Annotated in this window: 98 protein-coding genes, 9 tRNA genes and 3 rRNA genes (2 of these 110 cut by a window edge); 86 read left to right on the plus strand and 24 right to left on the minus strand. The window is 43.0% G+C overall.

Features of this window, described 5'->3' with window-relative positions; translation table 11 throughout:
- The 11 genes from BO18_RS07655 to rpmH form a co-directional block, all read right to left on the minus strand.
- On the minus strand, positions 1–152 hold the beginning of the coding sequence (locus BO18_RS07655) for a DUF4446 family protein (RefSeq protein WP_034445078.1). The gene continues 370 nt to the left of window position 1, outside the view; 152 of the gene's 522 nt are visible here — the first part of the coding sequence; its start codon is at positions 150–152; the stop codon falls past the left edge of the window.
- Between the two features lie 20 nt (positions 153–172).
- Entirely contained in the window at positions 173–1072 is a 900-nt protein-coding gene (locus BO18_RS07660) for a ParB/RepB/Spo0J family partition protein (protein WP_034445080.1), read from the minus strand.
- Positions 1073–1087: 15 nt separating this feature from the next.
- Positions 1088–1855 (minus strand): ParA family protein, encoded by a 768-nt coding sequence (locus BO18_RS07665; RefSeq protein WP_034445082.1) that lies wholly within the window; start codon positions 1853–1855, stop codon positions 1088–1090.
- Between the two features lie 287 nt (positions 1856–2142).
- Positions 2143–2880, minus strand: a complete 738-nt coding sequence (gene rsmG, locus BO18_RS07670; protein ID WP_034445084.1) for a 16S rRNA (guanine(527)-N(7))-methyltransferase RsmG — start codon at positions 2878–2880, stop codon at positions 2143–2145.
- On the minus strand, positions 2870–4801 hold the full coding sequence (gene mnmG / locus BO18_RS07675) for a tRNA uridine-5-carboxymethylaminomethyl(34) synthesis enzyme MnmG (protein ID WP_034445087.1): 1932 nt from the start codon (positions 4799–4801) through the stop codon (positions 2870–2872). Before mnmG ends, rsmG begins: the two co-directional genes overlap by 11 nt.
- Positions 4802–4804: 3 nt before the next feature.
- Entirely contained in the window at positions 4805–6235 is a 1431-nt protein-coding gene (mnmE, locus tag BO18_RS07680) for a tRNA uridine-5-carboxymethylaminomethyl(34) synthesis GTPase MnmE (protein WP_034445090.1), read from the minus strand.
- A 64-nt stretch (positions 6236–6299) separates the two neighbouring features.
- Positions 6300–7070: an RNA-binding cell elongation regulator Jag/EloR gene (jag, locus tag BO18_RS07685; RefSeq protein ID WP_034445093.1), complete on the minus strand. Its 771-nt coding sequence runs from the start codon at positions 7068–7070 to the stop codon at positions 6300–6302.
- A 23-nt stretch (positions 7071–7093) separates the two neighbouring features.
- Positions 7094–8401 (minus strand): YidC/Oxa1 family membrane protein insertase, encoded by a 1308-nt coding sequence (locus BO18_RS07690; protein ID WP_034445095.1) that lies wholly within the window; start codon positions 8399–8401, stop codon positions 7094–7096.
- Between the two features lie 19 nt (positions 8402–8420).
- The gene (gene yidD / locus BO18_RS34295) at positions 8421–8630 is read right to left on the minus strand and encodes a membrane protein insertion efficiency factor YidD (protein WP_024866080.1); all 210 of its coding nucleotides are present in this window, start codon (positions 8628–8630) and stop codon (positions 8421–8423) included.
- A gap of 1 nt (position 8631) precedes the next feature.
- Positions 8632–8979, minus strand: coding sequence for a ribonuclease P protein component (rnpA, locus tag BO18_RS07695; RefSeq protein ID WP_034445097.1), 348 nt, complete (start codon positions 8977–8979; stop codon positions 8632–8634).
- An 80-nt stretch (positions 8980–9059) separates the two neighbouring features.
- Complete coding sequence (gene rpmH / locus BO18_RS07700; protein WP_034445098.1) at positions 9060–9194, minus strand: 50S ribosomal protein L34; 135 nt, start codon at positions 9192–9194, stop codon at positions 9060–9062.
- Between the two features lie 536 nt (positions 9195–9730).
- Here rpmH and dnaA point away from each other — a divergent pair.
- The 8 genes from dnaA (at position 9731) to BO18_RS07745 (ending at position 20783) form a co-directional block, all read left to right on the plus strand.
- Positions 9731–11131: a chromosomal replication initiator protein DnaA gene (gene dnaA, locus BO18_RS07705; RefSeq protein WP_242856531.1), complete on the plus strand. Its 1401-nt coding sequence runs from the start codon at positions 9731–9733 to the stop codon at positions 11129–11131.
- Positions 11132–11435: 304 nt separating this feature from the next.
- Positions 11436–12545, plus strand: coding sequence for a DNA polymerase III subunit beta (gene dnaN / locus BO18_RS07715; protein WP_034445103.1), 1110 nt, complete (start codon positions 11436–11438; stop codon positions 12543–12545).
- Positions 12546–12560: 15 nt separating this feature from the next.
- Entirely contained in the window at positions 12561–12776 is a 216-nt protein-coding gene (locus tag BO18_RS07720; protein ID WP_034445105.1) for an RNA-binding S4 domain-containing protein, read from the plus strand.
- Positions 12773–13867 (plus strand): DNA replication/repair protein RecF, encoded by a 1095-nt coding sequence (gene recF / locus BO18_RS07725; protein WP_034445108.1) that lies wholly within the window; start codon positions 12773–12775, stop codon positions 13865–13867. The genes BO18_RS07720 and recF overlap by 4 nt, the downstream gene beginning before the upstream one ends.
- Before the next feature lie 10 nt (positions 13868–13877).
- Positions 13878–15815 (plus strand): DNA topoisomerase (ATP-hydrolyzing) subunit B, encoded by a 1938-nt coding sequence (gyrB, locus tag BO18_RS07730; protein WP_034445110.1) that lies wholly within the window; start codon positions 13878–13880, stop codon positions 15813–15815.
- A gap of 188 nt (positions 15816–16003) precedes the next feature.
- Positions 16004–18523: a DNA gyrase subunit A gene (gene gyrA / locus BO18_RS07735; protein WP_034447148.1), complete on the plus strand. Its 2520-nt coding sequence runs from the start codon at positions 16004–16006 to the stop codon at positions 18521–18523.
- Between the two features lie 36 nt (positions 18524–18559).
- The gene (locus BO18_RS07740; RefSeq protein ID WP_034445113.1) at positions 18560–20017 is read left to right on the plus strand and encodes a GGDEF domain-containing protein; all 1458 of its coding nucleotides are present in this window, start codon (positions 18560–18562) and stop codon (positions 20015–20017) included.
- A gap of 4 nt (positions 20018–20021) precedes the next feature.
- A complete protein-coding gene (locus BO18_RS07745; RefSeq protein ID WP_034445116.1) occupies positions 20022–20783 on the plus strand; it encodes an exodeoxyribonuclease III in 762 nt (253 codons plus the stop codon).
- 49 nt (positions 20784–20832) lie between these two features.
- Here the strand turns inward: BO18_RS07745 and BO18_RS07750 are convergent, their stop codons facing one another.
- Entirely contained in the window at positions 20833–21762 is a 930-nt protein-coding gene (locus BO18_RS07750) for an alpha/beta hydrolase (RefSeq protein ID WP_051688567.1), read from the minus strand.
- Positions 21763–21868: 106 nt separating this feature from the next.
- Here BO18_RS07750 and BO18_RS07755 point away from each other — a divergent pair, with 106 nt between their 5' ends.
- From BO18_RS07755 to BO18_RS07770, 4 genes are all read left to right on the plus strand, one after another.
- The gene (locus tag BO18_RS07755; RefSeq protein ID WP_034445118.1) at positions 21869–23398 is read left to right on the plus strand and encodes an MBOAT family O-acyltransferase; all 1530 of its coding nucleotides are present in this window, start codon (positions 21869–21871) and stop codon (positions 23396–23398) included.
- Between the two features lie 13 nt (positions 23399–23411).
- The gene (locus BO18_RS07760) at positions 23412–24509 is read left to right on the plus strand and encodes a hypothetical protein (protein WP_034445120.1); all 1098 of its coding nucleotides are present in this window, start codon (positions 23412–23414) and stop codon (positions 24507–24509) included.
- A 71-nt stretch (positions 24510–24580) separates the two neighbouring features.
- A complete protein-coding gene (locus tag BO18_RS07765) occupies positions 24581–25663 on the plus strand; it encodes an undecaprenyldiphospho-muramoylpentapeptide beta-N-acetylglucosaminyltransferase (RefSeq protein ID WP_034445122.1) in 1083 nt (360 codons plus the stop codon).
- Positions 25660–25902, plus strand: coding sequence for a TIGR03905 family TSCPD domain-containing protein (locus BO18_RS07770; RefSeq protein ID WP_034445124.1), 243 nt, complete (start codon positions 25660–25662; stop codon positions 25900–25902). The genes BO18_RS07765 and BO18_RS07770 overlap by 4 nt, the downstream gene beginning before the upstream one ends.
- A 57-nt stretch (positions 25903–25959) precedes the next feature.
- Here the strand turns inward: BO18_RS07770 and BO18_RS07775 are convergent, their stop codons facing one another.
- Positions 25960–26499, minus strand: coding sequence for an NADH peroxidase (locus tag BO18_RS07775; protein ID WP_034445127.1), 540 nt, complete (start codon positions 26497–26499; stop codon positions 25960–25962).
- Positions 26500–26718: 219 nt separating this feature from the next.
- Between BO18_RS07775 and BO18_RS07780 the strand changes: the two genes are divergently transcribed.
- From BO18_RS07780 to BO18_RS07790, 3 genes are read left to right on the plus strand one after another with little or no spacing between them, the layout of a single operon-like run.
- The gene (locus BO18_RS07780) at positions 26719–27588 is read left to right on the plus strand and encodes a MurR/RpiR family transcriptional regulator (protein ID WP_034445130.1); all 870 of its coding nucleotides are present in this window, start codon (positions 26719–26721) and stop codon (positions 27586–27588) included.
- A 21-nt stretch (positions 27589–27609) separates the two neighbouring features.
- Positions 27610–28134, plus strand: a complete 525-nt coding sequence (locus BO18_RS07785; RefSeq protein WP_034445133.1) for an S-ribosylhomocysteine lyase — start codon at positions 27610–27612, stop codon at positions 28132–28134.
- Positions 28135–28149: 15 nt separating this feature from the next.
- Entirely contained in the window at positions 28150–28845 is a 696-nt protein-coding gene (locus tag BO18_RS07790) for a 5'-methylthioadenosine/adenosylhomocysteine nucleosidase (RefSeq protein WP_034445135.1), read from the plus strand.
- A gap of 82 nt (positions 28846–28927) precedes the next feature.
- On the opposite strand, the gene BO18_RS07795 is transcribed toward BO18_RS07790, so the two are convergent.
- Entirely contained in the window at positions 28928–30508 is a 1581-nt protein-coding gene (locus tag BO18_RS07795) for a glucose-6-phosphate isomerase (protein ID WP_034445137.1), read from the minus strand.
- Between the two features lie 151 nt (positions 30509–30659).
- Here BO18_RS07795 and BO18_RS07800 point away from each other — a divergent pair, with 151 nt between their 5' ends.
- Genes BO18_RS07800 through BO18_RS07815 form a run of 4 tightly spaced genes read left to right on the plus strand, consistent with a single transcriptional unit; the run spans position 30660 to position 35127 of the window.
- Entirely contained in the window at positions 30660–32180 is a 1521-nt protein-coding gene (locus BO18_RS07800) for a sensor histidine kinase (protein ID WP_034445139.1), read from the plus strand.
- Positions 32181–32205: 25 nt separating this feature from the next.
- Positions 32206–32895 (plus strand): response regulator transcription factor, encoded by a 690-nt coding sequence (locus BO18_RS07805; protein ID WP_034445141.1) that lies wholly within the window; start codon positions 32206–32208, stop codon positions 32893–32895.
- Between the two features lie 2 nt (positions 32896–32897).
- Positions 32898–33683 (plus strand): RluA family pseudouridine synthase, encoded by a 786-nt coding sequence (locus tag BO18_RS07810; RefSeq protein WP_051688568.1) that lies wholly within the window; start codon positions 32898–32900, stop codon positions 33681–33683.
- A 16-nt stretch (positions 33684–33699) separates the two neighbouring features.
- Entirely contained in the window at positions 33700–35127 is a 1428-nt protein-coding gene (locus tag BO18_RS07815) for an O-antigen ligase family protein (RefSeq protein WP_034445144.1), read from the plus strand.
- On the opposite strand, the gene BO18_RS07820 is transcribed toward BO18_RS07815, so the two are convergent.
- Positions 35121–35609: a hypothetical protein gene (locus BO18_RS07820; protein WP_034445147.1), complete on the minus strand. Its 489-nt coding sequence runs from the start codon at positions 35607–35609 to the stop codon at positions 35121–35123. The genes BO18_RS07815 and BO18_RS07820 overlap by 7 nt on opposite strands.
- 164 nt (positions 35610–35773) lie before the next feature.
- On the opposite strand from BO18_RS07820, the gene BO18_RS07825 reads away from it, so the two are divergent.
- A complete protein-coding gene (locus BO18_RS07825; RefSeq protein WP_034445150.1) occupies positions 35774–36529 on the plus strand; it encodes a polyphosphate polymerase domain-containing protein in 756 nt (251 codons plus the stop codon).
- A gap of 16 nt (positions 36530–36545) precedes the next feature.
- Positions 36546–37235, plus strand: coding sequence for a DUF4956 domain-containing protein (locus BO18_RS07830; RefSeq protein WP_185752374.1), 690 nt, complete (start codon positions 36546–36548; stop codon positions 37233–37235).
- Between the two features lie 75 nt (positions 37236–37310).
- Here BO18_RS07830 and BO18_RS07835 read toward each other — a convergent pair whose 3' ends face one another.
- On the minus strand, positions 37311–38690 hold the full coding sequence (locus tag BO18_RS07835) for a sensor histidine kinase (protein ID WP_051688569.1): 1380 nt from the start codon (positions 38688–38690) through the stop codon (positions 37311–37313).
- A gap of 18 nt (positions 38691–38708) precedes the next feature.
- A complete protein-coding gene (locus tag BO18_RS07840) occupies positions 38709–39383 on the minus strand; it encodes a response regulator transcription factor (protein ID WP_034445152.1) in 675 nt (224 codons plus the stop codon).
- A gap of 116 nt (positions 39384–39499) precedes the next feature.
- Between BO18_RS07840 and BO18_RS07845 the strand changes: the two genes are divergently transcribed.
- Both BO18_RS07845 and BO18_RS07850 read left to right on the plus strand, forming a co-directional pair.
- Positions 39500–40216: a hypothetical protein gene (locus tag BO18_RS07845; RefSeq protein WP_034445155.1), complete on the plus strand. Its 717-nt coding sequence runs from the start codon at positions 39500–39502 to the stop codon at positions 40214–40216.
- 7 nt (positions 40217–40223) lie between these two features.
- On the plus strand, positions 40224–41300 hold the full coding sequence (locus tag BO18_RS07850) for a DUF3810 domain-containing protein (protein ID WP_034445157.1): 1077 nt from the start codon (positions 40224–40226) through the stop codon (positions 41298–41300).
- Positions 41301–41315: 15 nt separating this feature from the next.
- On the opposite strand, the gene BO18_RS07855 is transcribed toward BO18_RS07850, so the two are convergent.
- The 3 genes from BO18_RS07855 to BO18_RS07865 form a co-directional block, all read right to left on the minus strand.
- On the minus strand, positions 41316–41780 hold the full coding sequence (locus tag BO18_RS07855; protein WP_034445159.1) for a Fur family transcriptional regulator: 465 nt from the start codon (positions 41778–41780) through the stop codon (positions 41316–41318).
- 19 nt (positions 41781–41799) lie between these two features.
- Positions 41800–42702 carry a putative manganese transporter gene (locus BO18_RS07860; RefSeq protein ID WP_034445161.1) on the minus strand — a complete coding sequence of 301 codons (903 nt, stop codon included), beginning with the start codon at positions 42700–42702 and terminating at the stop codon, positions 41800–41802.
- A gap of 79 nt (positions 42703–42781) precedes the next feature.
- Positions 42782–42852 (minus strand) — tRNA-Gly (locus BO18_RS07865).
- 108 nt (positions 42853–42960) lie between these two features.
- Here BO18_RS07865 and sufC point away from each other — a divergent pair.
- The 5 genes from sufC (at position 42961) to sufU (ending at position 48099) form a co-directional block, all read left to right on the plus strand.
- Positions 42961–43707, plus strand: a complete 747-nt coding sequence (gene sufC / locus BO18_RS07870; protein WP_034445163.1) for a Fe-S cluster assembly ATPase SufC — start codon at positions 42961–42963, stop codon at positions 43705–43707.
- Positions 43708–43835: 128 nt separating this feature from the next.
- Complete coding sequence (gene sufB, locus BO18_RS07875) at positions 43836–45245, plus strand: Fe-S cluster assembly protein SufB (RefSeq protein ID WP_034445165.1); 1410 nt, start codon at positions 43836–43838, stop codon at positions 45243–45245.
- 15 nt (positions 45246–45260) lie between these two features.
- On the plus strand, positions 45261–46430 hold the full coding sequence (locus BO18_RS07880) for a SufB/SufD family protein (protein WP_051688570.1): 1170 nt from the start codon (positions 45261–45263) through the stop codon (positions 46428–46430).
- Positions 46431–46451: 21 nt separating this feature from the next.
- Complete coding sequence (locus tag BO18_RS07885) at positions 46452–47672, plus strand: aminotransferase class V-fold PLP-dependent enzyme (RefSeq protein ID WP_034445167.1); 1221 nt, start codon at positions 46452–46454, stop codon at positions 47670–47672.
- Positions 47662–48099, plus strand: coding sequence for a Fe-S cluster assembly sulfur transfer protein SufU (sufU, locus tag BO18_RS07890; RefSeq protein ID WP_034445169.1), 438 nt, complete (start codon positions 47662–47664; stop codon positions 48097–48099). Before BO18_RS07885 ends, sufU begins: the two co-directional genes overlap by 11 nt.
- 297 nt (positions 48100–48396) lie before the next feature.
- On the opposite strand, the gene BO18_RS07895 is transcribed toward sufU, so the two are convergent.
- Positions 48397–48469, minus strand: a tRNA-Lys gene (locus BO18_RS07895).
- 148 nt (positions 48470–48617) lie between these two features.
- Between BO18_RS07895 and BO18_RS07900 the strand changes: the two genes are divergently transcribed.
- From BO18_RS07900 to BO18_RS08145, 50 genes are all read left to right on the plus strand, one after another.
- Positions 48618–49388, plus strand: a complete 771-nt coding sequence (locus BO18_RS07900) for a TatD family hydrolase (protein ID WP_034445172.1) — start codon at positions 48618–48620, stop codon at positions 49386–49388.
- On the plus strand, positions 49372–50250 hold the full coding sequence (gene rsmA, locus BO18_RS07905; protein WP_034445175.1) for a 16S rRNA (adenine(1518)-N(6)/adenine(1519)-N(6))-dimethyltransferase RsmA: 879 nt from the start codon (positions 49372–49374) through the stop codon (positions 50248–50250). Before BO18_RS07900 ends, rsmA begins: the two co-directional genes overlap by 17 nt.
- Before the next feature lie 41 nt (positions 50251–50291).
- The gene (locus BO18_RS07910) at positions 50292–53492 is read left to right on the plus strand and encodes a hypothetical protein (protein WP_034445177.1); all 3201 of its coding nucleotides are present in this window, start codon (positions 50292–50294) and stop codon (positions 53490–53492) included.
- 22 nt (positions 53493–53514) lie between these two features.
- Positions 53515–55512 (plus strand): 1,4-alpha-glucan branching protein GlgB, encoded by a 1998-nt coding sequence (gene glgB, locus BO18_RS07915; protein ID WP_242856532.1) that lies wholly within the window; start codon positions 53515–53517, stop codon positions 55510–55512.
- A 74-nt stretch (positions 55513–55586) separates the two neighbouring features.
- Positions 55587–58529 (plus strand): DUF6240 domain-containing protein, encoded by a 2943-nt coding sequence (locus BO18_RS07920; RefSeq protein WP_034445180.1) that lies wholly within the window; start codon positions 55587–55589, stop codon positions 58527–58529.
- Between the two features lie 27 nt (positions 58530–58556).
- Positions 58557–59741, plus strand: coding sequence for a flagellin N-terminal helical domain-containing protein (locus tag BO18_RS07925; RefSeq protein ID WP_034445183.1), 1185 nt, complete (start codon positions 58557–58559; stop codon positions 59739–59741).
- A 23-nt stretch (positions 59742–59764) separates the two neighbouring features.
- Positions 59765–60241, plus strand: a complete 477-nt coding sequence (locus BO18_RS07930) for a flagellar export chaperone FliS (RefSeq protein WP_034445185.1) — start codon at positions 59765–59767, stop codon at positions 60239–60241.
- A gap of 214 nt (positions 60242–60455) precedes the next feature.
- Positions 60456–61307 (plus strand): hypothetical protein, encoded by an 852-nt coding sequence (locus BO18_RS07935; protein ID WP_034445188.1) that lies wholly within the window; start codon positions 60456–60458, stop codon positions 61305–61307.
- A 325-nt stretch (positions 61308–61632) separates the two neighbouring features.
- On the plus strand, positions 61633–62031 hold the full coding sequence (locus tag BO18_RS36610) for an A24 family peptidase (protein ID WP_051688571.1): 399 nt from the start codon (positions 61633–61635) through the stop codon (positions 62029–62031).
- The gene (locus BO18_RS07945) at positions 62019–63050 is read left to right on the plus strand and encodes a hypothetical protein (protein ID WP_034445191.1); all 1032 of its coding nucleotides are present in this window, start codon (positions 62019–62021) and stop codon (positions 63048–63050) included. The genes BO18_RS36610 and BO18_RS07945 overlap by 13 nt, the downstream gene beginning before the upstream one ends.
- Positions 63051–63129: 79 nt before the next feature.
- Positions 63130–64287, plus strand: coding sequence for an ATPase, T2SS/T4P/T4SS family (locus tag BO18_RS07950; RefSeq protein ID WP_081861043.1), 1158 nt, complete (start codon positions 63130–63132; stop codon positions 64285–64287).
- Positions 64223–64987, plus strand: a complete 765-nt coding sequence (locus tag BO18_RS07955) for a type II secretion system F family protein (protein ID WP_185752375.1) — start codon at positions 64223–64225, stop codon at positions 64985–64987. Before BO18_RS07950 ends, BO18_RS07955 begins: the two co-directional genes overlap by 65 nt.
- Positions 64980–66446, plus strand: coding sequence for a type II secretion system F family protein (locus BO18_RS07960; protein WP_081860955.1), 1467 nt, complete (start codon positions 64980–64982; stop codon positions 66444–66446). Before BO18_RS07955 ends, BO18_RS07960 begins: the two co-directional genes overlap by 8 nt.
- A gap of 32 nt (positions 66447–66478) precedes the next feature.
- The gene (locus BO18_RS07965; RefSeq protein WP_034445198.1) at positions 66479–66688 is read left to right on the plus strand and encodes a Flp1 family type IVb pilin; all 210 of its coding nucleotides are present in this window, start codon (positions 66479–66481) and stop codon (positions 66686–66688) included.
- Positions 66672–68111, plus strand: a complete 1440-nt coding sequence (locus BO18_RS07970; RefSeq protein WP_185752376.1) for a DUF5702 domain-containing protein — start codon at positions 66672–66674, stop codon at positions 68109–68111. The genes BO18_RS07965 and BO18_RS07970 overlap by 17 nt, the downstream gene beginning before the upstream one ends.
- Positions 68101–68922, plus strand: a complete 822-nt coding sequence (locus BO18_RS32535; RefSeq protein WP_185752377.1) for a hypothetical protein — start codon at positions 68101–68103, stop codon at positions 68920–68922. Before BO18_RS07970 ends, BO18_RS32535 begins: the two co-directional genes overlap by 11 nt.
- A 22-nt stretch (positions 68923–68944) precedes the next feature.
- Positions 68945–69376 carry a prepilin peptidase gene (locus tag BO18_RS32540; protein ID WP_051688574.1) on the plus strand — a complete coding sequence of 144 codons (432 nt, stop codon included), beginning with the start codon at positions 68945–68947 and terminating at the stop codon, positions 69374–69376.
- On the plus strand, positions 69363–69827 hold the full coding sequence (locus BO18_RS07985) for a pilus assembly protein (protein ID WP_034445203.1): 465 nt from the start codon (positions 69363–69365) through the stop codon (positions 69825–69827). The genes BO18_RS32540 and BO18_RS07985 overlap by 14 nt, the downstream gene beginning before the upstream one ends.
- A 2-nt stretch (positions 69828–69829) precedes the next feature.
- Positions 69830–71230 carry a DUF6382 domain-containing protein gene (locus BO18_RS07990; RefSeq protein ID WP_034445205.1) on the plus strand — a complete coding sequence of 467 codons (1401 nt, stop codon included), beginning with the start codon at positions 69830–69832 and terminating at the stop codon, positions 71228–71230.
- A gap of 49 nt (positions 71231–71279) precedes the next feature.
- Positions 71280–72287: an SCP2 sterol-binding domain-containing protein gene (locus BO18_RS07995; protein ID WP_034445207.1), complete on the plus strand. Its 1008-nt coding sequence runs from the start codon at positions 71280–71282 to the stop codon at positions 72285–72287.
- A gap of 15 nt (positions 72288–72302) precedes the next feature.
- Positions 72303–72950, plus strand: a complete 648-nt coding sequence (locus BO18_RS08000) for a rhomboid family intramembrane serine protease (protein ID WP_034445209.1) — start codon at positions 72303–72305, stop codon at positions 72948–72950.
- A complete protein-coding gene (locus tag BO18_RS08005; protein ID WP_034445212.1) occupies positions 72950–73357 on the plus strand; it encodes an HIT family protein in 408 nt (135 codons plus the stop codon). The genes BO18_RS08000 and BO18_RS08005 overlap by 1 nt, the downstream gene beginning before the upstream one ends.
- Before the next feature lie 12 nt (positions 73358–73369).
- The gene (locus BO18_RS08010) at positions 73370–74212 is read left to right on the plus strand and encodes a fumarate hydratase (protein WP_034445215.1); all 843 of its coding nucleotides are present in this window, start codon (positions 73370–73372) and stop codon (positions 74210–74212) included.
- 17 nt (positions 74213–74229) lie between these two features.
- Complete coding sequence (locus BO18_RS08015) at positions 74230–74811, plus strand: Fe-S-containing hydro-lyase (protein WP_255350950.1); 582 nt, start codon at positions 74230–74232, stop codon at positions 74809–74811.
- 135 nt (positions 74812–74946) lie between these two features.
- Positions 74947–75034: transfer RNA gene (locus BO18_RS08020), tRNA-Ser, on the plus strand.
- 462 nt (positions 75035–75496) lie between these two features.
- Positions 75497–77041 (plus strand): 16S ribosomal RNA (locus tag BO18_RS08025).
- Positions 77042–77242: 201 nt separating this feature from the next.
- Positions 77243–77360: ribosomal RNA gene (gene rrf, locus BO18_RS08030) — 5S ribosomal RNA — on the plus strand.
- A 334-nt stretch (positions 77361–77694) separates the two neighbouring features.
- Positions 77695–80558, plus strand: a 23S ribosomal RNA gene (locus tag BO18_RS08035).
- The 16S, 23S and 5S rRNA genes sit together here with 7 tRNA genes alongside, the layout of an rRNA operon.
- 67 nt (positions 80559–80625) lie before the next feature.
- Positions 80626–80699: transfer RNA gene (locus BO18_RS08040), tRNA-Asp, on the plus strand.
- A gap of 28 nt (positions 80700–80727) precedes the next feature.
- A tRNA-Val gene (locus BO18_RS08045) sits at positions 80728–80800 on the plus strand.
- Between the two features lie 30 nt (positions 80801–80830).
- Positions 80831–80903 (plus strand) — tRNA-Thr (locus tag BO18_RS08050).
- A gap of 6 nt (positions 80904–80909) precedes the next feature.
- Positions 80910–80991 (plus strand) — tRNA-Tyr (locus BO18_RS08055).
- A gap of 28 nt (positions 80992–81019) precedes the next feature.
- Positions 81020–81093 (plus strand) — tRNA-Met (locus BO18_RS08060).
- 6 nt (positions 81094–81099) lie between these two features.
- Positions 81100–81172 (plus strand) — tRNA-Phe (locus BO18_RS08065).
- A gap of 149 nt (positions 81173–81321) precedes the next feature.
- Complete coding sequence (locus tag BO18_RS08070) at positions 81322–81915, plus strand: HD domain-containing protein (protein WP_185752378.1); 594 nt, start codon at positions 81322–81324, stop codon at positions 81913–81915.
- Positions 81908–83341 (plus strand): aminotransferase class I/II-fold pyridoxal phosphate-dependent enzyme, encoded by a 1434-nt coding sequence (locus BO18_RS08075; RefSeq protein ID WP_051688575.1) that lies wholly within the window; start codon positions 81908–81910, stop codon positions 83339–83341. Before BO18_RS08070 ends, BO18_RS08075 begins: the two co-directional genes overlap by 8 nt.
- Positions 83323–84732: a pyruvate kinase gene (gene pyk, locus BO18_RS08080; RefSeq protein ID WP_034445220.1), complete on the plus strand. Its 1410-nt coding sequence runs from the start codon at positions 83323–83325 to the stop codon at positions 84730–84732. The genes BO18_RS08075 and pyk overlap by 19 nt, the downstream gene beginning before the upstream one ends.
- Before the next feature lie 24 nt (positions 84733–84756).
- Positions 84757–85353: a guanylate kinase gene (locus BO18_RS08085; RefSeq protein WP_034447161.1), complete on the plus strand. Its 597-nt coding sequence runs from the start codon at positions 84757–84759 to the stop codon at positions 85351–85353.
- On the plus strand, positions 85334–85774 hold the full coding sequence (locus BO18_RS08090; RefSeq protein ID WP_034445222.1) for a YaaR family protein: 441 nt from the start codon (positions 85334–85336) through the stop codon (positions 85772–85774). The genes BO18_RS08085 and BO18_RS08090 overlap by 20 nt, the downstream gene beginning before the upstream one ends.
- Before the next feature lie 11 nt (positions 85775–85785).
- The gene (locus BO18_RS08095; RefSeq protein ID WP_034445226.1) at positions 85786–86832 is read left to right on the plus strand and encodes a DNA polymerase III subunit; all 1047 of its coding nucleotides are present in this window, start codon (positions 85786–85788) and stop codon (positions 86830–86832) included.
- Positions 86829–87764: a PSP1 domain-containing protein gene (locus BO18_RS08100; protein ID WP_034445228.1), complete on the plus strand. Its 936-nt coding sequence runs from the start codon at positions 86829–86831 to the stop codon at positions 87762–87764. The genes BO18_RS08095 and BO18_RS08100 overlap by 4 nt, the downstream gene beginning before the upstream one ends.
- Positions 87751–88491, plus strand: coding sequence for a tRNA1(Val) (adenine(37)-N6)-methyltransferase (locus BO18_RS08105; RefSeq protein ID WP_034445230.1), 741 nt, complete (start codon positions 87751–87753; stop codon positions 88489–88491). The genes BO18_RS08100 and BO18_RS08105 overlap by 14 nt, the downstream gene beginning before the upstream one ends.
- Before the next feature lie 31 nt (positions 88492–88522).
- Complete coding sequence (rsmI, locus tag BO18_RS08110) at positions 88523–89377, plus strand: 16S rRNA (cytidine(1402)-2'-O)-methyltransferase (protein ID WP_034445232.1); 855 nt, start codon at positions 88523–88525, stop codon at positions 89375–89377.
- Positions 89378–89478: 101 nt separating this feature from the next.
- The gene (locus BO18_RS08115) at positions 89479–90549 is read left to right on the plus strand and encodes a LacI family DNA-binding transcriptional regulator (RefSeq protein WP_081860957.1); all 1071 of its coding nucleotides are present in this window, start codon (positions 89479–89481) and stop codon (positions 90547–90549) included.
- 257 nt (positions 90550–90806) lie between these two features.
- On the plus strand, positions 90807–92462 hold the full coding sequence (locus tag BO18_RS08120) for an ABC transporter substrate-binding protein (RefSeq protein ID WP_034445234.1): 1656 nt from the start codon (positions 90807–90809) through the stop codon (positions 92460–92462).
- A 157-nt stretch (positions 92463–92619) separates the two neighbouring features.
- Positions 92620–93486: an ABC transporter permease gene (locus tag BO18_RS08125; protein ID WP_081860959.1), complete on the plus strand. Its 867-nt coding sequence runs from the start codon at positions 92620–92622 to the stop codon at positions 93484–93486.
- 12 nt (positions 93487–93498) lie between these two features.
- Positions 93499–94389: a carbohydrate ABC transporter permease gene (locus BO18_RS08130; protein WP_034445241.1), complete on the plus strand. Its 891-nt coding sequence runs from the start codon at positions 93499–93501 to the stop codon at positions 94387–94389.
- 58 nt (positions 94390–94447) lie between these two features.
- Entirely contained in the window at positions 94448–95953 is a 1506-nt protein-coding gene (locus BO18_RS08135; RefSeq protein WP_034445244.1) for an alpha-N-arabinofuranosidase, read from the plus strand.
- 265 nt (positions 95954–96218) lie between these two features.
- Positions 96219–97832, plus strand: coding sequence for a phosphoenolpyruvate carboxykinase (ATP) (gene pckA / locus BO18_RS08140; protein WP_034445246.1), 1614 nt, complete (start codon positions 96219–96221; stop codon positions 97830–97832).
- Positions 97833–97939: 107 nt separating this feature from the next.
- Positions 97940–98992: an acyltransferase gene (locus BO18_RS08145; protein ID WP_034445248.1), complete on the plus strand. Its 1053-nt coding sequence runs from the start codon at positions 97940–97942 to the stop codon at positions 98990–98992.
- A 23-nt stretch (positions 98993–99015) separates the two neighbouring features.
- Here BO18_RS08145 and BO18_RS08150 read toward each other — a convergent pair whose 3' ends face one another.
- Positions 99016–100308, minus strand: coding sequence for a response regulator (locus BO18_RS08150; protein WP_034445250.1), 1293 nt, complete (start codon positions 100306–100308; stop codon positions 99016–99018).
- Entirely contained in the window at positions 100293–102041 is a 1749-nt protein-coding gene (locus tag BO18_RS32545; protein ID WP_051688577.1) for a sensor histidine kinase, read from the minus strand. Before BO18_RS32545 ends, BO18_RS08150 begins: the two co-directional genes overlap by 16 nt.
- A 174-nt stretch (positions 102042–102215) precedes the next feature.
- On the opposite strand from BO18_RS32545, the gene BO18_RS08160 reads away from it, so the two are divergent.
- The 7 genes from BO18_RS08160 to BO18_RS08190 all read left to right on the plus strand — a co-directional run bounded on the left by BO18_RS08160 (position 102216) and on the right by BO18_RS08190 (position 111516).
- Entirely contained in the window at positions 102216–103598 is a 1383-nt protein-coding gene (locus BO18_RS08160; protein WP_034445252.1) for an ABC transporter substrate-binding protein, read from the plus strand.
- 105 nt (positions 103599–103703) lie between these two features.
- Positions 103704–104627, plus strand: coding sequence for a carbohydrate ABC transporter permease (locus tag BO18_RS08165; RefSeq protein WP_034445255.1), 924 nt, complete (start codon positions 103704–103706; stop codon positions 104625–104627).
- Between the two features lie 84 nt (positions 104628–104711).
- Positions 104712–105479: a carbohydrate ABC transporter permease gene (locus tag BO18_RS08170; RefSeq protein ID WP_185752446.1), complete on the plus strand. Its 768-nt coding sequence runs from the start codon at positions 104712–104714 to the stop codon at positions 105477–105479.
- A 4-nt stretch (positions 105480–105483) separates the two neighbouring features.
- Entirely contained in the window at positions 105484–107430 is a 1947-nt protein-coding gene (locus tag BO18_RS08175) for a heparinase II/III domain-containing protein (RefSeq protein ID WP_051688578.1), read from the plus strand.
- Positions 107431–107501: 71 nt separating this feature from the next.
- On the plus strand, positions 107502–108635 hold the full coding sequence (locus BO18_RS08180; protein ID WP_034447165.1) for a glycoside hydrolase family 88 protein: 1134 nt from the start codon (positions 107502–107504) through the stop codon (positions 108633–108635).
- Positions 108636–108653: 18 nt separating this feature from the next.
- On the plus strand, positions 108654–110696 hold the full coding sequence (locus tag BO18_RS08185) for a DUF2264 domain-containing protein (protein ID WP_034445259.1): 2043 nt from the start codon (positions 108654–108656) through the stop codon (positions 110694–110696).
- Positions 110697–110718: 22 nt separating this feature from the next.
- Positions 110719–111516, plus strand: coding sequence for a carbohydrate-binding protein (locus BO18_RS08190; protein WP_034445261.1), 798 nt, complete (start codon positions 110719–110721; stop codon positions 111514–111516).
- Positions 111517–111565: 49 nt separating this feature from the next.
- Here BO18_RS08190 and BO18_RS08195 read toward each other — a convergent pair whose 3' ends face one another.
- Positions 111566–113173 carry a CTP synthase gene (locus tag BO18_RS08195; protein WP_034445263.1) on the minus strand — a complete coding sequence of 536 codons (1608 nt, stop codon included), beginning with the start codon at positions 113171–113173 and terminating at the stop codon, positions 111566–111568.
- Between the two features lie 176 nt (positions 113174–113349).
- Here BO18_RS08195 and ftsH point away from each other — a divergent pair, with 176 nt between their 5' ends.
- On the plus strand, positions 113350–115343 hold the 5' portion of the coding sequence (gene ftsH / locus BO18_RS08200) for an ATP-dependent zinc metalloprotease FtsH (protein WP_034445266.1). It continues 346 nt past the right edge of the window; 1994 of the gene's 2340 nt are visible here — the first part of the coding sequence; the start codon lies at positions 113350–113352; its stop codon lies off the right edge, out of view.

Genomic DNA, 115343 nt, shown 5'->3' on the forward strand with positions numbered 1-115343 from the left:
AACTTATTATACTTCTTCTCCAGTTTCTTGAATTTGTTTCCCTGGATTAAAAGAAGCACAAAGAGTACAATAACAAGTGCTATTAAAACAAAAAACAGGATTGCCGGATCAAGATTTCCTAATCCGATTGCACTAAATATTCCGCTATTCATATTGCCCCCAACTATCTATATTATTCTCTGCAAAGTCTTCCGATGATCTTCTCAAGGTCATCGTTGCTGTAGAACTCGATCTGAATAACTCCAACTCCATCATCTTTAGAAATCACTTCTACCTTTGTACCTAGCGCCTGTTTACACTTTTCTGATACTTCAGAATAAACTGCATCGATACTTGGATTGGTTTTTGGTGTGGTTTTCTTTCTAGGAGATGTTTTTCCTAAGTTTTTAACTAGTTTTTCTGTTTCTCTAACATTTAACTTTTCATCAAATACCTTTTGAGCTAATACATACTGCTCTTCTAAATCTTCTACTGGGATTAGTGCTCTTGCGTGGCCGGTAGTAATAAGTCCATCAATTACCATCTGTCTTACTTTATCACCAAGCTTCAATAATCTAAGAGAGTTAGTAATTGTAACCCTACTTTTTGAAACCTTTTCAGCAACAACATCCTGAGTATATCCAAAATCCTCAATCAGTTTTTTATATGCCAGAGCTTCTTCAATAGGATTAATGTCTTCTCTTTGTATATTATCAATAAGAGCTATCTCTGCTATTTCATTTTCGTTTAAATCCTTGATTATTACAGGAACTTCTTCAAGTCCTGCTTTTCTGGCTGCGCGCCATCTACGCTCTCCACCAACTATCTCATAATGATCCTTCTTATCTGTTACAATGATAGGATTTATAATGCCAAACTGTTTGATTGAATCTGCCAATTCTAAAAGTGCATCCTCATCGAATGTTTTTCTTGGCTGATTTCTGTTTGGTTCTATCTTTGTTATGTTTAACTGTACTATCTGTCCCTCGATGTGCTGCTCTGTAGGTATTTCTTTCTTACTATTTGAAACCTTGGCAGGGATCATTGCATCAAGTCCCTTGCCAAGTCCTCTTTTTGTATTTTTTGGTGCCATTTTTTCCTCCAACAATTAGTCAAATTTTCTCTTTATTACTTCCTTTGCCAGTAGCCTATATGCTTCTGCTCCGGCGGACTTAGGTTCATAAACATTTATTGGCTGACCATAACTAGGAGCCTCTGCTAATCTTATATTTCTTGGAATTATTGTTTTATAAACATTTTCTTCAATATTCTCTTTTACATTTTCTACAACTTGAAGAGAAAGATTAGTCCTTGAGTCGAACATGGTAAATACAACTCCTTCCATTTCCAATTCAGGGTTTAATCTATCTTTTACAAGATTAACTGTATGTACCAACTGACTAAGACCTTCCAATGCATAATATTCACACTGTATAGGAACCAGTACAGTATTAGCTGTTGTCATAGCATTAACTGTCAGCATACTGAGAGATGGTGGACAGTCAATGATTATAAAATCATATTTATCTTTTACATTGCTGATTGCATTTCTTAAGATAAATTCCTTGTCATCAGCATCAATAAGTTCTATCTCTACTGCTGCAAGGTTTACGTTAGAAGGTATGATATCTACATTTTCGGCAACTTCCTTTGTGATTGCTTGATCAGTAGATATTTCGCCTATGAATAATTCGTAGATTGTATTCTCAAGTTCATTCTTATCCAGACCAAGTCCACTGGTTGTATTACCCTGTGGATCTGTATCTATAACAAGAACCTTTTTGCCTTGCTCTCCAAGAGCAGCAGACAAATTAATAGAAGTTGTTGTTTTTCCAACTCCACCCTTTTGGTTCGCAATTGCTATAACTCTTCCCATTGTTCCTCCTACCTAATAAAAGTCTATTACAAGTATAGCATTAAATTATCATAGTGTTTATTTCTTTTTTATTATTTTACATATCTACTTATTCAAAACAATATGTTGTATGATAAATTGTGTTCAAAATGTAATCAATTTATTATGTCTATAATGTTTCACATGAAACATTTCAATATATTGTATTATAAAATTATATAAAAACAAAATTTTGAGTCTGAATTGTTTCAAAAAATAATGTTTCATGTGAAACATTACAATAAAGAAAATCTATAACTTGTGGTTAATTATAAAGGCTGTTTAGAAGGAACCCCTGCTTTACGTGGATACTTCTTAGAAGTTTTTTTCTTCTTGTCAACTATACAGATGGTTCTACTAACATCAGAATCCGGTAAAAGAAATTCCTCAGCAGATGAAAGTGTTCCTCCAAGAAGATGAAGTGCACTCTTAGCAGACTTAAGTTCATCCTGAGCTTTCTCACTCTTATATGCTATAAACTTTCCACCAACTTTAACATAAGGAAGACAATACTCTGATAGAGTAGACATATTAGCAACAGCTCTGGAAACAGCAATATCAAAACTCTCTCTCAAAGAATTTCCGGAAGACTTACAATGATCTTCTGCTCTTCCATGTAAAGTCACAATAGAACCTTCTTCATTAAGTCCAATAGAATCTATAACCTCATTAAGGAAGTTCAGTCTCTTGTTAAGAGAATCCAATAAAGTAATTTTCAGATTAGGAAAAACAATCTTAAGAGGAATACCTGGAAAACCAGCACCTGTTCCAATATCTATAAGAGAATAATCCGATGCACTAAAATCAAAAAACTTATAGCTGGATATGCTGTCAACAAAGTGAAGCTTACATACATCATCAAACTCAGTGATAGCAGTAAGATTCATAACTTCATTCCACTTAATAAGTAACTGATAATATGTATCAAATTGTTCAAGCTGCTTATCAGATAGTTCTATCCCCAGTGAAGAAAAATCATTAAGCATCTTAGCATACTTAGTTCTCATTAGTATTTCCTCTCATGACAGAATCAAGATAAATAATAAGAACAGAAATATCCGCAGGATTAACTCCACCAATTCTGGAAGCCTGTCCTATATTAAACGGTCTGAACTTTTCAAGTTTCTGTCTCGCTTCAAGTCTTAAACTTGAGACATCATTATAATCAATATCAGCAGGTATTAATTTCTTTTCAAGTTTTTTGAATTGTTCTACCTGTCTTTCCTGTCTACTAATATATCCTTCATACCTAATGGTAATCTCAACCTGTTCAACTACATCAGCAGGAAGTAATGTTCTATCAGGATCAATTTCAGCGATGTTCTCATAAGTTAGTTCAGGTCTACATATAAGTTCAGCAAGAGTAGTTGCAGTTTTAAGTGGAGTACTTCCATTCCTCTCCATGAAATCCTGAATCCTTGAATTAGCTCCAACAGAAGTTGCTTTTAATCTATCAACCTCTTCTTTAATAAGTCTTTCTTTTTCAAGAAGCTTTTCATATTTCTCATCACTGATGAGTCCAACCTCATGACCTTTACCACGTAGTCTAATATCTGCATTGTCCTGTCTGAGAAGCAACCTATACTCAGCCCTTGATGTCATCATTCTATATGGCTCAAGGTTTTCCTTTGTAACAAGGTCATCCACAAGAACACCAATATAGCCTTCAGACCTGTCGATAGTCAGATACTCTTTTCCAAAAATCTGCATAGCAGAATTAATTCCAGCATAGAGTCCCTGAGCAGCAGCTTCTTCATAACCACTGCTACCATTAAACTGACCGGCACTAAATAATCCTCTTACATTTTTAATCTCTAATGTAGGGTTAAGCTGACCGGGACAAAGACAATCATACTCAATAGCATATGCATTCTTTACAATCTTACAGTTTTCCAAACCAGGTACTGTTCTGTACATAGCAAGCTGAACATCTTCAGGCATGGAAGAACTCATACCATCAATGTACATCTCATTAGTATAAGTACCTTCAGGCTCAACAAATACCTGATGTCTTTCATGGTCTGGGAACTTAACGACTTTATCCTCAATAGATGGACAATACCTTGGACCAATACCTTCAATGATACCGGCATATATCGGTGATCTATCTATGTTATTTCGTATAATTTCATGTGTTTTTTCATTAGTGTATGTGAGCCAGCATGAAACCTGGGGTTTCTGAACATCTGCTGGATCAGTATCAAATGAAAATGGAATAACAGGTGTATCTCCAAACTGCTCTGCCATTTTAGAATAGTCAATTGAATTACCATCCATCCTGGCAGGTGTTCCTGTCTTGAATCTTCTAAGTTCAATACCCGCTTTGATGAGAGAATCAGATAACAGGTTAGAAGGTAAAAGACCATTAGGACCACTATAGGTTATTGCTTCACCTGTAAGACATCTACTCTTTAAATAAGTTCCGGTACAAAGAATAACAGCCTTAGCCTCATAGATCATTCCGGAAAAAATCTTAACTCCGGTAATTTTTCTAAGATAACCTTCCTTTTTAAGTTCAGGATCAGTGACCTCTTCAAAAAGTATCTCGGAAACTTCAGCCTGCTTAATGGTAATCCTTTCCTGAGATTCTAATACTTTTCTCATGGTCTTTGAATATTCCATCTTATCAGCCTGACATCTTAATGAGTGAACAGCCGGACCCTTTGAAGTATTGAGCATCTTGGATTGAAGAAAAGTCTTATCAATGACTTTAGCCATCTCTCCACCCAAAGCATCAATTTCTCTTACGAGATGTCCCTTTGAAGAACCACCAATATGAGGGTTACAGGGCATGAAGGCAATATTATCTGCACTCATAGTAAAGATAATTGTCTCAAGTCCCAATCTGGCACATGCAAGTGCTGCTTCACAACCAGCATGACCGGCACCAACAACTATTACATCTGTTTTTTCACGAACTTCCATCATTTATTATTTACCCATACAAAATTTAGAGAATATCTCTTCTACAAGATCATCTCCTACTTCGACTCCAATGATCTCACCTAAATAGGAGTATGCATTTGTAAGATCAACAGTATAAAAATCTTCCGATAGCTGTTTATCTATACTATCAATAACTAGTTTCAAACTATCAAGGGTCTTCATCAAAAGATCCTTATGTCTAAGGTTAGTAATATATATTTCTTGTTTAGGAGCAATCTCTCCATTAAAGAAAAGTTCAGTAATGGCGCGCTTTAGAGAATCAACACCCTCTCCATTCAAAAGAGAAGTTGATATAACCGGTAATGTGTCCACATCAATATCTGAAAACAGCATAGGAAGGATATCTTTAGTTATTTTAATATCACCGGAAAGATCATTTTTATTTAATATGACTATGGTCTTTTTATCAGCGCAAAGTCTTGCTATTTCCTTATCTTCTTCATCTATCATTGATGTAGAATCCAAGATATAAAGACAAAGATCAGCGTCAGCCACCTTTTCTTTTGCCTTGTCAACGCCTATCTTCTCTATAAGATCTTCAGTGCTTCTGATACCGGCTGTGTCAATAAGATTAAGAATAATGTCGTCAAGTCTTACTGTCTCTTCGATAGTATCTCTTGTTGTTCCTGCAATATCAGTAACAATAGCTCTTTCATTTCCTGAAAGTGAATTTAAAAGAGATGACTTTCCGGCATTAGGTTTACCAATAATAACAGTTTTGATTCCATCCTTACGGATCTTACCTTCATCAGCAGATTTAAGAAGTTGTTCAATACTGCTGATCATAGGCAGGATAATACTACGGAGCTTATCCGGAAAACCGGTAAGGTCATAGTTCTCAGGATCATCAAGAGCAGATTCTATAAAAGCCATCTGATAAAGGATATCTTTTCTAAGATCCTTAACCTTATCAGAGACATTTCCCTGGAGCTGATTTCTGGAACTTTCAAGTGCAAAATTATTTTGTGCACTGATAATATCCATGACAGCTTCAGCTTTGGCAAGATCAATCCTTCCACTTAAGAAAGCTCTTTTTGTAAACTCACCTGGTTCAGCAAGTCTGCAACCATTCTTAAGAAGAAGTGAAAGGATCTCATTCATCACCAGCATTCCACCATGAGAATTAATCTCAATTACATCTTCCCTTGTATAACTGTGGGGACCTTTCATATATGAGATCATAACTTCATCTATGATCTTCTCACTATCACTTCCATCACAGATATATCCGAATTTAATGGAATTAGGTTCATGAGAAAGAAGGTCATGCTTCTTTTTAGGTGAAAGATAGATCTTATCACAGATAGAAAGAGCCTTACTCCCACTGACTCTGATTATTCCTATTCCTGCATCGGACATGGCTGTGGCAATAGCACAGATGGTGTCATCATTAAATGAATTTAGTACATTACTCATAGTTTTTTTACCTAAACAAAACCCCTCAAGAGGAACTCTTAAGGGGTGTGTCATCTTCAAAAGATTATTTCTTTAAAGTAACAACTACTCTTCTGAAAGGTTCGTCACCCTCACTGTGAGTAGTAACATATCTGTCGTTCTGCAGAGCTGAATGAATGATCCTTCTCTCGTAAGGATTCATAGGCTCAAGAGCAACTGACTGTCTTGTCTTTCTAACCTTATAAGAAATATTCTTTGCAAGGTTCTCAAGAGTAGCCTTTCTTCTTTCACGATAATTCTCTGTATCTACTTTAACATGAATATAATCCTGAGTATCTCTATTTACAACTAAAGAAATAAGATACTGAAGTGAGTCAAGAGTCTGTCCTCTCTTACCGATAAGAACTCCCATCTCATCTCCGGAAAGTTCAACACTTAAGATGTTATCTTCAGGATTGAACTTTGTATTGAGGTTTACCTCCATCTTCATTGCTCCAAATACATCAGCAAGGAATGCATTTGCCTTAGCAACGAGTTCATCTCCGTTAACATTAGATGCTGCCTTAGGTTCTGACTTTACTTCTTCTTTAACCTCAACCTTTGTCTCAGCCTTAACCTCTTTTTTAACTTCCTTCTTTTCTTCTTTCTTCTCTTCTACTTTAACTTCTTCAGCCTGTGCATTCTCATCTTTGATCCTTGCTTTGATAACTGCTGGCTTTGAAGCTATTCCAAGAAATCCGGAAGAACCGTTTGAAACTACTTCATAGTCAAGTCTGTCGCTTGTTACCATTAAAGCTTCACAAGCTTCTGTTATAGCATCATCCACATTCTTTGCGGAAAACTCTCTATATTCCATTTTAACAAAACCCTCCCATAAGATTACTTATTATTCTTTTCGTTAAAATCCTTTACCATATTAGCCTTAGCTAAAAGAGAATCCTTACGAATATTCTTATTTGAATAAATGTCCTGAGCATTCTTCATGTTCTTTTCCTTCTCAGCTTCGCTGATATTTGAAGAAGAACCACTTGAAAGATCATTGCTCTTAGTAGAAAGATTAGCATAAAGACTCATCTGACGTGTTGTCTTCTGCTTCTCAAGCTTTGCCTTATACTTCTCTGTGTTCTTAGCGATCTCAGCATCAATATCAATCTTATCAATGTGTCTGTTGATAACAATCTGCTGGATAGATCTGATAACAGCACCGGCAATCCAGTAAATACCCATACCTGCTGGAAGACTTAAACAGAAAAATGCTGACATGATAGGCATCATGATATTCATAGTCTTCATGGACTGCTGCATCTGAGCTGTAGGATCATTAGGGTCAACCTTGCCATTATTTGCTGGCTGAGGCATAAGCTTTGTGTTGATCCACTGAGTAAGTGCAGCTAATGCAGGAACAAGAATTCCTCCGATAAGAAGAAGAAACTGCTTACTAGCAAATGCAGTCTGGATCATGTACATAGGAGTATCACCTATGTTAAGTCCAAGGAAATTATTGTACTTATTGAGAAGTGCATGTGTATTCTCGATTGAAGAAGTAAGACTTGGGAACTGATTAATAAGCTCTTCCCAGTCAGCTGAAGATGCCTTATTAAGAACATCAATGAAAGTGTTCTTTATATAAGAAGTATCTCCTGCAACAAATGCATCATTGGTAAACTGCTTTGAGTACATCTTAGCAGCAGAAAGTGTCTGTAAAAATTCTGCAGCTCCTGTAGTTGCCATAAGATCTTCAACTAAAGGTGAAAATGCATCTCTTACAATAGTAACGTATGCAGGCATTGAGTAGATAACTCTGTAAAGAGCAAAGAGGATAGGCATCTGGATGAGGAGCTGTAAGCAGCTTCCTGTCTGAGATACACCATACTTTGCATAGAGCTCTTTTGTCTCCTGCTGCATTGCCATCATGGAATCATTGTCTTTTTTGCCCTTGTACTTATCCTGAATGGCCTTAAGCTCAGGACTCATCTTACTTTGAAGCTTAGAGAACTTCTGCTGCTTGTAAGTAAGTGGAAGAAGACAAAGATAAATAACAATAGTAAAGATAATGATAGAAAGACCAATGTTAGGAATACCGATTGCATTCAAAACATTGAATATACCATTCATAAGATGACCAAGTACCCATGCTACTGGTCCTACAATTTTACCCTGGTACTGGGTAAGTAAAACTCCCGTCAATTTGAACCTCCTCTAAAACTTATGGAACCGGATCATATCCACCACTGGAAAAAGGATTACAACGAAGTATTCTCCAGATTGCTAAAAGTCCCCCTTTTAAGGCTCCATACTTTTCTATTGCTTCTAGTCCATACTGTGAACATGTCGGAATATACGGACATTTTGTTCTCTTTAATGGAGAAATGTACTTTCTGTACAATTTGATCAAAAAGATTAAAATCTCTTTCATCTCAATCACCGCCATTTTGCATTATGCGGGCCTTCCCTGCCAGGCTTAAAAGAGAATCCTCAATATCGTGATAACCTGCATCTCTTGCACAGGCTCTGGCAACGACTACTATATCCAAACCACTATTGAATACATTTTCGTGTAGTCGGTAAGCTTCTCGAACAAGTCTTGCAAATCTGTGCCTTACAACACTGTTCCCTATTTTTTTGCTACATGATATCCCAACTTTATTAGAAGAACTGCCATTTTTCCACACATAAATAACTATGAACTTATTAGCATAACTCTTGCCGTTCTCGTAAACGTTGTGAAAATCACTTGTTTTTTTCATTGAATCTGAAAAAAGCATCTTTCCATCCTTTCTAACTTATCAAAAAGATGAAAAAAGGCCACATAAATGTGACCTTAAATAATTATCCTCTTAAATGATCAAGCAGATAATCTCTTTCTTCCCTTTGCTCTTCTAGCAGCCAGAACTTTTCTGCCACCCTTTGAAGCCATTCTTGCTCTGAAGCCGTGAACTCTGGCTCTCTGGAGCTTATGAGGCTGAAATGTCATCTTCATTGCGGAAACACCTCCTTCTTAAACAAAATAAACCATTAAAGGTCTGTTAAATGAGAAGTAATCTTCTCAAAATTATCAACTGATTACATCCTGTGTGGAAAAAATCTTTATAATTATAATAAATAAAAATGGCTTGGTCAAGCCATTAATAGAAGGTTTTTATTGCATAATATTTTTTAAAAAAAGTTACGACAATATATTGTGTAATAAAAAATTATCCACAGCAAAATGTTGATTTTGTGGATAACTTGTGAATTAATATTTTTTTGGAAAAGATATCCACATTTTTTGTTATTTTTGTGGAAAAACTAGTATATAAAATTTTAATAATTATCAACAAATGGCTTATTTAAGCCATTTATAACGGTAGATAGGTTAAGGTGGATAATAGACTAATTTTCCACAAAGCTTTTTTTTAACCCTTTTAAATTTGTCAATAAAAAAAGTTTTCCACAATTTCTCTAAGTTTGATATTTAAAGATGTTTAATATACAATAGAAAAAGTCTAAATTTATGTGTGTTGGGGAAAGATTTATATGCAATCATCTACAGAAATCACCGAGAAACTAAGCTCAAATTGGGAAACTATCAAGAATACCATTAAGAATGAATCAGGTATTACTGATATTTCTTATAAGACCTGGATTGATCCTCTCACAGTCTACGGCTTTGAGAACAATACAGTTAAGGTCCTTATTCCATCAGATAATCCATTTTCATTAACTTATATAGTAAATCATTACGCAGACTTCTTCAGAGTTGCTGTCTCAGAATTTTTAGAATCAATGGTGGACGTTTCTTTTATTTTAAAGAAAGACACTATTAATAATGAAGAAACAGCTCAAAATACTTCTGATAAAACTGAAGAATCCCAGTATTCATCTAATGTTAACTACGAACAGGCTAATCTTTATCCAAGATACAGATTTGATACCTTCGTTGTAGGAAGTAACAATAAGTTTGCTCATTCAGCTGCCCTGGCTGTTGCTGAGTCTCCAGGAATATCCTATAATCCTCTGTTCCTTTATGGTGGACCGGGACTTGGAAAAACTCACCTTATGCATTCAATAGGTCACTTCATTATTGAGCATAATCCACAGGCCAAGGTTTTATATGTAACTTCAGAGCAGTTTACTAATGAAGTAATTGAATCCATCAGAAGTTCCAGAGCTGAGAATATGTCAAAGCTTCGTGAGAAGTACAGAACTGTTGATGTACTTATGGTCGATGACGTTCAGTTTATTATAGGAAAGGAATCAACTCAGGAGGAGTTTTTCCACACCTTTAATGCACTTCATCAGGCAGGAAAGCAGATAATCCTTTCATCTGATAAGCCACCTAAAGAGATGGAAACCCTTGAAGAGAGATTCAGATCACGATTCGAGATGGGACTTATAGCTGATATTCAGTCCCCTGACTATGAGACAAGAGTTGCTATCCTTAGAAAGAACGCCGAAACTCATGGACGTAAGATCGGTGATGATGTAATAGACTATATTGCTTCAAATATTAAGTCCAACATCAGAGAGCTAGAGGGAGCACTTACAAAGATAATTGCCTTTTCTAAGCTTAAGAACGTTGACATCACTCTGGAAAACGCAATGGAGGCCTTAAAGGATATTATTTATCCTGATACTTCAAAGGTTATTACTCCACAGCTGATCATTGACACAGTTTGTGAACAGTATGGAACCAGAAAAGAAGACATTGTTTCAAAGAAGAGAAATGCTGAGATAGTTCTTCCAAGACAGATCATCATGTATCTTTGCAGAGAACACACTGATGCTTCTCTTGAAGAAATCGGTAAGATCCTTGGAAAGAAGGACCATACTACAGTAATGAGTGGAATCAATAAGATCAAAAACATGACAGGTTACGATGATGACCTTAACAGAAATCTTGATATTATAATGAAGAAACTCAATCCTTCTTTATAAATTACCAACATATTGTGGATAACTTTTTAAAATCATTGTGGTTTTGATGAGGATAAAATGTTGATTGAGGGTGGATAACTTTTTCCACCCTTTTTTACTTAAATTTGCCTTGTTTATAACTTTTTCATTTTCAACATCTAATTTTTTGTTATCAACACATAAAAATTTGTAAAAAAGCCTCACAGATTGTATAATAGAATAGGTTTTACACATATCAACATCTATTAATACTGTTTTTATTATTTATTAATAATTATTTTATATATTTTACAAAAGTTTTGTCTGAAGGGAGTACTCATTTAAAATGAAATTTGTTTGCTCTAAGTCTAATCTTGTAACAGGATTACAGATTGTATCAAAGGCTGTTCCTTCTAAGACTACCATGTCAGTTCTTGAATGTATACTTGTTGATGCAACAGAAGGTATCATCAAGTTCATTGCTAATGATATGGAACTTGGAATACAGACTGTTGTTGAAGGAAATATTATTGAGAGAGGCTTCATAGCAATTGACGCTAAGATATTTGTAGATATTGTAAGAAAGCTTCCTGATAATGATGTAACTATTGAATCAGACAGTAGTAACAAGGTAACAATAAGCTGTGGTAAGGCTAAGTTCAATCTTATTGGAAGAAAGGGAGATGATTTCACATATCTTCCAGCTATTGAAAAGATTGATGGAGTATCAGTATCACAGTTTACTTTAAGAAATGTTATTCAGCAGACTATCTTCTCTATTGCAGAAAACGATGCCAACAAGATGATGGGCGGAGAGCTTTTTGAGGTAGACGGAGATAATTTAAAGCTCGTATCTTTGGATGGACATAGAATTTCTATCAGGAGAGTTAAGCTTTCAGGATCATATCCTTCAAAGAAGGTTATAGTTCCAGGTAAGACTCTTGGTGAGATAAGTAAGATCTTAAGTGACAGCACAGAGAAACAGGTTGATATCTACTTTACAGACAAGCATGTTCTTTTTGAGTTTGAGAATACTACTGTTGTATCACGTCTTATTGAAGGTGAGTACTTCAGTATTGATCAGATGCTCTCAAGTGACTACGAGACAAAGATGACCATCAATAGAAAAGAGTTCCTTGAGTGTATTGACCGTGCAACCCTTCTTGTAAAAGAGGGAGACAAGAAGCCAGTTATTGTTTCTGTAACTGATGGAACAATGGAGCTGAAGATCAATTCAACAATTGGAAGCATGGATGAAGTTATAGACATTGAGAAACAGGGTAAGGATCTTATGATTGGCTTTAACCCTAAGTTCCTCATTGATGCTCTTCGTGTTATAGAGGATGAGACTGTAGATATTTACCTTGTTAACCCTAAAGCTCCTTGCTTTATCAGAGACAAGGATGGAGCATATATCTACCTCGTACTTCCGGTAAACTTTACTACAGTTGATTGATATTAAGGATTATTCATGGAAATAGTTAAACTTAGAGAACAGGATGAATTCATAAAGCTGGGTCAGGCCCTTAAAAAGGCTGGTCTTGAAAGTTCAGGTGTTGATGCAAAGATGGACATTCAGGCCGGTCTTGTTAAAGTTAATGGAGAAAAAGAAGAAAGAAGAGGCCGTAAGCTTTACGATGGTGACATTCTGGAATTTAACGGCGTACAGGTAAAGATAGAAAAATGATAATTAAGTCATTAGAACTGGCCGATTTCAGAAACTACGACAATCTAAAGATAGATTTTGATCGCGGTACAAATATTCTTTATGGCGATAATGCCCAGGGAAAGACCAATATCCTTGAGGCAATATATGTTTCTGCAACAACCAAGTCCCACAAGGGAAGCAAAGACAAGGAAATAATTGGCTTTGGAAAGGAAGAAGCCCATATTAGGACTATCCTGGAGAAGGATAATGCCGAATATAGGGTAGATATGCACCTTCGCAAGAACAGATCAAAGGGTATTGCTATTGATGGTCAGAAGATAAAAAGAGCTTCAGACCTTATCGGAAGGCTTAATGTAGTTTTCTTTTCCCCTGAAGATCTGAGTATTATTAAAAACGGTCCCTCAGAGAGACGCAGATTCATGGATATGGAGCTGTGTCAGTTAGATCATATATATCTTAATAGTCTTTCTAAGTACAACAAGCTGGTAGTTGAGCGCAATAAAGTTCTTAAAGATCTGTATGACCATCCTGAAAACAGTGTACTTTTAGATGTTCAGGATAAACAGCTGTGTGAATACGGATCTGTCATTATCAAAGCCAGGGACAAATTCATCAAAGAGCTTAATGAGATAATAAGCCCGATCCATCAGAAACTGACAGGTGGAAAAGAGCTTCTTTCTGTTTATTATGAGCCAAATGTAGAATATGATGACCTGGAAAAGAAGCTGATTGCAGCTCGTAAAAAAGATATCTATACCAAGCAGACAACAGTAGGCCCCCATAAAGACGATTTTTCTTTTATCATTGGGGCACCTGAGGGAATAGACATAAGAAAATACGGATCCCAGGGACAGCAAAGGACAGCTTCTCTTTCTCTTAAGCTTTCTGAGATAGAGATTGTAAAAAGATCCAAGAAGGAAAATCCGGTACTTCTTTTAGATGATGTATTGTCTGAACTGGACAGCAACAGACAAAATTATCTTCTAAACACCATAGGAGATATTCAGACCATTATCACATGTACCGGTCTTGATGAATTTGTTAATAACAGATTTGAGATAGATAAACTGTTCAAGGTTACTGACGGAACAGTAAGTAGCGAAAATTAAGGAGTAAGAGATGGGTAACGAAGAAGTTCAGTATGGCGCCGATCAAATCCAGATTCTTGAAGGACTTGAAGCGGTAAGAAAAAGACCTGGTATGTACATTGGTACAACAGCCAGCAGAGGACTGCATCATCTTGTTTATGAGATCGTTGATAACTCAGTAGATGAGGCTCTGGCAGGTTACTGTGATCACATCGAGGTTACTATCAATGCGGATAATACCATCATTGTCAAGGATAATGGTCGTGGTATTCCCGTAGACGTTAACCATAAGTCAGGACTTACCGGTGTTGAGGTTGTATTTACAATTCTTCATGCCGGCGGAAAGTTTGGCGGTGGAGGATACAAGGTATCCGGTGGACTTCATGGCGTTGGAGCATCTGTAGTTAACGCCCTTTCCGAGTGGCTAGAGGTACAGGTTACCAGAGGTGGAAAGGTATATCAGCAGCGCTACGAGAGGGGAAAGGTTTGCTATTCCCTTAAGGAAGTTGGCGAAGCACCCATGGATTATTCAGGAACAAGGGTATACTTCAAGCCAGATGCAGAGATATTTAAGGAGACAACTGTTTTTGATTACAACATTCTTAAGCAAAGACTCAGGGAAATGGCCTTCCTTACAAAGGGATTAAGGATCACTTTAAAGGACCTTAGAGTTGAAGAAGGTGAAGATCCTATTGTTCAGACCTTCCACTATGAGGGTGGAATAAAGGAATTTGTCCAGTACCTGAATAAGAGCAAGACTTCTCTTTATCCTGATATCATGTACTTTGAGGGAAATAAGAACAATGTTCAGGTTGAAGTTTCCCTTCAGCACAATGATTCATATACAGAGAGTATCTATACTTTCGTTAATAACATCAACACTCCTGAAGGTGGAACACACCTTGAGGGCTTTAAGGCTGCTCTTACCAAGACATTTAATGACTACGCAAGAGCTAACAAGATGTTAAAAGACAATGAGGAGAACCTTTCAGGTGAAGACATCAGAGAAGGTTTGACTGCTATTATAAGTGTTAAGATCGAGGATCCTCAGTTTGAGGGCCAGACTAAGCAAAAGCTTGGAAACTCAGAGGCAAGAGGTGCTGTTGCAAGCATAGTTGGTGAGCAGCTCACTTACTTCCTTGAGCAGAATCCAAGCGTAGCAAAGCAGATTCTTGAAAAAGCCATCCTTGCCCAGAGAGCAAGGGATGCAGCAAGAAAAGCCAGAGACCTTACAAGACGTAAGTCAGCTCTTGATGGTTTTGGTCTTCCCGGAAAGCTTGCTGATTGTTCTGAAACAGACAGATCAAAATGTGAGATTTTTATTGTTGAGGGAGATTCCGCCGGTGGATCAGCTAAGACAGCAAGAAGTCGTGCTACACAGGCTATTCTTCCACTTAGAGGAAAAATCCTTAACGTTGAAAAGGCAAGAGTAGACAGAATCTATGGAAATACCGAGATAAAGTCTATGATAACTGCCTTTGGAACAGGCATACATGATGACTTTGACATTAATAAGCTTCGTTATGACAAGATTATAATCATGACTGATGCCGATGTAGATGGTGCGCATATTGCAACACTGATGCTGACTTTCCTTTACAGATTTATGCCGGAGCTGATCAAAGAAGGTCATGTATATCTTGCTCAGCCACCTCTTTATAAGCTTGAGAAGAACAAAAAAGTCTGGTATGCCTACAGTGATGAGGAGCTTAACAAGATCCTTTCAGATGTTGGAAGAGACCAGAACAATAAGATCCAGAGATATAAGGGACTTGGAGAGATGGATCCTGAGCAGCTTTGGGAGACCACAATGGATCCTGAGAGAAGAGTTCTTCTTCGTGTGAACATTGATGAAGAAGCTGAATCAGACGTAGATGTAACATTTACAACACTAATGGGTGACAAGGTTGAACCCAGAAGAGAGTTCATCGAAAAGAATGCTAAGTTCGTTAAAAACCTGGATATATAAAGGATTCATGGTCACAATTTATCATGTTTACATGGTATAAATTGTGACTATGAAGACTGAACGACCATGAGGAAGTAGACATATTTGTCGAATTCCGAACGGTTGTAGGATTTCGAAAGCGCAGCGAAGAAATCCGTATATATCCAAATAATTGAGGAGACGCAATGGATAACAAAAACAACAACGAAATGCCCGATGATGTTTTTGACAAAACAACCACGGACAGAATAAAAGAGGTTGATCTAAGACAGACAATGGAAGCGGACTATATCGATTATGCCATGAGTGTAATCGCATCCCGTGCCCTTCCTGATGTAAGAGATGGTCTTAAGCCTGTTCAGAGAAGAATCCTTTACTCAATGATCGAGCTGAACAACGGTCCGGATAAGCCACATCGTAAGTGTGCCCGTATCGTCGGCGATACCATGGGTAAATATCACCCTCACGGTGACAGCTCTATCTATGGTTCTTTGGTTAATATGGCTCAGCCCTGGTCCATGAGATACTGTCTTGTTGACGGTCACGGAAACTTTGGTTCCGTTGACGGTGATGGAGCAGCTGCCATGAGATATACAGAGGCTCGTCTTACAAAGATCTCCATGGAGATGACAGCGGACATTGGAAAAGATACCGTTGATTTTGCTCCTAACTTTGATGAGACAGAAAAAGAGCCTGTAGTACTTCCCAGCCGTTATCCAAACCTTCTTGTAAATGGTACTACCGGTATTGCAGTAGGTATGGCTACAAACATTCCACCTCACAATCTCCGTGAGGTTATTAAAGCTGTCGTAAAGATGATCGATAATCGCATCTTAGAGGACAGAGAGACAGAGGTTGATGAGATCCTTGAGATCATCAAGGCTCCTGACTTCCCTACAGGTGGTATCATCTTAGGAACAAGGGGAGCTGAAGAGGCTTACAGAACAGGAAGAGGAAAGGTTGTAGTAAGAGCCGTTACAGATATCGAGCCAATGCAAAACGGCAAGAATCGTATCGTTGTTACTGAGCTTCCTTACCTTGTTAACAAGGCAAATATGATTGCTAAGATCGCTGAGCTGGTTAAGCTCAAAAAGCTTGATGGTATCACAGCCCTTAGAGATGAGTCAGACAGAGAAGGCATGAGAGTTGTTATTGAGCTCAGATCAGATGTTAATCCTAACATCATGCTTAACAAGCTCTACAAACACACTCAGATGCAGGATTCCTTCGGAATCATCATGCTGGCTCTTGTAAATAATCAGCCTAAGATCATGAGCATTACTGAGATGCTCACTCATTATATCAAGCACCAGGAAGAGGTTGTAACCAGAAGAACAAGGTATGACCTCAATAAGGCAGAAGAAAGAAATCATATCTTAGAGGGATTACTCATTGCCCTTGATAACATTGATGAAGTTATTAAGATCATCAGAGGCAGTGAAACAGTAGCTATAGCCAAAGAACAGTTAATGAGCCGCTTCGGACTTTCAGATGTTCAGGCACAGGCTATTGTAGATATGAGACTTCGTACTCTGACAGGTTTGGAAAGAGACAAGCTTGAACAGGAGCACGCTGAGCTCTTAAAGAGGATTGAAGAACTCAAAGCAATCCTTGCAGACAGAAAGGTTCTTCTTGGAGTAATCAAGACTGAGATCACTGAGATTTCAGATAAATACGGCGATGACAGAAAGTCACAGATTGGTCATGACGATTCTGATATCGAGGTAGAGGACCTTATTCCAAATGTAAACACAGTTATTGCCATGACAAATCTTGGCTACATCAAGAGAATGTCCATTGATAACTTTAAGTCCCAGAACCGTGGTGGAAAGGGTATTAAGGGTATAACAACAATCGAAAACGACTTTGTTGAAGATATCCTTATGACCACAACCCACAACTATGTAATGTTCTTTACCAATACAGGAAGAGTATACAGACTTAAGGCATACCAGATTCCTGAGGCATCAAGAACATCCAGAGGAATGGCCATAGTTAACCTTCTTCAGCTTGCACCTGGAGAAAAGATATCTGCTATGATCCCTGTTACAGGATTTGAGGATGAGGAAAAGAGTCTTTTCATGGTAACCAAGAAGGGAACTGTTAAAAAGACACCTATCACTGACTTCTCAAATGTAAGAAAGACAGGTCTTGCAGCAATCAATCTTCGCGATGACGATGAGCTTATTGAGGTTAAGACCGTTAAGAAGGCATCAGAGATATTCCTTGTTACCAAGAACGGAATGTGTATCCACTTTGATGAGTCTGACGTTCGTTCAACAGGAAGATCTTCCATCGGTGTAAGAGGTATGATGCTTGACGACACAGATGAGATTGTTGGAATGCAGATAGATACTCAGGGTGATTCACTTCTAATTGTATCCGAGAATGGTTACGGTAAGAGAACAACACTTGAAGAATTCCACAGCCAGTTCAGAGGTGGAAAGGGCGTTAAGTGCTACAAGATAACAGAGAAGACAGGAAGCGTTGTCGGAGTAAAGGCTGTTAATGACGACAATGAGATCATGATGATCACAAATGCCGGAATTATTATCCAGCTTCGAATGAATGATATCTCTGTTCACGGAAGAGTAACATCAGGAGTTAAGATGATCAATCTTGACAAGGGTGTAACTGTAGCAAAGATTGCCAAGGTAAGAGAGAAAATCTCCGATGGCGAAAGAGAAATCGACAACATTGATGACATTGAAGAAATAACAGAAGAATGATGAATTCTCTTTGATGTAACAAAGGATGAGGGGCCTATGAACATCGGACTGCTTATATCAGAACTGGAAGATAAGGAAGTCAAAAAAATCTGTATAGGAGCCTGTAAGGCAGCCAGTGACAAGGAAGTTTCCCTTGTGATAATTCCCGGCAAGTATCTGATCCCGGATAAATCCGGTTCAGATAATCCTTACGAGTACCAGTATTCTGCACTGTTTGATTATGCAGATACTTCAGATTTTGACGTTTTGATCGTTGATATTGAAAGAATTGCTTCCAGAACCACCATACTCAAAAAGGAGGCCTTCTTAAAGAAATTTAAGAAGGCGCCTGTTATTACTCTTTCTGAACAGGAAGGGTTCCCGTCTGTGATAGCACCACAGACGCAAAAGGATCAGTTTGAGCAGCTTGGCTATGAGGCAGTTTGCGAAGCAGTGTTCTACGGACAGAACCACGAGATGCCTACTTCTACGCAGTCACCAGAAAGCTTCCATTTTGAGGAAGTATCTGATGAGATTGCCATGAAGGTAATTTCAAAGATAAGTGAGCTTCTTTTCCTGAGAAAATATGAGAAAGAAGATGCTTACAAAATCTTTTCTTCAATGTCACTTAAGGATGGAATTTTAAATAGCGCAATCCTTATTTACGACAAAAAAATCAGGAATACCATTAAATATCCTTGGGAAAAACCTGAAAGTATAAGCATAAAGACTGCTGTAATAGACGGAAAGGAGCAAAAACTTGATGATGAAAATGCTTCTCTTTCCACAGACAAGATAATCTCTTCATTTACTAAGTCAGGACCGAAGACGTTAATTCTTGGAGATCTGTATGTTGATGAATATCAGCTTGGACTTATGATTTCTGAGTTTGACCAAAGGCAGCTGGTAGACCACTTCTTAGATAACTTAACAAACATTGTTACTGGAGTTTCAAGACTTTCATATCTTGAAAAAGAGCTTGAAAGAACCACAGAGGAGCTCTATGAAGTTCAAGAGGAGCTGGCAAGAGATGACTCTGTTCTTGACCATATTGGAGATCAGGACTATCTGACAGGAGGTCTTAACAGGAGAGGCTTCTTTGCTAAAGCCTACGACCTTTTGAAAGAAAACTTTGCTCCCGGAAAGAATGCCATAGTTGCATATATTCACATGGATTCCCTTAAAAGGATCAATGACATGTTTGGCCATGAAGAGGGAGACAGAGCTGTTAAGAGAGTATCCAAAATACTTGAGGAAGTATTCGGTGATAGTATCTATGGCAGAATAAGGGGCGATGAGTTTGCTGTTATAGTCGTTACAGACGATGAAGGAAAGGCAGAGACCCTAAGAGAAAGCATGTCCGAACAGAACACAAGGCTTCTTACTGAGGCAAACAGATACATCAACCATCTTCAGTATTCAATCTGTCAGTTCGGTTATGAAGAAAACCTGTCCCTTCGTGAAATGCTGAAAGAGACAGATGAGAGCCTTCAGAGAATAAAAGGAAATATGTGATAATATGGGAAAAAAGCTTGTATCATGGAATGTAAACGGGCTTAGAGCCTGTGTTTCAAAGGGTTGTTTTCAGGAGTTTATGGACAAGGAAAACCCTGATGTGATCTGTCTTCAGGAAACAAAGCTTTCTGAAGGGCAGATTGAGCTGGATCTTCCGGGCTATGAACAGTACTGGAACTATGCTGAAAAAAAGGGCTACTCAGGAACGGCTATCTTCACAAAAGAAAAGCCTCTTTCAGTTTCCTATGGAATGGGGATTGAAGAGCATGATCATGAGGGAAGAGTGATAACGGCTGAGTATCCTGACTACTACCTTGTGACTGTATATGTACCAAATGCCAAGGAGGACCTTTCAAGGCTTGAGTACAGACAGGTATGGGAAGATGATTTCCTTAAATTCATTAAGAATCTTGAAAAGAAGAAGTCTGTTATATACTGTGGAGACTTAAATGTTGCCCACAAGGAGATAGACTTAAAGAACCCAAAGCCCAACAGAGGACATGCTGGATTTACAGACGAGGAGAGGGCAAAGTTTGATAACGTTGTTGCTTCAGACCTTGTTGATACCTTCAGATATTTTTATCCGGACCTTGAGGGTGCTTATTCCTGGTGGTCCTACAGATTCCAGGCAAGAGCTAAGAATGCAGGGTGGAGAATAGATTATTTTGTAGTGTCAAAAGACCTGATGCCAAAGATAGAGGATGCAAAGATCTATTCGGAAGCACTTGGATCAGACCACTGCCCTGTCGGAATAATACTCAAATAAAAATGACCTTCCCTTCTGCATATAGCAGAGGGGAAGGTTTTTATATGACTTATACCATGTATTTTGCTGTAAAGCTATCCACTTTAGCCCAGTAATTTACTGGATCTACAACTATTCCCTGAATATGATCTGCTCCAAGGATCATGCAGTATTGTTTTTCACAGTTGGCTGCCTCGTAGAGCCTTGAGCACATATGGGGATCAATAAATTTATCATCGTCGCCATGGATGAAAAGTGTTGGAGTTACAGACCTTTTTACAGCATCGATAGGTCTTACATCGTTGATATCAAAACCTGAACGGATCCTGATCATTATCCTCATAATGCCGATGGCAATAGGAGTTGGAATGATAGAACCCTTAAACTGTTTGTAGGTTCCGGCAAATTCCTCAGGAAGCGTTGTATAGGAACTGTCGGCGATGGCACCCTTCACATTTTCAGGAAGATATTCACCTGTGGTCATAAGGGTTGTGGCAGCTCCCATGGACATTCCGTGAAGGAGGATAAGGGCTTCAGAGTTTCTTTGGATTACCCAGTTTATCCACTCTTTCACATCCAGTCTGTCATCAAGACCATATCCGATATAGGAACCTTCACTTTGACCGAAGCCCCTAAGATCCGGAAGAAGGCAGTTATAGCCCTTTTCAAGGTAGTGTTTTGCATAGATACCGTTGGCTTCGTGATTATCCCATATTCCGTGGATCAGAATTACATATTTGTCCGAAGGTTCTTTTGCCGGAATGAAGCTTGCATGAAGATTTAAGGAATCAACTGAAGTAATGTAAACATCCTGTCTGTCCGGATGATTTCTGACAAACTTTCTACCCTGGGTGATTGCTATGTCCTGACTGGCATCGTCCTCATCCGTATGAGTGTGAGGAACAGACGAAACCTTGTAAACATAATTACTAAAGGCAAATAAACCACCAAAGAATGCTGTGGCAGCAGAAAGCCTGACAAGTGTATTTTTTAGGCTCATATAGTCCTCCATTCTTCCCCAAAAGTGTAATACTATATTAACATTTTTTTCCTAATAATCCAAAGTATGGTATACTCTTCGTGAGTTTTAATCGTGGAGACAGATAATGGGTTTTAATTCCTTTAATTTTATTTTGATCTTTATGCCAGTGCTTCTTGTCATCTGGCATATTTTAAACAGGGCAAAAAAGAATACCCTGGCAGATGTCTTTCTGACATTAATGTCGCTATATTTCTATTATTCCTTCGGGTCGTCCTTTCTTTTGACGCTGATCCTTAGCCTTGCAGTTAACTATGGCCTTAGCTACCTGATGGAAAGAAATGCGGCTTTACGAAAGCCTGCCCGGATTGTTGGAGTACTTTTTAACCTTGGTCTTTTGTTTTACCTTAAATATCTTGGATTTTTCCTGGACAACTTAAGCCTTATTACAGGTAAGACCCTTACGGCAAAAGATATATTAATGCCTATAGGTATCAGCTTTTTTACCTTTGGTCAGATTTCTTTTATTGCAGACAGAGCCAAAGGAGAAGCTCCTCACTACTCATTTTTAGATTATTGCCTGTACACGGTATATTTCCCTAAACTTATTCAGGGACCTATTGCCTTCCACAAGGAGATGATAGATCAGTTCAAGGACAAGAGCCTTAGAAGTTTTAACAGCGATACCTTTGCCAGAGGCCTTATGAGCTTTATCATCGGACTTGGAAAGAAGGTTATCCTGGCAGATACACTGGCCCTTTCAGTTAATTATGGTTTCCACTACACCTATTACATGGATACCCTGACCATAATCGCAGTAATGCTGGCCTACACCTTCCAGATCTATCTGGATTTTTCCGGATATTGTGACATGGCAAACGGTGTCAGCATGATGCTTGGCTTTAGGCTTCCGGTTAACTTTAATTCGCCATACAAGGCTGCAACGGCAAAAGAGCTGTGGCAGCGCTGGCATATGACTCTTTCCCGCTTCTTTATCAAGTATGTTTACATTCCACTTGGAGGAAGCAGAAAAGGAAAGATACGTACAGTGATCAATGTTCTTATAGTCTTTGTCCTTAGTGGTCTGTGGCACGGAGCCGGCTGGACCTATATTTGCTGGGGACTGATGCAGGGACTATTAGTGGTATGGGATGATCTTGGAATTATCGGAGTGGATGATGGCAGTAAAGATGATCCTTCTAAAAGGCCAAAGAAGTATCTCCTTAGGGAAAAGCCATTTTTCATGGTTCCAAGGGCAGTGGGAAATGCTCTGACTTTCTTCATGTTTATTGTATCGTTGGTGTTCTTCAGATCCCAGGATATGACCTATGCCATTCAGATGTTTAAACAGTTCTTTTTCTGGACTTATCCGGGGTTCCTTTATAGGACAGCATCCCAGCTTAAGATTCCGGAAAATTACATTTTTAGACAGCTCTTTTCCCAGCTGGGGATCTCCTGGGGAGAAAATCTGGTATACATGGTGACACTTATTGTTCTTCTGGCTGTTTCAGGATTTATCATGACCAGGAGGAATACAAAGGAGATTGTAGAAAGTACCACCTTTAAGACCAGGGAAGTAATTGGGCTTGCTATAGTATTTATCTGGTCCTTCATATCACTTTCAGATGTGAGTACCTTTATCTATTTCCAGTATTGATTGCGAGTAACTAATGGATAAAAATAATTCATCAGCAAATTTCATAAAGCGCATCCTTGTTATCATTCTGGCACTTATGGTGCTGATCGCAGGAATTGTTTTTGTATTTGACCCCTTCTATCACTACCACAAACCATGGCTTGGACTTAAGGCAGTGCTCAATGATAAGGAGTATCAGTGTGTTGGAACTTTGAGGAACTTTGATTATGACGCACTGATTGTAGGTTCTTCTGTTATGGAAAACAATGATAATTCCTGGTATAACGAGGCCTTTGATGTAAATGCCATAAAGGCAATCAGGTCCTACGGTGCTACAGCAGATCTGTGTTACCTGCTTGATGTGGCCTACGAAAGCCACGACCTGAAGTATGTGTTTTACAATATTGACCCCTCTTCACTATATGGAGAGGCAGTAACTACCTACGAATCTACAGGTTGCCCAATGTACCTGTATGATAAAAATCCCTTTAATGACATAAAGTATCTTTTTAATAAAGACGTGCTTCTGGAAAAGATTCCCTATCAGGTTGCCAGCTCCTATGTTGGGGACTATAATGAGAATCTGTCCTATAACTGGGCCAAGTGGAAGAGCTTTGGTCCGGAAATGGCACTGGGACTGTATTTCAGGTCAAATGAAGTAAAAGAAATGCTTCCTGAAGATGCTTACATCGATAACCTTACGGCGAACATAGCTCTTTTAACAAAAGAGGTAGAGGAGCATCCTGATACAGAGTTCATATTCTTCTATCCTGCTTATTCAATGCTTTGGTGGGACATGAGCTACAGGAGCGGAGAAACAGATGCTATAATCTTCTGCGAAAAAGAGATGACGAAGGCTTTACTTCAGTATGACAATGTTAGGATATTCTGCTTCCAGAACGAGCCTGAGGTGACCACGAATCTTGACAATTACATGGATACAATCCACTTTTCACCGGAGATCAACAGACTTATGCTGGATCAGATAATTAATGGTGAGTATGAGATGACTCTGGATAATTACGAAGAAGTATTAGACGGAGTAAAGGCATTTTCTGACGAAGTGCAAAGTACTTATATTGTGCCCTATGAAGAGCAGGATCTGATGAACCATGAAATCATAGAAGAATGAGATTTAACCATAAATAAAAATAATGATATACTAATCTAGAATACTAATAAGTTTGGAAGAAGGTAATTAACGTGAGTGAAGTACCGGTTAAGAAAATTGTACTGACAGGCGGAGGAAGCGCTGGGCATGTAACACCTAACATTGCGCTTATTCCGGCTCTTAAAAAAGAAGGCTTTGAGATTTATTATATTGGATCATATAACGGAATAGAAAAGAGGCTTATTGAAGATTACAACATCCCATATTTTGGGATTGCCACAGGAAAGCTTAGAAGATACTTTGATCCAAAGAATTTCTCAGATCCTTTCAGGGTTCTCAAGGGCTTTTCCGAGGCAAGGGCTCTGCTTAAGAGGATCAAGCCTGACGTAGTTTTTTCAAAGGGCGGATATGTCAGTGTACCGGTTGTAAGAGCAGCCGGCGCTTTAAAGATACCTTATATTGTTCACGAGTCAGATATGACACCCGGACTTGCCAATAAGCTTAGCATGACAGGTGCTAGAAAGATCTGCTGTAACTTCCCGGAGACCATGAGGCTTCTTCCTGCGGAAAAGGCGGTTCTTACAGGAACTCCTATCAGGGAAGAACTGGGAATGGGTTCAAGAGAAGAAGGAAAAAGAATCTGCGGATTTGAGGATGACAAGCCGGTTCTTATGGTAATTGGCGGAAGTTTGGGAGCACAGTCTGTTAACGAGACTGTTCGTTATGCTCTTCCAAGGCTTCTTCCACACTTCAACATAGTTCATCTTTGCGGAAAAGAGAAGATGGACAACTTAAAGCTTTCCGTACCTGGCTACAAGCAGTTCGAATATGTAAAGAATGAGCTTAAGGACATCTTCGCCATGGCAGATATCGTGGTATCAAGAGCGGGAGCTAATTCAATCTGTGAGCTTTTGGCACTTAGAAAACCTAATATTCTGATTCCACTGTCCACAAAGGCCAGTCGTGGAGACCAGATGCTCAATGCCAGATCCTTTGAGCAGCAGGGCTTTTCTATGGTCATTGACAACGATGAACTTGATGAGGACATCCTGTGCGAGACTATTTATGAGCTCTACAATACAAGGGAGAAATACGTCGAGGCTATGTGTAATTCAAATTTACACAGTGCCACAGATACAATCATAAGGATAATAAAAGAGGAAATGAACAAATGACATACAAGACAAAAGGAACCTGTTCAACCCAGATAGATCTTGAGGTTACAGACGGGATCGTTAGAAATGTAAAGTTTACAAATGGCTGCAATGGAAACCTTCAGGGTATCTCAAAGCTGGTTGAGGGAATGAAGGCAGAGGATGCTATAGCTAAGCTTCGCGGGATAAAATGCGGATTTAAGCCAACCTCCTGTCCTGATCAGCTTTCCTATGCAATCGAACAGGCAATGAATTCATAATAATACGCATCAAAAAAGGGGTTGTCGTCAGACAGCCCCTTTAATAATTTTATGGAATTATCCAAAATATCTCTTAAGAAGTCCGGCAAATGCTTTTCCATGTCTGGCTTCATCTCTACCAATCTCATGAACGATATCGTGGATTGCATCCAGGTTAAGCTCTTTTGCCTTCTTAGCAAGATCAGCTCTTCCCTGAGTAGCACCATACTCAGCTTCTGCACGAAGCTCAAGGTTCTTCTTGGTGGAGTCTGTGAGATCTTCTCCAAGGAGTTCAGCAAAGTGAGCAGCATGCTCAGCCTCTTCCCAGGCAGCCTTCTCATAAAAAGCACCAATCTCAGGATATCCTTCTCTGATGGCAACTCTTGCCATTGCCAGATACATACCAACCTCTGAGCATTCTCCGGTGAACATCTCTCTAAGACCCTGCTTGATATCTTCGGGAGCACTGCTGGCAACGCCTAATACATGCTCACAAGCCCATACTTTATCGCCTTCCTGCTTTGTGAACTTCTCTGCTGGAGCTTTACACTTTGGGCAGAACTCCGGTGGCTGATCTCCTTCATGAATGTAACCACATACCTGACATACCCACTTCATAGAAATATCTCCTTTCATTAAACACGAGCTACATGTATAAAAATACACTATTTCGTTTGCCTCTTTCAGAATAACACAAAGAGAATTAAAAGAATCACAGTTTAGAAAGATTTAATAAACACCTAATCAAATGTTTGAAAATTTATTTCATATAGCACAGAAATATGCGATATACTATTAAGTGTATGGGGAGAAAACTTTTAATGGAGGCTACAGTATATGAATATCGTCAGTGAAAAAATCAAAAGTCATTATGATGAACTGCCTACCTCTGAAAGGCTTGTTGCTGATTTTGTTCTTGAAAACAAAGACGCCTTGTTTCAGTATCCCATAAAAGAACTTGCCACTATGTCGGGAACAACACAGGCTGCCTGGACAAGATTTGCCCAAGCCATTGGTTATGATGGATTAAAGGATCTGAAGAATGCTTATTATGCTGAGGCAAATACTAACCTTCAGCAGGCAGATAAGGGTGGACCAAAGGTGGCCTTTAAGGATGTAAACGAATACACATCCCTTCAGTCTATTGCTGATAATATCTGTGCCACATCGGTTCAGGCTGTACAGACTACCTACAGATTGTTTGATGCCGGAACCTTTAGTGATGCTGTAACTAAGATTGTTGAAGCTAATCAGATACAGGTATTTGGTGTTGGTACAGCCAGTGTCGCAGCCTATGACCTGTACTGTAAACTACTTAGGATCCACTATAATGCCGTATTCAATCAGGATCATCACATGAATCTTATGACCGTCTCCCAGATCAAGCCGGGGGACGTGGCAATCTTTTTCTCTGATAATGCCAAAAATACCGAAATAATGCAGCTTTTTAATATTGCAAAAGAGCGAGAAGCTGCTACAATAGCAGTTACAAAGCTTGGTAACAATGCTCTTACCACAGGCTGTGATCACGTGCTTTTTGCCACTTCTCCAGAGATTGATAAAAAGAGTGGCATAACAAGCTCCAGATTTGCCCAGCTGTTCTTAGTGGATACACTGTATACAGCAATAGCAAACCGTGACTACGAAAATATCAAGGGCTTCCTTAAGGATTCCTACGATGTTTTCCATAATACAGCCAGGGACTAAGATTAAAAAAGGAGAAAAAGAATGGATTTAATACCTAGTTTTTCAGTAGATCACACCAAGATCGTTCCCGGAATTTTCATAAGCAGACAGGATCAGCTTGGTGATCAGATCGTAACAACATACGATGTACGAGTTACAAGACCTAACGTAGAGCCTGCAGTTGATGTAGCTGCTATGCACTCTTTAGAGCACATCATTGCAACCTTCCTTCGTAACGACCCTGATTGGAAGGATCAGGTAATCTACTGGGGACCTATGGGATGTCTTACAGGTTTTTACCTTATACTTAAAGGCTCAAAGGCTCCAAAAGAGATCCACGATCTTTTACTTAGGGCTTTCAAATCAGTAAAGGATGCTGAGGAAGTTCCCGGCGCTCTTGCTGTAAACTGCGGTAACTATCGTATGCATAACCTTGAGATGGCTAAGTGGTATGCTGAAAGATTTGCAGATTATCTTGAGAAGAATGCAAATGATCCTATGATCTTTGAATATCCAAAGGCAGAGAGACTTGTAACAGAAGATGGACGTCAGTTCTTCGATTCATAATTACAGGAGAAACTCATGAAAATTGGAATTATTGGCGCTATGGAGGTTGAAGTTGAATCTCTAAAGAGCGAGATGAATGTAAAAAATACAGTTAAGAAGGCTTCAATGGAGTTCTTTGAAGGAACCATCGGAAGCACAGAGGTTGTGGTTGTACGAAGCGGAATCTGTAAGGTTAATGCAGGAATCTGTGTTCAGATCCTTCATGATACCTTTGGAGTTACCCATGTACTTAACACAGGTGCTGCCGGTTCTTTGGATGCCAGGATCAATATCGGAGACATAGTTCTTTCTACTGATGCCTGCTACCATGATGTTAACGCAACTGTATTCGGATATAAGAAGGGTGAGATACCTCAGCTTGGAGTTCAGGCATTTCCTGCTGACAAAGAACTTATAGGAAAGGCAAAAGAGGCTATCAAAATTGCAGCTCCTGACCTGGGTGTTTTTGAGGGAAGAGTTTGCAGCGGCGATCAGTTCATTTCTGAAAAAGAAGTTAAGGACGCTATTATCAGTGACTTTGGCGGAATGTGCGTAGAGATGGAAGGCGCTGGAATTGCCCAGGCATGTTACCTGAATGATCTTCCATTTGTTATCATCAGAGCTATTTCTGACAAGGCTGATGGTTCAGATATCATGGACTATCCGGAGTTTGAGAAAAAAGCTGCTCACGACTGTGCAGCGCTGGTTCTCCAGATGATCAAATCACTTTAATCTCATTTAATCCAAGACAAAAATAAGGGAGCTTCGATCAAAGGATCGTTGCTCCCATTTTTCTTTTCTGAAATTTCTTTTATCAGATGTTTAAAAGCTTACTGTACTCAGCAAGAGCTCCGTCTGTTTCATGTGCAAGAACCTTCTTTGCAAGGACCTTACCAAGCTGAACACCTTCCTGATCAAAGCTGTTGATGTTCCAAACAAAGCCCTGGAACATAACCTTATTCTCAAAGTGTGAAAGAAGTGCGCCAAGAGCTTCTGGTGTAAGCTCATCACCGATGATGATGCTTGAAGGACGTCCGCCCTTGAAGTTCTTGTTAAGGTTATCATCTTTCTTTCCGCAGGCAAAAGCAACAATCTGGGCTGCTACATTAGCGCAGAGCTTCTGCTGGCTTGTGCTGTCCTGAATTGTGACATCATTTCCAAGCTGGCTGTTTCTAAAGCCGATGAACTGAAGAGGAATAATGTCTGTGCCCTGGTGAAGGAGCTGGTAGAAGGAATGCTGTCCGTTGGTGCCTGGCTCACCAAAGATGATAGGTCCTGTTACATAATTTATAGGCTCGCCGAAGCGGTTAACGCTCTTTCCGTTTGACTCCATATCCAGCTGCTGAAGGTGAGCAGGGAAACGGCTAAGTGCCTGTGAGTAAGGAAGGACTGCTGTGCTGTCATAGCCAAGAACGTTTCTCTCATATACGCCGATGAGAGCATCCAGCATTGCTGGGTTCTTAAGCAGATCTTTTTCAGCTGCAAGCTTATCTTCAGCTGCTGCGCCATCAAGGAACTTTGCAAATACTTCAGGACCGAAAGCAAGTGAAAGAACTGCTCCGCCAACTCCAGAAGTTGAAGAATAACGGCCGCCAATGAAGTCATCCATGAAGAAAGCTTCAAGGTAGTTATCACTCTTTGCAAGAGGTGAAGTCTCTGATGTAACAGCGATCATGTGCTTTGAAGCATCGAGACCTGCCTTCTTAAGTGCATCTATAACGAAGGACTCGTTTGTAAGAGTCTCAAGTGTTGTTCCGGACTTTGAAACCAGGATAAAGATTGAGTGCTCAACGTCGATCCCGTTAAGAACTGCAGAAGCGTCATCAGGATCTACATTGCTGATGAACTTTGCTTCCATCTTAAAGTTTCCGGTCTTATGAGCCCAGTTCTCAAGAGCAAGGTACATAGCTCTAGGACCAAGGTCTGATCCGCCAATACCGATCTGAACAACTGTTGTGAACTTCTCGCCCTTTGCGTTTGCAATCTCTCCTGAGTGAACTTTCTTTGCAAACTCAGCGATCCTGTTCTGTTCCTTTACATAGAACTCTCTCTTGTCTACTCCGTCAGCCTCAACCTTGCCACCAAGCTGGCCTCTTGTGAGCTGGTGAAGAACCTTACGTTTTTCGCCTGTGTTGATAACTTCGCCGTTGTAGAGAGCTTCAAACTTTTCTGAAAGCTGTGCCTCAGCAGCGAGAGCCTCAAGTGCTTTTAAGATGTTGTCGTCCACTTCCTTGGCAGCGTAATTAAATGAAAGACCACTTGCCATAGGTACTGAGTACTCTTTTACACGCTTAGCGCCGTTGTCTCCTGACATTGCTTCCACAAGGTTAACCTTTGAAACCTTTGAAAGATCGTTAAAAGAACTGAGAGTATCGAGATTGTTCCAATTGATCATTATACAAACCTCCGCTTTATCTTTAGGAAAACGTTTTTTAATTCGCATTAAAGTGTAGCAGAGAAGTTAGAGCATATCAAGCAAAAGAACCATAAAAAATGTCTTAAGTTTCGAAAATATGTTATACTAAGGTAAGGCATAGGGGGACACAATGCGATTTCGTACTAAATTGATAATTACGTCATTGGCGATCGTGGTCATTCCGCTTATCCTTGCCTTTGGTACATACCTGGCTTTGGGGCGCTATCTTGTCAGTAAACAGCAGGTTCAACAGCATAGCTCTTTTGTTGATTATGGAATGGTAGCTGATCCAAGTGGTACTTTTGCCGAGATGACCGATGAGCTGGTAAAAGAAATCGCCATCAATATGATCTATAATCCCTTTATTCTTGAGGATGAAGCCTTTTTAGAGGAACTTGATTCCAAGATAGAGTCCAGATATTCCTTTATCTTAGTAAAAAAGGGAGATCAAATATATTATGTTGCCGACAGGGACAGAGCGAAGGCGGTAATCAATGAACTACCGGGCTTCGGCAATAACATTGAAGGAATTTATTACACTTCCTCCAAGTTTCTGGTCAGACAGATAGACTTTCATTTTTCAGATGGTTCCAAAGGATCGCTTTATTTTGTATCAGGTATAAGGACAGCTTTTTCCACGTCCCTAATCATTTATATGAGTATAGCAGTTTTCCTGATACTTCTTTTGACAAGTCTGCTTTTGACCTGGTGGATCGGCAGAAGCTTTTTTAAACCCATAGATGAATTAAACATAGCAATGCAGCATATTCAGGATGGTAATTTTGATTACATCCTGCCGACGGATATAAAAGAAAAAGGCGAGATTGGAGCCATGTACCGTAATTACGAGGACATGAGACTCAGGCTTAAAGAATCCGCTGAGGAGAAGATTGAGAGAGAGAAGCAGAACAAGGAGCTTATAAGTAACATCTCCCACGATCTGAAAACTCCTATAACTGCCATAAAGGGCTATTCTCAGGGACTTCTTGAGGGAGTTGCCGACAGTCCTGACAAGCAGATGAAATACATTAAGATCATTAATAGCAAGGCTAATGACATGAACAACCTTATTAATGAGCTTACCTTGTATTCAAGTATTGATAACAACAGGATTCCTTATAATTTTGCCAAGCTAAATGTGGCGGATTACTTTGGAGACTGTATTGATGAGATTGGAGCTGACCTTGAGAGCAAGAACATAAAGCTCAACTACTCCAACCTGACAGCACCGGATACGGTGATCGTGGCTGACCCGGAGCAGATAAAGAGGGTAATCAACAACGTTGTGAACAACAGCGTCAAGTATCTGGGAAGAGACGATGGAACAGGACAGATTGATATCAGGCTTCTTGACGAGATTGATTCTGTCAGAGTAGAACTGGAGGATAACGGAAAGGGCATAGCCCAGAAGGATATTCCAAATATCTTCGACAGATTCTACAGGACGGATTCCTCTCGTAACTCAAGACAGGGAGGCAGCGGAATCGGACTTTCCATTGTAAAGAAGATTATCGAAGATCATGGCGGATATATATGGGCCACAAGCCATGAAGGGGAAGGAACCTGTATGCACTTCGTACTGAGGAAGTATGTGGAGTATGCGGACGGATCTGATACTGTAACAGTAGAACATACAACAGAATCAACATAAAACACTAGAAAGGCAGAGAGGGCGTATGAGTAGAATACTTATTGTTGAGGATGAAGAGGCGATTGCTGACCTTGAGAAGGATTATCTTGAGCTTAGCGACTTCGAAGTAGCAATCGAAAACACTGGGGATGCAGGACTTCAGACAGCCCTTGCGGAAGACTTTGATCTTATCATTCTTGATCTTATGCTTCCGGGGATGGACGGATTTGAGGTCTGCAAACACATCAGGGAGAAAAAGGATGTGCCGATCCTTATGGTATCAGCCAAGAAGGACGACATAGACAAGATCAGAGGACTGGGACTTGGTGCGGATGACTATATCACAAAGCCCTTCAGCCCTTCAGAGCTTGTTGCTCGTGTAAAGGCACATATGGCAAGATATTCAAGACTTGTTGGTTCAGGACATGAGAACAACGATTACGTTGAGATCCGTGGTCTTAAGATCGACAAGACTGCCAGACGTGTTTATGTAGATGATCAGGAAAAGAGCTTTACAACCAAGGAATTTGATCTTCTTACTTTCCTTGCTGAGAACCCTAACCACGTGTTCACAAAGGAAGAGCTCTTCCGTAAGATCTGGAACATGGATTCCATTGGCGATATTGCAACAGTAACTGTTCATATCAAAAAGATCCGTGAAAAGATTGAATATGATACATCTAATCCACAGTATATTGAGACTATCTGGGGTGTAGGATACAGATTTAAGGTTTGATCATGGCTGATTTGGTTGAGTATATCTACGAGGACCAGGATATTCTGGTATGCCACAAGAAGGCAGGCATGGCTACAGAAGGAGCCGGCGCCGGAAGAATGGACCTTGTAAGTGCTGCAAGGAACTACCTTGCACGTAAACAAAGAAGTGAGAAAGCAGGGCGGCAAAGAAATTTGCCGCCCTATATTGCTACTGTAAACAGGCTGGATGCGCCTGTTGAAGGGGTACTGGTCCTTGCAAAAAATAAGAAGGCAGCATCGGATATAGCTTTACAGGTTAAGGAGAAAAGGACCGATAAGTACTACTATGCCCTTTGCTATGGAGCTCCTAAAGAAGATAAAGGAGCATTGAACGACAATCTTATAAGGCGGGAAGACACAGGACTTGCTTTAGCAATATCTGATGAGGAAGCAGCGTCATTGTCAGATGGGGCAGTTACTTTATCTTCCGGAGAAAAAGTGCGCCTTATTGGCGGAGATGTGAAAAAGGCAAAACTGGAATACGAGGTAATAGCTAAAAATAATGAGACATCTCTTTTGCGCATCCATCTTCTTACAGGAAGGTTCCATCAGATAAGAGTTCAGCTCTCTTCAAGAAATATGCCTATTGTCGGGGATGAGAAATATGGAAGCAGTGAGAGCATAGAGTACTCTAAGAAGATAGAAAATAAGGCTGTTTGTCTTGTGGCCTACAGCTTTTCTTTCAGACATCCGGGGACTAAAAAGAGGGTAACTTTTGAGATCCTGCCGGATAATAAAGAGATAAAAGAGCTTCTTACGAAGCTTTGAAATAAGGGGGGACGAATTGCAAAAGTACCTGACCTGGGGATATCTTATCGTAATATGTGCCTTTCTTCCGGTGTACATGAAGGATGGTTATTACATGCTGGGAGAGGCCAAAGGCGTAGCCTTTATGGTCATTGCCGGCTTATTTTCCCTTGGATTTATTCTGGTCAATAACAAAGAGATACCTTCTAAAGTAAGGGCAGAGGGACTTACGGACTATGCTGCCCTATTCTTTCTTTTTTCGAATGTGATCACATTCATTTTTTCCTCAGATAAAATAGTAAGCTTATTGGGGCTTGAGGGATGGAGATGCGGATTTCTCTCAGTTCTTTTTATGGTAATAAGCTTTTATGGTTTCAGGGAAGTGAAGATGAGCAGATATGTCCTTACTGCTGCGCTGGTAGCGCCTCTTATGGAATTTGTGCTGGGGAGCCTAAACAGGTTTGGGATATATCCTGTGGATATCTACGGGCAAAACAGTAGTTTCCTGGCAACTATCGGGAATATCAACTGGTATGTGGGATTTATGTCTGTGTTCGTGCCTTTGGGAATAGGAGTAGGTTATACCAGAAGGCTCTTTTCAAGGAGCTTTGTTCTGGCCGGGGCATATACACTTACGGGGCTTGTGGCGCTTCTTTTGCAGGGGAGCGATAGCGGACTTATTGTAATTGCCGGAGCATATCTACTTCTTTTGTTTGTGAGCCTGGAGATAAGAGACGGCTTTAAGAGATTTCTTTTGCAGCTCCTGATCCTTGGACTTGCCATGGAAATAGTGTGCCTTCTTATGCTGTTTGTCGGAAGGTTTTACACCTATGAGAACTCTTTGGCACTTACAATTGCAAAAGGGCACTGGGGTCTTGTTATGGTGGCAGCAGCTCTTTTCCTATACAGGCTCTCAAGATTTCTGGAGGAGATAAAGAGCAAATGGAGAGGAAAGCTGATACTGGAAGTTGCGGTTGTTTTAATGATCGTGGGGGTATTTGCGCTGATACTCTGGTTTTCAGATAGCTTTGGTCTGGAATTTGGGAACGGAAGAGGAGTTATCTGGAGCATTTCTCTTGAGTTATATAAGGGGCTTTCCCCCTGGCAGAAAATGGTTGGAGTTGGTCAGGATTGCTTTTATGGCTATGCATACTCTCATCCGGAGATTGCAGAGCAGCTTCTTAATGTATTCAAGGGGGATGTGCTGACCAATGCTCACTGTGAGCCCTTCACCATACTGATAGAAAGAGGACTCCTGGGACTGTGCTCTTATCTGTTTCTTATTGGAAGTTGTCTGTATGCCTATTTCCAAAATAAAAGGAAGTCCGCAGCAATAATCTGCGCACTTCCTGTATTTGCGTACTTCTTAAACTCTTTAGTTTCTTTTTCCACCACTGTATCGACCCCATATATGTTCATACTTCTTGGAATGGGGGCTCATTACTGTAGGGAAAACAATCACTGATCGATAACCGGGATTGGAATGTCCTCATCCAGGTCGTGGAAGAAGGTTCTGGTCCTTACTATACCTCTAAGGGCATCCTTATATTCATATAAGAAGCGCTCGTTGATATTTTCCACTCCGTACATCTGAACTCTTCCAGCATAGGCATTAAGGACAGATACATAGTGTTTGTCCTGGTTAAAGACTGTGAAGATCTCATCTTTTCTCTTCTTTGGATGTTTGGAAGCAAATCTTCTGATATCCAGCTGAAGATCAACTGCAAGTGTCTTTTCCCTCTCCCTAACATTGTGCAGCAGTTCGTGGTACTTCTCGTCATCAATCTTTTCGAAGCGGTCTACAAATTCGAGACAGCAGCCATTATCCGGCAAGTGAAGACGGACTCTGTCAGGACCGTAAATTTCTTCGATTTCTGCAACTACCGCAGGATTAAGTGGCTTCCCACTGTAATCCAGAATTATAACCTTATCCCCTTTTTTATACATGGACACCTCCTCGAAATCTTAGTTTTAAAGCGGTGTTACTTATATTTAGTATATCATAATTTCGACTTTTTTTAATTTTCGTGTTGGGATTTAGGTTGTTTTTAGGTAACCCTTTTAGAATGATGCCATAAGATAAAGAAACGCCGAAAGGAAAGGTGCAGAAAATGGCAGGTTTTAAAGATGTATTTCAAAGAATAGAAGTGAAATATCTGTTGGATGATACGCAGTATACCGAGCTTATGAAGAGACTGGAAAATATGGCAGCCATCGACAGCTACGGGAAAACATCCATCTTAAACATATATTTTGACACACCGGATTTTAAGCTCATCGAAAGATCGCTGGATAAGCCAATCTACAAGGAAAAGCTAAGGCTTCGTACTTACGGAACGGCTAAAGATGACACAAACGCTTTTATTGAGATCAAGAAAAAGTACAAAGGAGTTGTCTATAAAAGAAGGATATCGATGCCTTACAGTGAGGCAATAGACTACCTGGTAAACGGAAAGCCCATAGAAAAGAGATCTCAGATATCCGACGAGATTGATTACTTTCTTCAGTATTACAAGGGAATCCGCCCGGCAATGGCCATATCCTATGACAGGATAGCGATGGCAGGCATAGAGGATCCGGACCTTAGGATCACCTTTGATACTAACATCAGATGGCGTACAGATAAGCTTAGTCTCAAGGAAGGCAACAGGGGAAAAGACATATTGCTTCCGGGACAGCACCTGATGGAGCTAAAGATTGCTGGAGCCATGTCAATGGAGCTTGCAAGAATACTGGATGAGCTGAACATAAGAAAGACTTCCTTCTCAAAATATGGGAAGGGATATGTGGAGTATATGTATGGAAAGGCAGTAGGGGAAGAGGAAAGAGAAACAGAAAAGATCGCATTATTCCGCGCTGCGGTTTAAGAAAAGGAGAAAAAACATGTCTATCGCAAATATTCTTTTTGGAACTATCATTGAAAACAGCACTATCACAGGGGCATCATTTATGATAGCTACCCTGTGCTCACTGGCCATCGGAATTTTCATAGGCTTTATGTATACAATAAAAAACACCTATTCAAAGAGCTATATTATTACGCTGGCTCTATTACCCGCTATCGTTCAGATGGTGATCATGCTGGTTAATGGTAACCTCGGTGCAGGTGTAGCTGTGGCAGGAACCTTCTCACTTGTAAGATTCCGTTCAGCTCCCGGATCAGGAAAAGAGATAACCAGCATCTTCCTGGCAATGGCAGCAGGTCTTGCTACTGGAATGGGATATGTTGGAATCGCAGCACTATTCGTTGTTATCATCACACTGGCAAACCTTATTCTTTCAAGCAGCGGCTTTGGAAGCGGAGCTAAGGAAGAAAAGACGGTTAAGATCACAGTTCCGGAGGGGCTGGATTTTGAAGGAATCTTCGATGACATTTTTGCAAGATACACAACAAAGGCAGAGCTTTTGGAAGTTAGGACTACAGGAATGGGAAGCCTTTATAAGCTTAGCTACAGCATCATTATGAGAAGCAAGGCATCTACAAAGGGTATGATCGATGAGATGAGACAAAGGAACGGAAATCTTGAGATCTGCTGCTCAAGACCTGTAGCGATCAAAAGCGACGAGCTCTAATTGGAATTAACTAATATTTGAAATAAAAAGACCATCAGATCCGGATAAGTTGTCTGATGGTCTTATTTTTTTATGTTATTTTCCTGTCTTCTGGAGATTCTTTGGAAGGACCTTGGGAAGGGTTACAACGAATCTTATGATCCTGTCACCGTCCTTAAGAGCTTCTATATTTCCGCCGTGGGACATGGCAATGGCTCTTGCTACCGAAAGACCGATACCATAGCCACCGGTCTCTCTGCTTCTTGAAGAATCAGCTCTGTAGAACCTGTCAAAGAGCCGGTCAAGATTTCCGGAAGGGATACAGTCGCTGGTGTTCGAAACCTCAAAAACGATGTTCTTGTCTTTTGATAACATTACATTGATGCTGCCTTTATCAGAGGAGTACTTCATGGCGTTATCCAAAAGTAGGCTTGCCAGCTGATTTATGGAGTTTTTATCTCCGGTGATGTGTATCCCCTCTTCGATGTCCATATGATACTTTTTGTTCCCTGCTTCAGCCAGGGCTTCGAAGGAAGTAGCAGTTTCTTTTATGGCAGCGCTCATGTCAAAGTCTGAATAAACAACGTGCATTCTCTCCTCGTCCATCCGGGACAGGGTTAAAAGATTTTTAACCAGGGAATTCATGCGCTTGACCTGATTACGGATGCTGGCTGACCACTCACTCTTTCCTGACTCTAACTCCAGAACATCGACATTTGCGGAGATAACGGCAAGAGGTGTCTTCAGCTCATGCCCGGCATCTGTGATAAAGCGCTTTTGCTTTTCAAGGGACTCAACAACAGGAGCCACAGCCTGTCCAGAGAAAAGAAATACCAGAATGAACATGGCTATCAGAGTGCATGCCCCTACAAGAAGAGACTGGCCCAGGAGTTTATATACATTTATCAGAGAACCACTTATATCAGAAAAGATAATGATGGTGAGGTTATCAGAGGTTGTTCCTTTCTTGTATCTGTAGGAACGGTGAAAGCCTTTTTTCCTGGAACTGTTATAGGCATCGGTTGCATAAGTTGTGGCAGTTTCTTCATCGATGGCTGCCACGTGACTCACATCAATATCTGCAACTGTTCCATTTTCAGAAAATTTCACCCAAAAATATCTGGCCTGATAAGGCATCTCCATGGTACGCATGTTATTCAGAGCGTCAAAGGCGAAAGGATCCGAGGAGTTTTTAAAGTCAGGCTCATTTTTCTTACGCCACGGGTCCTGGTTATCTGAAGAATTTCCTTCGGTAGGATTGTCTGAAGTGTTGACTCCCGGAGGTAACATGTCCTTATTATCCAGCATACCCGGGAAGTAGCCATCGTTGTCGCACAGCATTGTCAGAAGATTATCAGCGTCCCTGGTCATTTGGTGAAGGTTTACCAGATTGATCACGGCTATCATGATCACCAGGATAACAAGAAGGGACAGCATGGCGGTTATAACAAATTTCTTTCGAAGTTTATTGACCATATAGGTACCTCGGTTTTGTTAAGTGGTTTCGTTTATGGAATAACCTACTCCTCTGGAAGCTTTGATCTCGCAGCTTGCCTCAAGGGAAGTCAGTTTTTTTCTAAGGTTTGAGATGTATACCCAGACGACATTTACGTCGGCCTCTCCATCTGCCCAGATACGGTCCATGAAATTGTCTACTGAAATGATCCTTCCGGGAGATGTCATCAGCATCTCCATCATCTGGAACTCTCTGCTTGAGAGATGGATCTTTTCATGGTCAGGAGTAAAAAGCTCATAACCTGCCCTGTCCAAAGTAAGATTCCCACAGGTGAGATTAGAAGGAGCGAAATCCTCTTTTCTCCTGAGCATGGCTCTTACTCTTGCAAGGAGCTCGCCCATGTCAAAGGGCTTTGGAAGATAGTCATCAGCTCCAAGATCAAGGCCCTTGATGCGGTCATCAACCTCAGTTTTTGCAGTAAGGAACAGCACCGGTGTTGATAGGCCTTTGTCCCTGATCTTTTTTAGGACTTCCATGCCATCCATACCAGGCATCATGATATCCAGAATAATACCGTCGTAGTCTCCGGTCAGTGCATAGTCCAGAGCATCTGTTCCATTGTAGACTGCATCCACGGTGTAGTTACTGTGTTTAAGAATAGCCACCAGGGCATTTGAAAGCTCTTTTTCATCATCTGCCAAAAGAAGTTTCATACTAATTTGCTCCTTTCCCGAGTTTATTTAATTCTAACATATCTGGGACTTCTTTACGATTAACAGCTCAGTCCGTATAATTGACATAGGATGAATATTCACTCTATGGAGGTATTATGAAAAACAAAGGGTTTCAGATAGCGATAGTGACAGCCATTTCAGCTTTATTACTTGTGGGCTGTGGCCCTTCTGATGAGAAGCTCGCTCAGGCAGAGGAAGCAAGGACACTTCTTTTGCAGGCAAGGGACTCGGCTGAGGAGACATATCTTGATATAACTGACAGCACCAACAGGCAAAAGCTGGATGAGCTTTCCGGGAAGGTTTCTGAAATTGAGGCAATAGATTTTACTAAGATGAACGACAAGAAAATCGACGAGCTTCTACCTACGGTGGCTGAGATTACGGACAGTTATCAGAACATGGGAAAAGAAATGTCGGAGGTTCTTCAGGTTGAGACTGAGGACAGGGAAGAAAAGGCAAAGCACAAAAAAGTCGAGGTTTTCTTTATAAACAAGACAGGCCATGATCTTTCAAAAATAGTTCTTCATGACAAGACAAGAGATGTTTACAGCGACAACTATTTAAAGGATGGGGTTTCGCTGCTTAATGGCTACTCACTTATGGGAGTGACCTTGGACGTTTACGCAGACAGCGGTGAATGGGAGTTTGTGGTAACGGACGAAGCAGGAACGGATCATAACATATCCTGTGCAAACCTAAAGGAGTTTAAGAAGGATAACATTACACTTTCTTTAGACGGAAGTGAGGCTGGCGGCGAAGAATCATCAGAAACATCAGAATCTTCAGAAACTACTGAAACTACAGAAAACTGATAAAGCTATGAAAAAGAACGGATTAAAATGGGCGGCTGTTTCCATCATGCTGATACTGAGTATTTTATTCAATGCAGCAGCGTGGATCAGCAGGCCCTTTTCTGATTATTATACGGACAATATATTCCCAAAACTGACAGAGGGCTACAGCAGATTTACCAGCCTCTTCCCCTTTTCAGTAGGTGAGATAATGCTGGTGGTGCTGGTAGTTTTGGTGATAGCTCTTTTAATAACCCTTGTCCTTAGGAAGTTCTTCCTGTGGAAGATCCTGCCGGTGATAGTGGCGGTGGTAGTGACAATTATGTCCCTTAACTGCTTTGTGCTGTATCACTGCACTCCCATTACAGTTGCTGAAAATACAAAGGAGTCTTACGATCTTCAGGATCTGGCAGCCCTTAGGGACTTTATAGTCACGAAGTGTAATGAGCTTTCTCTTAAGATGCCCCGGGACAGTGAGGGGAATGTGGTATACCAGGGAGATATGAAGGAGATGGCCAAAAAGTCCATGTTGGGTATTTCTGACAGGCAAAAGAGACTTGATGGCTTTTACGCTACTCCAAAGGCACTGACATTTTCAGGCTTTATGAGCCAGCAGTACATGCAGGGGTACTATTTTCCTTTTTCCATGGAAGCAAATTATAATGACGACATGTACATAATGAATAAGCCCTTTACCATGTGCCATGAGCTGGCCCACACCCACGGTTATATCTATGAGGACGAGGCCAATTTCCTGGGGTTTCTATCTTGCATAGAGTCGGAGGATCAGGTGTTTGAGTACAGCGGATATTTGGGAGTTCTGAACTATGTGAACAATGATTTTTACAAGGCGGTGGATAAGGAGACTTACGATTCCCATGTAAAGATCACCGACCTTGTGAAGTATGACAACCAGTTCCTTACGGATGAAGCCTGGAAGAAGGTTGAGGACAATGCCATTTTTGACACGGAGACAGTTAAGAAGGCAGCAGATACCTTTGTGGATACCAACCTTAAGGCGAACGGTGTCTCCTCCGGGAAAGTAAGCTACACCCATGTGGTATCTCTTTTGCTTGATTTCTATAATGAGAACCCTTTTGAATAAAAAAGCCCTGACGCTTTACTGCGCCAGGGTTTTCTTACATTCTTTGCAATATCCGTATATTTCCAGCTGATGTCCTGTGACTTCGAAGTCAGGAAGAGATTTTTCAAGGTCATGGGATATCTCGTGGAGAGGGCAGGTGCTAATTGGGATCTTGGTATGACACAAAAGGCATACAGCGTAATGTTTGTGGGTTCCCTGCTTAAGTTCATAAAGAGCGTTGTCCTCGGTGGACAGGACATTTTTTACTACTATTCCTGCCTTCTCAAAAGCTAAAAGATTTCGGTAGACTGTGGAGAAGGCGTACATTTCTTTTGCCGAGTTACTGTTTAATGCTGAAAAGATCTCTGCTGCTGAAAGGGGAGCCTTGGCTTCATATAAGACTTTGTAGACATCTACTCTCTGGCGGGTTTTCTTTACCCCTTCAGGCCAGTTTTTTTCTATTATTTCATCAAATGAACATGCGTGAATCTTATTACTCATATCTTTTCCCTCAAAATGATCAGATGGTTATACCAAGAAGGTCGATCATAAGTCCTGTTACGGTTCCTATAGCGAAAAGAAGTATGGCGATGTTGATGTTGGCCTTCTTTTCAGGGTTTACACGGAAAAGCACTAAAAGACCGATGCCTGCCCCAACCAAAAGACCGGACATCATGGTTCCAAGGGTTATCATGTGATCAAGGTAAAGCTCAGTGATGATAACTGAAGGAGCACAGTTGGGGATAAGGCCGATGAGACCTGCTAAAATATGGCTCACAATTGGGTTGGTCTTTAAAAGTGATGAAAGTCTTGCTTCTCCGATGATCTCAATGGCTGCGTTCAGGATAAGGGTAAACACCAGTACAAACAGGAAGATGTGCAATGTGTGGACAAAGGCTGAACGGGCAATTCCCAAAAAGCCGTGGTGATCATCATCATCGTCGTCGCAGTGGCAGTGCTCCTTTTCACAAAGCTCGCTGATCCTTACCGGATCCTCATCAGCTCTGCCTTTGGAGCGATGATGTATGTGAACAACAAAGTCGATGATAAAGCCGGCAATAACACCGATGACTGCCTTGATAATGAGAATTTTTATCATGGTCCCCACAGGGAACTGTTCTGATATAAGAAGTGGTATCATTTCATCAGAGGTTGAAAGATATATGGCAATCAAAGTTCCAAGAGTAATTACTCTTCCGGCATAGAGGTTTGAAGCTGCTGCAGAAAAGCCACACTGAGGAACGATGCCGATAACACCTCCGAGTAGAGGACCAAAATGCTCTGTCTTCTGAACTATGGAAGAAGTGTATTCCTGAGTCTTGTGCTCAAGATATTCCATGATCAGGTAAGTGATGAACAGAAAGGGCAGTATTTTTACGGAGTCTATAACTGCGTCAAGTACGATATCAAGTATGAGTTCCATTTTGCGCTCCTTTCGCGGTTGAGGCGTTGCAAATGCAAACCATTTGCAATTAGAAAAATTACAAAAAAATAAGCATTTAAGCGGGTGATGGGAATCGAACCCACGTATCCAGCTTGGAAGGCTGGTGTTCTACCATTGAACTACACCCGCGTGGTGCTGACAAGAAAGTATTTTACTGAACTTATTGTAGATTGTCAAGAGGTTTTGTGGTAAACTTTGTGAAGACTGTCGGTATTTATTTTTAGAAAGGAAATAGAAATGTCAGAAAACCAGTTGTTACAGGTAAAAGATCTATCAGTTTCAATAGATAATGAATTACCTATTCTTCATAATATTAACCTGGATATTAAGCCAGGAGAGACCCATGTTCTTATGGGACCAAACGGCGCAGGAAAGTCCACACTCGGATTTACTCTTATGGGAAATCCACACTACTGTGTCACAGGTGGAAATATCTTCTTCGAGGGAGAGGATATCACAAATATTTCTACAGATAAAAGAGCTAAGGCAGGAATGTTTTTATCCTTCCAGAATCCTTATGAGGTTCCGGGAATTTCTCTTGGAAGCTTTATAAGAAATGCATATCACGCACAGACAGGTGCTCCTGTTAAGCTTCTTGCTTTCCAGAAGTCCTTAAAGGCTGCCATGGAGGTTCTTTCTATGGATGAGTCTTATGCAGACAGAGATCTTAACGTAGGATTTTCCGGTGGTGAGAAGAAAAAGGCTGAGATCCTTCAGCTTCTTATGCTTAATCCTAAGTTTGCAATTCTTGATGAGACAGACTCTGGTCTTGATGTAGACGCTGTTCGTACTGTATCAAAGGGTATCCAGGAGTACCAGAAGAAAAAGGACGGAGCACTCCTTATTATCACTCACAGCACAAAGATCTTAGAGTCACTTCACGTGGATTATACTCATGTTCTTGTAAAGGGAAACATTGTACACACAGGTGACGGAACCCTTGTTGATGAGATCAATGCAAACGGTTTTGAAAAGTTTGTGTAAATAACAGCCCGAAGCACAGGCTGCTGAGGGCGTGAGAAAATGATGCAATTGTGAGCATGCCCCTTTGCCGAAGGCAACTTTAATGGGCGTGCGAAAGACTTATTTATGTATGAAGGAACTGAATAAACATGGAAAATAAGCAGGTTGTAGCGGATATTGACCGCAGCTTATATGATTTTAAGGATGTAGAGAGCGAGAAGGACTTCTACCGTATGGCAGAGGGTCTCACTAAGGAGACTGTTCTTAAGGTTTCCGAGGAGAAAAATGACCCTGACTGGATGAGGGACTTCAGATTAGAATGTCTTGATCTTTACAATAAGATAAAGGTTCCTGATTGGGGCCCTAGTATTGAAGGCCTCGATATGGACAAGATCTCTTCTTATGTAAGACATAAGTCTGACATGAAGGGTAAGTGGGAGGATGTTCCTGAGGACATCAAAAATACTTTTGAAAGACTTGGAATCCCACAGGCAGAGAGAGAATCTCTTGCAGGAGTTGGTGCTCAGTACGATTCTGAGCTTGTATATCACAATGTAAAGGACGAAGTTGCTGCTCAGGGCGTTATTTATACAGACCTTGAGAGTGCTCTTAGAAGTGAGTACGCAGATATGATAAAGACTCACTTCATGAAGCTGGTTCCTCCAACAGACCACAAATTTGCTGCTCTTCACGGTGCAGTTTGGTCAGGCGGATCTTTCGTTTACGTTCCAAAGGGAGTAAAGGTTGAGATACCTCTTCAGTCCTACTTCAGATTAAATGCTGCTGGCGCCGGTCAGTTCGAGCACACACTTATTATAGTAGATGAGGGTGCAGATCTTCATTTCATTGAGGGTTGTTCTGCGCCTAAGTACAACGTGGCTAACCTTCACGCCGGCTGCGTTGAGCTTTATGTTGGAAAGAATGCCAGACTCAGATATTCAACTATCGAGAACTGGTCCAAGAATATGTATAACCTGAACACCAAGAGAGCAATTGTTGAGGAAAACGGTATTATGGAGTGGGTATCAGGATCTTTCGGATCACATACCTCTTACCTTTATCCTATGACAATCCTTAAGGGCGAGGGCTCCAAGATGGAGTTCACCGGAATCACCTTTGCCGGAAAGGGACAGAACCTTGATACCGGAGCAAAGGTTGTTCATCAGGGAGAGAGAACTTCTTCTGTTATCAACACCAAGTCCATTTCAAAGGACGGCGGAATCGGTACCTACAGAAGTAGTGTAATAATCCAGAATTCAGCTAAGAAAGCGAAGGCATCAGTATCCTGTGACTCACTTATGCTGGATAGCATTTCAAGGGCAGATACTATCCCCGGAATGGATATCCGTACCAACGACGCAGATGTGGGACACGAGGCAAAGATCGGAAGGATCAGTGATGATGCTATTTTCTATCTCATGTCCAGAGGCATAAGCGAAGAGGATGCTAAGGCCATGATCGTCAGTGGATTTGCAAATCCTGTATCAAAGGAGCTTCCACTGGAGTATGCGGTCGAGATGAACAATCTCATCAAGCTTGAGATGAGCGGAAATGGCTGATAAAGAGGTAAACAGATGAGCAAAGATTTGAATATGAAGGTAAATGTGCTGCCGGTTCTCACATACAATTTTTTGCATGTAAATGACAGCGCCCTTCAGATAAGTGATTTAAATATAGAAACTTTGAGTTCTCCTAAGGTAAAAGAGATACCGGCAGGAGTAACTTTAAAAGAAGGAGTATCCTTCGAAGAAGCCGGAAAGCTCTTTTTAGAAAACAAGGACAGGATCCTTGCTCCTAAGGAGAATACAGTTTTTCCAAATGGCGATACATCCTCAAGAGATGCATCCCAGGCTATTCGTACAGGAATGGGAGCAGATGTTGATGATCTCATGATCGGTATGGGTGTCACAACAGATGTTTACACCGTTGATGAGGGAGTAAAGGTAGAAAAGCCTATTATCATCCGCTATGACTGTGAGGATGGCAAGGGCAGTCTTTCATCTCAGGTGATCCATGCCAGGAAGGATTCTGAAGTAACTGTTATCATGGCATATACTTCAGATAAGGAAATGTCAGGATTTCAGGGTGTAAGCACAAGACTTCTTGCTGAGGATGGTGCTAAGATCAATCTTGTTAAGACTCAGACCCTGGGAAATGGCTACGTTCATTTTGATGATATCGGAGGCGCCTGTTTCAAGGGTGGCCAGATCAACCTGGTAACTTTGGAGCTTGGCGGCTGTAAGGTTTGGAGCAGTGCATATGTGACTCTTTCAGAAAAAGAGTCTGTATTTAACAGCAATATGGGATACCTTTGCAGAGAAGATCACAGCCTTGATATGAACTATGTGGCTGATCAGAGAGGCAAAAAGACAGAAAGCTCCATGCAGTTTAAGGGCGTTCTTATGGATGATGCTAAGAAGTCCTTCAGAGGAACAATTGATTTCAAGAACGGAAGCTCAGGCTCTGTAGGTGACGAGCAGGAGGATGCGCTTCTTTTATCTGATAATGTAGTTAATAAGACCATGCCTGTTATCCTTTGTCAGGAAGAGGACGTTGAGGGAAGACATGGTGCCACAATCGGTCAGCTTGGAGAGGACCTTCTTTTCTACATGCAGACCAGAGGCATAGAAGAGGACGAGGCAAAGAGGATCATGATCAAGGCAAGGCTTGAGAGCGTAGCCAGAATGATTCCTGATGCTGAGATCATGCAGAAGATCCAGTATTACATTCAGAACATTGTTTGATTTGTTGTTTGAGGAGAAATAATGAGTACACTCAGCGAGTTTCGCAAGGATTTCGAGATTTTCGATTCCGGCGAGTACATTTATTTTGATAACGCTGCTACCTCCCAGAGACCCAAGCAGGTAATGGAGGCAGTTTCCGAGTTCTACAGGACTGTGAATGCAAACCCCTTAAGGGGCCTGTATGACTGGAGCATGGAGGCAACAGCCAGATATGAAGGCGCAAGAAAGACTGTTGCAGACTTTATCGGAGGAGCTTCCACCGAGGAGATAATCTTTACTAGAAATACCACAGAGTCCCTTAATCTGGTGGCCTACAGCTATGGAATGGCCAACGTTCAGGAGGGGGATGAGATAGTAATAACCGTCATGGAGCATCATAGCAACATGCTTCCCTGGCAGATGGTGGCAAAAAAGAAGGGCGCAAAGCTCGTTTATCTGGAGCCCACCATGGATGGAACCCTTACTAAGGAAGAGTACGAGAGCAAGATCACAGATAAGACCAAGATCGTTGCCATTGGCCACGTTTCAAATGTCTTTGGTGTGACCAATCCTGTTAAGGAGATCACTGCCTACGCTCACTCCAAGGGTGCTGTTGTAGTTATTGATGGAGCCCAGTCCACTCCTCACATGAAAGTTGATGTGAAGGATCTTGACTGTGATTTCTTCGCTTTTTCCGGCCACAAGATGCTGGCGCCCATGGGAATAGGAGTTCTTTATGGTAAAAGAGCTATTCTAGATAAGATGGATCCATTCCTGACCGGCGGAGAGATGATAGAGTACGTTACCAGAGAGGATGCAACCTACGCTGAGCTGCCACATAAGTTTGAGGCAGGAACCGTTAATGCGGGAGACGCAGTAGGTCTTGCTGAGGCTATTAAGTACCTTCAGAAGGTTGGTTTTGAGGCTATAGAGGCTCAGGAGCTTAAGCTTACTACTCTTTTGATGGAGGGGCTTAAGGAGCTGCCATATATTAAGGTGTTTGGATCAGAGGATCCTGCTAAGCACTGCGGAATCGTGACATTTGTAATGGATGGAGTACATCCTCATGATCTGTCTTCCGTACTTAATGATGACAAGGTATGCGTAAGAGCCGGACATCATTGTGCACAGCCACTTATGCAGTTTATTGGAGCAGGCTCAACAGCAAGAGCCAGCGTTTATTTCTATAATACTGAGGAAGAGGTAAAAATCTTCCTTGAGAAGCTTTCAAAGGTAAGGGAGGTCATGGGCTATGGAGCTTAAGCAGTTATATCGTGAGATCGTTAATGAGCACAATCTTCATCCTGTGCACAAGAAGACCATTGAGAACCCTGATCTGGTCCTTAGGGGTGTAAATCCAAGCTGTGGAGATGACATTACACTTAGCCTTAAGCTGGACGGAGATATTATCGTAGATGGCGGCTATGAGGGATCAGGCTGTGCTATTTCGCAGGCTTCAGTTGATATGATGGTTGACCAGATTGTTGGAAAGAAGAAGGATGAGGCTATTAAGCTTGCCGGAACTTTCATGGGAATGATAAAGGGTGAAATCACAGATGAGGAGAGCATAGAGGCCCTTGATGAGGCTGCTGCGCTACAGGATGTGGCTCATATGCCTGCAAGAGTAAAGTGTGCGGTATTGGGCTGGAAAACAATGCAGCAGATGCTTGAGGGCGGCGCTGAAGAGTAAGTAGTGCTGACAGATAAGTGAGACACGCAAGATTCGAAATCCACGAGTGAACCATGCCGACAGACTCATGAGTCACGCAATACTCGAAATTCACAAGTGAACCATGCCGACAGACTCGAAATTTGCTACGCAAATTCCTCGTTGTCGCGGCGTTCGCCGTATAGAAATAAAAATAGAGGTGTCAGAATGTGAGCAAGCTCCCATCTGTCACCTCATTTTTATATCTGCATGGTTCACTTTACGCGCAAAAAAAAGTACCATCCCCACAGGTTATACCTGCGAAAACAGTACTCGGCGTGCACCGCCAGGGTCTCGAACCCTGGACAACCTGATTAAGAGTCAGGTGCTCTACCAACTGAGCTAGCGGTGCATGTCTCAGCGACAAGTGATATATTACTACGCTCAGAAAAGAAATGCAAGTACTTTTTTAAAAAAAATGCAAAAAATTTATTTTTGTGATAAATTATATGAGGTGAAGTCCTTATTTTATCGGGGTTAAACCTTATTTTGGAGGTAAAATGATTTTTGATACTCACGCCCATTATGATGATGAGCAGTTTGATATAGACAGAGAAGAGCTCCTTGGCGAAGTGAAGAAAGCCGGGATCGGCAATATAGTAAATGTAGGGGCTAACATGGCTTCATCCGAGAGCTCTTTGGCCCTGGCTGAAAAGTATGACTTTATTTATGCAGCTGTTGGAGTGCACCCAAGTGACAGCGCAGAATTAAACGAAGAGAACATTGAGAAACTTAAGGCGATGAGCGCTCACGAAAAGTGTGTCGCCATCGGTGAGATCGGTCTTGATTATTACTGGCCTGAACCGGACCATGAGATCCAGAAGAAATGGTTTAAGAGACAGCTCCAGCTGGCAAGGGAAGTAAAAAAGCCGGTTATCATCCATTCAAGGGAAGCGGCTCTTGATACTCTTACTATTATGAGAGAGGAAAATGCCGGCCAGATAGGAGGCGTGGTACACTGCTTTTCATATTCCAGGGAAGTAGCCCAGGAATGTGCTGATATGGGATTCTATATTGGAATAGGCGGTGTTCTTACCTTTAAGAACGGCAGAAAGCTAAAAGAGGTGGCCGAGGCTCTTCCCATGGAGAAGATTCTTTTAGAAACGGATTGTCCGTACCTGGCGCCGGTTCCTTACAGGGGCAAGAGGAACTGTTCCTTGTACCTGCCACTGGTTGTGGAGGCCCTTTCTGAGATAAAGGGAATAAGCCCGGAGGAAGTAATAGAGATCACAGAAAAGAATGCGAGGGAAATGTATGGCTTATCTAGGTAATGCTGCCCGTACAAAAGAGGTACTTGCGAAATATAACATGAGTGCCAAGAAGAAGTTTGGACAGAACTTCCTTATAGACAGTAACGTCCTTGAGGGCATTGTGGAGGCAGCAGGGGTTACGGATAAGGACTGTGTACTGGAGATCGGACCCGGAATCGGAAGCCTTACCCAGTACCTGGCAGAGGCAGCAGGGAAAGTTGTGGCTGTGGAGATTGACAAGACCCTTATTCCTGTCCTTTCCGACACACTCTCTGAATACAATAATGTGACGGTCATCAACGAGGATGTCCTTAAGGTGGATATCGAGGAGATCGTTAATAAGAATAATGAAGGCAAGCCCATCAAGGTTGTGGCAAACCTGCCTTACTACATCACGACACCTATCATCATGAAGCTTTTTGAGAGCGGAGCGCCCATAGAAAGCGTAACAGTCATGGTGCAAAAAGAGGTGGCAGACAGAATGTCAGCGCCTCCCGGAAACAAGGACTACGGCTCTCTTTCACTGGCAGTAGGCTTTTATGCAGATGCCAGGGCTGTGATGGATGTACCACCAAGCAGCTTTATTCCTCAGCCAGGGGTAGGATCTGCAGTGGTGAAGCTTTCAAGATTTCTTGAGCCATCAGTAAAGGTTAAGGATGAGAAGTACATGTTTGAGATCATAAGAACATCCTTTAACCAGAGGAGAAAAACCCTGTCCAATTCACTGTCAAACAACCCTTCTTTGGGAGTTTCAAGACAGGAGGTACAGGATGCGCTTCTTAAAATGGGGATTGATGAAAAAGCAAGGGGCGAAATACTGAGTCTTGAGCAGTTTGCAGAGCTTTCTGATATTTTACAAAGCAGGGGTGCTATGTTAAACTAACTACTAGATATTGTATTTTTTGCACCAAAGAGGTAGATATTTTGGATAAAGTCGAATATAAAATTCGAGCCGATGAAATAAAGGCTTTGATTGGGGAAGGCAGATTTGCCGAAGCAGTTAAGATAGCAGACACCATTGACTGGAAAAGAGTAAAGAGTATCAGTATGCTCTGTACCATCAGTGACCTGTATAAGATAAACAGACGCTATACGGAGAGTAAAGACGTTCTCCTTATGGCTTATGACAGACACCCTACAAGCCGTCCTATTGTATATTCATTATGCGAACTGGCAATCAAGATGGGCGAGTTTGTTCAGGCCGTGGAGTATTATAAGGAATTTGTAAGGATTGCTCCCAGGGATACAGGAAGATACATCCTTCAGTACAAGCTCTACGAGGCACAGGAAGTAAGCCTTGAAGAGAGAATTGCAGTTCTTGAGGAGTTTAAGAAGCACGATTACCGTGAAAGATGGGCATACGAGCTTGCCTATCTGTATCACAGGGTAGGTCTTACTACAGAGTGCATTGAAGAATGCGACGAGATGTTCCTTTGGTTTGGTGAGGGAAGATATGTTATGAAGGCTCTGGAGCTGAAGCAGCTTCACGAGCCCCTTTCACCGGAGCAGAAGGATCGTTATATCAGATATAAGCAGGAACACGGCGGAATGGTTGATCCATCCTTTGTCAATGAGAAGGATGAAGTGGGTAAGGATGAGACCAGAACTGTTGAGATCAAGCAGCCTACTAAAGAGATGCCACCGGTTACTGACGCTGACATTGCAGCCTACAATGAGGCCAGAGCAAGAGGCGAAGAGATAGAGGAAGACCTGGATGAGACCAGGGAGTTTGTTCCGGGAGAAGTTTCTTTTGCTGCTAATGAGCCTGAAGTAGCACCTGAGGCAGAAGAGGAACCTTATGAGGAAGCAGCGCAGGAAGCGCCGGTAGAAAGAGATCCTGATGAAATCGTATATCCTCATATCAGTGAGATAAAAGAGCCTTCATACGACGTTAGTTCATTCAACACAGTAAATCTTCAGGAGTCCCTGGCAGAGAGCCTTAGGGAAGCTTTGGGTGAAGATGATTCTGACACCAAGGTATTTGAGCCTGTTTCCCAGGAGGAGCCGGTTCAAAGTGGAGTACAGCCTATAACAGAGGAGATCTTTGAGGATACAGGCGAGCTGGAAGCCGAGGACGCTACAATTCAGGAAGAAGAGCATGAGGAGGTTCCGGCAGAGACCACCATTTATTCTCCTGTATCAACATCCACTGAGGATATGGCAGCTGCAGGAATGCAGGAAGTTTTCTTTGATACACAGCCCCAGATGGGCATAGACATCAAGTATGGCGGGAATGGCCCGATACTTGGTGAGGAAAAGGTAATGGAGGCTCCCTCTGAGCCCGCTATTATGGCAACAGCAGTTGATTCTGAGGAAGAGGCTGAAGAGGTCGAGGAGAAAGAGCCAAATCCTGTTATCCAGCCTTTCAAGGCATTCTCTTATGAGGAGAAGCCTTTAGAGGACGAGGTTCCGGGCGCTGTTATCCATCCAAATGCAAGTTATCAGATGCATTCACATTTTGAGAATATGCTCTCTCAGGAATCAGACGGCCAGATCAGCCTTGCTGTAGAGCCTGAGCCTGAAGTTGAGAAGCAGATAACAGGCCAGATCAGCATCGCTGAGTACCTTGACAACTGGGAACAGTTCAAGAAGAATCAGCAGCAGAAGCAGCTTGAGTCTGTTAAAAAGAGAGTTGCTGACGAGACCGGCGACATGTTTGCTGACTTTGATGTAAAGACAAGGTCTGGTCTCCAGGAGAAGATAGAGAAAGCTATTACTGACGCCATCAAGAAGGACCGTCATGAGAGATACTCAGGCAGAGGCGACTGGAGCGTTAAGAGAGAAGACGTGATAAACGCCGCCATCGATGAGGTTATCGAACAGGATGGTGCTCAGCCCAGATCTGCTGAGGAGTACCAGGAGGATGAGGCAGAAAGGTTCGGCGTCGGCGAAGAGAGCGAAGATCTTGGCGCAATGACTGCTGCAGAAGCAGGAGCAGTAACAGAGAGCCTTAAGGCAGTTGCTGAATCTCTGGCAGCAGGAGATATTACAATGAACATCACTGAGGCTGCAAGAGCCGCAGCGGAAGTTGATGCGACAGCGCCTTCTAAAGAGGCCGAAGAGGATAAGGAGCCTTCTGAGGACGCAGACCTTTCTGCAACCGCAGATCTCTCACAAGTCGCAAAGGCTGAAGAAGTAGTAGAAGCTAGCGAACTGGAGGCAGCACCTGAAGAAGCTGCTAAAGAAATTCCTTCCAAAGATGACTCAGAGGAAGACGAATCTGATGATTCCGATGAGGATGATGAGGACGAGGAAGAGGAAGAGGAAAGGGCTAAAAAGAGCGCACCGGCAAAGCCACCTGTACCTCAAAAAACTGAGCAGAATAAACCTGCCAAGAAAAAGCATATTGGAAACCGAGAGCTTGAGGAGCGCGTAAGGACCATGACTCCCGAGGAAAAAGAGCTCTTCGGACCTTATATACATCATAAGAAATCCAGAAGGCAGATCATCAATGCTATCGACAACCTTAGCATGGATCCGTTTTCAGGAAATGCCGTTGTTACCGGTGAAGAGGGGGCTGGAACTGTCAACCTGGCAAAGGGACTTATTAAGGCCATGCAGGCATCAGATTCCAACTTCAGCGGAAAGGTAGCCAAGATCACTGCCAATGTTCTTAACAAGAAGAGCACAGCAGGAATCTTTGACAAGCTTGCCAACGGCGCACTCATTATTCAGAGAGCAGCAGATCTGGATCAGGAGACAGTAAGTGAGCTACTTAAGATCCTTCAGGAAGAGAACAAGGGTCTTGTTATAGTCATGGAGGACACCAAAGAGGATATGGACAGATTCCTTGATAAGAATCCGTCCCTTAAGCAGAGCTTTAACGTTCGCGTTGATATTGAGGCTCTGGACGATGACTCCCTTGTTGCTTACGCAAGACAGTATGCTCTTGAAAAGGAATATGCCATCGATAATCTTGGAATCCTGGCGCTTCACACAAGGATCTCCGAGAGACAGACTCTTGACCACGACGTAACAGTATCTGAGGTAAAAGATATTGTTGACGACGCTATATATTACGCGGAAAAGAGAACCGTCGGACACCTGGTTGACGTTTTAGTTCGCAAAAGGTACGACGAAAATGATATGATAATACTTAGAGAAAAAGACTTTATGCATGACTAATAATTTCTTTTAGGGGGCTAAAATGAGTCAAAAGGTTTTTATTTCCGAGGATGACGAATATTTATTTGGTCAGGGAACACACTATGACATCTATGATAAGCTAGGGGCACATCCTTCAGAAGAAAATGGAAAGAAGGGTTTCTTCTTCGCAGTATGGGCACCCAATGCAGCTGATGTACATGTAGTAGGAGATTTTAACGGATGGGATGAGAATGCCCATCAGATGAAGAGATCCAAGACCGGCAATATCTGGACTATTTTTATTCCGGGAGTTGGTATTGGTGAGCTTTACAAGTATCTTATCACTGCTCAGGACGGCAGAAAGCTCTACAAGGCAGATCCTTATGCAAACTATGCTGAGCTCCGTCCGGGAAATGCATCTAAGACCACAGATCTTTCAAACTTCAAATGGTCAGATGAGAAGTGGTATGACAGCATAAAGGGAAAGGATCCCAACCGTCAGCCCATCGCTATTTATGAGTGCCACATCGGTTCCTGGATGAAACATCCGGACGGAACAGAGGATGGATTCTACACCTACAGGCAGTTTGCCGACAGGATTGTTGAGTATCTCAAGGAGATGAAGTATACCCACATCGAGCTCATTGGGATTGCTGAGCATCCTTTCGATGGCTCCTGGGGCTATCAGGTAACAGGGTATTATGCACCTACAGCAAGATATGGCGAGCCTACAGATTTCATGTACCTTGTGAACAAGCTTCATAAGGCAGGAATAGGAGTAATCCTTGACTGGGTTCCTGCTCATTTCTGTCCTGATGAGTTTGGTCTTTCCTGCTTTGACGGCACATGTATCTATGAGCATCCAGACCCAAGGAAGGGAGAACATCCTGACTGGGGAACAAAGATCTTCAATCTGGAAAAGCCAGAGGTTAAGAATTTCCTTATTGCCAATGCTCTTTACTGGATCCGTAAGTTCCATATTGATGGTCTTAGAGTGGATGCTGTTGCTTCTATGCTCTATCTTGACTATGGCAAGAAGGACGGACAGTGGGTTCCTAATAAGTATGGTGATAATAAGAACCTTGAAGCTATCGAGTTCTTCAAGCACTTCAACAGTGTGGTAAGAGGCTCATATCCTCATGTTCTCACCATTGCAGAAGAATCCACAGCCTGGCCTAAGGTTACAGCTCCTCCGGAGGATGATGGCCTTGGTTTTGCCTTCAAGTGGAACATGGGATGGATGCATGACTTCTGCGAGTACATGAAGCTTGATCCATACTTCAGGCAGGGCGCTCACTACATGATGACCTTTGCCATGAGCTATAACAGCGCAGAGAACTATATCCTTCCTCTTTCCCACGATGAGGTTGTGCACCTTAAATGCTCAATGGTGGAGAAGATGCCCGGATATAAGGTAGATAAGTATGCAAACCTCAGGGTCGGCTATACATATATGTTTGGACACTCCGGAAAGAAGCTTCTGTTTATGGGACAGGACTTTGGCCAGGAGAGAGAGTGGAGCGAGAAGAGAGAGCTGGATTGGTTCCTTCTGGAGAATGACCTCAACAAGGGAATGAAGGCCTACGTTGGAAAGCTTCTTGAGCTCTACAGAAAGTACCCGGCTCTTTATGAAGTGGATAATGACTGGGGCGGATTTGAGTGGATCAATGCCGACGATAAGGAGCGCAGTACCTACAGCTTCTACAGAAGGGCTGCCAACGGAAAAGATAACATTCTCTTCGTGCTTAACATGACACCAATGGAGAGAAAGGGCTTTAAGGTAGGTGTTCCATTTGACGGAACATATACTCATCTTTTGGATAGTGCGGATCAGAGCTTCGGCGGAAATGGAAGCAATGTTCCTGCTAAGATCAAGGCTGAAAAGGGACTTTGTGACTACAAAGACTACAGCATAACCTTTGATCTTCCACCTTATGGTGCTGAAGTATTTGTATTCCAGACACCAAAGAAGGACAGCCCAAAGAAAGAAACCGTGAAAAAAGAGACTGTGAAGAAAGAGGCTCCAAAGAAAACCGGTCTAAAGAAAAAGAAAGCATAAGCCGAAATAGAAGGTGATGAACGATATGTTCATCACCTTTTTAGTTGCATTAAATCAGATAAATGAGGCGCAGAATGAACATTAGCTTTCAGACGATTACCGGTCATAAGACCAGCCAGGATTCAATTCTTTCAGGCATGGAGGCAGAAGGAAGGATAGTGTCAGGGCCCTCAAAAAAAGATCAGTTAGAAAAGCCTTCGTATGCAATGTCACTGGACGGAAGCGGATTTACAGACAATGTATACGCAGAGCATTCAAGAAATAAAGATGATGTTGCTGCAATGGCAGAAGGCACGGATGTAAACCTGCAGCACAATTTCATGGCTCTTTTATCAAATACCATGTCAGGGGAGGACTATGCAAAGGCCCTTGAGGATGGATTTGATATCAAAAATATGAACTGCGAAGAGACGGTGAGCATTGTTGATAAGATCAAGAGTGTTCTGCTTGAAGCGGGAGTTGAGATTACCGGATTTAACGATGACTTAAGCCTTGATAAGCTAAGGAAGATCACCGGAAGCGACTCTTTTGCAACCGCTCTTCAAAAGAGTTTTAAGGAAAATGACATTCCCCTTACAACTGAAAACGTTAAATCAGCCAAGGCAGCAGTGGAGCAGGTGGAAGATATCGAAAGCCTTGAGGATGGCGCTGTTAAATTCATGGTGCAAAACGACATGGAGCCAACCATAGGAAATCTCTACCTTGCAGTCCACAGCACAAATGGGCAGAATGCATCAGGAAGGGGTTATTACGCCCAGGAAGCCGGGGGTTACTATGCTCAGAAGGCTGACAGCTACGACTGGGAGCAGCTTTTGCCGCAGATAGAGAAGGTGATAGATGAGGCTGAGCTTGATATTTCCGATGAAACAGTAAAGGACAATGCCAAGTGGATGGTGGAGCAGGGAATCCCTCTTACGCCGGACAAACTCATAAATGTAAATAAGCTTAAGTCCATAGAGCTTCCTGCAAGGGAAGAGACCCTTGTGGGTGCCACAGCAGCAGCTATCGCAGATGGTAAAAGAGCTGTGGACGGTAATTTAATCGATACCACCTCTAATATGCATAAGAACATTGAAGCCAGACTTCAGCTGGAAGAAGTAAGGCTTCAGATGACAGCAAAGGCAAATCTTCAGCTGATAGGCAGCGGCTTTTCTATTGATACAGCGCCAATAGAGGAGCTCATTGAAGGTCTTAAGAATGCTCTTTCTACTATAAGTGACGAGGCAGCAGGTGATGCAGTTGATGAGATAACTCAGATTCCTACAGCCGGGGCAGAGTATGCCATGAGACTTACTATGACAAGAGTAAGCTTCATAGCTTCAGGTCCGGTGGACGTTGTGGGACAGATGGCAGACTCTCTTGACAGAGAGAGCCTTTACAAGATAAGCGATGCTTCAGAAAAACTGACAGTTAAGTTCAAACAGGCCGGTGAAGGATATGAGAAGCTTATGACAGCTCCGAGAGCAGATCTTGGGGACAGCATAAGGAAAGCTTTCAGAAATGTGGATGAGATCCTTGAAGACCTTAATAAGGAACTTACCGATGAGAACAGAAGGGCCATCAGGATCCTGGGATATAACAGGATGGAGGTTAATGAGGAAAACTTTGAGAAGGTAAGAGCCTGGGATGTTAAATTACAGTCAACGGTGGAAAGACTTAAGCCCGGAGCAGTTCTTGATCTTATCCGCCAGGGAAAGAATCCTCTTGCCATGACTATCGAAGAGCTTTCTGAAAACCTTGATCATGACTCCGACAATGATAAACAGCAGAGCAAGGACCAGGAGAAGTATTCAAGATTTCTTTTTAAGCTGGAGCACAAGGGAGAGATCACCCAGGAGGAGAAGACCTCTTTTATTGGAATCTACAGATTGTTCCATACATTAAAGGAAACAGACTATCAGGCTATAGGATCTATCTTAAAGACAGATCAGGAAATGACCATAGGCAATCTTCTTAAGGCAACCAGAAACCAGAAGGCTTCACGGAAAGGTGTTGACGTAAAACTTGATGAGACCTTTGGCGGAGTGGACGCAGTACCTTCGGAGAGCGCAAGGATAGATGAGCAGATAAGCGCGTCCTTCAGATACTACAGGGCAAAGGCAGAGATTGTCTATGAGAATCTGGAGCCTGAAAAGCTTGTGGAAGCAGCTCCTACTGAGGCTACACTTTTACCCCAGCTTGCGGATGATCTGCAGAAAGCAGAAAAGGATCAGCAGCTAGAGAGGGATTATATACAGGAGCAGATAAAGCAGATAAGACAGATTGCTTCCCTCAAGGCAGCAGAGCCTGCAGCGGAGGAGTTAAGGAGCGTAGACGTAGCTGTTACATTCAATAATCTGGAGGCAATGATCTCCGAAAGAAGGGACAGAAGAGAAGGAAATATCTGGAACAGAACAAAGGAAATTAAGGAGACAGCTCTTTTAACAGAAAAGCTTGATGAAGATGATTATGAGGAAAACTACCTTAAGATTTTGGGAGATATTTCCGATAAATTATCTGAAGAGCTAATGACTGAAAATGATAATTACATCGACATCAGAGCCATATCTCTTTTGCAAAAACAGATTTCTGTCATGGGCAGAAGTGCAGAGAGTGGAAGCTTTGAAGTGCCGGTGGAAATAGAAGGGCAACAGCTCTCAATGCATGTGACGCTCAAGAGCGACAAAAATGCAAATTCAAGGATGGATGCCAGTGTTCAGACTTATGAGTACGGACTGGTCACCCTTAGCTTATATAAAGACGGTGACACGCTTCGAGGGATGCTTACCACCACAAATGGAAGCAATCAGGAAGAGTCTGAATATCTGGAGAATGTAAGAACCAGACTGTGTGAGAAAATATCAGAGAGAATAGAGGGCATCGGTATAGACCGGGAAAACATAGCTATCCTCTATCACACACAAAATAGCCTATCTTCGGGCATGGTTAGTGCTAGGGCCACGGATGGCCCAAAACCTGAGAAGACTGAGACAAAAACACTACTTACAATGGCAAAGGCTTTTATTGAAGCACTGTAAATAACCAGCAAAAGAAATGAGGTAGGCATGAAAGTAAATTATAATGTTTCTGCGATGATAGCAAATAACGCGCTTCAGAGAAACGACTCTCTTCTTTCGGATTCCCTTGAAAGATTATCAAGTGGTCTTAAGATCGCAAATGCCAAGGATAACCCCTCGGGACTTGCGATGTCCAGAAGAATGAATTCACAGATAGAAGGACTGGGTGTTGCAAATGACACCTCCAATGATGCGATCTCAATCGTTCAGGTGGCAGACGGAAGTCTGTCTGAGATCCATGAGGTTCTTCAGAGAATGAATGAGCTTGCAATCAAGGCCAGCAATGGAACCCTTACAGAGGATGATAGAAAAGCAATCCAGGAAGAGGTAACCCTTCTGAAGGAAGAGATCGAGAGAATGGCTAAGACCACTCAGTTTAACGGGCAGAGTATCCTTGACGGTTCCTTTGACCTCAGGGGATATGCCACCGTTGGAACAAACCCTGCAAGTGCTGTGACAAATCCAAATATTAAGGTGGTATCCTACTCAGATGTTGTGGAGGCCGGAACATATCAGATCACAGGAATTGATGTGAGCTATATAAACCTTACAGGTTCAACTGGCGTAGATAAGAAGGGAATCTTCTTTGAGAACGGAAGTGAATCTGCCATCAAGATTCAGAAGGTTACTGACTCTGGAATGGTTGACTATATGAACAATGGTCTCCAGGCTACAATAAATGAGGATGTTCTTACACTTACAGACAGTACAGGACGTAAGATCCAGATCCAGATAGATGAGTCCTTCAACGGAACAGTCAATGTTGAACTCACTGGAACAGGCGCCATGACAATGCAGGTAGGCGCCAACGAGGGACAGACACTGGATATCAGGATCTCTAAGGTTTCCCTTACAACCCTTGGACTTTATAACCTTGATCTTGCCAATGAAGTTGGAGCTTTAGAGGGAATAGAGAGCATTAAAAATGCCATTACTGAGATAAGCAGCATCAGGTCAAGACTTGGTGCATACCAGAACAGGCTTGAGCATACAGTAAGCTCACTGGATATCACTGTTGAGAATATGACAGCTGCATATTCACGTATCATGGACGTTGATATGGCGGAGGAAATGACCACCTATTCGACCCAGCAGGTTCTTTCACAGGCTGGAATCTCCATGATGGCCCAGGCAAATGAAAGACCATCCCAGGTACTTCAGCTTCTTCAGTAATTATGTAGAAAAGAGGGCAGACTATGACTTTGGAAAAGAAACAGGAATTCACCCTTAAGATATCCCAGGCAAACAAAACCCAGATGATAACTATTATCTATGAGATGGTGATGGGTTATCTGGAGGAAGCAATAGATGAGATAGGGATCGGTAAAAAAGATGCAGCCACAAGGAGCCTTTTAAATGCCCAGAACTGTATCGATGAACTTATAAGATCTCTCAACCTTGACTATGAGCTTGCAAGGAACCTTCATCAGATATACATTTTCTCCAAAAAGGAGCTTATTGCTGCAGGAGCAAGTTACAGTATCCACAGAATCTGGAGAGTGCTAAAGAACTTTAGGAGCCTCCACGAGGCATATCGAGAGCTGGAAAAGTTTGATAACAGTCAGCAGCTGATGGGTAACACCCAGCAGGTTTATGCGGGACTTACCTACGGAAAGCACAGCCTTAATGAGGATATCAGGGCGGTTTCAATGAACCGGGGACTGATGGCATAAAAATTCATAAGATAAAGTATTCAAGATGGGATTATCCAAGTGATAGTCCCATTTTTTTTATTAAGTATTTATTAAATTGAGGACAAATATAAACGTTTTAATATATTATATAATCAGGTGTAGTGTCGGAAGACAAGGCCAGTGAAGTGGTTGCAAGTGAGACATATCTTGATACGGATCTTATACAAGGGTGATGGGCTCATAGGAGGACATAATGGGCGTTGTAGAGCTGACGGAAGAAAATATTGAGCAGTTTGCGGATTACCTGACAGAAGACATTGCCGAGAACATCGGTAGAACCTTCTATAGCGGTCTTATCATTTCAGATGACCAGAATGTTCCAAAGGCCGGAATAGTCTGGGAATATAAGAACATGTTAAATGATTCTGACAAGGAAAGTAAAATAGTTTGGCTAAAGGCCGATGATGAGCAGTCCTTTATGGACCTGTTTGAAGCCTATGGCAAAGCTATAAAGCTTGAAGGAATCGTTAAGTCAAACTTTGTTCTTCCGGCTAAGACCAGTAAAGACCTTAAGATGATGCTTAAAGAAAAGGGCTTTACTGTAGACCTTATGGAAGGAGATAAGATAACGGCAAGACTGTCTGAGATGGCTAAAATCAGTGCTTTTAACAGGATCACTATTTCAGAAGCCATAATGCCCCTAAGGTCTGCCACACAGAGAGCCTTTTCCACAGCTATCAGTAAGACACTGGTTCAGGGCCACTATGGAACCTGTGAAGACCTGGCGTATCTTCCAAGGCTTTATTTTGAAAATGATGTGTCCTGCTACGCTGAAATAGACGGGCAGATAACAGGTCTTTTGCTCCTTCATAAGACACCATCCGGGAAACTGGAGCTGGTTTTAATGTTTGCCTCCGGAAAAGAGAGCGTCAGGCTTCTTCCTCAGATGATAAAACAATCACTGGAAAGTGCGTATGAGTGTTATGAGCCAGAGACTGAGATAATCATTGACCGTCATGACTATGCATCCCTGGCTCTTGGAGAAAAGCTCCTTCCAAGTGGCTTTGGAATCCCGGTTTATACAGGCTCCAGAGAAGAGACCTGATGAACGAGAAAGGGTTCTTAAGAAAATCTTAAGATATTAATTTTTACAATCGAAACCTATTAATTTTGCATAACAATTTACGATATTGCGAAGGGCGGGAGAAGGCTCTTTTCTTGAGGAAAAGAATCATATCCCGCTTATTTACTGGGTTTGAAGCTTTGGCAGCACAGAACCGAACAGAGTCGAACAAATTCTTAAGATGGAACGCGGATCCAAATTTTAAGGGGGTTTACAAAGAAAAAACGGTGTGTTAAATTCTTCATCGCGAGCTCGAAAACGCAAATGAAAGGAGTAGATTTTTATAGTCGCAATTTTAATACTGATCTTGTCCGGAGCAGTTTTTACTGATCTGTACAAGGACAAGATTTACAACGTCTGGGTAGTCCCAGGGCTTCTGATAGGCGTTACAGGGTCCCTTTTTCAGGGACCAGACAGATTTGTTGAATCCCTCACAGCAGTAGGGGCGGCATTTCTTATCCTGCTTCCGGTATACTTCTTCAAAGGTATCGCAGCAGGCGATGTAAAGCTTTTCATGTCAGCAGCATCTTTCTTATCTATGCAGGATACTCTTTCCTGTATCATGATATCTTTTTTGATCGCAGGTGCAATTTCAGTCGCGATCCTAATCCTAAAAAGAAATAAACAGAAAACGATACACTTTGCAGTGCCGGTTCTTATCAGCGCTTTGATCTGTACCCTGGGAGGAGGAATATGGGTAATGTGATACTGACTGTCTGTGACAGCAACAGGATGTACTGTGAAAGGCTGCAGGAATACTTACGGAATCACTTAAAGCTTTCCTTTGAGATCCATGCATTTACAGACACAGAAAAGCTTTTGCAGTTTTCTGAAATGGGCGAGATATCTCTTTTGGTTATCTCAGAAAGTGCCATTCGAAGACTCAAAAGAGACAACAGCTACAAACAATTTAAGAACGTGATAATACTTGATGAGGAAACAAAAGAATGGTCAGGCCAGGAGAAAGCTCTTTTCCCTGAGGGTAACCTTAAGCATATCAGCAAGTATTCTCCTGCAACTCAGATAGCCGGGGAGGTCTTAGAGCTATGTACAAGTCATACGGCTGGATTTAGCGGGCTTTCCGGAGCAGGGATCACGGGAAAATGTAATGTGATCGGGTTCTTTACGCCACTTTCAAGAAGCGGACAGACGTCTCTTTTGGTAAAGATGGGCGAGTGCCTCGCAAAAAAACATAAGACCATCATGCTGAGCTTTGAGAGCTTTTCGGCCCTACCAAGTATGTTTGAAGCAGAGGCAGAAGAGGATATAACCGATCTTCTGTACTATGCAGATTGTGAACGGGACAAGTTCTGCCTGTATCTGGAGAGGATCAGGAAAAGCCGTAATGGCCTTGATTACATCAGTCCTGCCAGAACTGCCATGCAGGTGAAGGAGATCGGGTTTGAGAAGGTCAGGGAGCTGATAAGGCTTCTTTGTCAGGAAGCCGGTTACGAGTATGTGCTTCTTGATATGAAGGAGTACCCTGACGGATTCTTTGAGATCCTGGGCCTTTGTGATGTGGTTTATACCATTACCCGAAATAATTCTGCTGACCATTACAGGCTTTCCAGGTACAACAGGGTTCTGGCAGATAACGGATACGAGGACATCATAGCAAGGACTATCAAGTTTATGATCCCGGACGTCAGGGAAGGGGCTTCCTACAACAGATATGTGGAGGCACTTCTTGCGGAGGGACAGGAGGTAATGAGTCTTGGGGCTTGATCTTGAGGAACTTCGGTCCGGGATCAGGGAGCAGGTTGTAGGCTCTTTGGACTTTTCTAAAGAGATCACAGATGAGGAGATGTACGAACTTATCGACCGGGAGATTTCCGGACGGCTCCGCCATCTGGCAGTTTCCATGGAGGATAAGAAAAGGCTTAGAAGGCAGATCTTCCACTCTATAAGAAAACTGGACGTTCTTCAGGCACTGGTAGATGATCCCACCATTACGGAGATCATGGTAAATGGCACCGACAATATCTTTTATGAAAAAGACGGTATCATTCGAAGGTCCGAGAGCCGATTTGAGTCCAGGCAAAAGCTTGAGGATGTGGTCCAGCAGATCGTATCCTCCTGCAACAGGGTGGTTAACGAAGCCTCTCCCATTGTGGATGCCAGGCTTGAAAACGGCTCACGAGTAAATGTGGTCATGAGTCCCATCGCGCTAAATAATGGGCCGGTGGTGACCATCAGGAGGTTTCCGGATAAACCCATTACCATGGAAAGGCTCATTGAGCTGGGTTCCATATCTGAATATCTCAAAAGTTATATCGAAGTTCTTGTGAAGGCTGGATATAACATCTTTATCTCCGGTGGTACCGGTTCAGGAAAAACCACCTTTCTAAATGCTCTTTCAGACTTTATTCCAAAGGATCAAAGACTAATCAGCATAGAAGACAACGCTGAGCTACAGATCAGGGGCGTGCCAAATCTAGTCAGGATGGAAGCAAGAAACGCCAACGTGGAAGGCTGCAGACCAATAAGTATCAGAGACCTGATAAAGTCATCCCTTCGAATGCGCCCTGACTGGATTGTAGTAGGAGAAGTCAGGGGTGATGAGTGTGTTGACATGTTGCAGGCCATGAACACGGGGCACATGGCCATGAGTACCGGACATGCCAACAGTGCGGAGGATATGCTTTCAAGAATTGAGACTATGGTCTTAATGGGCATGGAGATACCACTTCCTGCTATTCGTGGACAGATTGCTTCTGGGATCGACATAGTCATACACCTTGGAAGGCTCAGGGACAGGACCAGGAAAGTCCTTGAAATATGTGAGCTGGAAAAAGAGCTTGACCCTGTCTCCGGGAAAATACAGGTAAATACACTGTTTCGATTTATGGAGGAGGGGGTTGAGGGAGAAAAAATAGTTGGAAAATGGAGGAAAGTTGGTGAGCTTAAAGCTACTGAAAAACTTATGGCAGCAGGTCTTAGACTTCCGACCGAGCCTTCGTGACTGGCCAATATTTGCCCAGGGAGCACTTATAGCTCTTTTGTTCGGAAGGCTCTTTTATGATTCCTGGATAGCAGTCTTAATCCTGATGCCGGTTGTAGTCCCCTGGTTTTTGTATCAGAAGAAACGCCAGGTTGAGAGGAATACAAGACTCATTGGAATCCAGTTCCGGGATGCAATTGCTTCGGCCCTTACCAGCATGAAGGCCGGGTATTCCGTTGAGAATGCCTTTATGGAAGCGGGAAAAGACATGGAGCTTTTGTATGGAAAAAAGTCACTTATATCAGAAGAATTGTCGGGGATCAGAAAAGGAATAAAGAACAATGTGCCCATTGAAAAGCTTATCTTCAAGATGGGGAGGGAAACAGGGAACACGGACATCCAGGATTTTGCGGAGGTCTTCGCAGTGGCAAAAAGAAGCGGTGGAAATATGACGGACATAATTGGAAAGACCATCACTGTCATCTCCCAGAAAATGGACGTGGAAAAAGAAATTGACGTGCTGATAAGCGCAAAAAGAATGGAAGCAAGGATCATGAATATGGTTCCCTTCTTCATTATCTTTTATATAAACCTTACCAGCCCCGGTTTTTTCGAGCCCCTGTACCACAACGTTTTTGGGGTGATACTGATGACACTTTGTATGGGATTCTATGGCTTTGCATATCTTTTATCAGAAAGGATCGTGAATATTTATGTCTAAAATGATCTTTGTTTATCTGATCTTCCCCGCAGCTCTTATAGCTCTTTTCCTGCTGTCGAAGGACCTGGAAATTCCAGAGACCATGGAGGAGACAGGGATAAGTCGCGTATTTCTTAAAATGTCTCTTTTCATATACCAGAAGGTAAGGGGCAGGATAAAGAGCTTTTCAGGGGAAAAGATACGTCAGAGCCTTGCGACGCTTCAGCAGAGAAAGGACCTGGACACTGCGGAAACAGAGTACTTCATAAGGAAGATAAGCATTGTACTTATCATGGCAACGGCAGGAAGCTTTCTTTCCATAATGATGTGCCTAGGCGCTGGAAAAAGCAGTCATATCACTAATGAAGGTGCCATAGAAAGAGGCGAGTTTGGGGACAGGGAGTTTGAACTGGAGCTGGTGGCAGCAGATGAAACGGGAAAAGAACTTTTGGACTACACCCTCCCTGTCAGGACCAGGGCATATACAAAGGAAGAGGCAGAAGATTTATTTGAAAAAGCCGGTCCTGTATTAGAGAAAATAGTCCTAAAGGATAATGAAAGCTTTGACCGGGTGACGACAGACCTTGATCTTGTGGAGACCATCCCTGAATATCCCTTTACCATCAGTTGGAAAATGGACAACTACGAGATTGTGCACCTTGATGGGGCACTCAATGAGGATAGCATTCCAAAAGAAGGTACAGCTGTGACTTTGACGGCCATATACAGCTATGAGGAGATGAAGTGGCAGCAGGAGTTTGTGGCAAATATACTTCCGAGAGTTCTTTCGCCGGCGGAGAGGGCCTTTAAGGAAATAAAAAAATTGCTTCTTCAGGCTGACCAGGACTCTTTGACCGAAGGGGAGCTTGTGCTTCCGAAGGAGTACGAGGGAAGGAAGCTTTTCTGGTCAGAGCGGAAAGAGGACAACAGTCTGATGCTGCTTCTCTTGACCCTTATCGGAGGGGCAGCGTCCTACGTAATGAAGGACAAGGAACTGAAGAAGGCCATGGAGCAGCGATATTCCCAGATGCTTTCGGACTATCCTCAGTTTGTTTCCCAGCTGGTCCTGTATATGGGCGCCGGGATGACCATGAGAAATATTCTTATAAAACTCTCGGCCAATTATGACAGGAAGAAAAAGGCAGGAGATGAAAAAAGGTACCTTTACGAGGAGGTGCAAAGAGCCAGCAGAGAGCTTTCTGCCGGTGAATCCGAGGCGGATGTGTATGTGAGGCTTGGACTAAGGTGTGGAGGGCAGCAGTATACGAGACTAGTGACGCTTCTTTCTCAAAACCTTAGGAAGGGCAACAGTGAGCTCCTTTCGCTTTTGCAGGAGGAATCAAAAAAGGCCTTTGAGGAAAGAATGGATAAGGCCAGAAAAGCAGGGGAGGAAGCGGGAACAAAGCTTCTCCTTCCCATGATAATCATGCTGGTGATCGTAATGGTAGTCATCATGATACCGGCATATATGGCATTTTAACAACTAATAAAAACAAAAACGGAGGAAAAATAATGATCAACGAAATCAAAAGTATTGGAAGAAAGATTGGAAGCGGAGTAAAGAAGTTCTGGAATGATGAGTCGGGTATGGGAACCGTGGAGGTCATCCTTATCATCGTTGTGCTCATTGGGCTGGTAATCGTGTTTAAGGAGCAGATCTCAGGAATTGTTGAAGATATATTCAAGACAATCAGGCAGGAAACCCGTGCAGTCACAAACTAAGGGATATCTGACAGTCTTTCTGTCTATGTCCATAATGATAATCCTTTCTCTTATCCTGGTCCTGTTTCAGGGGGCCAGGATAGGAGCAGTAAAACTTAAGACCGAGTGTGTGGCGGACATTTCCATGAACTCGATCCTGGCTGAGTACAGCAGGGCGCTTTATGAACAATACGGACTTCTTATGGTGGACACCTCCTACGGGACGGGAAACCACTCTATCACCAATACTGAGGAGCACCTTAGATACTATGTGCAAAAGAACTTTGAAAGGAGTACCTATGGGAAACTATCGAATTCCCAGACTATCATGGGGGCTTTCTGCAAAGATGCACATATTACCGGTAGCTCTTTTGCCCTGGATAATGATGGGGCCGTGCTGAACCGGCAGATACTGGCCTACATGGGAGCAGAGCCGGTGGAAGGCCTCCTTACTGACGTGGAGGAAAACACAAGGGCCATTTCGGAGGGCGGTCTTGATACTACGGATGTGGAGGAAATGGCCAGGGAAAATCAGGAGCAGATTGACTCTGTGGAACTTCCAACCATCATTAACGACGAAGGGGAGGAAGAAGAGCTTACCCTGGGAAATCCTGCGGATGTGGTTAATTCACAAAAGGGGATAGGGGCCTTAAATCTGGCAATTCCAGACAGGTCAGGCGTGTCCAAAGCTGCTGTAAATCTTTCAGAATACGCATCACACCGAAAGCTTAACAAGGGCACAGGACTAAGTGACACAGAAGATATCTCTTTTACGGAAAAGCTGCTTTTGGAGCAATACTACTATGAGAAATGCTCGAGATACGGTGCTGAACTTGAGAAATCTCTTTTGAAATATCAGCTGGAGTATCTGGTATACGGGAAGGATAGCGACTGGGGAAATCTGGAGAAGATGGCAGAAAACCTGCTTTTTATCAGGGAAGCCTCGAATATGATGTATCTTTTTGGCTGCCAGGAGAAGGTGAATGAGGCGGAACTGGTGGCAGCAGCTCTTTCTGCAATCCTGTTTGTTCCTGAACTTAAGGACCCGGTGAAGTATTCAATTTTGTTTGCCTGGACCTTTGCAGAATCAATTTCAGATCTGAACATTCTCTTTTCAGGCGGAAGGGTTCCCCTGTTTAAGAGCGACTCTACCTGGAGGTTGGGACTTTTTGAAATGCTAAATTTCAGATCTTTTCTTGGTGGAGGCGACCTTGGAGAAGGACTGAGGTACGAGGACTATCTAAGGACAAGGCTCTTTCTTACGGACCTTCAGACCAAGACCATGCGCCTTGCAGATATCATCGAAATGGACGTCAGGAAAACTGCGGGAAATGCCAGGTTTATGCTGGACCATTGCCTTGATACTTTTTGCGGAGAGATAACTGTCGGAACCAGATACGGGTACGAAGCACGGATAGAAAGGATCTATGGATATGAGGAGTAATAAAAAGGCTTTTATGGCTTCCATGACAGTGGAGGCCTCCATAGCCCTTCCGCTTTTCATCTTTTTCTTTGTGAATATCATGGTGGTCTTCAATATCGTGAAGGTCCAGTCGGACATGGAAGCAGCTCTTCACCAGACTGGGAGTGAGATGTCCCTTATGGCCTTTGACTTACGGTTTGGAGAGGGACTTCTTGGGGACTATGATGGCTCCGGACTAGACATGGTCGCTGGGGCAGGAGGAATCCTTTATGCCAAAGAAATGGTACGGGATTATCTGGGAAAGGGCCTTGAGGGAAGCTGCGTAAAGAATGGGTTTGACGGAATCAGTTTTATCAATTCAAGGGTGCTTCTTGGAAATGACTACATAGACCTGGTAATGGACTATGACGTTAAGCCCATGATCCCCATTGCGGGCTTCAAGGAATTTCCAGTGGAAGCAAGATTTTTTGGCCACGCCTGGACGGGATACGACATTGAGACCGGTTTCGGGACTTTGGAAAATGAGGAGGAAATGGTGTACGTAACAGAGCACGGAGAGGTATATCACAAAAGTATAGATTGTGAACATCTGCACCTGAAAGCCAAAAGTGTTGATATCAGTGAGCTTAAGAAGGTCCGCAATAAAGACAGGAAGATCTATTACCCCTGCGAGTACTGCGGAGAAAACATAGGCGCAGGAAGTGTTTTTATAACAAGCTATGGAGAGAGGTACCACAGCACATTAAGCTGCCCGGGGCTGAAAAGAAAGATCTACACCATTCCCATTTCCCAGGTGGGAGGCAAAAGACCTTGTAGTACCTGCGGACAATAAATATAGAAGAAAGGTTACAGAAATGACTATTGATATATGCGTTTTGATACTGATGCTGACAGGCTCCATGGTGGACATAAGAAAACAGGAGGTTCCCATCTGGGCCCTTGGAGCGGGGATTATAATTTCAGGAGCAAGGATCGCAATTGACTCAGTTACCGGCTCTTTTGACCCGGTAGGCATCGCCCTTTCCCTTATTCCCGGAGCAGCATTTCTTATTTTAGCCCTGGTAACCCGTCAGGGAGTTGGCTACGGTGATGGTCTTATGCTGCTTTGTATTGGTCCGGCTTTTGGCCTTTACAGATTGGCGCTTGGACTTTTCATATCCCTTTTCATCTGCAGTTTGTTTTCGGGAATACTTCTTTTAATGAAAAGAGCTAAGGGCGGAACGAGGATTCCTTACATTCCCTTTCTTACTATTGGAATGGGGGCGATGATCTTTGCGCAGGTTTAAAGGCTATATGACTCTGGAAGCATCCCTTATCATTCCCATGGTGATATGCGTATTTGCGCTGCTGATCTATTTTTCTTTCTATTTATATGGAAGATGCACACTCTCCCAGGATGCCTATGTACTGGCATTTAGGGCAAGCGTGGAAAAATCTAAGGAGTGGAAGGATGACCCGGCTGGGTATGTGGATCAGAAAGCTGCAAAACAGGCAGGAAGCAAATACTTTGGTAGCTCTTTTCCCAGATTTGATACAAGCACCCAGGGAAAAGAGATCCGGGTAAAGGGACGGAGTAAGGCCAGGCACGCTGCCATGGGAAGATACTTTCTTAAGCCCCGTGGCAGCTGGGAGTACGAGGCAGAAGGGATAGCTAAAAGACGGAATTATCCGGGCCATATTCGAATGGCCACCAGACTTAAGGATTTAGGAAAAGAGATTTTGAATTTAGGAGAATAGTGATGGAATATAAATATTACAGAGAGCTTAAACATAATTATCTTATTTTTGAGGAACCGGAAAGTGATGAATGCCCGGACAGATATCAGTACAAGATCGCAGAAAGCGGTCGGATCAAAAATCTTGTTCCCTGCACAGAGCGAAATATCAATGGCGACAAGTACTTATATTATGAGATTGGATCCATGCAGACTCTTCGGGACAGATTTGCTGTAAGCAAAATGGATCACAAACAGCTTAGAAGCCTTCTTATGAGTGTAAAAGAGCTGCTTGAAAATCTTTCAGAGTTTCTGATGGGTGAAGATGGACTGGTTTTTAATGGTAGGGATATCTATACGGATCTTTCTACGGGAGAATACAGGTTTATCTTCTGTCCTTTCTATGATGAGCAAAAGAGCTTTTCCGATTTTTCCATGGAACTCCTTGAGCTGGTGGATGAGACTGATGCTGCAGCAACAGAGATGGTATATAAGCTTTGCGAACTAAGCTCCGCACAGGAAGGTTTTATATATCAGGCTATAGAGAAGGTTCTTGAGGACTGTGAAGCTGATGAAAATGAGAACCATGATCAAATAGTTACTTTGACCGGGCTGGATAGTGGCTTTGATGGTGGAGAACAGGGTGGTTTTGAGGCTGGATTTGCTGATGAAGATGGCGAAGAAGTTTTTGAGCAGAAGCCAAAGAAAAACAGCAGGATCAAAAGGGCAAATAAAAGACTTGGAGGAAAGCTGCAGCTTCTTTTTGCGCTAATGTTCTCCTGCATTCTGGGAGCGATGGTTTATATAAGGATGAACTACACCCTTACAAGTCAGGAAAACATGCTTTCAATCCTGGTGATGCTGGTTTCAGCAGTTACAGGAGGGGTGTCCCTGGCAGGGGGCTTTAAGGAAATGAATAGGGCAAAGGTCATGGAACAGGAGGATGAGAAAATGGATGTTTCAGAGGACTATGAGGATGAAGACTATTCTTTCAGTGATCCTTCCTGGGAGTACCCATCTGAAGATGAGGGACAAAGCTTTAAGGAGCAGATTCGGGTAAGTGGTCCTTTGTACCCCCGAAAGACAGAATTTGAGTGCGACGAAACAGTGGTTCTTGATGAGGAGTATGGCAATGAGATGGCTCTTTTCAGCAGGAATCTCGACAGGACAGTCAGGATAGCTCTGGGGGCACCATCATTGACAGTCGGAAAGATGGAGGGGTGCGTTGACAAAGTAGTCAATGATAAGAGCATTTCCAGGATTCACTGTAGATTTATTGAGGAAGCAGGAAGGATCGCAGTTCTTGATCTCGGAAGCACAAACGGAACTTTCAGGAATGGAATAAGATTAAAGCCCAGGGAAAAGACTTTTCTGGAAAAAGGTGATGAGATCAGAATGGGCAGAGTATGTTTTGATTGCAGATAAATAGGCGAGTTTATGGTATAATATGGGTTATCAATGTGGAGGGGCGCTCATGAAGATCAATATCTATTATGGCGGACGGGGGATTATCGACGATCCGACTCTTTTCGTAATCTCACAGATAACTACAGTTTTACAGGAATTAAACGTTAAGGTTCAGCAGTATAACCTTTACGAGCAGCGAAATGGTATCACTGCGCTTCCTAATACTTTAAAGGATGCAGACGGTATCATTCTTGCTTCCACGGTGGAGTGGTTTGGTATTGGTGGTTATATGATGCAGTTCCTTGATGCCTGCTGGCTTTATGGCGATAAGGATCGCATCAAGGAAATATACATGGCGCCGGTTGTTATGTCTACAACCCATGGTGAGAGGGAAGGCATGATGAGCCTTGCTGCTGCATGGGAGATGCTTGGGGGACTGCCCTGTGATGGTATGTGTGGATATATCGCAGATACCACTAAGCTCGAAAACAGCGCTGAATACGCCAAGATAATCGACAAAAAGACAGAGAATATCTACAGGACCATCAACCAGAAGATGCCTGTTTTTCCGGCCAGCAATCAGGCGGTCATAAACAAGGTGGGTGTTGCCAACAGCATAGATCTGACACCACAGGAGTCTGAGCAGTTATCGGAATATGCTTCTGATGACAAGTATGTTCGCAAGCAGAAGGAGGACCTTCAGGAGCTTGCCAGCATCTTCAGGGATAAGATGGGTCAGGAGGAGAGTTCCGGCAGTTCAGAGGAATATGTTAAGACCCTGAAAAAGAAATTCACCCCTGTAGCAGGAGTATCTGCAAAGTATAAGATCTCTTTTTCTGATAATGCGAAGCTAAGGCCCATCATAATTGATGTGGATAACAGTAAATGTGATTGCAGAATGGGCGATGAAGAAGGCTGTGATGTTTCGTTGACGGCTGATCAGCGTACATTTGAAGACATATTGGGTGGACGAATGACCTTCCAGAGGGCTTTTATGGCTGGAAGTATAAAGCTTAAGGGAGACTTTAAGCTCCTTAGGAGTATGGACCAGCTTTTTGACCTTATGACAGAGTAAGTGGAGACAGGGCGGATGCAGGATAATGGCTCATCTGATGAGGAATTATTGCGTAATCATTCCCGTATATATAAGCATGCATATATCAGTATGTGTTTGCTTGCGATCAACGTGATCGTTTTTGTGCTTTCTGGAACTATCTTGAAGCAAATCTATGAAGACGGAGCCATGGTAACAGAGCTCGTCATAAAGCGAGGAGAGTTCCACAGGCTTTTTACGGCCATTTTTATCCATGCGGATGTGAATCATCTGATGAATAATATGATCATGCTCTTTTTAGTAGGTGCTGTAGTCGAAGAGTACACAGGACACTTTTTCTATTTTTTCTTATATATGTTGTCTGGAATCTTTGGCAACATCATATCCATGGGACACGAAGTTCATTTCAATCTAAAGTATATCAGTGTTGGTGCAAGTGGCTCCATTATGGGAATTGTGGGCTTTGTGATCATGTGGATCATTATAAATTGGAAGTCCTTTGTCAAAAGCAGAAATGTAATTATCAGACTTGGGATTTTGGCGGTGTTTATATTAGAGGCAGTAACTTTTCAAAAAGGAGCTAATACAACGGCGCATTTCGGAGGCTTGCTGACCGGAATGGTAATGGGATTTATCAATATAGTAATTCTAAAAAACAAAAAGAAGATGGAGGGACTGGCGTAATGGATAATTGTATTTTCTGCAAGATCGCAAAGGGAGAGATCCCATCAAACACTATTTATGAAGATGATTCCTTTAGGGTAATCCTTGATAATGGCCCGGCAACAAAGGGGCATGCACTTGTGCTTCCCAAGGAACACTATGCAGATCTTTTTGAGATTCCCGAGGATGTTGTGGCCGGAGCTGTAAAAGTGGCTAAGAAGGTTGCTTCCAATATGAAGGAAAAGCTCTCCTGCGATGGACTTAACCTTGTCCAGAACAATGGAGAGGCAGCAGGACAGACAGTAATGCATTTCCATTTGCATATTATTCCAAGATATGAAAATGATGGTCAGCACATTTTGTGGAAGCCTACAAGCCCTTCAGCAGAGGAGCTTACAGCTGTTAAAGATACCATACTTGGAGCCTGAGCAGGAGAAGTTATGCGGGAAATAGATGTTTCAGAAGTAACCAGGGCAGTAAAAAATCTTTGTATAGATGCAAACCATGAGCTTTCCGGTGATATGGTAAATGCTCTAAAGGATGCACAGAGCAAAGAGGAATCTCCTTTAGGGAAACAGATCTTTGAGCAGCTAAGCGAGAACCTTGATATAGCAAGAAATGACAGGATACCTATCTGCCAGGACACAGGAATGGCTGTGTTCTTTATTAAGGTTGGCCAGGATGTCCACTTTGTTGGCGGCGATCTGACCGGGGCTATAAATGAAGGCGTAAGGCAGGGTTACACTGAGGGTTTCCTTAGGAAGTCAGTTGTATCTGATCCGCTTATTCGAGAAAATACCAAAGATAATACTCCTGCCGTGATCCACTATGACATCGTTCCGGGAGACAAAGTCCAAATAACCTGTGCACCCAAAGGCTTTGGCAGTGAGAACATGAGCAGAGTCTTCATGCTCAAGCCTGCCGACGGCGAAGAGGGTGTAAAAGAAGCAATCCTTCAGGCGGTAAAAGATGCAGGTCCTAATGCCTGTCCACCAATGGTTGTAGGAGTGGGCATTGGTGGAACTTTTGAAAAGTGTGCCCAGATGGCAAAAGAAGCGCTTACCAGAAGTACAGGGATCAGCTCCCCAATTCCTCACATAGCAGATATGGAAAAAGAGGTGCTTGAAAAGATCAACAAGCTTGGAATCGGACCAGCCGGACTTGGCGGGAGGATCACAGCTTTGGCGGTTAATATCAACACCTATGCTACACATATAGCCGGACTTCCTGTTGCTATAAATATTTGCTGCCACGTAAACAGGCATGCCAGCGTAACTCTATAAACAGGATTCTTCTATATATAGTAGAAGTACAACACAAAGGATACAAAATGAACGTAGAGATAAATGCGCCTATTGATAAAAAAGCACTATCAGAATTAAATGCCGGGGACATGGTCTTTATTTCTGGGACCATTTATACAGCAAGGGATGCTGCCCACAAGCGGATGGCCCAGGCTCTTGCTTCCGGCGAGGAGCTTCCAATTGATGTAAAAGATAATCTCATATATTATATGGGACCATCTCCGGCCAGAGAAGGAAGGCCCATCGGATCGGCAGGCCCAACAACAGCAAGTCGTATGGACAAGTATGCTCCTGCGCTTTTAGATCTTGGCCTTGGTGGAATGATAGGCAAGGGTAAAAGAAATAAGGACGTAATAGACGCTATGATAAGAAATGGGGCTGTTTACTTCGCTGCAATTGGGGGCGCTGGAGCACTTCTGTCAAAGGCAATAGTTGAATCGGAAGTCATTGCCTATGATGATCTGGGTACAGAGGCCATAAGGAAACTTAAGGTGGAACGCTTCCCTGCTATAGTGGTCATCGATGCAAGAGGGAACAATCTTTACGAGACGGCAATTTTGGAATATAAGGCAGAATAAGGCTTTTCGGAGCTTTTGCTGCAAGTTTTTCAGCAGAGCGTTGACAAAGCGCCTTCTAGTTTGTATAATAACATTTGCGCTTGTTGATTGAGCGCGTATCGCTTTAACCAAACATTGGTAGAGGGATTCAGGCATGGAGAAATACTCAAGTGGCTGAAGAGGCGCCCCTGCTAAGGGTGTAGACCGTTTACGCGGTGCGCGGGTTCAAATCCCGCTTTCTCCGTTTAGCAAATGGCTCCCAGGACTAAGATCCTGGGAGCTTCTTTTTTGCCCTTCGATGGGTGGTGGGAAATCAACCACTAAAGATTGGGTTATTTGCACGACCTTTTTCCATATTTTGTAGAAAAATAGAAATTCAAAAATTTCTAAAAAAAGGTGTTGCATTTGATATCCCCCTTTGCTATAATAACTTTTGCCCGCTTGAAAAGGCGACGCAAAACCGCAGAAACAAGCGGTTTTCAAAAAACTTTCTAAAAAGTTTAAAAAAGTTGTTGACAGATGATTCGCGACGTGATATTCTAAATGAGTTGCGGCAAACGGAAGCAACAAACAAGCACCTTGACAAATAAACAGTAATGCAACCCTGAAAAATTCATTGAGAATTATTTCAGAATAAACAAACCAAAAGTAATAACGGACAGAACGAAAAGCTAGCAGTTTTAGTTCTGGCCTGGATGAACTATTTTAACGTGAGAGTTCGATCCTGGCTCAGGATGAACGCTGGCGGCGTGCCTAACACATGCAAGTCGAACGGAGTTTACTCGCTGAAGCGGTTTCGGCCAATTCTTGAGTAAACTTAGTGGCGGACGGGTGAGTAACGCGTGGGCAACCTGCCTCATACTGGGGGATAGCAGTTGGAAACGACTGATAATACCGCATAAGCGCACAGAGTCGCATGACTCAGTGTGAAAAACTCCGGTGGTATGAGATGGGCCCGCGTCAGATTAGCTAGTTGGTAAGGTAACGGCTTACCAAGGCGACGATCTGTAGCCGGACTGAGAGGTCGGACGGCCACATTGGGACTGAGACACGGCCCAAACTCCTACGGGAGGCAGCAGTGGGGGATATTGCACAATGGAGGAAACTCTGATGCAGCGACGCCGCGTGAGTGAAGAAGTATTTCGGTATGTAAAGCTCTATCAGCAGGGAAGAAAGGCTCGCAAGAGAGATGACGGTACCTGACTAAGAAGCCCCGGCTAACTACGTGCCAGCAGCCGCGGTAATACGTAGGGGGCAAGCGTTATCCGGATTTACTGGGTGTAAAGGGAGCGCAGACGGCTTGGCAAGTCTGAAGTGAAACCCCACGGCTCAACCGTGGGCTTGCTTTGGAAACTGTCAGGCTAGAGTACTGGAGAGGTAAGCGGAATTCCTAGTGTAGCGGTGAAATGCGTAGATATTAGGAGGAACATCGGTGGCGAAGGCGGCTTACTGGACAGCAACTGACGTTGAGGCTCGAAGGCGTGGGGAGCAAACAGGATTAGATACCCTGGTAGTCCACGCGGTAAACGATGAATACTAGGTGTTGGGAGACATAGTTTCTCAGTGCCGTCGCTAACGCAGTAAGTATTCCACCTGGGGAGTACGTTCGCAAGAATGAAACTCAAAGGAATTGACGGGGACCCGCACAAGCGGTGGAGCATGTGGTTTAATTCGAAGCAACGCGAAGAACCTTACCAGATCTTGAGATCCTACTGAATACAGGGTAATGCCTGTAGGCCTTCGGGACAGTAGAGACAGGTGGTGCATGGTTGTCGTCAGCTCGTGTCGTGAGATGTTGGGTTAAGTCCCGCAACGAGCGCAACCCTTGTCCATAGTAGCCAGCAGTAAGATGGGAACTCTATGGAGACTGCCAGGGATAACCTGGAGGAAGGTGGGGATGACGTCAAATCATCATGCCCCTTATGATCTGGGCCACACACGTGCTACAATGTCGTAACAAAGGGAAGCGACGGAGCGATCCTGAGCAAATCTCAAAAATAACGACCCAGTTCGGACTGTAGGCTGCAACCCGCCTGCACGAAGCTGGAATCGCTAGTAATCGCAGATCAGCATGCTGCGGTGAATACGTTCCCGGGTCTTGTACACACCGCCCGTCACACCATGGGAGTCGGAAATGCCCGAAGCCGGTGACTTAACCGAAAGGAGAGAGCCGTCGAAGGCAGGTCGGATAACTGGGGTGAAGTCGTAACAAGGTAGCCGTAGGAGAACCTGCGGCTGGATCACCTCCTTTCTAAGGAAAAAGAATGAAGTAGGGAGTTGCATTACTATCTAGTTGTCAAAGTGAGCGCAGGAATTTCACTTAACAGATGCATATGAGCTTGCTCAGATATGCAGATGTAAAGGGAAATTCATATGAGAGCGTGACCGAGTAGCAAGCGACGTAAGTCGGTTGCGGTGAGGGAGCGAACGACTGCGCGGACAACAACAAGTTTCCGGTGGCGATGCGCTTTGGGGTAACACCCGTTCCCATCCCGAACACGACGGTTAAGACCAAAGCGGCCGAAAGTACTATACTGGCAACGGTATGGGAGGATAGGTGGCTGCCGGATCATAAAAAAAGTAACTACTTATGTAGTGATCATAGGACAGAAAGACTTCTGCCCATTGATGACTGCACAGGCAGTCAAAAGAAGTAATTGTACCTTGAAAACCGAATACTGAAATGAAAGATTTCTAATCTAGATATAATCTACGATTAAGAATCGACATCGAAGATCCAGAATTAACAATCGAAAGATTAAGAAAAAATATCTCATAGATATAACGCTATATAGATATGAGATGAGAACGAAAGTTATCGAAAGATAATGGACAGTTTCTATATTGCTTGAACGAGGGAACAGACAGATTTTGATTTCAATATTGTCTGCGCAATCCTCAAATGGTTAAGCTATATAGGGCGCAGGGCGGATGCCTTGGCACTAAGAGCCGAAGAAAGACGTGATAAGCTGCGAAAAGCTGCGGTGAGCTGCAAATAAGCCTTGATCCGCAGATATCTGAATGGGGCAACCCGGCGGAGAAGACCTCCGTCATCCTTAACTGAATCCATAGGTTAAGGAAGGGAACCCGGTGAACTGAAACATCTAAGTAGCCGGAGGAAGAGAAAACAAAAGTGATTCCGTAAGTAGCGGCGAGCGAACGCGGAAGAGCCCAAACCAGGGAGCTTGCTCCTTGGGGTTCGGACTGTATAATCGATGGAACCTGTTAGTAGAATGCGAATGGAAAGTCGCAGCCAGAGAGCGTGAAAGCCGCGTATACGAAAACGGGGGAAGCGAGACAGTATCCAGAGTAGGACGAGACACGTGAAACCTTGTCTGAAAGAGCGGGGACCACCCCGTAAGGCTAAATACTACTTAGTGACCGATAGCGTAAAGTACCGTGAGGGAAAGGTGAAAAGGACCCCGGGAGGGGAGTGAAAGAGAACCTGAAACCCTGTGCCTGCAAGCTGCGAAAGCCCCATACGCGGGTGATCGCGTACTTTTTGTAGAACGGTCCGGCGAGTTATGTATGGAGGCGAGGTTAAGTACTTAAGGTAAATAGCCGAAGGGAGACCGAGTCTGAATAGGGCGAGTAGTCTTTATACATAGACCCGAAACCGGGTGATCTATCCATGGACAGGATGAAGCGGCCGTAAAAGGCTGTGGAGGTCCGAACACACATCCGTTGAAAAGGGTGGTGATGAGCTGTGGATAGGGGAGAAATTCCAATCGAACTCGGAGATAGCTGGTTCTCCCCGAAATAGCTTTAGGGCTAGCCCTGTAGCATTCCTTTTGGAGGTAGAGCACTGAATATCCGCGGGGGCTTCACCGCTTACCAAAGATTATCAAACTGCGAATGCCAATAAGGATAAGCACAGGAGTCAGACTGCACGAGATAAGTTGGGTAGTCAAAAGGGAAAGAGCCCAGATCCACGGCTAAGGTCCCAAAGTGCGTGTTAAGTGGAAAAGGATGTGGGATTTCATAGACAGCTAGGATGTTGGCTCAGAAGCAGCCACACATTCAAAGAGTGCGTAATAGCTCACTAGCCGAGAGGTCCTGCGCCGAAAATTACCGGGGCTGAAACACGACACCGAAGCCTGGGGATGGTATGTATCTACGGGTACATATGATCGGTAGGGGAGCATTCTAAGCGGCGTAGAAACCGTACCGAAAGGAGCGGCGGAGCGTTTAGAAGAGAGAATGCCGGAATGAGTAGCGAGATGGAGGTGAGAATCCTCCAGGCCGAATATCCAAGGATTCCAGGGTAAAGCTGATCTGCCCTGGGGAAGTCGGGACCTAAGGCGAGGCCGAAAGGCGTAGTCGATGGACAGCAGGTTGATATTCCTGCACTTATGTATATCAGAACTGTGGGGACGCAGGCAAAAGGGATGAGCCGGAAAAGGAAAATCCGGTCCCGCAAGGGGGAGCGAAGATTAGTAGCGAAGCATCAGATATGACTGCCAAGAAAAGCCACTATTGCGTATGCATAACCCGTACCGTAAACCGACACAGGTGGATGAGGAGAGAATCCTAAGGCCGACGGGAGAAGCATTGTTAAGGAACTCGGCAAAATGTCCCCGTAACTTCGGGATAAGGGGAGCCCACCTAAGACGTGGGCCGCAGAGAAGAGGCTCAAGCAACTGTTTAGCAAAAACACAGGTCTATGCGAAACCGAAAGGTGAAGTATATGGGCTGACGCCTGCCCGGTGCTGGAAGGTTAAGAGGAGAGGTTAGCGCAAGCGAAGCTTTGAATTTAAGCCCCAGTAAACGGCGGCCGTAACTATAACGGTCCTAAGGTAGCGAAATTCCTTGTCGGGTAAGTTCCGACCCGCACGAAAGGCGTAATGATTTGAGCACTGTCTCGGCAATGCACCCGGTGAAATTGAAGTACCAGTGAAGATGCTGGTTACCCGCGCCAGGACGGAAAGACCCCATGGAGCTTTACTCCAGGTTGATACTGGGAGCCGGTATTATATGTACAGGATAGGTGGGAGACTAAGAAGCTGTGACGTCAGTTGCAGTGGAGTCGCTGTTGGGATACCACCCTTATGATGCTGGTTTTCTAACCAAGGATCCTGAATCGGGTCCGGGGACAATGTCTGCCGGGGAGTTTGACTGGGGCGGTCGCCTCCGAAAGGGTATCGGAGGCGCTCAAAGGTTCCTTCAGAATGGACGGAAACCATTCGTAGAGTGCAAAGGCATAAGGGAGCCTGACTGTGACACCGACGGGTGGAACAGATACGAAAGTAGGACTTAGTGATCCGGTGGTATGAAAGTGGGATTGCCATCGCTCAACGGATAAAAGCTACCCTGGGGATAACAGGCTTATCACTCCCAAGAGTTCACATCGACGGAGTGGTTTGGCACCTCGATGTCGGCTCATCGCATCCTGGGGCTGTAGCAGGTCCCAAGGGTTGGGCTGTTCGCCCATTAAAGCGGTACGCGAGCTGGGTTCAGAACGTCGTGAGACAGTTCGGTCCCTATCCGGCGCGGGCGTAGGATATCTGAGAGGAGCTGTCCTTAGTACGAGAGGACCGGGATGGACGGACCGCTGGTGTATCAGCTGCATCGCCAGATGCATAAGGCTGGGTAGCCACGTCCGGAAGGGATAAACGCTGAAGGCATCTAAGCGTGAAGCCCCCCTCAAGATGAGATATCCCTGCTTCGGCAGTAAGACCCCTTGGAGAGTACGAGGTTAGATAGGCACAAGGTGTAAGCACGGTAACGTGTTCAGCTGATGTGTACTAATAGGTCGAGGGCTTATCCAAAAAGCAAGATAGGTAAGGATCAAGAGATTTCAGTGTTCGGTTTTGAAGATACAATCTTCAAACAAATGGCCCGGTGGCTCAGCTGGTTAGAGCGCCGCCCTGTCACGGCGGAGGTCAGGGGTTCGAACCCCCTTCGGGTCGCTCAACTTCATAAGTTATATTTTTGACCGGGGTCTTAGCTCAGCTGGGAGAGCATCTGCCTTACAAGCAGAGGGTCACAGGTTCGAGCCCTGTAGGCCCCATTTTTATAGCTTAACACAATTCGTGTGTAAGCCGATGTGGCTCAATTGGCAGAGCAGCTGATTTGTAATCAGCAGGTTAACGGTTCGAGTCCGCTCATCGGCTCTATATGGATGGCTTCCCGAGTGGCCAAAGGGGACAGACTGTAAATCTGCTGCAATTTGCTTCGGTGGTTCGAATCCACCGCCATCCATTTTTTTTATGCAATAACATTTTAATAACGCGGGGTGGAGCAGTCTGGAAGCTCGTCGGGCTCATAACCCGAAGGTCATAGGTTCAAATCCTGTCCCCGCTACTACATGCCTAGATAGCTCAGTTGGTAGAGCAGAGGACTGAAAATCCTCGTGTCGTTGGTTCGATTCCGACTCTAGGCATCTTTTTTTACCCTGGCCTTAGTAGCCAGGTTTTTTTATTTGAATTTTTCGGCGATTTTAATTTTTTCTTTTCTTTTATATGTTATTATGATAGAAGTCAGAGGATGCGGTTTTAATGACGATTATATCGTGATTATATGGAGATTATAATGCATAGATTAGATAAAAAAGACAGGGAGATTATTAAGAAGGTTTTGGATGTTAAACACTATGATCCTGATACCTTTGACCCTGAATTATTAAATGAGATGGAGGCAAATGAGAATTATCGTCGTATCTTGAGCGTATATGGCGGTGAGATTCTTTCCTCTGAGCAGTTTTTAAAGCTCAAGAGCTTTATCCAGCATGGTAATGTTACTGTCTATGAGCATTGTATTCATGTTGCTCTGTGCGCGATCAAGCTGGATGATAAGCTGTCCACTCATGCAAGGAAACGTGAGCTTGTGAGAGGCGCTCTTTTACATGATTATTTCTTGTATGACTGGCATAATGCTGAGGCTCCAGGGAATATACATCCCAAACTTCATGGTTTCTATCATCCGGGGATTGCTTTAAGGAATGCAACGAGAGATTATTCTTTATCTCAGAGAGAAAAGGATATAATAAGAAAACATATGTGGCCACTTACTGTTGTTCCACCAAGGTGCAGAGAAGCCTGGCTAGTATGTCTTGCAGATAAGTATGCATCTACTTTGGAGACGCTTAAGCTTAAGAAGGGAAAGATTGTAGAGAATTATGCCTGATATTTTCCAGGAACTTTGTACTCTGGCAGATAGTGACATGTATCCGTTTCACATGCCCGGACATAAGAGGAATCTTGAAAGCACCCCGTTAAAGGGTGCTTTTCGTTGTGATATAACTGAAATTGACGGCTTTGATAATCTTCATAATGAAGAAGGGCTTATCCTGGAGGCCGAGGAGCGCGCTGCTAGGCTTTATGGGGCAGACGCTACATTTTTCCTTGTAAATGGGAGTACTGCCGGGGTACTTGCTGCAGTCTCAGCTTCTGTTTCTGAAAATGGTAGGATCCTTGCAGCCAGAGGAAGCCATAAGTCTTTTTATAATGGCGCATATCTAAGGCACCTGGATATAGAATATCTTCCTATTGTGATGATGGAAAGCTATGGGATTTTTGACGGGTACAATAAAGAAGATGTGGAAGATGCCTTAAGTAAATCCACTGGAATAGAGGCTGTATTTATTACATCGCCGACATATGAAGGTCGATGCTCAGATGTCGAGGGTATTGCAAAGGTCTGCCATGAAAGAGGGATCCCTCTTATTGTAGACTGTGCCCATGGGGCTCATTTTGGATTTGGAGAAGGAGTACCGAAAAGTCCTGTTCAGCTTGGCGCAGATATTGTGATCATGAGCGTTCATAAGACGCTTCCATCTATGACGCAGACAGCGCTTATCCATGTAAATAGTAAGCTTGTTGACAGGCAGAAGCTCAAGAGATTTCTAAGAATTTATCAATCAAGTAGTCCTTCCTATGTTCTTATGTCATCAATAGACCTTTGCATAAGGGAGATGCGTGACAATGGAAAAAGATATATCGACACCCTTGTCGGATACAGGCAGATGATCCAAGAGGGGACTAAAGGATGCAAGACGCTACGAATACCAGATATATCTGAACTTCAAGATCCGGCCAAAGTCCTTATTTATACAGGGAATGCGTCAATGACAGGCCAGCAGTTATATGATATACTTCGTGAGGACTATCATCTGCAACTAGAGATGGCCGGGGAAAAATATGCTCTCGCCATAATAACCGGGTGGGATACTAAGGAGGGCATAAAGCGCCTCATAGATGCTGTTAATGAGATTGATGGTCGACTAAAGCCAGATGATACTTTGTGCAAAAAAACCAAGGTAGAATCTTATATTCCAGAGAGAGCTCTTTTGCTGAGCGAGGCATGGGACAGTGAGGCAGAAGAAGTAGAACTTTGGGAAAGTGAAGGCAGGATTGCAGGGGATTTTGTAAATCTTTATCCACCGGGTATTCCTTTGATTGTTCCGGGAGAGATAATTGACAAAGCTTTTTTAGAGAATGTTTCGAGGTATATAGCAGAAGGACTTAATGTTCAGGGCATTTTGGAGCTCGAAAACGGGGAAAATAAGGGTATAATAGGTAAGAGAGGAATTTTATGCGTAAAACAAAGATAATATGTACTATAGGACCAGCTAGTGAAAGTGAAGAAAAGCTCAGGGAGCTTATGCTGGCGGGAATGAATGTTGCCAGATTTAACTTTTCACATGGATCCCATGATGAACACAGAAGGAAATTCGAGCGGATCAGGAAGCTTAGAGATGAATTAGAGCTTCCGGTTGCGACAATGTTAGATACAAAGGGCCCTGAGATAAGGCTTAAGGACTTTAAGAATGGCAAGGAAATGCTGGAGGCAGGACAGACCTTCACATTAACATCAAGAGAAGTAGAGGGTACAAAAGATCAGGTATCCATTACTTATAAGGACCTTCCAAAGGATTGTAAGAGCGGAATGACAATTCTGTTGGATGATGGCCTTATAGAACTGGCTGTTGAGAAAGTAACTGAGACAGATATTACCTGCAAGGTAATGAACGGTGGTCCTGTTTCAGATAAGAAGGGCGTTAATGTTCCCGGGGCGGAGCTGACAATGCCATATCTTAGCGAACAGGATAGAAGTGATATCATTTTTGGATGCGAGCAGGGATTTGATTTTGTAGCGGCTTCTTTTGTGAGAACAAAGGAAGATGTTAAAGATATCCGTAAGATACTGACTCAGAAGAATTCACCCATGAAGATCATCGCTAAGATTGAGAGCACTCAGGGAATTAACCACCTTGAGGAGATCCTTGATGCAGCTGATGGAATCATGGTTGCAAGAGGAGACATGGGCGTAGAGCTTCCTTTTGAGGAGGTTCCTGTTCTTCAGAAGAAGATGATCAAGATGGCCGAAGCTGAAGGAAAGTATGTTATTACTGCTACACAGATGCTGGATTCTATGATCCATCATCCAAGACCAACCAGAGCTGAGGCTACTGATGTGGCAAACGCCATCTATGACGGAACTACAGCAATCATGCTCTCAGGAGAGACAGCTGCCGGAGATTATCCTGTTGAAGCATTAAAGACAATGGCCAGGATTGCAGAGCGCACAGAGGCCGATATAGATTATGTAGGAAGACTTAAGAAAAGAGATTATGCTCCAAGTGATGATACTACAGCAATTTCTCATGCAACCTGCAACATAGCTGCTGAGGTGAATGCGGATGCGATTCTCACAGTCACAATGTCAGGCTTTACAGCAAGCATGGTTTCCATGTATAAGCCAAACTGCCCGATAATTGCATGCACTATCAATCCTACTGTATGCAGACAGGCGAATCTTATGTTTGGTGTTGCTCCACTTCATATCAGACAGGAAGATACAGCGGATGAGCTCTTCAGAGAAGCTATTAACGCTGCAAAGAACGCCGGATATCTCAAGGAAGGCGATAAGGTTGTACTGACAGCCGGAGTTCCTCTTGGAATTCCCGGAAGAACCAATATGATAAGAGTAGAAGTACTATAAATAAAGGCAGGAATAGAGATGCCACTGGGTAAGATTTTCCTTCTCATGGGCAAAAGCACCTCAGGGAAGGACACTATATACAAAAAACTAATAACGGACGAAGAGCTTTCCCTTAACAAAGTGGTGCCATATACCACAAGGCCCATGAGGGATGGAGAAACTGACGGAGTTCAGTATTTCTTCAAAAAAGAAGAGGATTACCAGGCTCTTAGGAATGACGGGAAGATCATCGAGGAAAGGACCTACCACACCAATTATGGTGAGTGGAGGTATTTTACCGTAGATGATGGTCAGATCGATCTGGAGAGCGGAAACTACCTGGTGATAGGCACCCTTGAATCCTACTGCTACATAAGAGATTATTTCGGAAAAGAAAATGTGGTGCCACTTCTCATTGATGTAAGTGCGAAGATAAGACTTGAAAGAGCTATGCATCGCGAAGAGAAGCAGGAAAATCCAAAGTATGATGAAATGTGCAGAAGATTCCTTGCTGATGAGGAAGATTTTGCCGAAAAAAAGATTGAGGAAGCTGGCGTAACATATCGATTTGAGAATAATGCAGACATTGAGGATTGCGTAAGAGCCATTCGGGAGCATATTCATGGATATAAAAATAAATAATATAAATCCTACGCCCCAGGCACCTACTCCGGAGCAGGTACAGGAGGCAAATGGTGATTTCAAATTTATATTGACCAGTAAGCTTGAAGACTCAAATCTGGCTGAGCGCCTGAATCTGATGATGCAGGACATTATTCAGCAGGGAGACAGGATATCCAAGAGAAATGATATCAAGGATATGCAAAGATATAGGATCCTGATAAAGGATTTTCTCAATGAAGTAGTTACCAGGTCACATGTCTTTTCCCGTGAAAACTTTCTGGACAGGAAGGGACGACACAGGGTTTATGGGATAATAAGACAGGTTGACAAGGAACTGGACGAGCTTGCACAGGAGCTTGTAAAGGACGAGTGCAATCACATAGAGATTTTAGCGAAGATAGGGCAGATTCAGGGGCTGCTTTTGGATATTTTCACATAAGGGGAGAGTAAATGGCGGATTTTTCCGATATCATAGATCAGGAACAAATGAAGGAGCATATGCAGCATGTTTTGAGGTCGGACAAGGTCTCACATGCCTATATTATCTCCGGAGAGAATGGTTCGGGAAAAGAGTTTATTGCCAGAATCTTTGCTAAAGCACTTCAATGTCAGGATAAAAAGGAAAAAGGGGAATATCTGGAAGCGTGTAATGAATGCCCTTCCTGTATCAAAGCCCTGTCCGAGAACCATCCTGATATCATTACAATAACCCACGAGAAGCCTGCCAGCATAGGTGTAGACGACATCAGACTTAAGCTTCGTGATGATGTGGTCATAAAGCCCTATGAGAGCAGATACAAGATTTACATAATACCTGAAGGCGAGAAAATGACTCCTGCAGCGCAAAATGCTCTTTTAAAGACGCTGGAGGAACCACCTTCATATATTGTCATCATAATTCTTACCAGCAATATCAATGCTTTTCTTCCCACTATTATAAGCAGATGTATAGTTCTTCCTATGAAGGTTGCCAGAGATGATTCTATTAGGAAGTTCCTTATGGAGGAGTGTCAGGTGGTGGATTACAAGGCCATGCTGTGCGCTTCTTTTGCCAGAGGAAATGTGGGAAAGGCTCTGGATCTTGCATCAAATGAAAGATTTGAAACACTAAAGAACGAGACCATAGATCTGGTTTCAAAGCTTAAGAACCTGGAGATCCATGATATCATGGACAGAGTCCATGGGATTTTGGAACCAGCGGATGGCGACGAAAAGTCCAGTAAGAAGGGCATAGACATGGGGCAGTATGAGGATTTTATGGACATACTGATCTTTCTTTTCAGGGATATGCTGGTTTACAAGGCTACAGAGAATGACACTCACTTGATTTTCACTGATAAGGTATCGTATATTAGTAGTGTTACCAAGGACATTTCCTATGAGGAAATAGGCCATATAATAAAGGATATGGAGATTGCGAAGAGCCGCATTTCCTCCAATGTAAATATAGATCTAGCCCTGGAGCTTATGCTTTTGGGCATTAAGGAGCATTTATGACAAGAGTAATCGGCGTAAGATTCAGAACTGCCGGCAAGATATATTTCTTTTCCCCAGGAAAATATGTGATCAAAAAAGGTGATCATGTAATTGTCGAGACTGCCAGGGGAGTTGAGTACGGAACAGTCGTTTCTGAGCCTCAGGAGATTGAGGATGATAAGGTGATCAAGCCACTTAAGACAGTTCTTAGGACAGCCAGCACCAAGGATGATGAGCAGGAGAAGGCCAACAGAGAAAAAGAGAAGGAAGCTTTTAAGGTTTGCCTTGAGAAGATCAGGAAGCATAACCTTGAGATGAAACTCATCGATGCAGAGTACACATTTGATAACAACAAGATCCTGTTTTACTTCACAGCTGACGGAAGGATTGACTTCAGAGAACTGGTAAAAGACCTTGCTGCTGTATTCAAGACCAGGATTGAGCTCAGACAGATTGGTGTAAGGGACGAGACAAAGATAATTGGTGGCTATGGTATTTGCGGAAGGCCACTTTGCTGTCACTCATACCTTTCAGACTTTGTGCCGGTTTCAATTAAGATGGCCAAGGAGCAGAGTCTTTCCCTTAATCCTACAAAGATTTCAGGTGTTTGTGGAAGGCTGATGTGCTGTCTGAAAAATGAAGAGGACGTATACGAAGAGCTGAATCGTAAGATGCCAGGAGTTGGCGATTTTTGTATTGCCAAGGATGGCCTTAAGGGAGAGGTTTCCAGCGTAAACATCTTAAGGCAGACAGTTAAGATCCTTGTGGATGTTGATGATGAGAAAGAGGTTCACGAGTATAAGCTTGAGGAACTTGAAAGTATAAAGAAGAAACAGAAGAAAAAGAACAACGGCGGAAAGAAGAATTCTCAGGAAGATGCAGAGATGAAAGAGCTGGAGAAGCTTGAGAAGATTGAAAAACAGGAAGGAAAATCCAAGCTTGGGGACAATTGAACTTAAAGCTGGAGAGCGACTGGATGATCTGCAAAGGAACGGTTATAAGATCATTCAGGATCCGGAGAGATTCTGTTTTGGAATGGATGCAGTTCTTTTATCCGGATTCGCAAGTGCGCCGGAAGGCGGAAGGGTATTGGACCTGGGGACAGGTACAGGGATCATACCTATTCTGATGGCAGCTAAGACAAAAGCTGCATCGCTGACGGGGCTTGAGATTCAGGAGGAGAGTGCTGATATGGCGGGGCGTAGCGTCCTGCTAAACGACCTCCAGGACAGAGTTACAATTGTACAGGGTGACATTAAGGAGGCAGGGCAATTATTTGACGCTGCCTCTTTTGACGTGGTTACAAGTAATCCACCTTATATGATAGGTGGCCATGGACTAAAAAATCCGGAAGGGCCGAAAGCTATAGCAAGACATGAGGTACTTTGTGACCTGGAGGATGTGGTAAAGGCAGCAGCAAAGCTCTTAAAGAGCGGTGGAAAGTTCTATATGGTACACAGACCCTTCAGACTATCGGAGATAATGGTGGTGATGCATCAGTACAAGGTGGAGCCTAAGAGAATGCAGCTGGTGTACCCATACGCTGACAAGGAACCTACCATGGTCCTCATAGAAGGGGCAAGAGGCGGAAGGCCAAGGCTTACTGTTGAGAAACCGCTGATAATATACGAGGCACCAGGCAAGTACACTCAGGATATTTACGATATTTATGGATATTGAACCTTAGATGAGGCTGTTATAGGAGAATATTATGGCTGGTAAATTATATCTTTGTGCGACGCCAATTGGAAATTTGGATGACATGACCTTCAGAGTTTTGGAAACCTTGAAGAGTGTTGATCTGATCGCAGCGGAAGATACAAGAAACAGTATCAAGCTTTTGAATCATTTTGATATACATACCGAGATGACCAGTTATCATGAATACAATAAGTATGACAAGGCCCAGTGGCTGATCCAGAAGATGCAGGAAGGAACTGATGTGGCGCTTATTACGGATGCCGGAACTCCAGCTATTTCTGATCCGGGAGAGGTGCTGGTGGCAGAATGCCACAAGGCAGGCATTATTGTTACGTCGCTTCCAGGGCCGGCAGCCTGTATTACAGCCCTGACCCTTTCAGGACTTCCAACCAGAAGATTTTGCTTTGAGGGATTTCTGCCTTCTGCGAGTGAGGATAAGAAGGGCAGGAAAAGAATTCTCGAGGACCTGAAGGATGAGAGCAGGACCATGATCGTCTACGAGGCTCCCCATCATTTGAAGACTGCACTGGATGACCTTTATGAGACGCTGGGCGACAGAAGGATATCTATTTGCCGTGAGCTCACCAAGAAATTTGAAGAGGTGAGACCAACCACTATTTCCGAGGCGATTTCTTTTTATAAAGAAAACGAGCCCAGAGGCGAGTATGTGCTTGTGATCGAGGGCAAGAGCCTTGAAGAGCAGGAGGAGGAAAAAAGACTTTCCTGGCACGAGTTGAGTATCGAAGATCACATGAAGTTTTATGAGGATCAGGGAATCTCTCACAAAGATGCCATGAAGAAGGTGGCAGCAGACAGAGGCGTGGGAAAACGAGAGATTTATCAGGCGCTTTTGAGTGATCAGTAGTATTAAGTAAAACGTTGCATCGCTATATATTTACAACAAGGAGCTTTATGATATAATGATTTGGTAAAAATGGTAAAATTTATTCCAGAGGTTTTAGATAGGTGCCAAAGAAAAAATCAGAGGGTTCCATAACAATTAAAGATATAGCTGCGCTCAGTGGTGTTTCCATCTCCACAGTGTCTAATGTGCTTAATGGCAGGACCAATAAGGTCAGCAAACAGGTCGCAGATAAGATACTGAACGTGATGAAAGAAACCGGGTATAAACCCAATACCCTGGCAAAAAATCTAAGAGCCACTTCCACAAAGACAATAGGTGTCATCGTGGAGGATCTTGTAATATTTACTACATCACCGATAGTTGAAGGCCTGATGCATCGCTCCGAAGAAGCAGGATACGATGTTGTCATTGAAAATATGCGCCTGTTTGGACGGTGGAGCGATGAGTGGATGCATGATGATGCCCTTTTCAGGTCCGCGCTAGCTACTGTGATGAACAAAATGGAATCCATGAACGTGGATGGCATTGTGTATATTGCAGGCTATGAGCATGAGGTTGTTCTTACAAATGTGCCGGAAGACGTTCCAATAGCCGTTGTTTATGCCAGCAGCATGGACCCAAAGATTCCATGCTTTAAGCTTGACGATGAGCAGGGCGGATACATGTCCTATAATTATCTGCATTCAAAGGGGCATTCTAAAATAGCGATCATTTCAGGAGAAGCGTCCAATCTTCATACAGTAAATCGTCTACGTGGAATTCAGAGAGCGATGTTTGAGGACGGAGTTCTCTTTGATCCTTCATATGTTGTTCACCAGTCCTGGAACAAGGCGGGGGGCTACAATGGAATGCAGCAGTTAGCCAGCAAAGACTTTACAGCAGTGATCTGTTTTTCTGATCTTATTGCTTCGGGCGTGTATGAGTATTTGCTGGAACATGATATGAAGCCGGGAAAAGACCTTTCGATAATAGGTTACGACAATCACGAGGTTTCCAAGCTCCTTTCCCCGACACTGACAACTATTGCTTTGTCTCTTGAGAAGATTGGAGAGGCAGCGGTTTTGTGGGTTATACAAAAATGCGAGGGCGAGGATGTAGATAGCGCTGACAATATGGAGGTGAGGATCCCCGGAGAACTGATCGAGAGAAACTCGGTTATAAAAATAAATTAAGAAAAACCTTAAAAGCCGCGATAACAGTTGCTTTGAATGATTTATTTGGAAACTCGGTCAAAGCCGCTGCTATCGCGGTTCTTTTTGCTGTTTTAAGTGTAACGTTTCTATAAACATTAAACGTTTTCTGTGCAAGATGCACAAATTTGCACATTCAATATGGAATTAATTGACTATTGACTATAAAAACACGTAAAAATATAATACAAATATGCAAGGTGTAACGATACACCATATTTTTATAGGAGGATATGAAAATGGGTATTAAAAAACGTTTATTGGCCATGGGTATTGCCGCTACTACCTTACTGGGTACTCTGACAGCGTGTGGTGCACAGGAAGCTGCACCGGCAAGTGGCGGCTCAGCAACTGAGGCAACAACTGAAAAAGCCGAGACTGGTAGTGCTGAGACTACTACTGAAGCAGCTCCAGAAGGCGACGCAGCACAGGCAGCTATTGACGCCAGAAAAGCAGCAGCACAGGAGAGCGGAGAGTATCAGAAGGTAGTTGTTTCTTTCTTTGACTGGACAGGAGCACCTGCCGGTATAGACAGAGTTAATGAAGCAATCAGTGAGCACACAAGAGAGACTCTTGGTCTCGATGTTGAGCTTCTCATCATCGACTCTGCTGCTTATACAGACGATATCAAACTTATGCTTTCTTCTGGTGAACAGGTAGATCTCTTTTCTACTTGCGGACCCGGATACATGACTTGTGTTAACAATGGATATACAGCAGATCTTGAAGAAAATGATCTTCTGGCTACATATGGTAAGGAACTTAACGAGCTTATCAGACCTGACTATCTGGATGCCTGCAGAGTAGGCGGCAAATTATACGGAGTTCCACCAATCAAGGACTATGCTATTCAGACAGCATGTATTCTTATCGGTAAAGAATATCTTGATGGCGCAGGCTATGATCTTTCCAAGTTCAAGACTGATGACCTTGGATATTACAAGGCTACCTGGGATGATGTAGATGATATGTTTGCAGCAATCCATGAAGCTTTCCCTGACAAGACTGTTTACTCCACACAGGACAACCTTCTTACACAGGGAAGCTGCGTAGATAATATTGCCGGTGATTACTTCGGAACACTTCTTGATCCTGCTAACAGCTTAAAGATTGAAAATGTTTATGAGTCTGATCTTTTCAAAGAGTGGGCAGACAGAGCATACAGATGGAACCAGGCTGGATATATTTCAGGTGACGCTATGAGCGATAAGACTGGTGCTTCTGCAAGAATTAAGTCAGGCGCTTATATGGCAATGATGGCACAGGCTAAGCCTGCTTATCAGAACCAGATTAACGGTGAGTGTGGAAGAGATATGGTGATCTTTGATGTAGGTGACAGCTTCATGTCATCATCAGCTGTATCAGCATTCCCTTGGTGCATGAACCAGGCTACAGAGGATCCTGTAGCAGCTATGCAGGTATTAAATGCTCTTTACACAGATCCAGTTGTTGCTAACCTCGTATGCTGGGGCCAGGAAGGTGTTGAGTATAAGGTTAATGCTGATACATCAATCAACTGGGCAGATGGAGTAAACGCAGACAATTCAGAGTATTATCCTAACGTTCTCTGGATGATGCCAAACCAGTATGCAGCTCATGTTTGGGAAGGCGATCCTATTGATGTAGGTGAGCAGACAGCTAAGTTCAACGATAACTGCCCTGTAAAGTCTAAGGCACTTGGATTTACCTGGGATAACAGCGATTACGTTTCAGAGTTTACAGCTCTTAAGAATGCTTACGAAGAGTTCGGACCTCAGGTTGTATACGGATTCGTAGATCCTGAGACAGGACTTAAGCAGCTCAATGATGCACTTAAGGCTGCTGGACTTGAGGAATACATGACTGCTAAGCAGGCAGCTCTGGATGCATGGGCATCAGAGAATGGTATTAACTAAACTGAAAGCTTTGAATAACTGATTAAAAGAGCCAGCTGATTATTCGTAGCTGGCTCTTATACTAAAAAATGGTGTCAAAATGAGTAAAAAGAACAATTCGCAACCAAGTAAAAAGACATTGAAAAGAAGATTTATCCGGTACATTCCTTTATACATCATGGCTTTACCGGGGCTAATATATCTTTTTATAAACAATTATATGCCGCTCCCAGGCCTGGTTCTGGCGTTCAAGAAATACAATGCCAAGAAGGGCATATTTGGATCGGACTTTGTAGGCTTTAAGAATTTTAAATATCTGTTTGCTACCAAGGATGCGTTTATCATCACAAGGAACACGATATGCTACAACCTGGCATTTATCGTGGTAAATACGATACTGGCGGTCTTTGTGGCAATCCTTCTTGCTGAAATGACATCCAAGATAAAAAATCTCTATCAGTGCCTTATTCTTTTGCCGTTCATGATCTCCATGGTAATTGTAAGCTACCTTGTTTATGGATTTTTGTCTACTGATAACGGATTCATGAACAATACGCTACTGCCTCTTTTTGGAAAAGAGCCTGTCAACTGGTATATGGAAAAGAAATATTGGCCATTCCTACTGACATTTGTTAATGCCTGGAAGGTAATTGGCTACAACTCCATAATCTATATTTCAACAATTTTGGGAATAGACAGGGGAATATATGAGTCTGCAGCGATTGATGGTGCAGGAAAGTGGATGCAGATCCGGAAAATTACAATTCCTCTTCTTAAGCCAACAGTAATAATGCTTACACTGCTTGCTATTGGACGAATTTTCTATTCGGACTTTGGTCTGTTCTACCAGGTTCCTCAAAACCAGGGTGCACTTTTTGCAGTGACAAACACCATTGATACATACGTATACAGAGGTCTTTTGGAGCTGGGAGATATGTCCATGGCTTCTGCAGCAGGTCTGTATCAGTCATTGGTTGGCTTTGTGCTGATTCTTGGAGCCAACTATATGGTAAGCAGAATCGACAAAGACAGTGCATTATTTTAAGGAGCAGGATAGATGAAGGACGAGCAAAAATTTCAGATAATTGCACATGCTGTGATGATATTGCTATCAGTATTTGCAATTCTTCCTATGATTTTAATGGTGGTAAGCTCTTTTACCGATAACGACGTACTGATTGCTGAAGGATATAAATTCTGGCCTTCGAAGTGGTCAGTCTACGCCTACGAATACATTTTCAGTACAGGCAATTCCGTAGTTAGAGCATATGGAGTTTCAATAGTACTTACGCTGGTGGGAACTATTTTGTCTTTGACCATAACGACGATGCTTGCCTACACGATTTCCAAGGCGGATCTGCCGGGCAGAGGGCTTATCACATTTGTAATTGTGTTTTCAATGCTGTTTAATGGAGGACTGGTTCCTACATACATCATTTATACAAATGTATTCAACATTAAGAATACCTTTGCAGCACTTCTGATCCCTGGTCTGTTGATGAATGGATTCAACATCATGCTGATGAAATCCTACTTTGTATCCAGTATTCCGACGGAGATCCTGGATGCAGCCTTTATTGACGGAGCGGGCGAAACCATGACTTTCTGGAAAATCGTGATTCCGCTTTCTAAGCCAATAATGGCGACAATTGCGCTGTTTGCAGGTATAGCCTATTGGAATGACTGGATGAATGGTTATATCTATATAACGAAGAGAACAGATCTATACTCAGTTCAGAACCTGCTCAACAGAATGATGCAGAATATTCAGTTTCTGTCCCAGTCCAGTTCAAATGTGCAGAACGCGACAGCGGGTCTTTCGGCAATTCCTCTTGCGTCTGTAAGAATGGCAATGGCAGCGGTAGGTATTCTGCCTATCATGGTGATGTATCCTTTCGTTCAGAAGTATTTTGTAAAGGGCATTACTCTGGGCGGTGTAAAAGGTTGATCAGAAGTTGAACATAGAGAAGGCTTTAGAACACAAACTTTAGCAGAAAGAGAATAATATGACTAAACTATATATTAATCCGAACAGAAAAATGGGCCACATTAACCCTGAAATCCAGGGACATTTTTCGGAGCATTTGGGAAGATGCATATACGGGGGATTGTATGTGGGGGAGAATTCAGATATTCCCAATGTAAACGGAATGAGAAAAGATGTGGTTGAAGCTCTTAAAGAGATGAAAATACCTGTTCTTCGCTGGCCGGGGGGATGTTTTGCTGATGAGTATCATTGGAAAGACGGCATAGGAAAAAAAGAAAACAGGAAAAAGATGATCAATACTCACTGGGGCGGAGTAGTTGAGGACAACAGCTTTGGTACCCATGAGTTCATGGAGCTTTGCAGACAGCTTGGGTGCAAACCATATATCAACGGAAATATGGGTAGCGGTACTGTCAGAGAGATGAGTGAATGGATTGAATACATGACTCTTGATGGAGTTTCACCCATGGCAGATCTGCGAAAGGAAAACGGACAGGAGAAACCATGGAAGGTCGACTACTTTGGCGTAGGAAATGAAAACTGGGGATGCGGCGGAAATATGCTCCCTGAGTACTATGCTAATGAGTACAGAAGATATCAGACTTATCTCAGGAATTACAGCAAGGATCATTCCATATTTAAGATTGCCTGTGGACCCAACTCCGGCGACTATGAGTGGACAGATACCGTAATGAAGACCTGTTTCAAAAATTGTGGACCGAACCATGGCTTTATGGATGGTCTGTCGCTTCACTATTACACGGTACCGGGACCCTGGGAAAATAAGGGCTCAGCAACTGATTTTGATGTGGAAAGCTACTACCTCACACTGAAAAAGACACTGTTTATGGAAGAACTTATCTCAAGGCACACAGCAATCATGGATAAGTATGATAAGGATCATGAAGTTGGTCTTATTGTTGATGAGTGGGGAAACTGGTTCGATGTTGAGCCGGGCACAAATCCGGGATTCTTATATCAGCAGAATACTATAAGGGATGCGCTTGTTGCTGGAATAAATCTCAATATTTTCAATAAACACTGCGATAGGGTTAAGATGGCTAACATTGCACAGATAGCCAATGTTCTTCAGTCAGTGGTTCTTACTGAAGGCGAGAAGATGGTTAAAACTCCAACATATCACGTGTTTAATATGTACAAGTATCATCAGGACGCAGAGCTTGTGGAAAGCTCAGTTGAAACAGAACTCGTGGGAGTTGAAAAGGATAATATGGTACCAAACCTCACAGAATCTGCATCTTTAGATAAAGATGGTGTTCTCAACATTACGCTTACAAACCTTTCGGCAGATAAAGCTTATGATATCAGCGGAATACTGGTAGATACAAATTGTAAGTCGTTACAGGCAAAGATCCTTTCTGGTAAGATCAATGATCATAACACATTTGATGATCCGATGAGAGTAAAGACTGAGGAATTTAGTAATATTAAGCTTGCCAGTGGCAATCTGGAATTCACAATTCCGTCCAGCAGTGTAATGCTCATTCAGGTTCAGACCATATAAAGAAAAAAGAAGCAGAAGCTGAGGAAAACAGCTTCTGCTTTTTACAGTAATTTTATATATAATTTGCACTAAAAATCTTGTGAAAAATTTGACTTTGTAGTATAAATGAAGTATCGGCGCTAGTTTGCCGACATTTTTCTAGTGCATCTGCGAATTATCTGTATATTATATTTGCTGGTGTCAATATTCCGACAGGAACACTGATGACAGCATACGACATCAGATTATTCGTACAAAAAATTATAAGAGAAAAGAGGTTAACTAAATGGCAAACATCGATTTAACCAAGTATGGAATCACTGGTACAACTGAGATCGTCCACAATCCTTCTTACGATGATCTTTACACAGAGGAAATGAAGCCTGAACTTACTGGATACGAGAAGGGCGTTGACACAGAGCTTGGCGCTGTAAACGTTATGACAGGTATCTACACAGGTCGTTCACCTAAAGATAAGTACATCGTTATGGACGAGAACTCAAAGGACACTGTATGGTGGACATCTGACGAGTACAAGAATGACAACCATCCTATGAGCGAAGAGGTATGGGCAAAGGTTAAGGAGATCGCTAAGAACGAGCTTTGCAACAAGAGACTCTTTGTAGTTGACGCTTTCTGCGGAGCTAACAAGGACACTCGTATGGCAGTTCGTTTCATCGTTGAGGTTGCTTGGCAGGCTCACTTCATTAAGAACATGTTCATCGTTCCTACAGAGGAAGAGCTTGCAAACTTCGAGCCTGATTTCGTAGTTTATAATGCTTCCCTTGCTAAGGTTGATGACTATAAGGCACTTGGTCTTAACTCTGAGACTTGCGTAGCATTCAACATCACAAGCCGTGAGCAGGTTATCATCAACACATGGTACGGCGGAGAAATGAAGAAGGGTATGTTCTCAATGATGAACTACTACCTTCCTCTTAAGGGAATTGCTTCTATGCACTGCTCAGCTAACACAGATATGAACGGTGAGAACACAGCAATCTTCTTCGGTCTTTCAGGAACAGGTAAGACAACACTTTCAACAGATCCTAAGAGACTTCTTATCGGTGATGACGAGCACGGCTGGGACGACAACGGAGTATTCAACTTCGAGGGCGGCTGCTATGCTAAGGTTATCGGGCTTGATAAGGATTCAGAGCCTGATATCTACAACGCTATCAAGAGAGATGCTCTTTTAGAGAACGTTACAGTTGACGGCGCTGGAAAGATTGACTTTGATGATAAGAGCGTAACAGAGAACACTCGTGTATCTTATCCTATCAACCACATTAAGAACATCGTTCTTAACGTACACCCTACATCATCAGGTCCTGCAGCTCAGAACGTTATCTTCCTTTCAGCTGATGCTTTCGGAGTACTTCCTCCAGTATCAATCCTGACACCTGAGCAGACACAGTACTACTTCCTGTCAGGCTTCACAGCTAAGCTTGCTGGAACAGAGAGAGGAATCACAGAGCCTACACCTACATTCTCAGCTTGCTTCGGCCAGGCATTCCTTGAGCTTCATCCTACAAAGTACGGTGAGGAGCTCGTTAAGAAGATGCAGAAGTCTGGCGCAAAGGCTTACCTTGTTAATACAGGTTGGAACGGCACAGGCAAGAGAATCTCCATCAAGGATACTCGTGGAATCATCGACGCAATCCTTAACGGTGATGTAAACAAGGCTGAGACAAAGAAGATCCCGATCTTCGATTTCGAAGTTCCTACATCTCTTCCTGGAGTTGATCCTGCAATCCTTGATCCTAGAGATACATATGCTGATGCTTCTGAGTGGGAGACAAAGGCTAAGGATCTTGCAGAGAGATTCATCAAGAACTTCAAGAAGTATGAAGGCAATGACGCTGGTAAGGCTCTTGTAGCAGCTGGCCCAAAGCTTTGATCTGAATCAGATAATTTATAAAACAAATGAGGCACTACGTCTTTTCTGACGTAGTGCCTTTTCGTATAATACTATTAGTGATTTTCGGGAGGGTTTGAACATTTCTTATGGAGAAGAAAAGAGAGTACTATCTGGATATTGCCAAGGTTGCATCCATGATAGGGGTTATAGTGGTTCATACAGGTGCAATAAGCTGGTATGAGGCACCATTTGGGGTTTATCCCTGGGGAGTATTAAATGTTTTTGATATGCTGGGAAGGTTCAGTGTCCCGGTCTTTTTGATGATCAGTGGATATCTGTTTTTAAACCCGCAAAGACCGGTAAATTCCTCTGATATATTCAAAAGATACATACCAAGACTTCTTTGTGCATTCTTTTTCTGGTCGTTTCTGTATGCGCTTATTACCAGCGGCTTTATGACCTCAAGATCCTTAGCAGGCGGTGTCGGAGAAAAGCTTTTACATGATACATCGGCGGGAAGATATCACATGTGGTATATCTTTACCATAGCAGGGCTTTATATCATTACACCTGCGCTAAGGCCGGTGGCTGCGGACAGAAAGGCCATGAGATATTTCCTGTTGACCTCATTTATCTTAACTTATCTTATTCCTACACTTCAGTTAATCCCGATAGTATCGAAGTATACATTTTGGCTAACCGGAAGATTTGACTTGTCTCACATTTCAGGATATGTTCTTTATTATCTCGCCGGATACTATTTTGGAACGGAAGACCTGAGCCCAAAACAAAGAAAGATAATTTATGCCTTTGGTATAGGCTCGGCACTTATCATGTTTGTGGTGGTTTCAGTTATGATCATCAGCCAACAGTATCCGGCTCATACCTACCATGAATATACAAACGCCGGAATGCCACTCTTTGGCCTCTCTGCCTTTGTCTTTTTCAGATATAGATTTAAGGATGTGGACCCTGACACGAAAATAATGAGAGCCATAATACAGCTATCCAAAATGAACCTTGGCATATACCTGGTTCACGACTTTGGCCTTATTGCATTCAGAAAGATTGGCTTAAAGCCAGTAATGGTAGCGCCTTTTATAATGCTTCCTATAATGGCACTTGCAGATTATGCGATATCATTTTGCATTGTATTTGTGATCAGTCATATACCGGTGTTAAAAAAGTGGATAATATAAAAACAAAGCGACATGTAGGATTATTACATGTCGCTTTTGCTTTGTATGTATTCTCTTGGACTATGGCCATCAACTTTTTTGAAGACCTTGGAGAAGTAGTAAGCTGACTCAAAACCGAGAGCATCTGCAACTTCGTAGATCTTCATGTCACCGGACAATAGCATTTCCTTTGCCCTGTCTATTTTTTTTGTATAAACGTATTCTGAAAATCCGGTTTCAGTATTTCTTTTAAATAGAACTGACAGATAAGCCGGGGAAAGACCAAAGACCTCAGCAACTTCGTTAAGCTGAAGCTTGCCGTTTAGGTTGTCATCTATGTATTCCTGAATGGCGGTGATAAGCTTATCTTTACCGGAGCGGCGGTTGCTTCCTACAATATGGCTAAAGAGTCTGATGGGATTAGTGTTGTCTGCCTGTTGCTGTGCTGTCTTGGCTTCATCGAAGGACACGGGGATGTCTATAGGCGTGGATACGGCAGAGCCTATGCCAAAGGTGAGTGTGGCCTTGAAATAGCTGGTTATCATGGTCCTGGCATTTTCTAGAGCTTCTGTTATAAGATCCATGGTCCCGGCTACAGGTTTATCTTCAGTAAAAGAGAAAACCACTGCAAAATGCTGCAGATCGATTGAAACAATCTGACAAGGGGCGTGTCGTGATATGATCTCTTTTGCCATGCTTATACTGGAGGAATAGATATCCAGCGCTTCTGAGGTGAAGGAATCTCCGCCGGATGCTGGGACATCAGAGCTTATTTCACAAAAGACCACAATATAACGGTTGAAGTCAAAGGAAAGATTAAGCTTTGCTGCCTCTGAAAGAAGGGCCTCCTGGGAAAGCACTTGGTGATTAAAGAGTTTAAGCATGAGTTTTTGTCTTAGGTCTTCAAGAGAACTATTACTGCTGGTCTTAGGCAATTCTGCAGCAGGTTTTACCTTGTCAACTCTCTGGATTGCCTTTGTTATGGCTGCTGAAAGGGTGTTGGGATTAAGCTCTATTTTTACCAGATAATCCACCGCATCGTAAACAATGGCCTGTCTTGCCATCTCAAATTCTTCATAAGCAGTCAGCATGATAAATGCCGGAACGGAACCGTACTTGTTGTGAGATTTGCTAAGGAGCTCAAGGCCTGTCATAACCGGCATACGAATATCAGCGATGACAATATCCGGGGGATTTTGAGAGATAATATCCCAGGCCTCCTGCCCATTGGAGGCAGTTCCTATTATTTCTATGGTATCTGTGTGGTCTTTTGCCAGCATGGTTTTTAATCCGATCTGTACCAGTGGTTCGTCATCCACAATTAGTAATCTGTACATTTTGTTTCCTCTTCAAATGGAAGTACAAAGCTCATGGTGGTGAACTTGTTTTCTTCACTTGTAATCTTTATTCCGTACTTTTCTCCGAAGGTATATTTTATCCTTTCGTTGACGTTTACGACACCAATCTGTTTGAAGAATTCTGTAGAAGTCTGACTCCGCCCGCTAAAGATCTCTTCAATTGATTCCCGGCTCATGCCTACGCCATTGTCTGTCACATCGATAATGACGTTTCCGTCTTGTTTGTAGGTGTGGATAGTTATCTTTCCGGCACTTCCTTTGGGTTCTATCCCATGGAAAATGGCATTTTCTATAATGGGCTGAAGAGAGAACCGATTTATCTTTTGCTGAAGAAGAGATTCTTCCTCAGTTATGTATTCAAGGTCGATGGTTCCTCCGTAGCGGTATTTCATTATGGTAAAATAGTCATCCACCAAAGAGAATTCATCACTTATGGGAATAAGGTCCTTGGTGCTTTTTGAAATGTTTTTCATCAGGCGGGAAAGAGAGGTAGACATGTCTGCAATGCCCTCCGAGCCCTGAATAGTAGCCATCCATTTGATGGTGTTTAAGGTGTTGTATAAAAAGTGGGGATTAATCTGTGACTGGAGGATCTGATACTCCATGTCATGTCTGGTCTTTTCGTCAACCAGCCTCTTTTCCATAAGATCTGAGACGTTTTCCGACAGGTTGTTGATGCCTCTGCCAATCTCGCCAAGCTCGTTGTCCCACTCAATCTTCTCGTCCCTGGAAAAATCGCCCTGTCCTATTTTATCAAGACGACTTATCAGCCTGTCAACCGGGCGGTTTATTGTCCGATGCAGGGAGATGCTCAGGATAACACCTGCAAAAAGGATCACAAGGAAGATTGCAATTATAAGGAGCTTATAGGAGCGCATCCTTCCCTCAAGGGCAGCTCTGGAGGGAAGGTAGGATATGGTCCATCCGGTATCCGGAAGAACGTAAGATATGGCATCTGCGGGAACAGTGTCTTTTACCAGGTCAAAAGAGCTATACCTGTAGGTACTGCCCTTGCTAAAGGTGATATACAGGGCGTCATCCTCTGTCAAAACGAAACTTTTAAAGGAATTTATGATAACTGAGATGGGGATATCCATATAGACCCATCCGATGATCTGAGAAGATGAAGAGCTGTAGATTGGCCTTACTATAGGAAGGATATTTGGAGTTCCCGTCCTGCTAAGGGGATTTGGGAAAAAGCCATCCCACCTGAAGGTCTGATCGGTGATGTGGGCTTCAAAAAATTCGGAATCCATAATAGTCATGGGGACACTTGCTATGGACTGGGCATCTCCTTTGGAAATGGCCTGCAGAAACCGAGTGCCGTTAGGCGTTGTGATGACAACTCTTTCAACCTCATTTCTTACACCAACAATGTTAAATTCATTGTTAAGATGGTTCCAGGCATTGACTGAGAGTTTCCTTCCGGACTGAAGGTCCGTTGCATAGGCCTTGTCTACAGTGCGAAGATAGTTGCTGATGGTACTGTCGAGACATATCCAGTTGGAAAAGGTAAGGACAGTATTGATATCTGAGTCCAGTTCATTACCAAGGACATGGATATTTGTAAGGGCTGACTGATATTGATTTTCCCTAAGGTATCTGGCAGAGAGAATATAGCTGGCAGTTGCAACTGAGAGAGCAATAAGAAGGGCAAAGCCAACAGCCCATATTACGATTTTGTTTCTGATAGAGTGTTTTTTGGTATGCATAGGTATATATTAGAGCAGTGGACTTATAAAGAAAATACAGTTTTATATAAAAAAAATGCATTTTTTTGACAACAAGAGTTAAAGAATGTGCATTCATTGAATTATAAAGAAAATATAAACTGATTACATAACAAACATGCCGCGCGTAAGCGGTACTTTTAGAGGGAGGTTTATATGAAAAAGAGAATTCTTAGCTCTTTACTTGCCATGACTATGGTTGTTGCAAGTATCACTGGTTGCGGAGCAGCAGCTGAGCAGGCTCCTGCAGCAGACACAACAGCACAGACAGAAACAAAGACTGAAGAAGCAGCTCCTGCAGACAATACTCAGGCAGCAGCAGAGACTACTGAGACAGCATCTGATGAGCCTGTAACACTTAAGTGGGCACTTTGGGATGTATCCAGCACAGTTTATTATCAGCCACTTATCGATGCTTATACAGCAGCTCATCCCAATGTAACAATCGAGATGGTTGACCTTGGATCAACAGATTACAGCACGGTTCTTGGAACACAGCTTTCAGGAGCAGGATCTGACTTTGATGTAGTAACAATTAAGGACGTTCCCGGATATGTATCACTGGTTAACAAGGGCGTTCTTGAGCCCCTTAATGACCGCATCGCAGCAGATGGCGTTGACCTTTCACTCTACAACGGAGTAACAGATCAGGTAACAATAGACGGAAGTCTTTATGAGCTTCCTTTCAGATCAGACATCTGGGTTCTCTTCTACAACAAGGATATCTTCGACAAGGCCGGTGTAGACTATCCTACAAATGATATGACCTGGGAAGAGTACGACAAGCTTGCAAGAAGCGTAACAGATACTACTCCTGGTGCTGAGGTTTACGGTTCTCACTACCACACCTGGAGATCAACAATCCAGCTTGATGGTATCCTTGATGGTAAGCACACAATCGTTGATGGCAACTATGATTTCACAAAGCCATATTACGAGATGGTTCTTGCACAGCAGAAAGATGGCGTTTGCATGGATTATGCAACACTTAAGACACAGGGACTTCATTACTCAGCAGCATTTGCACAGGGTAACGTAGCAACAATGAACATGGGATCATGGTTCATTGCAACACTTATCCAGAAGATCAAAGACGGCGAGTACACAGACTGCACAAACTGGGGTATTGTTAAGTATCCTCACGCTGATGGTGTAGAGGCTGGTTCAACTCTTTCAACAATCACAGCTCTTTCAATTCCTACATCAGCACCTAACAAGGATGCAGCTTGGGATTTCGTTAAGTTTGTAAGCGGAGCTGAGGGCGCAGAGGTTATGGCTTCTACAGGTAATATCCCAGCTATGACAAACAAGACAATCGTAGATATCATCGCTTCTATGGATGGATTCCCAACAGATGATGCTTCAAAGGAAGCACTTATCACTAGCCACACATACCTTGAGATGCCTGCAAATGACAAGTCATCAGAGATTGAGACAGTACTCAACGAGCAGCATGACCTTATCATGAATGAAGAAGTTAGTGTTGATGATGCTATCGCAGCAATGAACGAGGGTGTTCAGGCTGTACTTGCACAGTAATAAATAATCAGATACTTAAGACAGAGCACTTGAATATCAAGAAGGCTTGAGTTCAAGTGCTCTTTTTAGGTGAAACGCTATTAAAGGAAAAACGAGGAAACAAACATGGCTGCAGGAATTACTGCTATGGAAAAGAATATGAAGAGGCGCCAGCGAAAAAGAAATCTCGTAGCTTATTCTTTTATTGCGCCGAATTTCATCGGGTTTGCTGTATTTACCCTTGGACCTATCGTTCTTGCTCTGCTCATGTCTTTTGCTGAGTGGGATGGAAGTAATGCGATGAAGTTTGTCGGACTAGACAACTTCGTTCAGATCTTTTCAGATGACAGATTCACTTCTGCTCTGAAAAATACAATAGTCTATAGTATCTTTACCGTCCCGATAACGCTGATCATGGCTTTGGGACTGGCAATCTTGCTTAATCAGAAGATAAAGGGAACCAACTTTTTCAGGACAGTTGCCTTCTTCCCTTATGTTGCTTCACTGGTAGCTGTAGCTGCTGTATGGAACATGCTCTTTACACCAGCTAAGGGCGGAATTGTGAATCAGCTTCTTATGAATGTATTTCATGCGCAGCCTCTTAAATGGGCTGCTTCATCAAGTACTGTTATGTTGACAATTATCATGTTCTCCGTTTGGAAGAATATGGGTTACTATATGGTGATCTACCTGGCGGGGCTTCAGGGAATAAGTGAGGATCTCTACGAGGCAGCTTCTTTGGATGGAGCTAATGCCTGGCAGAAATTTAGGCATATTACTGTTCCACAGCTTAAGCCCACCACATTTTTCGTAACTATAATGCTTACTATCAACTGCTTCAAGGTATATGACATAGTTTATATGCTGGCCGGAGGCTCCAATGGTGTTGTAAATAAGAGCGCCATCGTTCTTGTTTACTATATCTATGAAGAGGCCTTCAGGAACTGGAAGCTGGGAAGAGCTTCTGCATCAGCATTGGTGCTCTTTGCCATAGTGCTTGCTGTTACACTCATCCAGTTCAAGGGTGAGAAGAACTACGCCAACGACTGATGGGGAGGAATAAAAGTGAAGAGCAAAAAGAACAACAGAATCATAGGACAGATCATTGTCTATGCGCTGCTCATCCTTTTGGCCATGATGATGCTTGTGCCATTCCTTTGGATGATCTCCGCATCACTGAAATTTAACAAGGACGTATTTGTAATACCCTTTGAGTGGATACCCAAAGCCCCCAGATGGCAAAATTATATTGATATCTGGACCAAGATCCCTCTGGCAAAATTCACATTAAATACTGCTAAACTGACAGTTATCGTTACACTGCTTCAGTTGTTTACATCTAGCTTTGCTGCCTATGCATTTGCTAAACTGGAGTTCAAGGGAAGAAACATATTGTTCCTGGCATATGTTGCAACAATAGCTGTTCCATGGCAGGTATACATGGTTCCTCAGTTTATGTTTATGAGAAACCTGGGCCTGGCAGATACACATCTTGCCATTATCATTCTTCAGGCCTTCTCCGCCTTTGGAGTATTTCTTATGAGACAGTTTTACGAGGGAATCCCGGACTCACTTTGTGAGGCTGCAAGGATCGATGGTATGTCTGAATATGAGATATATGCAAAGATTATGCTGCCCCTGTCAAAGCCTGCTTTGTCTACCCTTATCATATTTACCTTTGTAAATACCTGGAATGACTTCCTTGGACCCCTTATCTATCTCACAACTGAGTCCAAGAAAACTCTCCAGATAGGACTGAAGATGTTTATTTCACAGTACTCTGCTGAGTATGGCCTTATCATGGCAGCATCAGTACTGTCGCTTATTCCGGTGTTTATAGTTTTCATTTCACTTCAGAAATACTTTGTTGCCGGAATCACAGCCGGTTCAGTAAAGGGATAATACCATGGCAAAAGAGATTTCTCAAAGACATCTGGTTTTGGAATACTTTCAGAAAACGCGCTCACTGTGCGCGTTTTCTTTGTGTCCTGATATTAGTAAAAGAGATGCATATGACTCTTTCCCTGATGATCTTAAATTGAAGCTGATAGCTGCGGGAGAGAATGAAAAAGAAAAACCCTGGTCAGTAATTCTTTTGTCTGATTATCTTGAGTTTTCAAAAAACGGAAACCGTGTAAGATTTGAGGAGCTTTATTTTTCCAGAAGAAGAAAGCTAAACAGCCTTATTATGGCGGAGATGGTTGAGAACAGAGGAAGATTTCTTGAGGCTATTCTTGATGGTATCTACCTTATTCTTGAGGAGAGCTCCTGGTGTCTTCCTGCTCATAACACCCATGTCAGGGACGCTAAGCAGCAGGAAATGCCTGATGTTCTTCACCCAATCATTGATCTTTTTGGCGCTGAGACAGGAGCTCTTTTGGCCTTTGCAGAGTATCTTTTAAGGCCGGTCCTAAATAAAAAGAATCCTGACATTAGCGCACTTATCAATAAGAGACTGGAGGAAAGAATTTTTAAGCCTTACAGTGAGGAGCATTTCTGGTGGATGGGAGATGGTAAACATCCCATGTGCAACTGGACACCCTGGTGCACACAGAATGTGCTTTTGTGTGCCCTCACAAGACCTGAGGGATTTTTTAGCGAAGCAGAGATAAGAAAGTATCTTGAAAGTGCCGCCATATCACTGGACTATTTTCTTGATGAGTACGGTGATGATGGATGCTGTAATGAAGGTGCCCAGTACTATTCCCATGCAGGCCTTTGCCTCTTTGGAGCTTTGTACCTGATGGTAGATGCTTTAAGAGGAACCGACTTTGAGGATATCTTTGGAGAAGAGCTTATCAGGAATATTGCAGGTTATATAGTTCGCATGAACGTCTCGGATAACAGATACATTAATTTTGCTGACTGCGCTGCCATCTGCCCAAGAAGAACGGCAAGGGAATATCTTTTTGGAAGATACTGTAAGGATGAAGTGTTGACTGCCTTTGCTGCGGCGGACTTCAGGAGGGAAAGCGAAGAAGGAAAGTTGCTTCCTGAAGAGATAAATCTCTTTTACCATGTGATCCAAGCCTTTAATTATGAAGAGATGGAAAAGTATCCGGAAAGCGACGTTTTGTGCACAGACGCCTTTTATGAAAGTACAGGCCTGATGATTGGCAGGGACGAAACTTATGTCCTGGCTGCCAAGGCAGGAAATAATGCTGACAGCCATAACCATAACGATGTGGGGTCCTTTACAATTTATAAAAATGGTAAGCCCCTTATTATAGATCTTGGCGTCGGAACCTACACAAAGCAGACTTTTTCTGAAAAGAGATATGAGCTGTGGACCATGCAGTCCCAGTTCCACAACGTTCCTACGTTTATAAAAAATGATACGGAAATAAAAATAAGTCATCTTGGAAAGAACCCTGCTGAGGACTACTATGATGATAGTATAGTGATGCAAAGGGATGGGCAGGAGTTTGAGGCAGATAAAGTGGAATTCCAATCCGGAACCTGTGATACTTCTGATGGAAAACCATACCAAAGGTCCTGTCTGAATATGGATATAGCCGGGGCTTATAAGAATCCTTTGGTAAAGAACTACAGAAGATCTGTAGAACTAAAAAAGGGCCAGGGTGTTGTAGTTACTGATGAATATGAAGGAGAGATGACAGCTCTTTTAACTCTTATGACCTATGAAAGGCCTTATCCGAAATCTTCTAAAGACGACAGGCTTGATATAAAGCTTGGGGACCTTGGACAGGTTCTGGTAACAGGCGGAAGCCTAGAGGAGATACAGACCTTTCCCATAGAGGATGAGAGGCTTAAGTTATCCTGGGAGCATGAAGTGTACAGGGTGCTTATAAGGATGGGGCAGGAGCATAAGACTACACTGGAAATATCGTGACCGGAATAGATACATGAAATATGTGCAAACATAAGGAAAATAGATACATAATCGAGGCAGAAAGGAAAAGAATGAGAACGTTGACAGATACAGAAAAAGCCTGGGTTCAAGAGACTCTGGAAAAGATAGAGAAAAAGATAATCCCAGTGACGGAAAGAAACAGGGACAGGATTCCCTACACTACGATAGATGGAAGATTTGACGACAAGAGCATCTCAGACCCCTGTTGGTGGACCAACGGATTTTGGGGTGGAGTGATGTGGCAGCTATATGCTTTGACAGGAAATGAAATGTTCAGACTAGAAGCCATTGGCGTCGAAGAGAAGCTGGACCAAAACCTTATGAGTACCCAGGGGCTGGACCACGACAACGGCTTTAAGTGGCTGCCCACCTCGGTTATCAGATACAAACAGGAAAAGAATGAAGAATCTCTTAATCGGGCGATGCTGGCTGCAAACAATATGGCAGGAAGGTTTAACCTGGCAGGAAACTTTATAAGAGCCTGGAATAATTGGGATGACGTTGACAGAAGGGGATTTGCAATCATTGACTGCATGATGAATCTGCCGCTTCTTTACTGGGCTTCAGAGGAGACCACAGATCCAAGATTTAAGATGATAGCAGTTGCTCACGCAGATACGGCCCTTAAGTCGTTCATAAGGGAGGACGGATCAGTTAATCACATCGTGGTATTCGATCCATTCACAGGAAAGCAGGAGGGAACTTTAGGAGGCCAGGGCTACGGCGAGGGTTCTTCCTGGACAAGAGGACAGAGTTGGGGAATCTACGGCTTTGCTCTATCCTACCGTTACACCGGGGAAAAGAAATATCTGGAGGCTTCAAAGAAGATCGCAGACTATGTGCTGTCTGCCATGCCTGAAAGCTTCCTGGTTCCGATAGATTACAGACAGCCAAAGGAAGTGTCCTTGGAAGATAGCACGGCTGCAGCCATAACAGCTTCAGGTCTAATTGAACTGGCGGGGCTTTTAGATGAGGACTCAGACAAATATCTTGATGGGGCATTAAAGCTCCTTAAGACTTTGGATGAGAAGCGCTGCAACTGGAGTCTTGATACAGATAACCTGTTGGAAAAATGTGCAGTTGACTATCACGGAGACGGACACAACATGTCCATCATCTACGGTGATTACTATTTTATAGAAGCGCTTATGAAATTATCGGGTAAAGCCTTAAGGATTTTCTGATGAGGCAAGGAGAAGAAGATGGTATTCACACCTACAAGTACTGATTATGAGCTTAGCCCCTATACAGGGCTTACGAGAGATAGCTGGATAGAAGCAGCAAAGTACCTGCTTTCGGGAGTTTTTAATAATCTGAAATCCATAGAAGATCCTGTGGTCATGCCAAGATATGAGACAAAGATCACTTACCCGCAGCCAGGGGACCCTGAGTGGAGGACAAAGGCGGAAATATTTGAAGGGCTGGCAAGATCTTTTTTCATAGCTGCGCCACTAGTACATATTGATCCAGAGCTTACATTAAATGGAATAAATGTAAGGGATTACTATGCTAAGCAGGTGCTATACGCAGTAACTCCCGGGGAAAAGAACTATGTGCTGAACTTCACGGATATGAAAAGTGGCGATGACAGTGGTAATCTTTTTGCCACATACCAGCAGACTGTTGAAACTGCAGCGCTGGTGATCTGCCTGTGGCTTTCAAAGGATGAGATCTGGGACAGATATAGCAAGGAAGAAAAGGACAGGATTGCAGCCTTTTTATCAGACTTTGCACATTCCAATACCGTTCCCCAAAACTGGCGCCTTTTTAATATGCTGGATATGGCCTTTTTGTACATGAACGGCTATGAGATAGATGAGGATATCATGAGGGATCACGCCCAGAACATTCTCCACTACTACGTTGGAGATGGCTGGTACAGGGACGGACATTCCTTTGATTACTACTCCTGCTGGGCCTTCAACATGTACACAGCCATCTGGAACAACTGGTACGGATACGAGAAGGAGCCCTATATTGCTGAAAGGTTCGAAGAAAACTCCAATGAGCTCATGAAGACCTATCCCTACTTCTTCGACAGGGACGGTTTTACCAACATGTGGGGCAGGAGCGGGATTTACAGAAATGCTGCCACTAGCTCTTTTGACGGAAATCTCCTTATGAGAAATTCTTCAATAGATCCGGGCCAGGCAAGAAGGATCTGTTCCGGGTCACTGTTACAGTTCCTTACAAGAGATGACTTTTTGTGGGAGGGTGTACCTACTCTTGGATTCTATGGGCCTTTTTCACCGCTACTCCAGGGGTATTCCTGCGCAGAATCCCCGTTCTGGCTGGCGAAAGCTCTTTTGTGCCTGCATCTTCCAAAGGATCATCCCTTCTGGACGGCTAAGGAAAACAACGGACTATGGGATGAGCTTAAGGAAAATGAAACAAAGGTGTGGACCCTGGACGGCCCTGGACTTTGCATGGCTAACCATCAGGCAAACGGAATAACTGAACTTAGGACCGGGAAGGTTGTGAAAAACAAGGCCGATGATCATGGAATGAACAACTATTCCAAGCTTGTCTATAATACCAAATTCCCTTGGGAGGCAACGGTCAGTGATGAGGTTGAGTCCCAGCAGTATGTGGGAAAGTACACAGATGAGGGGAAGACGATCAAGGGAAATGTGACCTACTGGGCAGGAGAGAAGGACCAGGTTTTGTACAGGAGGCAGTTCTTTGATTATGACATGGATAATGAGTGTCACTGGATGACTGCCATTGATCTGGCTGACTTTGCCGTTCCCTACGGAATCATAAGAGCAGATAAGATCCGTATGTTCAGACGACCTATAGAGTTTACCCTTGGAGCCTTTGGCTTCCCAGACAACGGAACAGAAGTTATCTATAAAGAGAAGGATGGCTTCAGGGCAGTAGTGCTCAAGGGACATGACCATACAGGAAAAGAAAAACAGATGGCATTTACTATATTTGCCGGCTGGGATAGCATTGAACGGATCGACTCTGAAGGGACAAATCCTGACAGCAAAAAATCAGTGGTGATGTATGCAAAGACCAAAAGAAACAAGCAGTATGGTTACGAGCCTTACTTCCTTATTTCACAGATCGTCACAAAGGAATCGCTTAAGGATTTTTCGGAGGATGAAATATTCCCCATAGCAAGAATTGAATATACGGATTCCCAGAAATGCGGCGGATACGGACCTGTAAAGATTTATTTAAAGAACGGAGAAGTAAGAGTTATCGATTTTTACGGCATTGAGGGAATGTTCTCGGTATAAGTGGTGAGATAAAAGAAAGGGAATACGCATGAAGATCAGTGTATATAATGATTGGGATCATGTTCCCAAGGCGGAAAGTAGTGGCGAAGACGAAGTAACTCTTGCCTGGGATGGAGAATATAGAAAAGGTGACATTATAGAGTTTTCCGAAATTACTCCGGATGAATTTTACGTTGTGAAGGTCGATGCAACAATTGATCCTGCGCTGGTACTTATTAAGGAGGAGACAGTTCTTTTTACGGTTCCCTTCTATGAGAAGAAAACCAGCTATAACCCATTATCCTTTTGGGGAAACAGGCATATTGTGACCATAAGAAAAGCCGCGGATTATGAGGTTTCTGCGTACAGAAATCTGGCTCTGAATCCCTTTGACCAGCATGAGGTTAGCGGCGTTTATCCTCATGCCAGTGCAAACGTGGAGACAAGGGGTGAGGCAGTATTTGCGGCGAGGAATGCTATAGATGGCTGCAAGGCAACCCTTTCCCATGGAGAGTGGCCCTATGAATCCTGGGGGATCAACCGTCAGGACGATGCAGAATTCACTTTGGATTTCGGAAGAAAGGTTGATATAGATAGGATCCTTCTCTATACAAGAGCTGATTTCCCACATGACAACTGGTGGGTGGAAGGAACCTTAAGCTTTTCAGATGGAAGCCAAGAAGTAATAAAGATGGATAAGAAGGTCCAGATACCACATAGCTTTAATATCAAGCGCTCTGGCATAGAATGGATCAAGCTTGGAAAGCTCATTAAAGCTGATGATCCAAGCCCGTTCCCGGCACTTACACAGATTGAAGTTTATGGAACTGAAGCCAGATAGATTAAGAAAAGGCTGTCGCACTCAAAAGTGCGACAGCCTTAATTTGTCTTTATCTGTTTTCGTGATCAAGTGAAGCCTTGATGAATCCTGAGAAAAGAGGATGTGGTCTGTTTGGACGGCTCTTAAGTTCAGGATGTGCCTGGGTTGCCATGTGGAAGGCGTTTGAAGGAAGCTCGATCATTTCAACGATCCTTCCGTCAGGAGACATTCCGCAGAGCTTCAAGCCGTTCTGAACCAGAACATTTCTGAAGTCGTTGTTGACCTCGTATCTGTGACGATGGCGCTCTGTGATGTTCTCTGAACCAAAGAGCTCAAAGGCCTTGGAATCCTTATCAAGGACGCAAGGGTATGAACCGAGACGTAAGGTTCCACCGATATCCTCAACACCATTCTGGTCAGGTAAAAGAGCTATCATAGGATGCTGGGTGTTTGGATCAAACTCGATGGAGTGTGCATCTGCGTAACCAACTACGTTACGTGCAAACTCAACGATTGCCAGCTGCATACCAAGGCAAAGGCCAAGGAATGGAAGGTTGTTTTCGCGAGCATACTTGATGGAGGTGATCATTCCTTCGATTCCGCGATCACCAAAGCCGCCGGGAACGATAAGTCCATTTACACCTGAAAGAAGGTCTGCCACATTATCAGGAGTAACTTCTTCTGAATCTATCCATTTAATATCGACAGCAGTCTGATTAGAGATACCACCGTGCTTAAGAGCTTCAACTACACTTATGTATGCATCATGAAGCTGCGTGTACTTTCCGACAAGAGCAACCTTTACTACATGCTTCATTGAGTAGAGAGTGTCTACCATTGCCTTCCAGTCTGTAAGATCAGGCTCTGGACACTCAAGGTTAAGGCACTCACATGCCACCTGAGCCAGATGCTCTTTTTCCATGGCAAGAGGAGCCTCGTAGAGGTACTCAAGATCAAGGTTGTTGAGAACGTGACTTGAAGGAACATTACAGAAAAGAGCTATCTTATCCTTTGTCTCCTGATCAAGCTCCAGTTCACTTCTGCAGACGATCACGTCAGGCTGAAGTCCCATTCCCTGCATGGTCTTAACTGCTGACTGAGTAGGCTTTGTCTTGATCTCCTGTGAACAGCGAAGGTAAGGAATAAGTGAAACCAGGATAAGCATTGCATTCTCGTGGCCAACCTCGTGCTGGAACTGTCTGATGGCCTCAAGGAATGGCTGAGACTCAATATCTCCCACAGTTCCACCAACTTCGATGATGGCAATCCTTGTCTCATCGTCGGTGAAGTTTCTGTAGAATTTGCTCTTGATCTCATTTGTAATGTGAGGGATTACCTGAACAGTTCTTCCGCCGTAGTCGCCGCGACGCTCCTTTTGGAGAACTGACCAGTAGATCTTACCGGTTGTAACGTTAGAGTTCTTATCAAGATTTTCGTCAATAAACCTCTCGTAATGGCCAAGGTCAAGATCGGTTTCTGTACCGTCCTCTGTTACGAATACCTCTCCGTGCTGAACCGGGTTCATTGTTCCGGGATCGATGTTGATATAAGGGTCGAATTTCTGCATTGTAACCTTGTATCCACGGGCCTTAAGAAGACGCCCCAAAGATGCGGCAGTAATTCCTTTTCCAAGACCTGAAACAACACCACCAGTCACAAAGATGTACTTAACAGCCATTTTCCGTTTTCCTCCTGATTAATTGACGAAATTATTTACAATGGATTGAAATATCAAATTGCACGCGATATAATTCTATGTTATAGTGCTGATATTAATATAAGAAGAACGATGTATTCCACATCATACTATGCTATTATAGCATGAGTTGGAATATTAGGAAGTAGGAAAATTATATGGATAATAATCAGAATCAGAGAAATAATAACCCCCTTGGCGGAGGCGATAACGGCAACTCCCCAAGACGCCAGAATATAATTCTTCTTTTGGTTGCAGCCCTTGTCACCATGGTCTGCATGACTTATTTCCTCAGAGCTTTTTCTGAGAATACCAACTCAGAAGTATCATATTCTGAATTCCTTCAGATGGTTGAGGATCAGAAGATCGAGAAGATCGTCATTGAAGAAGACAGGATCAACATTTATCCGAAGGAGACCAAGGCTGAGGATCAGCTTGGATTTGGATATTCCCTTACAGGATATTCAACAGTTACCTATTATACCGGTAAGGCTGAAGACGATACTGACCTGACAAAGCGAATGCTTGATGCAGGAGTTGAGGTGTCAAGCGAAGTTCCGGACAGTTCAGGAGCAATACTTACATTTATTCTTTATTATATTGCCCCAATCCTTCTTATGTGGTTCCTTCTCTCCATCATCTTTAAGAGAATGGGCAGAGGCGGCGGACCATTAAGCGTAGGAAAGAGCAATGCAAAGGTTTACGTTCAGAAGGAGACAGGTGTTACCTTCAAGGATGTAGCAGGTGAAGACGAGGCAAAAGAGTCTTTGGTAGAGGTTGTAGATTTCCTTCATAACCCTGCAAAGTACGCCAAGATCGGTGCTAAGCTCCCTAAGGGTGCCCTCCTTGTAGGACCTCCCGGAACAGGTAAGACTCTTTTGGCTAAGGCCGTTGCAGGTGAAGCACATGTTCCTTTCTATTCTCTTGCTGGTTCAGACTTCATCGAGCTCTACGTTGGTGTAGGTGCCAGCCGTGTAAGAGACCTCTTTAACGAAGCAAGTAAGAATGCACCTTGTATTATTTTCATAGATGAGATCGATGCCATCGGAAGAAGCCGTGACAGCAAGTATGGCGGCGGTAATGAGGAGAGAGAGCAGACTCTTAACCAGCTGCTTTCCGAGATGGATGGATTTGACTCATCAAAGGGTGTACTTATCCTTGGTGCTACCAACAGACCTGAGATCCTTGATAAGGCTCTTCTTCGTCCCGGACGTTTCGACAGACGTATCATCGTTGATAAGCCTGATCTCAAGGGCCGTGAGGAGATCCTTAAGGTTCATTCCAAGGATGTTAAGATGGATGAGACTGTTGATCTTAAGGGAATTGCCCTTGCAACCAGTGGTGCAGTTGGTTCAGATCTTGCCAACATGATCAACGAGGCAGCCATCAATGCTGTTAAGGCACACAGGGAGTATGTATGCCAGCAGGATCTTATGGAAGCTGTTGAGCAGGTCCTTGTAGGAAAAGAGAAGAAGGACAGGATCCTCAGCAAGGAAGAGCGAAAGATCGTTTCCTATCACGAGGTAGGACACGCACTTATAAGCGCAGTTCAAAAGAACACAGAGCCCGTTCAGAAGATCACCATCGTTCCAAGAACCATGGGAGCTTTGGGATATGTTATGCAGGTTCCTGAGGATGAGAAATATCTTCAGACCAAGGATGAGATCATTGATGACATCATTGTTTCACTTGGTGGCCGTGCAGCAGAGGAAGTTATCTTCAACACAGTTACAACAGGTGCTGAGAACGATATTGAGAAAGCAACAAACATGGCTCGCAGCATGATCACTATGTTTGGTATGAGTGACAGATTCGGTCTCATGCAGCTTGAGTCAATCCAGAACAGATATCTTGACGGAAACAGGATCCTCAACTGTTCAGATAAGACAGCAGCTGATGTGGATGCAGAAGTACAGAAGCTCCTTTCAGATTGCTATGAGAGAGCTAAGCAGATCATCAGAGAGCACCTTGATGCCATGGATAAGATCGCTCAGTTCCTTATTGAGAAGGAGACCATCACCGGTAAGGAGTTCATGAAGATCTACCGTGAGGTTGAGAATATTCCTGAACCTACAGAGGAGGAACAGGAGAAGGCTAAGGCAGGAAGAATCTATGCTACAAGAGCTGAATCAGCACTGGTTGGCGAGAACGT

It is taken from the genome of Butyrivibrio sp. AE2032, from assembly GCF_000702965.1.

Bases quoted from the DNA above. Each gene is read 5' to 3' on its own strand.
- BO18_RS32535 (WP_185752377.1), top strand. From the start codon at position 68,101: ATGAGGAGTAATAAAAAGGCTTTTATGGCTTCCATGACAGTGGAGGCC.
- mnmG (WP_034445087.1), bottom strand. From the start codon at position 4,801: ATGATGGAAGTTCGTGAAAAAACAGATGTAATAGTTGTTGGTGCCGGT.
- BO18_RS08185 (WP_034445259.1), top strand. From the start codon at position 108,654: ATGGTATTCACACCTACAAGTACTGATTATGAGCTTAGCCCCTATACA.
- BO18_RS08165 (WP_034445255.1), top strand. From the start codon at position 103,704: ATGGCTGCAGGAATTACTGCTATGGAAAAGAATATGAAGAGGCGCCAG.
- rpmH (WP_034445098.1), bottom strand. From the start codon at position 9,194: ATGAAGATGACATTTCAGCCTCATAAGCTCCAGAGAGCCAGAGTTCAC.
- BO18_RS07810 (WP_051688568.1), top strand. From the start codon at position 32,898: ATGGCTGATTTGGTTGAGTATATCTACGAGGACCAGGATATTCTGGTA.
- BO18_RS07660 (WP_034445080.1), bottom strand. From the start codon at position 1,072: ATGGCACCAAAAAATACAAAAAGAGGACTTGGCAAGGGACTTGATGCA.
- BO18_RS07850 (WP_034445157.1), top strand. From the start codon at position 40,224: ATGAAAAAGAACGGATTAAAATGGGCGGCTGTTTCCATCATGCTGATA.
- BO18_RS07885 (WP_034445167.1), top strand. From the start codon at position 46,452: ATGAGTACACTCAGCGAGTTTCGCAAGGATTTCGAGATTTTCGATTCC.
- BO18_RS08145 (WP_034445248.1), top strand. From the start codon at position 97,940: ATGGAGAAGAAAAGAGAGTACTATCTGGATATTGCCAAGGTTGCATCC.
- mnmE (WP_034445090.1), bottom strand. From the start codon at position 6,235: ATGAGTAATGTACTAAATTCATTTAATGATGACACCATCTGTGCTATT.
- BO18_RS07665 (WP_034445082.1), bottom strand. From the start codon at position 1,855: ATGGGAAGAGTTATAGCAATTGCGAACCAAAAGGGTGGAGTTGGAAAA.
- BO18_RS08095 (WP_034445226.1), top strand. From the start codon at position 85,786: ATGGCGGATTTTTCCGATATCATAGATCAGGAACAAATGAAGGAGCAT.
- BO18_RS07860 (WP_034445161.1), bottom strand. From the start codon at position 42,702: ATGGAACTCATACTTGATATCGTACTTGACGCAGTTATAGACTCCGTA.
- BO18_RS07920 (WP_034445180.1), top strand. From the start codon at position 55,587: ATGAACATTAGCTTTCAGACGATTACCGGTCATAAGACCAGCCAGGAT.
- BO18_RS07800 (WP_034445139.1), top strand. From the start codon at position 30,660: ATGCGATTTCGTACTAAATTGATAATTACGTCATTGGCGATCGTGGTC.
- BO18_RS07835 (WP_051688569.1), bottom strand. From the start codon at position 38,690: ATGGTCAATAAACTTCGAAAGAAATTTGTTATAACCGCCATGCTGTCC.
- BO18_RS08090 (WP_034445222.1), top strand. From the start codon at position 85,334: ATGGATATAAAAATAAATAATATAAATCCTACGCCCCAGGCACCTACT.
- BO18_RS07775 (WP_034445127.1), bottom strand. From the start codon at position 26,499: ATGAAGTGGGTATGTCAGGTATGTGGTTACATTCATGAAGGAGATCAG.
- BO18_RS07820 (WP_034445147.1), bottom strand. From the start codon at position 35,609: ATGTATAAAAAAGGGGATAAGGTTATAATTCTGGATTACAGTGGGAAG.
- rnpA (WP_034445097.1), bottom strand. From the start codon at position 8,979: ATGCTTTTTTCAGATTCAATGAAAAAAACAAGTGATTTTCACAACGTT.
- BO18_RS07950 (WP_081861043.1), top strand. From the start codon at position 63,130: ATGTACGAACTTATCGACCGGGAGATTTCCGGACGGCTCCGCCATCTG.
- rsmI (WP_034445232.1), top strand. From the start codon at position 88,523: ATGGCTGGTAAATTATATCTTTGTGCGACGCCAATTGGAAATTTGGAT.
- rsmG (WP_034445084.1), bottom strand. From the start codon at position 2,880: ATGAGAACTAAGTATGCTAAGATGCTTAATGATTTTTCTTCACTGGGG.
- gyrA (WP_034447148.1), top strand. From the start codon at position 16,004: ATGCCCGATGATGTTTTTGACAAAACAACCACGGACAGAATAAAAGAG.
- dnaA (WP_242856531.1), top strand. From the start codon at position 9,731: ATGCAATCATCTACAGAAATCACCGAGAAACTAAGCTCAAATTGGGAA.
- BO18_RS08130 (WP_034445241.1), top strand. From the start codon at position 93,499: ATGAAGGACGAGCAAAAATTTCAGATAATTGCACATGCTGTGATGATA.
- BO18_RS07995 (WP_034445207.1), top strand. From the start codon at position 71,280: ATGAAGATCAATATCTATTATGGCGGACGGGGGATTATCGACGATCCG.
- BO18_RS08170 (WP_185752446.1), top strand. From the start codon at position 104,712: ATGATGATGCTTGTGCCATTCCTTTGGATGATCTCCGCATCACTGAAA.
- sufC (WP_034445163.1), top strand. From the start codon at position 42,961: ATGTCAGAAAACCAGTTGTTACAGGTAAAAGATCTATCAGTTTCAATA.
- rsmA (WP_034445175.1), top strand. From the start codon at position 49,372: ATGGCTTATCTAGGTAATGCTGCCCGTACAAAAGAGGTACTTGCGAAA.
- BO18_RS07785 (WP_034445133.1), top strand. From the start codon at position 27,610: ATGGATTTAATACCTAGTTTTTCAGTAGATCACACCAAGATCGTTCCC.
- BO18_RS08120 (WP_034445234.1), top strand. From the start codon at position 90,807: ATGGGTATTAAAAAACGTTTATTGGCCATGGGTATTGCCGCTACTACC.
- BO18_RS07880 (WP_051688570.1), top strand. From the start codon at position 45,261: ATGAGCAAAGATTTGAATATGAAGGTAAATGTGCTGCCGGTTCTCACA.
- BO18_RS08150 (WP_034445250.1), bottom strand. From the start codon at position 100,308: ATGTACAGATTACTAATTGTGGATGACGAACCACTGGTACAGATCGGA.
- dnaN (WP_034445103.1), top strand. From the start codon at position 11,436: ATGAAATTTGTTTGCTCTAAGTCTAATCTTGTAACAGGATTACAGATT.
- BO18_RS08075 (WP_051688575.1), top strand. From the start codon at position 81,908: ATGCCTGATATTTTCCAGGAACTTTGTACTCTGGCAGATAGTGACATG.
- BO18_RS07760 (WP_034445120.1), top strand. From the start codon at position 23,412: ATGGATAAAAATAATTCATCAGCAAATTTCATAAAGCGCATCCTTGTT.
- BO18_RS07745 (WP_034445116.1), top strand. From the start codon at position 20,022: ATGGGAAAAAAGCTTGTATCATGGAATGTAAACGGGCTTAGAGCCTGT.
- BO18_RS07990 (WP_034445205.1), top strand. From the start codon at position 69,830: ATGGAATATAAATATTACAGAGAGCTTAAACATAATTATCTTATTTTT.
- BO18_RS08005 (WP_034445212.1), top strand. From the start codon at position 72,950: ATGGATAATTGTATTTTCTGCAAGATCGCAAAGGGAGAGATCCCATCA.
- BO18_RS08010 (WP_034445215.1), top strand. From the start codon at position 73,370: ATGCGGGAAATAGATGTTTCAGAAGTAACCAGGGCAGTAAAAAATCTT.
- jag (WP_034445093.1), bottom strand. From the start codon at position 7,070: ATGGAATATAGAGAGTTTTCCGCAAAGAATGTGGATGATGCTATAACA.
- BO18_RS32545 (WP_051688577.1), bottom strand. From the start codon at position 102,041: ATGCATACCAAAAAACACTCTATCAGAAACAAAATCGTAATATGGGCT.
- BO18_RS07805 (WP_034445141.1), top strand. From the start codon at position 32,206: ATGAGTAGAATACTTATTGTTGAGGATGAAGAGGCGATTGCTGACCTT.
- BO18_RS08180 (WP_034447165.1), top strand. From the start codon at position 107,502: ATGAGAACGTTGACAGATACAGAAAAAGCCTGGGTTCAAGAGACTCTG.
- recF (WP_034445108.1), top strand. From the start codon at position 12,773: ATGATAATTAAGTCATTAGAACTGGCCGATTTCAGAAACTACGACAAT.
- BO18_RS07770 (WP_034445124.1), top strand. From the start codon at position 25,660: ATGACATACAAGACAAAAGGAACCTGTTCAACCCAGATAGATCTTGAG.
- BO18_RS08125 (WP_081860959.1), top strand. From the start codon at position 92,620: ATGGCTTTACCGGGGCTAATATATCTTTTTATAAACAATTATATGCCG.
- BO18_RS07830 (WP_185752374.1), top strand. From the start codon at position 36,546: ATGTCTATCGCAAATATTCTTTTTGGAACTATCATTGAAAACAGCACT.
- pyk (WP_034445220.1), top strand. From the start codon at position 83,323: ATGCGTAAAACAAAGATAATATGTACTATAGGACCAGCTAGTGAAAGT.
- yidD (WP_024866080.1), bottom strand. From the start codon at position 8,630: ATGAAAGAGATTTTAATCTTTTTGATCAAATTGTACAGAAAGTACATT.
- BO18_RS08160 (WP_034445252.1), top strand. From the start codon at position 102,216: ATGAAAAAGAGAATTCTTAGCTCTTTACTTGCCATGACTATGGTTGTT.
- BO18_RS32540 (WP_051688574.1), top strand. From the start codon at position 68,945: ATGACTATTGATATATGCGTTTTGATACTGATGCTGACAGGCTCCATG.
- BO18_RS07750 (WP_051688567.1), bottom strand. From the start codon at position 21,762: ATGAGCCTAAAAAATACACTTGTCAGGCTTTCTGCTGCCACAGCATTC.
- BO18_RS08175 (WP_051688578.1), top strand. From the start codon at position 105,484: ATGGCAAAAGAGATTTCTCAAAGACATCTGGTTTTGGAATACTTTCAG.
- BO18_RS07790 (WP_034445135.1), top strand. From the start codon at position 28,150: ATGAAAATTGGAATTATTGGCGCTATGGAGGTTGAAGTTGAATCTCTA.
- BO18_RS08135 (WP_034445244.1), top strand. From the start codon at position 94,448: ATGACTAAACTATATATTAATCCGAACAGAAAAATGGGCCACATTAAC.
- BO18_RS08000 (WP_034445209.1), top strand. From the start codon at position 72,303: ATGCAGGATAATGGCTCATCTGATGAGGAATTATTGCGTAATCATTCC.
- glgB (WP_242856532.1), top strand. From the start codon at position 53,515: ATGAGTCAAAAGGTTTTTATTTCCGAGGATGACGAATATTTATTTGGT.
- sufB (WP_034445165.1), top strand. From the start codon at position 43,836: ATGGAAAATAAGCAGGTTGTAGCGGATATTGACCGCAGCTTATATGAT.
- BO18_RS07935 (WP_034445188.1), top strand. From the start codon at position 60,456: ATGGGCGTTGTAGAGCTGACGGAAGAAAATATTGAGCAGTTTGCGGAT.
- BO18_RS07930 (WP_034445185.1), top strand. From the start codon at position 59,765: ATGACTTTGGAAAAGAAACAGGAATTCACCCTTAAGATATCCCAGGCA.
- sufU (WP_034445169.1), top strand. From the start codon at position 47,662: ATGGAGCTTAAGCAGTTATATCGTGAGATCGTTAATGAGCACAATCTT.
- BO18_RS08100 (WP_034445228.1), top strand. From the start codon at position 86,829: ATGACAAGAGTAATCGGCGTAAGATTCAGAACTGCCGGCAAGATATAT.
- BO18_RS07900 (WP_034445172.1), top strand. From the start codon at position 48,618: ATGATTTTTGATACTCACGCCCATTATGATGATGAGCAGTTTGATATA.
- BO18_RS07840 (WP_034445152.1), bottom strand. From the start codon at position 39,383: ATGAAACTTCTTTTGGCAGATGATGAAAAAGAGCTTTCAAATGCCCTG.
- BO18_RS08195 (WP_034445263.1), bottom strand. From the start codon at position 113,173: ATGGCTGTTAAGTACATCTTTGTGACTGGTGGTGTTGTTTCAGGTCTT.
- BO18_RS07960 (WP_081860955.1), top strand. From the start codon at position 64,980: ATGTCTAAAATGATCTTTGTTTATCTGATCTTCCCCGCAGCTCTTATA.
- BO18_RS07740 (WP_034445113.1), top strand. From the start codon at position 18,560: ATGAACATCGGACTGCTTATATCAGAACTGGAAGATAAGGAAGTCAAA.
- BO18_RS07945 (WP_034445191.1), top strand. From the start codon at position 62,019: ATGGGTAATGTGATACTGACTGTCTGTGACAGCAACAGGATGTACTGT.
- BO18_RS07720 (WP_034445105.1), top strand. From the start codon at position 12,561: ATGGAAATAGTTAAACTTAGAGAACAGGATGAATTCATAAAGCTGGGT.
- BO18_RS07780 (WP_034445130.1), top strand. From the start codon at position 26,719: ATGAATATCGTCAGTGAAAAAATCAAAAGTCATTATGATGAACTGCCT.
- BO18_RS07825 (WP_034445150.1), top strand. From the start codon at position 35,774: ATGGCAGGTTTTAAAGATGTATTTCAAAGAATAGAAGTGAAATATCTG.
- gyrB (WP_034445110.1), top strand. From the start codon at position 13,878: ATGGGTAACGAAGAAGTTCAGTATGGCGCCGATCAAATCCAGATTCTT.
- BO18_RS07965 (WP_034445198.1), top strand. From the start codon at position 66,479: ATGATCAACGAAATCAAAAGTATTGGAAGAAAGATTGGAAGCGGAGTA.
- pckA (WP_034445246.1), top strand. From the start codon at position 96,219: ATGGCAAACATCGATTTAACCAAGTATGGAATCACTGGTACAACTGAG.
- BO18_RS07855 (WP_034445159.1), bottom strand. From the start codon at position 41,780: ATGAGTAATAAGATTCACGCATGTTCATTTGATGAAATAATAGAAAAA.
- BO18_RS07925 (WP_034445183.1), top strand. From the start codon at position 58,557: ATGAAAGTAAATTATAATGTTTCTGCGATGATAGCAAATAACGCGCTT.
- BO18_RS07755 (WP_034445118.1), top strand. From the start codon at position 21,869: ATGGGTTTTAATTCCTTTAATTTTATTTTGATCTTTATGCCAGTGCTT.
- BO18_RS08070 (WP_185752378.1), top strand. From the start codon at position 81,322: ATGCATAGATTAGATAAAAAAGACAGGGAGATTATTAAGAAGGTTTTG.
- BO18_RS07795 (WP_034445137.1), bottom strand. From the start codon at position 30,508: ATGATCAATTGGAACAATCTCGATACTCTCAGTTCTTTTAACGATCTT.
- BO18_RS07845 (WP_034445155.1), top strand. From the start codon at position 39,500: ATGAAAAACAAAGGGTTTCAGATAGCGATAGTGACAGCCATTTCAGCT.